The following is a 113,799-nucleotide window of genomic DNA, read 5'->3' as shown; positions in this document are numbered from 1 at the left end:
CTCCGAAGGTGTGCGTCCCCCACGGCGTAGCCCCAGGGGAGGGGTGCGCGGACGCGCCGCGCCGTACGGTCCACACATTAGCCCGGCCCGGGGGCACGCCGGGCCCGCGCCCGCACGCTGGCAGCGAACACGCGCCCCGGCGACGACGCGGAGGTCAGTGCTCGTTCTTCGGGAATCCGGCGATGCCGCGCCACGCCAGCGAGGTCAGCAGCTGGACCGCGGTGCCGCGCGGGACCGTGCTGCCGCTGGAGAGCCAGTAGCGGGCGACCACCTGGGAGACGCCGCCGAGGCCGACGGCCAGCAGCATCGCCTCCTCCTTGGCGAGGCCGGTGTCCTCGGCGATGACCTCGCTGATGGCCTCGGCGCAGGCCAGCGAGACCCGGTCGACGCGCTCGCGCACCGCGGGCTCGTTGGTGAGGTCGGACTCGAAGACCAGCCGGAAGGCGCCGCCCTCGTCCTCGACGTAGGCGAAGTAGGCGTCCATGGTGGCCGCCACCCGCTGCTTGTTGTCGGACGTGGACGCCAGCGCCGTGCGCACCGCCTGGTGCAGGTTGTCGCAGTGCTGGTCCAGCAGGGCCAGGTAGAGGTCCAGCTTGCCGGGGAAGTGCTGGTAGAGCACCGGCTTGCTGACGCCCGCGCGCTCGGCGATGTCGTCCATGGCCGCGGCGTGGTAGCCCTGGGCCACGAAGACCTCCTGGGCGGCGCCCAGGAGCTGGTTGCGTCGGGCTCGGCGCGGCAGGCGCGTGCCCCGCGGGCGCGCCTCGGTCTGCTCGATGGCTGTCACGCCGCCTCCCATGGTTGTTCCTGCACGGTGTGCACCGCGCCCGCCATCGTACTTTTGGGTAACCGCGCCGTGCGTGGCCGGAGGGGAGAATTTCACCGGACGGACGCTGTGGGAAGCCCACAAATGTCCGACAAATCATGCGTTGTGGCCGTGGTGTGCGGCCGTCTCGCGGCGCGGTCGGGGCCGTGCGGGGCCGCGCGGGCCGGTTCCGGGCTCGCCGGTGCCCCTCCTCGGCTCACCGGTAGTCGTCCTCGTCCAGCTCCACGACGCGGGCCTGCTCCGCGCGGTCCGCCTCGTTCGCGTCGCCCGGGTCGATCGAGGTCAGCGGCTCGTCGCGGGCCGGGGCGAGGTCGGCGTGCTGCTCGGCGGCGTCCGCCTCCGGGGCCTCGACGCCGATCTCGGTCGCCACCGCCGCTTCGGTGTCGTCGAAGTCCTCGAAGGTGTCCGGGTTCGTCGGGTCGACAGGCATGCGAAAGGTCTCCTTCGTCCTCGTCCTCCGGGCGGGTCCGCCCGGGTCCGGCCCTCGCCGGTGTACCGGAACTCCTTCCCGTGGGAGCCGTCGCAAGTCCCTTCCTCCGAGCGTAGGAGACGCGGCTGTCCGCCGCCAGGCGATCCTGTGACGGCTGCCACAGACGATTCCGGCGTGATGCTCTCGTAACATTGCCCGCATGTCGGAGACCGAGTCGCCGGTGGCACCGGGTGCCCCCGCCGTTCCCGTGGTGCCGCCCTCGCCCCTTCCGCCGTTCGGCGCGGGGGAGCGGCTGCGCACGGTGACCCTGCCCGGAGCGACGTTGACGGTGCGCTCCCGGCCGCCCGCCGCCTCGGACGGGCCGGCTCCGCCACCCGCCCTCTTCGTGCACGGCCTCGGCGGCTCGTCGCGGAACTGGTCCCCGCTGATGGCACTGCTCGCGGACGCCGTCGACGGGGAGGCGCTGGACCTCCCCGGCTTCGGCGACTCGCCGCCGCCCGACGACGGCGACCACTCGGTCACGGCCTGCGCCCGGGTGGTCATCCGCTACCTCGACACCCGCGCCCGCGGCCCTGTGCACCTGTTCGGCAACTCGCTGGGCGGCGCGATCGTCACCCGCGTCGCGGCGGTCCGCCCCGACCTCGTCCGCACCCTGACGCTCGTCTCGCCCGCCCTGCCGGAGCTGCGCCCGCAGCGCACCGCGCTGCCCACCGGGCTGCTGGCCGTGCCGGGCGCGGTCTCCCTCTTCGCCCGCCTGACCAGGGACTGGACGGCCGAGGACCGCACGCGCGGGCTGCTCGCCCTCTGTTACGGGGACCCAGGGCGGGTGTCCCCGGAGGGGTTCGCCATGGCGGTCGAGGAGTTCGAGCGCCGGCTGGAGCTCCCCTACTTCTGGGACGTGATGGCGCGGTCCACCCGCGGCGTCGTGGACGCGTACACCCTCGGCGGACAGCATTCGCTGTGGCGTCAGGCCGAGCGCGTCCTTGCCCCTACCCTGCTGGTGTACGGAACGAGCGACCGGCTCGTCTCGTACCGCATGGCCCGCCGGGCGAGCAAGGCGTTCCGCGACTCGCGGCTGCTGACGCTGCTGGGCACCGGCCATGTGGCGATGATGGAGGATCCGGACGCGGTGGCCCGTGCCTTCCGCGAACTCCTCGCGGACACCCTCACGACGTCGGAACGGAGCGCCACGCCCCGTGGGTAAACACAGCGCACGTGCCCCCCAGGCCCCTCAGGCCGCCCCCGGGGGGCGCACGGAGGAGGCGCCGGAGGTCCCCGGCGCCCGGGAGACCGTCCGGACCGCCGAGCGGCCGCTCGGCGCGGAGGACGACGGGCCGTCCGGCCGGCCGGAGCCCGTCGTGCGGTCCGCGCCGCGGGGTCCGGCCATCGGCTGGGGTGTCATCGGGCGGCAGGGCGGCCCCGCGGGTTCCTCCCGCTCGTCCGGGCAGTCCCGGTCGAAGGGCGCGCGGCCGGACGGCGCGCGGCCGAAGGCGGCGCGGGTGCCGGAACCGCGCCGGGGGAGCGGCGGCCGCGGGGACGCGCCCGGCGGCGGCGCGCACCGGGCCGCCGGCGGCAGGGGCCGCGCGGTCACCGGGGTGGCCGCGGCGGTGGTGACGGCCGTGCTGGCCGTCTTCGTGGCGGGACAGGTCGAGGACGGTACGGAGAGCCGGGCGCAGGCCCAGACCCCGGACGCGCGGAACGGCGCGGGCGCCGCCTCGCGGTCCGACAGCCGGCCGACGCCCCGGCCCCCCGCCGCACCGGTGACGTACGAGCAGAAGATGGCGAAGAAGTACCCCCTGGACCAGCGGATGCCGGCCTCGGGTGAATTCATGACCGTCGGAGGACACGACAAAGCCCCCGGTAAGGGTGAAGTTCTCCGTTACCGCGTTGACGTCGAGAAGGGGCTGCCGCTTGACGGCGGTCTTTTCGCCACCGCCGTGCACCGGACCCTCAACGACGACCGCAGCTGGGGCCACGGCGGCACCCGCACCTTCGAGCGGGTCTCCTCCGGGCACGCCGACTTCGTGGTGACCCTGGCCAGCCCGGCGACCACCGCCAAGTGGTGTGCCAAGTCGGATCTGGACATCACCGTGGACAACGTCTCCTGCGACTCCGCCGCCACCGACCGCGTGATGATCAACGCCTACCGGTGGGCGCAGGGCGCCGAGACCTACGGCGACCGGATGTACGAGTACCGGCAGATGCTCATCAACCACGAGGTCGGCCACCGGCTCGGCCACAACCACGAGTCCTGCGGCAAGGCGGGCGCGCCGGCGCCGGTGATGATGCAGCAGACCAAGTTCCTCACCACGGACGGGGTGACCTGCAAGCCCAACGCCTGGCCGTTCCCCAAGTGATCGACTTCTCGGCATCCGGGATGTTTTGTCTCTCTCTGTGAGACACCTTTGCCCGCAGTCGAAAATTCGTCCAGTCTTCTGCGCATGCCGCACCACCACACCTCCGCGAGCGCCGCCTTCGAGCTGGCGCTGATCGGTGTGGCCGTGCACGCGGTCGCCGACATCAGCTGTCGCTGACACCGTCCCCCCTCTCCCCGCGCACTCCGCGCGACGCAGGCCGCGTCGCGCCCGCCGGGGGCGGTTCCGCGGCGCCGCGCGCCTTTCCCCACCGCCTTCCACGGGTGCATCCGGTCCTGGGTTCCGCCCGTCCCCCTTTTCCGGTCGACCCTCTTCGACCGCCCCCCGTGAAAGGCCCCGTCTGCCATGCGTCCATCCTCCGTACCCCGCCGCCGCGCCGCCGTGGCCGCCCTCGTCGTGGCCGTCGTCACCGGGGCGGCGGCCTGCGGCCCCGAGAAGAAGGACGAGGCCGGGGGCGCCGACGGCGCACCGCGCAAGGGCGGCACGCTCACCGTCCTCAACCGGCAGCCGCAGAAGCAGTTCGACCCGGCCCGGCTCTACACCTCCGGCGGCGGCAACGTCCCGTCCCTCGTCTTCCGCACCCTCACCACCCGCCACCGGGCCGACGGCGCCGAGGGCACCAAGGTCGTCCCCGACCTCGCCACCGACACCGGCAGGCCCAGCGACGACGCCAAGGTGTGGACGTTCACGCTGAAGGACGGGCTGACGTACGAGGACGGCACGCCGATCACCAGCGCCGACGTCAAGTACGGCGTCGAGCGCTCGTTCGCCGCCGAACTCTCCGGCGGAGGGCCGTACTTGCGCGACTGGCTGGTCGGCGGCGATCGCTACCAGGGGCCATACAAGGAGAAGAAGGGCCTCGACTCCATCGAGACGCCCGACGCCAGGACGATCGTCTTCCACCTCCGCAAGTCCGAGGGCGACTTCCCCTACCTGGCCACCTCCACCCAGTTCGCGCCCGTCCCCAAGGCCAAGGACACCGGCACCAAGTACGCCGAACACCCCGTCTCCTCCGGCCCGTACAAGGTCGTGAGCAACACCAACGACGGGCAGCGGCTGCGGCTGGAGCGCAACCCCCACTGGTCCGAGGCCACCGACAAGGAGCGGCACGCCTACCCGGACGCCATCGACGTCCAGGCCGGGCTCGCCCCCGCGGTGATCAACCAGCGGCTGGCGACCGGCTCGGGCGCCGACTCCGCCGCCGTCACCACCGACACCAACCTCGGCCCGGCCGAACTCGCCCGCGTGAGCGGCGACAAGGCGCTCGCCGGCCGGGTCGGCACCGGCCACTTCGGCTACACGGACTACCTCGCGTTCAACCCCGAGGCCAAGCCCTTCGACGACCCCAAGGTGCGCCAGGCCGTCGCGTACGCCGTCAACCGGACGAGCGTGATCAACGCGGCGGGCGGCTCCTCGCTCGCCGAGCCCGCCACCACCTTCCTGCCGAACCAGAAGCCGTTCGGCTACACCGCGAGCGACCCCTTCCCGGCCGGCGCCACCGGCGACCCCGAGAAGGCGAAGGCCCTGCTCAAGGAGGCCGGCCACGAGGACGGCCTGGAGATCACCCTCACCCACTCCACCGCCCAGGGCGGCGAGAGCGGCCCGGAGATCGCCACCGCCGTCCAGGAGGCCCTGGGCAAGGCCGGTATCACGGTGAAGCTGGAGGGCCTGGAGGACAACGACTACGAGGACCGCACGCACACCGTCGGCAAGCAGCCGGCCCTCTTCCTCGGCCACTGGGGAGCCGACTGGCCGTCCGGCGGCCCGTTCCTCGCGCCGGTCTTCGACGGCCGGCAGATCGTCAAGGACGGCTACAACTTCAACTCCGGCCGCCTGGACGACGCCAAGGTCAACGACGAGATCGACGCCATCAACAAGATCACGGACCACTCCGCGGCCGCCGCGCGCTGGGGCGCCCTCGACCGGACGATCGGCGAACGGGCCCTCACCGTCCCGCTGTTCCACCCCGTCTACAAGCGCCTCTACGGCAAGGACGTGAAGAACGTCGTCATCAGCGACTGGACCGGCGTCCTCGACATCTCCCAGGTCGCGGTCAAGTGACGGAGCTCCTCACCACCGCCCCACCGGCCGGCGCGGGCGCGCTGCCCGCCGCCGGCGCCCGCCGGGTCTGGCGGCGGCTGCGAGCCCGCCGCGCCGCGCTGCCCGCCGCCGCCGTGCTCGGCCTGCTCGCCCTCCTCGCCCTCGGCGCGCCGCTGTTCGCCGCGCTGGAGGGCCAGGACGCCACCACGTACCACGACGGCCTCGTCGACTCCGCGCGCGGCGGCGTCCCGCTCGGTTCCTTCGGCGGCGTCGGCGCCGACCACTGGCTCGGCGTCGAACCCGGCACCGGCCGCGACCTGTTCGTCCGCATCCTCTACGGCGCCCGCGTCTCGCTGACCGTCGCCGTCGGCGCGACGCTGGTGCAGCTCGTCGTCGGCGTCGCCGTCGGGCTGACGGCCGCGCTCGGCAACCGTGTCGTGGACGGGATCCTCGGCCACCTCACCGACGTGATGGTCGCGTTGCCGATGCTGGTCTTCGCCATCGCGCTGACGGCCGTCGTCCCCGCCGGCTTCCCCCGGCCCGCGCTGCTCGTCGTCGTCATCGGGCTGATCGCCTGGGGCGTGCTGGCCCGGGTCGTCCGCGCGCAGGCGCTGGCCCTGAAGAAGCTCGACCACGTCGCCGCCGCCCGGCTGACCGGCGCGTCGGAGTGGCGGATCGCCCGGCGGGAACTGCTGCCCGCGCTGGCCGCGCCCGTCATCACCTACGCGGCGATCCTGCTGCCGACCAACATGATCCTGGAAGCCGGCATGTCCTTCCTCGGCGTCGGCATCACCCCGCCGACCCCCTCGTGGGGGCAGATGCTGTCCTCCGCGCAGACCTGGTTCCGCGCCGACCCCCTCTACGTGATCCTCCCGGCCCTGATGCTCTTCGTCACCACCTTCGCGTTCACCGTGCTCGGTGACGCCCTGCGCGGCGCGCTCGACCCGCGCGAGGCGTCCCGGCTGCGCGTCGGCCGGGGCGGGCGGGCGTCGCGAGGGGCCTTCCGGAGGGGCTTCCGGGCGGGTTCTCGGACGGACTCCCGCACGGACTCCCGGGCCGGCTCCCCGGCGGACATCCGGACGGGCGGTGCCGCGTGACCGCCTTCGTCCTGCGGCGCGTCCTCGGCGTGTTCGTCGTCCTCCTCGCGCTCTCCGCCGTCGTCTACGCGACCTTCTACCTCGCGCCCGGCGACCCCGCCCAGCTCGCCTGCGGCCCCCGCTGCGACCCGGCGCAGGTGCGGCAGGTACGGGAGCAACTCGGGCTCGACGCGCCCGTGTACACCCAGTACTGGCACTTCCTCCAGGGCCTCGTCACCGGCCACGACTACTCCACCGGCACCGGCGTGCTGCACTGCGACGCACCCTGCCTGGGGCTGTCGTACCAGAGCGACCAGCAGGTCACCGACCTCATCGCCCGCGGCCTGCCCGCCACGGCCTCCCTCGCCGCCGGCGCCATGGTGCTGTGGCTGCTGATCGGCGTCGGCACCGGGCTGCTGTCCGTCGTACGCCGCGGCGGCGTCGTCGAACGGGTGCTGACATGGCTGACGCTGGCCGGGAACGCGACGCCGGTCTTCATCACCGGCCTCGGGCTGCTGATGCTCTTCTGCGCCTACCTGGAGTGGCTGCCGTTCCCCTCCTACGTACCGCTGACCGACGACCCCGAGCAGTGGGCCTGGAACCTGCTGCTGCCCTGGTTCTCGCTGGCGCTGCTTGAGTCCGCCAAGTACGCGCGGATGACCCGGAGTTCCATGCTGGAGACGCTGGCCGAGGACCACGTCCGCACCTTCCGCGCCTACGGCGTCGCCGAGCGGGCGATCGTCGGACGGCACGCGCTGCGCGGCGCGCTCGCGCCCGTCATCGCGCTCACGGCCGCCGACTTCGGATCGATGTTCGGCAACGCGATGCTGACCGAGGCGATGTTCGGGCTGCCCGGGATCGGCAAACAGCTGGTGGACGCCACCAAGGCGATCGACCTGCCGGTCGTCGTCGGGCTGGTGATGGTCACCGGCGCCGCCGTCGCGCTGGCCAACGTCGTGGCCGACCTGCTCTACGCCGTCGCCGACCGGAGGGTGGCCCTGCGATGACCGCACGATCCGAAACCGCGGTGGACGCGCCACTGGTGTCCGTGGACCGCCTGTCCGTGGAGTTCCCGGCCGAGGGCGGGCCCGTACGCGCCGTGCGGGAGCTGTCGTTCACGCTCCCGCCCGGCGGCGCGCTGGGCATCGTCGGCGAGTCCGGCTCCGGCAAGAGCACCGCCGCGTACGCCCTCCTCGGGCTGCACCACGGGACGGGCGCCCGGCTCACCGGCTTGGTGCGCGTCGCCGGGCACGACGTCACGGCGGCCGGCGAGGCGGAACTGCGACGGCTGCGCGGCGCCACGGCCGCGATGGTCTTCCAGGACCCGCTCTCCTCCCTCGACCCCTACCAGGCCGTCGGCGACCAGATCGCCGAGGTCTACCGCGTCCACCACCGGGACGCCTCCCGGCGGGCCGCGCGGGCGCGGGCCGTGGAGGTGCTCGACCGGGTCGGCATCCCCGACGCCGCCCGCCGCGCGCGCTCCCGGCCGCACGAGTTCAGCGGCGGCCAGCGGCAGCGCGCCCTGATCGCCATGGCCGTGGCCTGCGCGCCCCGGCTGCTGGTCGCCGACGAGCCGACGACCGCGCTCGACGTCACCGTCCAGGCGCAGATCCTCGCCCTGCTGCGGGAACTGCGCGAGGAGACGGGCATGGGGCTCGTCCTCGTCACCCACGACCTGGGGGTGGCCGCGGGCAGCGTCGACGAGCTGCTGGTGATGAAGGACGGGAGCGCGGTCGAGCACGGACCGGTGCGCGCCGTCCTCGACGCACCGGCCGAGCCATACACGCGCGCCCTGCTGGACGCCGTGCCGCGCGTGGAGGTACGGCGTGCGCCGGTGGAGCGGCGTACGGCGGCGCCGGAGGACGACTCCCTGCTGCTCGAAGCGGTCGGCCTGCGGCAGGAGTTCGGGCGCGGACGGCGGGCCGTCACCGCTCTCGACGGCGTGTCGCTGACCGTCCGGGCAGGGGAGACCGTCGGCGTGGTCGGCGAGTCCGGCAGCGGCAAGACGACGCTCGGCCGGGCGCTGGTCCGGCTGCTCACCCCCACCGCGGGCGAGATCCGCTACCAGGGGCGGGACATCGGCCGGCTGGGGGAGCGCGCCCTGCGGCCGTTCCGCAGCGAACTTCAGATGGTCTTCCAGGACCCCGTCTCCTCCCTCAACCCCCGCCGCAGCGTTGGCGAGTCCATCGCCGATCCGCTGCGCGCGGCCGGCCGGCTGACGGACGCGCGGATCACCGCCCGGGTGCGGGACCTGCTCGACCGGGTGGGCCTCGACCCGGACGCCTACCACCGCTACCCGCACGAGTTCAGCGGCGGCCAGCGGCAGCGCGTGGGCATCGCCCGGGCGCTGGCGCCGGAACCCCGGCTGATCGTCTGCGACGAGCCGGTCTCGGCGCTGGACGTCACCACCCAGGCGCAGGTGGTCGCCCTGCTGGGCGAGCTGCGACGCGAACTGGGCATCGCCCTCGTCTTCATCGCCCACGACCTCGCCGTCGTCCGGCAGGTCAGCGACCGGCTGGTGGTGATGCGGCGCGGGAGCGTGGTGGAGGAGGGTCCGGCGGACGTCGTCTACGAGCGGCCGGAACATCCGTACACGCGGGGGTTGCTGGCGGCGGTGCCGCGGGTGGGGGCGGCGGCCCCTCCCAGCCCGGCCGGCGTTTGAGGCCGAGCGGCGCAGCCGCGACAAGCGGGGGCGTGCGGGGGCGCAGCCCCCGCTGGAAACGGGAAGGGGCGGGACAGGGGCACAGCTCCGCAGGAAAGCCCGCTGCGGGTGTCCGGCGCGGCGGCCCGCGTCACGCGGCGGCGTCCGGGTCGGCCCGCGCCCGGGTCGGCCCACCCCCGCGCCGACGGCCGAGATTCGTCCGGCCCAGGGCAAGCGCCCATAACGCACCTCAAAGAGGAAGGTCACGCCCGTTCACCCCTTCCGGTGGTGCGACGGACAACCGTCCGTCGCACCACCTCCGCGCCCCCATAGCGTGCTCCCGGCTGCCGGACGACTGAGGGATCGGGGGTGCGCTCGTGCGCGTGGGACTGCTGACCGAGGGTGGGTACCCGTACGCCGCTGGTGAGGGCGGGGAGTGGTGCGACCGGCTCGTCCGCGGACTGCCCCGGCACGAGTTCGAGGTGTACGCGCTGAGCCGCAGCGCCCGCCAGGAGGACGGTGGTTGGTACGGGTTGCCCGGCAACGTCCGCCGGATCAGGGCCGCCCCGCTGTGGGGCGGACCCGCGCCCGGCGGGGCGGCGCGCGCCCACGGCGCGTACGGCCGGCGCGAACGGCAGCGGTTCACCGCCCACTTCGGCGACCTGGCCGCCGCCCTCACCACACCGGGCGACCAGGCGTACCGTTTCGCCGAGGGCCTCTACGGGCTCGCCGGCCTCGCCCGCGACGAGGGCGGCCTCGTCGCCGCGCTCCGCTCCGAACTCGCCCTCCGCGCCCTGGAGACGGCCTGCCGCGCCCCCGACGCGCACCCCGGCGCGCAGGGCGTCCGCGTCGCCGACCTCCTCGTCGTCGCCGGCCTCCTCGAACGGGCCCTGCGCCCGCTCTCCCTCGACTGGTACGGCGCCCCGGACGGCGACCTCGGCCTGGCCGGCGTCGACCTGTGCCACGCCGCGTCCGCCGGCCCGGCCGCCCTGCCCGGGCTGCTCGCCCGGCGCTTCTTCGGCACCCCCCTGCTGGTCACCGAGTACGGCGTCCGGCTGCGCGAGCACTACCTCACCGAGCCGACGGGCCTCTCCGTGCCCGTCCGCACCCTGCTGTCCGCCTTCCACCGGCTGCTGGCCGGCGAGACGTACGCCCGCGCCTCGCTGATCACCCCCGGCGACGCGCAGGTGCGCCGCTGGCAGGAGCGCTGCGGCGCCGACCGCGGCCGGCTGCGCACCGTCCCGCCGGGGGTGGACGCGAGCCTGTACGAGGCCGTCGGCGAGGCGCGGCCCGAGCGGCGCGGGGAGGGGCCGGTGCTGCTCCTCGCCGGGGGCCCTCCCGAACCCTGGCTCTGGGAGGCGACCACCGTCCTCACCCTGACCCGGCCGGACGTCCGGTTGCGCGTCACCGGCGTCCCGGAGGGCGGGCCGCTGCCCGAGGGCGCCACCCGGGTCGCCGTGTGCGGTCCCGAGGACTACGCCGACGCGGACGTCATCGTCGTCGCCTCCTCCGGCGACGGCTTCCCCGTCCCACTGGCCGAGGCCATGTTCTGCGGCCGCGCCACCGTCGTCCCCGACACGGCGACGGCCCGCGAAGTCGTGGGCGGCACCGGCCTGGTGGTGCCCGCGCACGACCCGCACGCCCTCGCCGAGGGCTGCCTCACGCTGCTCGACGACCCCGCCCGCGCGGACCGGCTCGGCGCCGCCGCCCGGGCCCGCGCCCTGGAACTCTTCACCGTGGAACAGAACATCGCCACCTTCGGCGGCATCTATCTGGAGCTGCTGTCGGCCGCCCCGGCGCGGCAGGACGTCGCCGCCCCGCGCGACGCGGCGTCCCTCGCCGCGGCGGCCGGGCGCCCGCGCGGCCTCGCCTGGTCCGCCCGTCCCGCCTCGCCGTCCTGGGCGGGCCGCCGGTGACGCGCGCCGCGGCGCCGGCCGCCGATCCCGTCGCCGCCGCCCCCGTATTCGGCGGGCCCGCGATCCCCGCGCAGGCGGGTCCCGCGCACCCGGGTGCGGGGTCTGCGCCGGCCGTCGGCATACCCGCCGCTCCGGGGCGCCCCGGGTCGGCCCCCGACCCGGTCCGCGCCCTCCTGCTCCGGCACCACGCGGTGTGCGCCGACGCCGTCGACCCCTGGGAACTCGCCGCGCGGCTGGAGGCGCGGGGCGTCACCGACCGCGCGGCGGCGGTCTGCGGGCACCGGGACGTCTTCTCGCTCGCGGAGGAGCTGTACGCGCGCGTCGGCGGGGGAACCGGGGACAGTACGGAGGACGGTACGAAGGCGGGTGCGGGCGCGCCGGCCGGAGTGCGGAGGGCCGGGGCCGTCAGGGCGGCCGGGGACAGCAGGCGGAGGCCCGACGAGGTCGAGTGGCCGCAGTTCCGGACGCGGGACTGGGGGCGGTACGGGACGCCGGATGCCTCCGGCACGGAGGGGGCGCCGGCGCTCGGCGGGGGAGTGAACCTCGGCTCCCGCGCGGCCGGACGCTCCGGTGCTTCGCGTGATGCCCACGCCATCGGAGCCTCAGGAGTCCCGGGGGTCCCTGGGTTTCAGGGGGTCTCCGAAGTCTCCGGAAGCTCAAGGGGGTTCAGGGTCTCCGGGCCCACCGGAGCCCCCGAAGCTCCCGAGGCCGCGGCCGGCTCCCGCGTCCCGCGAGCCTCCTGCGCCTCGTACGACCCCGATGCCTACGGCCTGTGCCCTGCCCGCCCCGGCCGGAGCCGCCGGACCGTGGCCGGTGCGCTGGCCTGGGCCTGGCTGCTCGCCTACGGGTGCGTCGGCGACCGGCTGCTGTCCGCGCTGCTGCACGGCCACGCGCGGCTCGGCCCCCGGGCCCTCGCCACCGCGGCGGCGCCCACCGCCCTCGGGCTCGCCTGCGCCGTGGCGCCCGCCGCGTGGTGCGCGCACGCCTTCGCCGGGTACGCCCGGCGGCGGCTGGCCGACAGCCGCTCGCTGACCGCGTTCCGCGTACGGGCCCGGTGCGCCCTGCCGACGGTGCTCACCGTCGTCCTCGGCGCCCTCTTCCTGTCCGTGTGGACGGCCCGTTCCGCCCTGCCCGGGCTCGGGCACCCCACCTCCGTCCCCGCGCTCGCCGCCCTCGCCCTCGGTTTCCTGCTCTTCCTCGACCGGCTCTGCGCCGCCCACGGCCTGGCCCGGCCGGCCGCCGCGGCCGTCCTCGCGGCCTGCGCCGCCGAGGCGCTCCCGCCGGTGCTGCTGCTCGCCGCGCGGCTGCCCGGTTGCGCCGCCCTGGGCTGGCCGGTCACCAGGCTGCCCGGCACCCTCGGGCCGTCCGCGCCGGGCCTCGTCGCCTGCGCCGGGGCGGCCGTCGTCCTGACCGTCCGGGCTTTCGCCGTGCTGCCGCACGCGGCCGTTCACGGGCTCGGGGGGCCGGACGCGGCGGGGGCGGCTTTCGCGTCGTCGAACCACCTCGGTCCGGCGGCCGGTCACCCTGGTCCGCGGGCTGGCCACCCTGGCCTGTCGGCCAACCAGCCCGGCCTGTCGGCCGGTCTGCGTGGCCCGTCCGACGCCTCCGACCCGTCCGCGGGCTTCCGCAGCGCCTGCGACGCCTTCGATCCGATGCCGGGCTGTGCGGACGCGTCGTCCCGCCACCCCGGCTCGTCCGACACCCCCAGTCCGTCGGCTGGTCACCTTGACGCGTCGGCTGGCCACCCCGGCTCGTCCGACACCCCCGGTCCGTCGGCTGGTCACCTTGACGCGTCGTCCGGCCACCCCGGCCCGTCGTTCGACCACCGCAGCCGGTTCGACGCCCCCGGCACGCCGCCCGGCTGTCCCGGCGCACCACCCAGCCGCCCCGGCCCGTCGTCCGGCCATCCCGGCCCATCGGCCGGCCACCCCTGTCCGTCATACGGCCGCCCCGATCCCTCGCCCGGCCTCCCTGGCCCCTCCCTCCGTCCCGGCGGGGCCGGGCCCTCCGCACACCCCCGTCAGAGGAGCACCCACCATGACCGTTGATCCGACCGGCCTCGGCCCCGGCCCCGGCAGTCCGGCCGAAACCGGCATCGGCATCGAGACCGGCAGCGCAGCCGGCAGCGAGACCGGCATCACCGCTGACCGCGCCGCCGGCCGTGGCGGACGAGAGCGAGGAGGAGAACGATGAGGGTCCTGTTGCTCGGTGCCAACGGCTACCTCGGCCGCTTCGTCGCCGACCGCCTGCTCGCCGACCCCGCCGTCCAGCTCACCGCCCTCGGCCGGGGCGACGACGCCGACGTCCGCTTCGACCTGGCCACCGGCAGCCCCGGCGCGCTCACCCGGTTCCTCAACGCCGTCCACCCCGGCGTCGTCATCAACTGCGCGGGCGCCACCCGCGGCGGCGCGCGCGACCTGACCCGGCACAACACCGTCGCCGTCGCCACGGTCTGCGAGTCGCTGCGCCGCAGCGGGTGCGGGGCGCGCCTCGTGCAGGTGGGCTGTTCCTCGGAGTACGGGCCCTCGCAGCCCGGCTCGTCCACGGCCGAGGACGCGGTGCCGCGCCCCGGCGGCCCGTACGGCGTCAGCAAGCTCGCCGCCACCGAACTCGTCCTGGGCTCCGGCCTGGACGCGATCGTGCTGCGCGTCTTCTCGCCGGTCGGCCCGGGCACCCCGGCCGGTTCGCCGCTGGGCCGCCTCGCGGAGGCCATGCGGCGGGCGATGCAGAACGGCGACAACGAGCTCAAGCTCACCGGGCTCGGCGTCCAGCGCGACTTCGTGGACGTCCGCGACATCGCGCGGGCCGTGCACGCCGCGTCGCTCTCCGCCGCCCAGGGCGCCGTCAACATCGGCACCGGCCGGGCCACCCGGCTGCGGGAGGCCGCCTCGCTGCTCGCCCGCGTGGCCGGGTTCGGGGGCGCCCTGCACGAGCTCGACGATCCGCACCTGGGCGCCACGCCCGTCTACCCGTACCCGGACGGCTGCGGCGCCTGGCAGCAGGCCGACGTGCGCACCGCCCGCGACCGGCTCGGCTGGCGGCCCCGGATCGGCCTGGAGGAGTCGCTGGCCGACATCTGGATGGAGGCCGCGTGTCGTATCTGACGTCGTCGGGCAACCGCCGCCCGCTCCCCGCGGCCAAGGCGCCGCTGCGGCTCGGCGTCCCCGGCTTCGCCCACCCGCTCGTCGCGCCCGTGGAGTGGGGGCGGCTCTGCCGCGCGGACCTCCCGCTGGACTGGACGGTGCTCGGCAGCGCCTCCGGCGGCCCCGGCAGCCGCCCGGACCCGTACTGCACGGCCGCCGCGGCGCCGCTGCGCGACGCCGGCGTCCGCGTCCTCGGCCACCTCGACGCCGCCTTCGGGGCCCGGCCGTTCGGTGAACTCCTCTCCGACGCGCAGCGGTTCCTCAACTGGTACAAGGTGGACGGTTTCGCGGTGGCCCGCTGCCCGGCCGACACCGGCGCGCTGGCCGACGTCCGCCGCGTCACCGGCGCCCTGCGCACCCTCCACGACCGGGCGTACCTCGTGCTGCTGCACGGCAGCCACCCGGTCGCCGGATACGCGGCGCTCGCCGACCAGTTGGTGACCTTCACCGGCCCCTGGAACCGCTACCGCTGGTCCCGCCCCGCCGACTGGACGGCCGACCACCCGCCCGGCCGCTTCTGCCACCTCGTCCACAGCGTCCCCCGCGCCCACCTGGAGGAAGCGCTGCTCATCACCCGCCGGCAGGGCGCGGGCACGGTCTACATGACCGACCGCACCGACCGTGACGGACTGGACCCCTGGGAGTCCATGCCCGGGTACTGGGACGATTTCATCTCGAACATCGGACCGGGTGTCTCGGAATGAGCCGGGGCGTGGCAGTGTTACCGGGGAAGTACAGAACGCTGCCTCTACGTTCCCCGCTCCCGTGGGGATGACCCTGGAGACCCCGTGTCGCTGCCACCCCTGGTCGAGCCGGCTGCCGAGCTCACCGTCGACGAGGTCCGTCGGTACTCGCGCCACCTGATCATCCCGGACGTCGGGATGGACGGACAGAAGCGCCTGAAGAACGCCAAGGTGCTCTGCGTGGGCGCCGGCGGCCTCGGCTCGCCCGCCCTGATGTACCTGGCCGCCGCCGGCGTGGGCACGCTCGGCATCGTGGAGTTCGACGAGGTCGACGAGTCCAACCTCCAGCGGCAGATCATCCACAGCCAGTCCGACATCGGCCGCTCGAAGGCGGAGTCCGCGCGCGACTCGGTGCTCGGCATCAACCCGTACGTGAACGTCGTCCTCCACCAGGAGCGCCTGGAGGCGGAGAACGTCAAGGAGATCTTCTCCCAGTACGACCTGATCGTCGACGGCACCGACAACTTCGCCACCCGCTACCTGGTCAACGACGCCTGTGTGCTGCTGAACAAGCCGTACGTCTGGGGCTCGATCTACCGCTTCGACGGCCAGGCGTCCGTCTTCTGGAGCGAGCACGGCCCCTGCTACCGCTGCCTCTACCCCGAGCCCCCGCCGCCCGGCATGGTCCCCTCCTGCGCCGAGGGCGGCGTCCTCGGCGTGCTCTGCGCGTCGATCGGGTCCATCCAGGTCACCGAGGCGATCAAGCTGCTGGCCGGCATCGGCGAGCCGCTGGTCGGCCGCCTGATGATCTACGACGCCCTGGAGATGTCGTACCGCCAGGTCAAGGTCCGCAAGGACCCCGACTGCGCGGTCTGCGGCGAGAACCCCACGGTCACCGAGCTCATCGACTACGAGGCGTTCTGCGGCGTCGTCTCGGAGGAGGCCCAGGAGGCCGCCGCCGGCTCCACGATCACTCCCAAGCAGCTCAAGGAGTGGATCGACGACGGCGAGAACATCGACATCATCGACGTCCGCGAGCCCAACGAGTACGAGATCGTCTCCATCCCCGGCGCCCGCCTCGTCCCCAAGAACGAGTTCCTCATGGGCACCGCCCTCCAGGACCTCCCCCAGAACAAGCGCATCGTCTTGCACTGCAAGACAGGTGTCCGCTCCGCGGAAGTCCTCGCCGTCCTGAAGTCCGCGGGCTTCGCGGACGCGGTCCACGTGGGCGGCGGCGTCATCGGCTGGGTCAACCAGATCGAGCCGCACAAGCCGGTGTACTGATCCCCGTTCCCGCCGACCGGCGGGGCGGACGAAGCCCGCGGTACCTGACCGGTCAGGCGCCGCGGGCTTCCGTCGTTGCCGGCCGCTGCCCGCTCTCCCTGGCCCTGGGCCGCCGTGTCCACGCGTCCAGCAGCCGGAGCGTCTCTTCGGAGGCGGAGCGCTCCTCGGCGGTGTAGACGCTCAGCCGCTGGTCCGGGTCAGCGGGCAGCGTGAGGGACTCGTATTTGAGGGTGAGCGGGCCGACGACCGGGTGGTGGAAGTGTTTGCTGCCGTGCGTGTGCCGGTGCACGTTCTGGTCGGCCCACCAGCGGCGGAAGTCCTCGTCCGCGATTGAGAGTTCGCCGACCGCCGAAGTCGGTGACGGGCGACGTGAGCGTGCGCGATACCTTGGGCCTCTCCGGGAGAGGGGCGGGACGGTGTCAGACCGGCAGTGGGAAAGCGAGTCCGCCAGGTATCTGGTTCCGCGGGGGCCCGGGCGCCCCGAGGCGTGGGCCGAGGAGGCCGCCGAGCGGAAGGGGCGGGGCCGGCAGAGGCTGCTGGAGGCCGGGGTCGTCGAGCCGTCCGATGACGTGACCCGCGCCCTTCAACTCGCCGCAGATGAGCGCGTGGTGGTCCGGCGACGGCTTGTGCTGTTCGATGACGCGCCCGTCGAGATCGTGACGTCTCACTTTCCCGGCCGCATCGCGGACGGGACGCCGCTCGCCGCGCCCGGGAAGGTGCCCGGCGGTGCCGTGACCTTCCTCGCCGGGCTCGGCTATCTCGCGAAGAAGGTCGAGGAGGGCGTCGGTTGCCGGATGCCCACGGCCGAGGAGCGAGAGCTGCTGCGCCTCGGTGAGCACGAGCCCGTGCTCGTCGTCTCGCGGCTCGTGCTCACCGACGGCGACCTGCCGGTGGAGGTCTGCGAGATGGTCATGAACGCGCGGGACAGGACCGTGCGTTACCGGATGCGGATGGGGTGACCGTGGCGCGCTGGAAGGATCCCCGCCCCGCCCATCAGCAGATCGCGGCGCGTATCAGGGACCAGATCATGTCGGGTCACCTGGACCCCGGGAGCAAGCTGCCGTCCACGCAGCAACTCATGGACGAGTACGGCGTGGTCGGCACCACCGTGCAGAAGGCACTGCAACTGCTCAAGGGCGAGGGGATCGTCGTCGGCAGGCCCGGCAAGGGTGTGTTCGTCCGCGAGCAGCCGAACCACGTCATCGAGCCCGCCTCGTCCATGCCGCCCTCCGCCCCGGGGATGCCTTACTGGTGGACGCGGCATGCCGCCGCCCGGGCGAAGAAGGGCGCGGCCCGCATCCTGGAGGTGGCGGAGGTCGCGCCGCCCAAGGACGTCGCGGCAGCGCTCGGGCTCGCGGAGGGTGCGACGGCCGTCGTCCGCAAGCGCGTCATGCTGCTGGACGACGAGCCCGCCGAGCTCGTCCACTCGTACTATCCGGCGGAGCTCGCGCGCGGGACCCGGCTCACTGACCGGCGCCGCATTCCCGGCGGGAGTCCGACGCTGCTCGCCGAGCTCGGTTACCCGCCACGGGAGTTCGTCGACAGGGTCTCCGTGCGGCCGCCCACCGCCGAGGAGTTTGTCGCCCTTGAACTCCCCGGCGAGGTGCCGGTGCTGCGGACGTTCCGCGTCGTCCGCTCCGATCGCGGGCGGCCGATCGAGGCGACCGTCATGATCAAGGCGGGGCACCTGTACGAGCTGGAGTACCGGCTGCCGGTGGAGTGACCGCCTGCCGGGGTCAGGGGCGCCAGGCCGGGACCGACAGGGTGGTGCCCGTCTCGGCGTACGTCTTGAGGTTGGACAGGACGAAGTTCCAGCCGCCCGAGATCTGGCGCAGTTCCTGTTCGTCGCGCAGGTTGACGTGGGCCACGGTGAGTTGCACGGTCTCGCCGTACGGCTTGAGGTCGAAGGTGACCCGGGACGGGCCGTGCGGGCGCTCCTCGTCGGGGCCGGTCCAGGTGAGGACCAGACGGCGCGGGGCTTCGATCTCGACGACCGTGCCGATGACGTCGTCGATGCCGGACTCGTCCAGGCGGCGGTGGGCCCACGAGGAGCCGGGCTGCCAGTCGGAGACGTTGTGGTGGTGCCAGTACGCCGCGGTCGCCGTGGGGTCCATGAGGCACTCCCAGACCTTTTCCGGGGTGGCGGCGATGTAGGTGGTGTGGACGAACTCGGGGCGCGGTTCGTTCTCGGTACTCATGAGGGATTCCGCTTTCTGTTTCAGTGTGCTCAGCGCGTCCAGCCGTGGCCGGTCGAAGGCGCTGATCCACCGCTCCTGGATCTCGTGGAGCGGCACGGGGTCGAGGTAGTGCAACTTCTCGCGGCCCTTGCGGACGGTGCGGACGAGTCGGGCGGCCTCCAGCACGCCGAGGTGCTGGGTCAGGGACTGCCGGGTCATCCGCACGCTCTCGCACAGTTCGCCCAGTGTCTGGCCGTTGTTCTCGCGCAGTCTGTCCAGCACGAACCGCCTGGTCGGATCGGCCAGGGCCTTGAAGACCCGGTCCATCTCACTGCTCACACCTCAATTATGCAGGCGATTGCCTGCATGTCAATGAATGCCCGAGACGCCCCTGAGTCGCTGTCTCAGCGGTGGACGAACGAGGTGGTGTTGCCGAGGGGGGTGTTGCTGGTGAAGGTGCAGGTCAGGAGCTTGTCGACGCGCTCGGTGGCGGTTAGGAGGGCGGCGGTGTCGTCCGCGGGCGCCTCCGGGACGGGGGCCACCCCTGACACTGCGTGGCCGGGTGCTCCTCGGGCTCCGGGGGAGGAGGCTGGGCAGGGGGTCGGCTCCGCCGCACTGGTTGAGGAGGTTGCTGCCGGGGAGGACGGCGTGGTTGCCGCCGGCGCAGAAGGAGAAGGCTGTGGAGGCGGCGGCGCGAGAGCTCTTGGCTCCGCGAGACCTCATGGCTCCGCGACAACCGTGCCACCCGGCGGGCACGGGCCTCGCCGCCGGGTGGGAGACGCCGCGCGCGGCGGCGCTACGAGCAGGTCGTGCCCTCCTTCGGGATCTTTCCCTCCAGCAGGTAGGCGTCGACCAGGCGTGTCATGCAGGCGTTGCCGCTGTTGTACGCGCCGTGGCCCTCGCCCCGGTAGGTCACGCCGACGCCGACGCCCTTGCCCAGGCGCTCGGTCATGGTGCGGGCGCCCTCGTAGGGGGTGGCGGGGTCGCCGGTGTTGCCGATGACGACGATCGGGGCGGAGCCGTCCGCACGGACGTCGGGGGTCTTCCAGGCGCCCTTGACGGGCCAGTCGGTGCACTGGAGGAGGGCCCAGGCGGCGGATTCGCCGAAGACGGGGGAGGCGGCGCGGAAGGCGGGGAGGCGGGACGCGACGTCGTCGGCGGTGTAGCGCTGTTCCGCGTCCGCGCAGGAGATCGCGCGGTTGGCGGGCTGGAGGTTGCTGTAGTGGCCGTCGGGGGAGCGGCCCGCCAGGGAGTCGGAGAGCAGCTGGAGGGTGGTGCCGGTGCCCTTGGTGCCGGCCTCGCGGAGGGCGGCGGTCAGGTACTTCCAGGTGTCCTCGGAGTAGAGGGCGGCGGCGATGCCGTTCACCGCCTGGTCCTGGGTGAGGGGGCGGTCCTTCTGGGTGGTGGGGAGGGGGTGGGCGTCCAGGCGCTTGAGGAGGGTGGTGATGCTGTTCTGGGTCGGACAGGCGTTGGCCGCCGCTCCCTTGGCGCAGTCCTTGAGATAGTCGTTCAGGGCCAGTTGGAATCCCTTGGCCTGGGCCAGGGAGCCCTCGGCCGGGTCCTGGGAGGGGTCGACGACGGCGTCCAGGACGGCGCGTCCCACCCGCTTCGGGAACAAGTGGGCGTAGACGCCGCCCAGTTCCGTCCCGTACGAGATGCCGAAGTAGTTCAGCTTCTCGTCGCCGAGCGCGGCGCGCAGCCGGTCGAGGTCGCGGGCCGCGTCGGTGGTGCCGACGTGCGGGAGCACCGTGCCGGAGTGCTGGGCGCACGCCTGGACGTAGCGCTTGTTCTGGGCGAGGGCGGCGGTGAGCTCGTCGGCGTCGTCGGGCGTCGCGTCCGTCGACTCGGCGGCGTCCAGCTCGCGGTCGTCCAGGCAGCGCACGCCCGCGCTCTCGCCGACGCCGCGCGGGTCGAAGCTCACCAGGTCGTAGCGGGCGCGCAGCCCGGCGTAGCTCTTGGCGAGCTCGGGCAGCGTCGCCACGCCCGAGCCGCCCGGGCCGCCGAAGTTGAAGACGAGCGAGCCGACGCGGTGGGCGGAGTCGGTGGCCCGGGCGCGGATCAGGGCGAGGTCGATCGTCGGGCCGTCCGGTTTCGCGTAGTCCAGCGGGACGGGCAGCGTCGCGCACTCCCAGCCCTTGCCGGGGGCCTTGCCGCCGCCCTGGGCCGCCGTGGGCGCGGCGCACGGCTTCCAGGCGCCGAGGGCCCCCTTCCCGGCCGCCCTGTCCTTTCCGCTGTCGCCGCCGCCGGTACCGGAAGCACCGCCGGAACCGCCGTCGCCGCCGGAACCGCCCCCGTCCCCGGATCCGCAGCCGGCGGCGGTGAGGACGAGCGCGAGGGCGGCGCCTGCGAGGGCGAGGGCCCTCGGCCGTGTTGGACTCATGCCACGACTCTACGGTGGGGGCCGGACACTCGGCGGGGGAACGCTCCGGGGCTCCGGGGGCCTCCGGGGGCGTCCGAGAGCCCGTACCGCGCGCGTCCGGGCACGCGTCGTACGCCGCCGGGCCGCGCCGTGCGCCTCACGGCCTCCGGGGCGCGGCCTCCGGGGGTATCGCGCGCACCGGGCGCTCGGAACCGGGCCCGTACCCCGGCCCGAACCCGTCCCGCGCCGGCGCCGACGCGTCGCCCGAGGGCCGTGGCGTCGCTGGGGTCGGCGGTACGGGCGTGCCGTCCGGCCCGACCATCGGGGCCGACTGCGTCTGCCAGAGCGCCACCAGCGCGGCCAGTAAGGCCGTGACGGCCAGGGCACCGGTGAAGCGCCGCGCGTGCCGGCCGGACTCCGGATCCGGTCCTGTTCCCGAGCCCGGCCCTGGCCCCGGCCCTGAGGATTCGTCCCGCATCTCACCCCTCCTCTCGCCCCTGAAACGGCCCGCCCGTACGGACGGCCCGTGCCGCCCCCGGCGCAGCACCCCGACAACCGACCTGTGTGCGAGCGATCGTAGTGCGGGCCACTGACATTCGAGAGAGCGGAATTCGCCGTACGGTGTGATCTGCTATGGGTGCTATGAGCACACCGTGCCGCGCCCCGGCACAGTACCGTCCAGGAGATAGGCGTCGACGGCCTTCTTGACGCAGGAATTGCCACTGTCGTAGGCCCCGTGGCCCTGCCCCCGGTACGTCATCTCGACGCCGACCCCGTCGCCCAGCGCTCGCGCCATCCTCTGCGCTCCCTCGTAAGGGGTGGCCGGATCACCGGTGTTGCCGACCACGAGGATGGGCGCCGCGCCCTTGGCGGTCACGTCGGGCGTCCGCCACTCGCCCTTCACCGGCCAGCCGGTGCACTGGGTCAGCCCCCACGCCATGAACGCGCCGAACACCGGGGACGCCTTGCGGAACCGGGGCACCTGCCCCGCGATCTCGGCGGCCGTGTACCGCTGGGAGAAGTCCGCGCAGGTGATCGCCGCCAGTGACGCCTGGAGGGAGCTGTAATGCCCGTCCTGGCCACGGCCGTTCATGGCGTCGCCGAGCGCCATCAGGATCTTGCCGTCGCCGTTCTCGGCGTCCTCCAGCCCCTCGGTCAGGTAGTCCCAGAACTCCTTGGAGTACAGCGACTGGGCGATGCCGGTGGTGGCGAGGGACTGGGTGAGCCGCCGCCCCTCGGCGCCGGGCACGGGCGTCTCGCCCAGCCGGTCCAGCAGGGACACGATCTGCCGCTCGGTCGGGCAGTTGTCGTGCGTGGCGGCGCAGGCGGTGAGGTAGTTGCCGAGGGCGAGTTCGAAGCCGCGGGCCTGTGCGAGGGCGCTCTCCACCGGGTCGGTCGTGGGGTCGACGACGGCGTCGAACAGGGCCCGTCCCACCTTCTTGGGGAACAAGTGGGCGTACACGCCGCCCAGTTCGGTGCCGTACGAGACGCCGAAGTAGTGGAGCTTGTCGTCCCCCAGGGCCTGGCGCATCAGGTCCATGTCCCGGGCGGCGTTGGCCGTCCCCACGTACGGCAGCACCTTCCCGGAGTGCCGCCGGCACGCCTCCGCGTACTTCTCCACCCGCCCGACCAGGGCCTTCTGCTCCTCGGTGGTGCGCGGCATCGAACCGGCCGCGTAGTACGCGTCCAGCTCCTTGTCGTCCAGGCAGGTCACGCCGCCGCTGCGGCCGACCCCGCGCGGGTCGAAGCTCACCAGGTCGTAGCGGCGGCGCAGGTCCCGGTAGTCCTCGGCGAACGCCGGCAGGGTCGCCACGCCCGAGCCGCCCGGGCCGCCGAAGTTGAAGACGAGCGAGCCGATGCGGTGGGCGGGGTCCGTGGCGCGCGCCCGGATCAGGGCGATGCCCAGGGTGTCGCCGTCCGGGTGCGCGTGGTCGAGCGGGACGCGCAGGGTCGCGCACTCCCACTCGTCGCCCGGCGCCCGGGCCGGCACGCCCTCCTTGCTGCTGGGCGCGGGACACGACTTCCAGTCCAGGGACGGGCGGGACGGCCCCGCCGAACCGGGCGCGCCCTCCGCGGCGGCCCCCTTCTCCCCGCCGGTGCACCCCGCGACGGCCAGCATCCCGGCGGCGAGCAGGCACCCGGCCCGTATGCGTCTGGACACCGCTGCTCCCGGGGTCGGAGGGACGGAGGGGACGGACAGTCCCCATCGTCCGGGCGGTGAAGGGGAGTGCGCGCGCAGTGCGGGGCGTACGGGTGGAAAGAGGGGCGCGCGGGCGGCGGGGTGCGTCGAGGGGGTGGGGGAGGGGTACGGGAGGGGGCTGTTCGTGGAGTGCTTCCTGCGTGTGGGGGGAGGCTGACGATGGGTGCCGCGGTGGGCTGGTGACGCGTCGAACCTCGCCGCAGGGCGTCCGCCGGAGGACGTCCGCCAAAGCGGTACGCCGGAGCGGGCCGTCAGAGCAGGACGAACGTGACCGCCGTCGCCCGTACGCCCACCCACACCCGGGCGCCCTCCACCGGGCGGAGCTCCGCCGCGGCGCGCGGCGGGAGTTCGGCGACGGCGTCGGGCCCGTCGGCGCCGCCCGCGACCAGGACGCGCAGCCGCCCGCCCTGCGCGGAGACCTCCCGTACCGTGCCGGGCCAGACGTTGCCGCGCTCCGGTCCGTCCTCCGGCGGGCGGGACGCGGAGAGGGTGACGGCCTCCGGGCCGGCGACCGCCAGGGCGGCCGTCGCGCCGTCCGGCGGGGGAGCGGCGGCGGTCAGCTCCGTGCCGTCGTCCAGCCGCAGCGTGCCCTCGGCGGTGACCTTGCCGGGCCAGGCGTTGTGCCCCAGCATCCGGGCGACCCACGGCGAGCGCGGGAGGCGGGCCAGTTCGTCCGGCGCCGCGTACTGCACCACCTCGCCGTCCTCCAGGACCAGGACGCGGTCGGCGAGCGACACGGCCTCCACCGGGTCGTGCGTCACCAGGAGGCAGACGCCCCCGAAGCCGGCGAGCCGGCGGCGCAGGGCCTGCCGTACGGACGCCTTGGCCGACTGGTCGAGCGCGGCCAGCGGTTCGTCCATCAGCAGCAGCCGGGGGCGCGCGGCCAGAGCGCGCGCCAGGGCCACGCGCTGGGCCTGCCCGCCGCTGAGCTCGTGCGGCCTGCGGTGCGCCAGGTGGCCGATGCCGAGTTCGTCCAGCCCGGCCCGGGCCTCACGGCGGGCCTCGGCCCGGGGCACACCCTGGGCGCGCAGGCCGTAGGCCGTGTTGGCGAGAGCGGTCAGATGCGGGAACAGGGCGCCGTCCTGCGGCACCCACGCGATCCGCCGCCGGTGCGCGGGCGCGGCCGACAGGTCCCCGCCGCCGAGGTCGAGCGGGCTCGCCGCGGCTCGCCGGGTGAGCCCGAGCAGGGCACGCAGGAGCGTGGTCTTGCCGGCGCCGTTGGGACCGACGACGGCCACGGTGGTGCCGGGCGGCACGTCGAGGACGGCGCGGGTGGCGCCGGTGACGGAGGCGCGCAGCGGGTACGGGGTGGGGGTGCGTGCCGGGGTCGTCGCGGCGGGCGTTTCCCTGCGGGCTTCGTCCCCGACGTGTGCTTCCCCGCGGGCTCCTTCCCCGACGGTCCCCTCTCCGCCGGTCCGTTCCCCGCCGGTCCTGTCCCCGCGGGTCAGGTTCCGCGCGCCGGGGGACGGGCAGGCGCCCGCGCCGGAGCTCTCCGCGCCCGCGCCCGCGCCCGGGCAGGCGCTCGGGCGTGTGCCGCGACCGGCCTCCGCCTCCGCGCCTGCCCGCGCGCCTGCGCCCGGGCTCGCACCTGCTCCCACGCCCACATCCGCGCGCACCCCCGCCCCCGCTCCCTTAGGCGCGGCCGTCCACCGCCCCCGCAGCGCGAGCAGCACGGCCGTGGCGATCGCGAGGAGCAGCAGCGACACGGCCGTCGCGCCCTCCGGGTCGTCCTGGAGCAGCAGGTAGACCTGGAGCGGCAGCGTCTGCGTCTCGCCCGGCAAGTTGCCCGCGAACGTGATCGTCGCCCCGAACTCGCCCAGCGCCCGCGCCCAGCACAGTGCCGCGCCCGCGAGCAGCCCCGGGGCGACCATGGGCAGGGTGACGGTGCGGAAGGCGCGCAGGGGGGACGCGCCGAGCGAGACGGCCGTCTCCTCGTACCGGAGGTGCAGGCCCGCGAGCGCCCCCTCCAGGCTGATGACGAGGAACGGCATCGCCACGAACGCCGACGCGACGACCGCGCCCGCCGTCGAGAACGGCAGGGTGACCCCGCACCACTCCTCCAGCCAGGGCCCGGCGACGCCCCGCCGCCCGTACCCCTGGAGCAGCGCCACCCCGGCGACCGTCGGCGGCAGCACCATCGGCAGCATCACCAGGCAGCGCACCAGCGCCTTGCCCGGGAAATCGACGCGGGCGAGCAGCCAGGCCAGCGGGACGCCGAGGACGAGGGAGAGCAGCAGGGCCCAGCCGGAGACGGTCAGGGAGAGGGTCAGCGCCTGCCGGACCTCGTGCGAGCCGACGCGGGACGGGAGCGAGCCCCACGGCGTCCGGGCGAGCACGCCCGCCAGCGGCACCAGCAGGAACACCACCGCGAGCCCGGCGGGCACGCCGAGTGCCAGGGGCGTGCGCCCCCGACCCCGCACACCCGCCGTACTCCTCCTCATCGGCGCGCCCGCCTTACGGCCGCTGGAAGCCGGCCGCGCTCAGCAGCCCCCGCGCCTCGGACGACGACAGCCAGCGCACGAACGCGCCCGCCTCGTCCGCGTGCTTCGAGCCCTTGAGCGTGGCGGCCGGGTAGGCGGCGACCGCGTTCCGCGCGTCCGGGACGGCGACCGTGGCCACCTTCCCCTTGGCGGCCGTCGCGTCCGTGACGTACACGATCCCGGCGTCCGCCTCCCCGAGGGACACCTTGCTCAGGACCGCCCGCACGTTCGGCTCCTGCGAGACGGGCTTCACGTCCACGTGCTGCTGCTCCAGGACCTTCCTGCTGTACCGGCCGACGGGCACCTCCGGCGCCGCCAGCACCACCTTGAGGTCCTTCCGCGCCAGGTCGGCGAGGTCCTTGACGTGCTTCGGGTTGCCCTGCGCGGTGGCGATCGTCAGCCGGTTCCGCGCGATGACGACGGGCTTGCCCGTCTCACCGGAGAGCCCGTCCATCGTCTTCGTGTCGGCCGTCACCAGGGCGTCCGCCGGAACGCCCTGCCGGACCTGCGAGGCCAGCTCCTGGGAGCCCGCGAACGAGAACTTCACCGTCGTCCCCGGGTGCGCCTTCTCGTAGGCGTCCCCGGCCCGCTTGAAGACGTCGGTAAGGGACGCGGCCGCCAGCACGGTGAGCGTGGTGCCCTTCTTGCCGTCGCCGCCGTCGGCGGACCCGCCGTCCGACGCGTCGTCGCCGCAGGCGGCGGCCAGGGGCAGGAGCAGGGCGGTGGCGAGGGCGGCGAGACGGACGGACGTACGGCGCATGGGTTCTCCGTGGGGTGCCGGGCGGGGGCGCGAAGCGGGCGGATCGGACGCGGAGTCAGACGAGGTCGACGTGTACGTTGGTGGCCTTGACCCGGGCCACGGCCTCCATGCCCACGGCCAGCCCCAGCTCCTCCACGGCCTCGCGCGTCAGCAGGGAGACGAGGCGGTGCGGCCCGGCCTGCACCTCCACCTGGGCGGCGACGTCGCCGAGCTTCACCGCCGTGATGATCCCGGGGAAGGCGTTGCGGGCGCTGGAGTACGCCTCCTCGCCGTCCTCGTTCGCCTCGGCGGCGAGCGCGACGGAGAACGCGGCGAGGTCCGCCCCGTCGATCTCCCGCTTGCCGTGCTCGTCCCGCCGGGTGGGGATGCGCCCGGCGTCCGCCCAGCGGCGGACGGTGTCGGGGCTGACGCCGAGCAGCCGGGCCGCCCGGCCGATGGTGTAGGAGCGCATGTGCGGCACGGTAGAGCCGTTCACCCGGCATGTGCAAGGGAGAACGGCTTCCGGTCCGGGCAGGTGCGAGGGAGGTTCCTTACGCTGCGGCCGCCGCGGCTCTCTCCGGATCCAGGAGCAGCATGGCCGCCTCGTCCGCGCCGCCGGGCTCGGCCTGGTAGACGACGAGGCGCTGACCGTCCGTCCCGGACAGCGGCATGACCTCGTAGACGAGCGTCATCGCCCCCACCTTCGGATGGCTGAACGTCTTGGTGCCGCCGACGCGCTCCTTCACGTCATACCGCTCCCACAGCGTGGCGAACTCCGGCGACTTCAGCAGTAGTTCACCGACCAGCGCGGCCAGCCGGGGCGAGTCCGGGTCGACACCGGCGATCGCGCGGAGGTGGGCCACCGACTTGGCGACGGTCTCCTCCCAGGGGTTGTAAAGGGTGCGCCCCACCGGGTGCAGGAACAGGTACCGGTTCACGTTGCGCTCCTCCCGCGGCCAGTCCCAGAGGCCGGGCATGAGCCGCCGTCCCGGGAGGTTCGCGGCCAGCATGTCGCTGTACCGGCTCACCACGTACGCCGGCAGCGGCCGCACGGCCTCCAGCATCCGCAGGACGGACGCGCGCACGGTCTCCCCGCCGCCGGACCCCGGCCCGGCGGGCGTACGCGGCTCGGGGACGCGGCCGGAGGCGAGTTCGGCCAGGTCGTGGAGGCGCTGGTGGGCGTCCCCGTTCAGCCGCAGCGCGCGGGCGAGGGCGTCGATCACGGCCGGCGAGGGGTTCCGCTCGCGGCCGCGCTCCAGGCGGGTGTAATAGTCGACGCTCACGCCGGCGAGCGTCGCCAGCTCCTCCCGGCGCAGGCCCGGCGTCCGGCGCAGTCCGGTGCCCGAGGGCAGCCCGACGTCCTCGGGGGTGATCCGCGCCCGTCGCGCCTTCAGATATCTGCCCAGTTCGGTGCCGCTGTCGGTCATCCCGCCATTGTCGCCGGAGGCCCCGCGCGGTGGGGGGCCGTGTCAGGGCCAGGAACGCCGCGGCCTCCCGCCGGGCGGAACGGCGCGGCAAGCTGGTCCTGTTGCGGGCGGCCGGCGGCCGTGGTGCGGGGAGGCGTACGACGTCGTGCCCCGACGCGGTGGGTGCCGCCCGCACGACGGCCGCCGGGCGGCTCCCGGCCGGACGCTCCGGCGGGGACCGCCCGCGGCGGCCGGCACCGCCGGACGGTCCGGCCCGCCGGAAGCGACCACGACGCCCCCCGCCCACTCGCCGTTCCGTCTCCTCCCCACCCCGAAGCGACCGCGACGCCCCCTGCCCACCCGCCGTTCCGTCCCCTTCCTCCCCCTCCCGGAAGTGACCCCACATGCCCAGGACCACCGCCCGCCGCCCACCCGCCTCCCGTACCCGCCCGGTCCCCTCCTCCTCGGCCCCCGCCTCCCCGGTCGCGCTGATCGCCTCCCTCCTCGGCTTCGCCGTCATCACCATCGACGTCTCGGCCGTCAACATCGCGCTGCCCGCCATCCGTTCGTCCCTCCACGGCGGGATGTCCGGCCTCCAGTGGGTCGTCGACGCGTACACGCTGATGTTCGCCGCGCTGATGATGTCCGCCGGGGCGCTCGCGGACCGGTCCGGGGCGCGCCGGGCGTACGCCTGGGGGACCGCCCTGTTCACCCTCGCCTCCCTCGGCTGCGCCCTCGCGCCCGGGATCGGCGTGCTCATCGCTGCGCGGCTGGCGCAGGGCGCGGCGGCGGCCGTCGTGATGCCCGCCTCGCTCACGCTGATCCGGCAGGCGTACGACGACCCGGCGCGCCGGGCGCGGGCCATCGCGCTGTGGACGGTGGGCGGTTCGGTGTCCATGGCGGCCGGGCCGGTGCTCGGCGGCATCCTCGCCGAACACGCGGGCTGGCGCGCCGTGTTCCTGCTCAACCTCCCGGTGGGCGCCGTGATCCTGGCGCTGCTGGCCCGCACCGCGCCGTCCGCGCGCCGGCCGGCGCCGCTCGACCCGGCGGGGCAGGCCACCGCCGTCCTGGCCCTCGCCGGCCTGACGTACGCGGTGATCGAGGGCGGCCACCGCGGCTGGACGTCCGTGCCGGTGCTCGCCGCGCTGGCCGTCGCGGCCGGTTCCGCCGCCGCCTTCCTCGCCGTGGAGAAGCGGCACCGCGCGCCCATGGTCCCGCTGGGCATGCTGCGCGAGCGCCGGGTCGCCGTCGCCCTGACGGCCGGCTTCGCCGCCAACGCGGCCTTCTACGGCCTCGTCTTCCTGCTCGGCCTCTACTACCAGCAGGCGCGCGGCATGTCGGCGACGGAGGCGGGGCTGATGTTCGTGCCGCTGTCGGTCGTCATCACCGCCGCCAACCTGGTCTCCCCGCGGCTGGCGGAGCGGATCGGCCGGCGCGCCGTCATCGTCCTGGGGCAGGCGGTCCTGGCGCTGGCGATGGCCGCGCTGCTGCCGCTGTCGGCGGACACCCCGCTGTGGCTGGTGCTGCTCCTGCTCGTGCCCACCGGTCTGGGCGGCGCGCTGGCGGTCCCCGCGCTGACGGCCCTGCTGATGGACGCCGTCCCGGGGCACCGGGCGGGTACGGCCTCGGGCCTGTTCAACGCGGTCCGCCAGACGGGCGGCGCGCTGGCCGTCGCCGTGTCCGGCGCCCTGATAGCGGGCGGGGGCGCGGGGGATACGGCGGGGGCGTTCTCGCTCGCGGGCATGCGGGAGAGCCTGTACGCCGCCGGGGGCCTGCTGTGCCTGACGACGGCGCTCACGGTGTGGCTGCTGCGGCGGGAGCGGACGGCGTGAGGGGAGGGGCGGCGTGACGGGAAGGGGGCAACGGCCCGGAAGGGCGCCCCACTTCCGTACCCCTCCCCTCAGATGGCACCCTTCCGCGTCAACTGGTTGAAGCACAGCCACCCCGGCAGCACCGGCAGCCAGAAGGTCAGCAGCCGGTACAGCAGCACCGAAGGCGTCGCGATCTCCGCCGGCAGCCCGGCCAGCGTCAACGCGCCGATGAGGACGCCCTCCACGGCCCCGACGCCGCCGGGCGTCGGCGCCGCCGAACCCAGCGCGTTGCCGGCCAGGAAGATCACCGCGACGCTGGCGAAGCTCATGTCGCCGCCGAACGCCCGGATCGACGTGTCGAGGCAGAACACGAAGGCGGCGGTCAGCAGCAGCATGCCGCCGATGCCGTTGACCAGCTTCCGCGGCCGCTGGAGCAGGTCCAGCATGCGCGGCACGACGCCCGCGAACAGCGAGCGCACCCGCGTCGAGACGAACTTCCGCAGGAACGGGATGGCCGTCACGACCAGCACCAGCACCGCGGCCGTCAGCAGTCCGCCGATGACCGTACGGGACGGCGGGAGCGGCGACTCCGTCCGCTCGGTGCCGGTGATGTAACCGAAGGTCAGCAGCAGCAGGATGTGCGCGGCCAGGCCGAACAGCTCCGACGCGCCGACGCTGGCCACGGCCAGCCCCGGGCGGATCCCGGCCCGCTGCAGGAAGCGGCTGTTCAGGGCCACGCCGCCGACCGCCGCCGGGGCCACGAGCTTGACGAACGAGCCGGCCACCTGTGCCATGACCGTCCGCAGGTACGGCACCTTCTCCGGGACGAAGCCCAGCAGCCGCATGGCCGCCGCGAAGTAGGAGAGCGCGGAGAAGGCCGCGGCGACCGCCACCCAGCCCCAGTTGGCATGGTCGATGATCTTGTCGAGTTCGACGTGCGACAGCTGCGAGAGCAGGAAGTAGGCGGCGATCGCGCCCGCGATGGAGCTGATCAGCGTGCGCGGCCGGATGCGCTCCAGCCGGACCGGCTCTATCGGCGCCTGCGGCCGGATCAGCAGCACCTGGCGGCGGATCTGCGCCAGCAGGTCCTCCTCGCGGGCCTCCTCGGCCGCGACGTCCAGCGCCTGCTTCTCCGCCTTCTTCTCGGCCTTGAGCGCCCGGCGGTCGTCCGCCGGGCCCGAGCCCTTCTCCTCCCGCTCCCGGGCCCGCTCCTCCTTGGCGATCCGGGACGCCTCCAGCACCGCGTCGCGTTCGCGCTGGGCGCGCTCGCGCGCGAGCCGGCGCAGGGTGGCACGGCTGGCGCGGGTCAGGGCGATGGGCTGGAGCAGCGGCAGGCTGTCGGCGACCGCGTCCGGGCCGAGCACGGCGACGGCCGAGGCCACCGCCCGTTCGGCGCCGACCCGCAGGCCCAGCGTGGTGAGCAGCTGGGCGACGTCCATCCGCAGCACCAGATCGCCGGCGGCGATCTCACCGCCGCGCAGATCGGTCAGGACGACATTGCCGGAACGATCCACCAGGAGCGCGTCGCCGTCCAGGCGCCGGTGCGCGATCCGGCGCGACTGCAGGGCGCGCACCTGCCGCCAGGCGCCGTCCACCAGCTCGTCGGTGATCTCCTGGTCCGGCAGGGTGTCCAGCGTCCGCCCGCCGACGTGCTCGTACACCAGCATCACGGCGTCCGGGCCGAGCTCGCTGGTGGCGATCAGCTTGGGGGCGTTGGCGCCGGCGGCGATGGCCGCGTAGGCGAGCAGCGCCTCCTGCTCCAGCGCCTGGCGGAGCGACTGCAGGCTGCGCCGTTGCGTGATGCCGCGCAGCGCGAGCCGCTGCCACAGCCGGTAGAAGAAGCCCTGCGCCTGCTGTTCGCGGTCGACGACCGTGACGTCCAGCGGCGGGCCGTCCTCCAGCGTGACGACGTACCGGCGGCCCCGGTCGTGCGCGGTGCCCTGGGCCGGCTCGGCGTCCGGGGCCTCCTCCGTGCGCAGCGCGCTCACCGGCTTGAAGCCGACGCGGCGCAGGCCGTGCAGGAGGTGCTGGCCGGTGGGGCGGACGTTGGGGGAGCCGACGGCGTAGAGGGTGCCGTAGGCGACCGTCCAGCCGATGAGCACGGTGGTGGCGATCGAGAACGGCGTCGAGTAGCCGTTGACCAGCACCGCGAACGCGTCGAGCAGCAGCACCGCCCACATCGCGACCCGCCAGCGCGGACGCCGCGACATCCCGACGGCCGTCATATAGGCGATCACGGGGGCGAGGTAGCCGTGGACCGGATCGGTCAGTTCATGGGTCGGAGTGATCCGGGTGAGCGCCTCCCGGATGGACTCCGGGGCGGCCTCGGCGACCCAGAGCGCGGCGCCGAGCGAGACGCCGTGCGCCAGGACGGCCGCGAGGACGCCGTCGGCGATGCGCAGGCCGTCCCGTTTGACCAGCCGTTCGACGGCGAACGCCACCGGCACGATGAAGATCGCGACGTTGGCCGTGAGACCGGCGATGTTGGCCAGCGTCTGCGGGGCGTGCCCGGCGCTCTCCTTGATGTCGCTGGCGAGACCGGTGGTGGTGCCATGCGCGAACGCGGCCAGGGCGAGGACGACGGCGATGCCGATGATGCCCAGCAGCATGCGCACCAGGTCGGCGGGGCGGTGGACGCGGGCGGGGAGCAGGGGCTCGTCGCCGGAGACCTTGTCGATGTGGACCTCGCCGTCCTTCGTGTCGCACGCGTACGACGAGCCGGCCGGGCGGGCCGGGGTACCGGGGCGCGGCCGCTCGGCTTCCCCGTCTCCCGCGCCGCTCCCGGGCAGCGCCTGGCGGGCGCCGGCCTCCTCAGGAGGTCCCGCGCCCTGCTCGTCGTCCGTGTCTTCCTGGTCTTCTCGTTCTCGTATCACCAGTCACCGCCCGGAAGATGGTGGCATGGCCCTGCCGGGCAAGGGTGTATCAGGGTGCATTTCGGGGGCGCGGACCTCGGATCGTACGCCCTGTAGTCCGATCGCGCACTCTGGGTGATCTTCCGGAACCCGAACCTCCGGACGGTGGCCCCGGAGCGCGCGGTGCCTGCGGCAGTATGGACCGGGTGACCGACGCATCGCCGCCCGGACTTCCGGGGCCAGCCGAGCTTCCCGAGTACGCGGAACGGGTCCTCTCCGTCGCGGAGATCATCCCGCCGGGCCGGGTGATGACTTACGGCGACGTGGCCGAGTGGCTCGGCGAGGGTGGTCCGCGCCAGGTCGGCCGGGTGATGGCGCTGTACGGCGGCGCCGTGCCGTGGTGGCGTGTCGTGCGGGCCGACGGCGTCCTGCTGCCCGGCCGCGAACAGGCGGCCCTCGGGCACTACCGCGAGGAGGGCACGCCGCTCCGGATCACCGGCCCGGCCGCCGACGGGCACGTGCCACGGCTCGCGATGAGGCGGGCGCGGTGGGACGGGGCGCCGGCCGGCGGGGACGCCGGGGCGACCGGGGCGGACAGGGCGGCCGGGAGTGCCGACGTGGACGGGGCCGAGGAGCCTCCCGAGGGCCTCGGAGCTCTCGGTGACCTCCGTGACCCCGGTGACCCCGGTGACCCCGGTGACCCCGGAGGCGCGGGGCGCCGGTGCCGAAGCGCGCCCGACGGCGCGCGCCGAACGGCCCGGCAGGACCGGCGGGAACGCGATGCGGTACGAGACGAACGGGCCGGGGTGCGCGGCGACGCGAAGGGCGCGCGCGGCGGCGCGTCGCGTGTGAAACGCGCCACCTGATCCGCCCGTTCGCCGGGCAACCCGAACGGGTGAGGTGCCCGAACGGCCCTCACGCCCCCGGGAACGCCCTGCGCCCCACCCGCCTCCTGGCGTAGCGTCGAGGGCCGCCCCACCCCCGCGCCCCGACGGCGCGCGGAGATCCGTACCCGACCCGCAGGACCGGCACCTCACGTGAGTTCCACCCCCCTTTCCGGCATCCCCGGCTCTTCCGGCGCCCCCGGCCCGCTCGCCCCGGCGCGCCCGGAGGACCCGGAGCGCCGGCGGGCACCCCGGTCCGCGCCGGGCGCGTACCGCCTGGTGCGCACGCCCCCAGGGCGCGTGGTCCCCCCGGAACTGGACGCGGCACAGCGCGCGGTGGTTGAGCACGGACAGGGGCCGCTGCTCGTCCTCGCCGGTCCGGGGACCGGCAAGACCACGACGCTCGTGGAGGCCGTCGCCGACCGGGTGCGGCGCGGCGCCGACCCGGACCGGATGCTCGTCCTGACCTTCAGCCGCAAGGCCGCGGCGGAGCTGCGCGACCGTGTGGCGGCCCGGCTGGGGGAGCGCGGGCTGGCGGCGCGCGCGCCGCAGGCCACCACCTTCCACTCCTACTGCTACGCCCTGGTCCGCGCCCACCAGGAGGCCGGCCTGTTCGCCGAGCCGCTGCGGCTGCTGTCCGGCCCGGAACAGGACGTCGCCGTCCGGGAGCTGCTCGCCGGCCAGACCGAACTGGAGCGCGCGGGCCGCGCCACCGTGCGCTGGCCGGACGACCTGCGCGCCTGCCTCACCACCCGCGGCTTCGCCGACGAGGTGCGCGCGGTCCTCGCCCGCAGCCGGGAACTGGGCCTGAGCCCGGAGTCGCTGGCCGCCTTCGCCGAGCGGACGGGACGCGGCGACTGGTCGGCCGCGGCGGCCTTCCTCGCCGAGTACCTGGACGTACTCGACGCGCGCGGCGTCGTCGACTACGCGGAACTGGTGCACCGCGCGGTGCTGCTGGCCGAGCGGCCGGAGGTCGCGGCGGACCTCGCCGGACGGTACGACGCGGTGTTCGTCGACGAGTACCAGGACACCGACGCCGCCCAGGCACGGCTGCTGCGCGCGCTGGCGGGCGGCGGGCGCACCCTGGTCGCGTTCGGCGACCCCGACCAGTCCATCTACGCCTTCCGCGGCGCCGACGTGGGCGGCATCCTCGACTTCCCGACGGCCTTCCCGCGCCGCGACGGCTCGCCCGCCCCGGTCCGCGTCCTGACCACCTCCCGCCGCTCGGGCGCCGCCCTCCTCGCCGCCACCCGCCTCCTCACCCGCCGGATGCCCCTCGGCCGCCTCCCGTCCGACGCCGTCCGCGCCCACCGCGACCTGACGGCCGTCCGCCCCGGAGGCCGCGTGGAGGCGTACACCTACCCGACGCCCGGCGCCGAGACCGACAACATCGCGGACATCCTCCGCCGCGCCCACCTGGAGGACGGCGTCCCCTGGGGCGCCATGTCCGTCCTCGTCCGCGCCGGCTCCCGCTCCATACCGACCCTCCGCCGCGCCCTCACCTCGGCGGGCGTACCGGTGGAGGTCGACGGCGACGACATCCCCCTCCGCCACGAACCGGCGGTCGCCCCGCTGCTGACGGCACTGCGGGTGGTGGCGGAATGGGCGGCGGGGGCGCCGGGGCCGGACGGGGACGCGGCGGATGAGCCCGGGAGCGATGTCCCCGGAGCCGAGGGTGCCCTTGGCGAGCTGAAGGGCGACGCCTCCGGGCCCGGAGGCGGGCGGGGAAGCGCCCCCGCGTCCGAGTGGGGGGCGGCGCCCGGCCCGGGCGGGGACGCCCCCGGCGAGCCCGGGGGCGACGCTCCCGTCCCCGCCGCCGCGTCGGACGAGGACGGCCCCGCCGGGGCCGAAGGCACCGGTACGGGCCCGGAGGACGACCCCGCCGGGACCGGGCGCGAGGGTGCTTCCACGCCCGCGCGCGAGCCCGGCGCCACACCGGAGTCCGGCCCCGGCACGGCCGCCGCATCCGCTTGCGCCCCGGCCCCCGACTCGGCCACGCGGCCTGGCATCGCCGTGTCGCCCACCCCCGCCGCTGCCCCTGTGCCCGAGCCCGAGCCCGCGCGCGAGCGCGAAGACGGGCCCACGCCCGAGCCCGACGGCCGGCCTGGGCCCGGTCCGGCCCACGAGGGCGCGGCGGACGAGCGCCCGGCCGCGCCCGCCCCCGCCGCAGCCGGCGTACTCACCCCCGAGACCGCCCTGACCCTCCTCACCTCCCCTCTCGGCGGCATGGACGGCGCCGACCTGCGCCGGCTCGGGCGGGCCCTGCGGGAGGAGGAGCGGGCCGCCGGCCGTACCGCGCCGCGGGCCTCGGACGTGCTCATCGCCGAGGCGCTCGCCGCGCCGGAGCGTCTGGTGGCGCACGATCCGGCGTACGCGCGGGGCGCGCAGCGCCTGGCCGCGCTGCTGAGCGCCGCCCGGGACCGGCTCCGGGCCGGCGGCACCGCCGAGGACGCCCTGTGGACGCTCTGGAACGGCACGCCCCGGCACCCCGCGCCCTGGCCGGACCGGCTGCGCCGCGCCGCGCACCGCGGCGGCGCCGCCGGCCGCAACGCCGACCGCGACCTCGACGCCGTCTGCGCCCTGTTCGAGACGGCGGCCCGCGCCGAGGAGCGCGTCGGCGGCCGGGACGTGCTCGGCTTCCTGGACGAGCTGGAGGCCCAGGACATCGCCGCCGACACGCTCACCCGCCGGGCCGTGCGCCCGGACGCCGTCCGGCTGATGACCGCGCACCGTTCCAAGGGCCTGGAGTGGCGGCTCGTCGTCGTCGCCGGGGTGCAGGAGGGCCTCTGGCCCGACCTGCGCCGCCGCGGCTCGCTGCTGGAAGCGGACCGCATCGGCCGCGACGGCCTCGCCGAACCCCTCCCGCCCGGCGCGCTGCTGGCCGAGGAGCGCCGGCTGTTCTACGTGGCGGCGACCCGCGCCCGCGAACGCCTGGTCGTCACGGCGGTCAAGGCCGCCGCCGAGGACGGCGACCAGCCGTCCCGCTTCCTCACCGAGCTCGGCGTCGAACCGGTCGACGTCACCCAGCGCCCCCGCCGCCCCCTCGCCGTCGCCGCGCTCGTCGCCGAGCTGCGGGCCACCACCGTGGACCCCGCCGCCTCCGACGCGCTCCGGGCCGCCGCCGCCGACCGGCTGGCCCGCCTCGCCGGCCTGCGCGACGACGAGGACCGGCCGCTCGTCCCGGCCGCCGACCCCGACCGCTGGTGGGGCCTGTACGAGCCGACGCACAGCGAGGTGCCGCTCCGCGACCGGGACCAGCCGGTCGCCCTGTCCGGCTCGGCCGTCGGCCAGCTTGTGGACACCTGCTCGCTCCAGTGGTTCCTGGGGCGCGAGGTACGCGCCGAGGCGCCCTCGGGAACGGCCCAGGGCTTCGGCAACGTCGTGCACGTCCTCGCCGACGAGGTCGCCTCCGGCCGCACCCCCGCCGACCTCGCCGTCCTCATGGAGCGCCTGGAAACCGTCTGGGACGCGCTCGCCTTCGACGCGCCCTGGAAGTCCCGGCAGGAGAAGGAGAACGCGCGGGCCGCCCTGGAGCGCTTCCTCCGCTGGCACGTCATGGAACGCGGCCGCACCCCCGTCGCCACCGAGCACCCCTTCGACGTCACCCTCACCGCGGGTGACCGGCTCGTCCGCGTCCGCGGCTCCATGGACCGCGTGGAGCGGGACACCTCCGGCCACGCCTACGTCGTCGACTTCAAGACCGGCAAGACCCCGGCGACCGCCGCCGAGGTGGCCCGCCACCCCCAGCTCGCCGTCTACCAGCTCGCGGTCCGGCACGGCGCCGTCGACGACGCCTTCGACGGTGTACGCCCGCGCCCCGGCGGCGCGGAACTCGTCCAGCTCCGGCAAGGCGCCACCAAGAAGGAGGGCGGCGACGCGCTCCCCAAGGTGCAGGCCCAGGAACCGCTGTCCGACGGCGGCGAGGAGGGCACCGACTGGATCGGCGACCTCCTGGCCACCGCTGCCGGGCGCGTCCTGGACGAACGGTTCTCCCCGCGCCCCGGCACGCACTGCGCGCACTGCGCCTTCCGCTCCTCCTGCTCGGCCCGCCCGGAGGGCCGCCAGATCGTCGAGTGACGGCCCGGACGTCCGGCATATCCATCACATCCGTCACGTCCGTCACGCGCCGGGCAGGCGCTCGGCGTCCGGGGAAGCGCCGCGGAACCGCCGTACAAGCGGCCCGGGCGCCCACGCCCAACCCGGCCGGCCGCCGTCCCCGTACAAGATCGGGAAGGCCGGCCGGCGCTGCTTGTCAGTGCCCCCGGTTACCGTTTGTGACGTGACCCCGCGCCTGACCGATCCCGAGCAGCTCAAGGAGCTCCTCGGCATCCCCTTCACCCCGGAGCAGACGGCCTGCATCACCGCGCCGCCCGCCCCGCAGGTCATCGTGGCCGGGGCCGGGTCGGGCAAGACGACGGTGATGGCCGCCCGCGTCGTCTGGCTGGTGGGCACCGGCCAGGTCGCCCCCGAGCGCGTCCTCGGCCTCACCTTCACCAACAAGGCCGCCGGCGAGCTCGCCGAGCGCGTCCGCAAGGCGCTCGCCGCCGCCGGGGTGACGGCCGGCGAGGCCACGGAGGAGGAAGGGCCCGGCGAGCCGCGGATCTCCACGTACCACGCGTTCGCCGGCCGCCTCCTGAAGGAGCACGGCCTGCGCATCGGCCTGGAGCCCACCGCCCGCCTCCTCGCCGACGCCACCCGCTACCAGCTCGCCGCCCGGGTCCTGCGCACCTCCCCGGGCCCGCACCCGGCCCTCACCCGCCCGTTCGCCGACCTCGTCGCCGACCTCCTCGCCCTCGACGCCGAGCTCGCGGAGCACCTGGTCGAGCCGGAGGAGCTGCTGGCCCACGACGAGGCCCTCCTCAAGGACCTCGACGGCGCCCGCCTCACCAACGCCGACCTGCGCAAGGTCCCCGAGACCGCGCGCGCCCGGCGCGAGCTCACCGGCCTGGTCGCCGCGTACCGCGCGGAGAAGCGCCGCCGCGACCTCCTCGACTTCGGCGACCAGATCGCCCTCTCCGCCGAGCTCGCCCGCACCCGCCCCGAGGTCGGCCGGATCCTCCGCGAGGAGTTCTCCGTCGTCCTCCTCGACGAGTACCAGGACACGTCGGTCGCCCAACGGCTGCTGCTCGCCGGCCTGTTCGGCGGCGGCACGGGCCACGCGGTCACCGCCGTCGGCGACCCCTGTCAGGCCATCTACGGCTGGCGCGGCGCCTCCGTCGCCAACCTGGACGAGTTCCCCCGCCACTTCCCGCACGCCGACGGCCGCCCCGCCGCCCGCCACGCCCTCAGCGAGAACCGGCGCAGCGGCGGCCGGCTCCTCCGCCTCGCCAACGGCCTCGCCGCGCCCCTGCGCGCCCTCCACGAGGGCGTCGAGGCGCTGCGGCCCGCGCCCGGCGCCGAGCGGGACGGGTACGTGCGGTGCGCGCTGCTGCCCACCCAGGCCGAGGAGCTGGCCTGGCTCGCCGACGTCATCGCCCACCACGTGCGCACCGGCACCCGTCCCGGCGACGTCGCCGTCTTGTGCCGCACGGCGGCCGACTTCGCCCGGATCCAGGGCGCGCTGGTCGAACGGGACGTCCCGGTCGAGGTCGTCGGCCTCTCCGGGCTGCTCCACCTGCCCGAGATCGCCGACCTGGTCGCCGTCTGCGAGGTCCTCCAGGACCCCACCGCCAACGCGTCCCTCGTCCGTCTCCTCACCGGCCCCCGCTGGCGCATCGGGCCGCGCGACCTCGCCCTCCTCGGCCGCCGCGCCCGCACCCTGGTGCCGTACGGCAGCGCCGGCACGGACCCCGAGCGGCGGCTCGCCGAGGCCGTGGAGGGCCGCGACCCGGCCGAGGTGATCTCCCTCGCCGACGCCCTCGACACCTTCCTCACCGGTGACGCGTCCGACGACGGCCTGCCGTTCTCCGCCGAGGCCCGGATCCGCTTCGCCCGCCTCGCCACCGAACTCCGCGATCTGCGACGGAGCCTGGCCGACCCCCTGATGGACGTCCTGCACCGGGTGCTCGCCACCACCGGCCTGGAGGTCGAGCTCTCCGCCTCGCCGCACGCGCTGGCGGCCCGCCGCCGGGAGACCCTCAACCAGTTCCTGGACATCGCCGCCGGCTTCGCCGGCCTGGACGGCGACGCCGGCCTGCTCGCCTTCCTCGGCTTCCTGCGCACCGCCGTCCAGTACGAGAAGGGGCTCGACAGCTCCCTCCCCGGCGCCGAGGACACGGTCAAGGTCCTGACCGCCCACAAGTCCAAGGGCCTGGAGTGGGACGTCGTCGCCGTCCCCGGGCTCGTCGCCAAGACCTTCCCCAGCGAGCAGGCGCGGGACGCGTGGACCTCCCAGGCCCGCGTCCTCCCGCACGCCCTGCGCGGGGACGCCGACACCCTCCCCGAGGTTCCCGCCTGGGACGGCAAGGGCATCGCCGCCTTCAAGGCCGCCATGAAGGACCACCAGGCCACCGAGGAACTGCGCCTCGGCTACGTCACCTTCACCCGTCCCCGCTCCCTCCTCCTCGCCTCCGGCCACTGGTGGGGCCCCGAGCAGAAGCGGCCCCGCGGCCCGTCCGCCTTCCTCCACGCCCTGCGCGAGCACTGCGAGGCCGGGCACGGCGAGACCGAGGTGTGGGCCGACCCCCCGGAGGAGGGCGCCACCAACCCCGCCCTGGACGCGGCCGAGACCGACCGTGCCTGGCCGCTGCCCCTGGACCCGGACTCCCTCACCCGCCGCCGCGAGGCCGCCGCGGCCGTCCGCGCCCGCCTGGGCCGCCTCCCCGGCCCCGCCCCGGCGCCGGAGCCGGCCCACGACCCGGAGTGGCCGCCTCCGCCGGAGGAGGACGAGGAGGCGTTCGCGGACGCCGACGAGGCGTACGCGGATCTCGCGCACGAGGACGACGCCGCCTTGGCGGACTGGGACACCCTCACCACCACCCGCCCGACGGCACCTGCGCCCGACACCACCGAGGTGCCCGCAGCACCGGCGCCTGATCCGTCACAGCGCCCCGCACCCGCCGTCCCGGCTCCCCGGCACGAGCGGGCCTCCGCTGCGCCGGGGACGACCGTCGGCCCCCTGGACAGCGCGCGCAGCGCGCTTCGGGGGGCTGGGGGCTCGCCCCCAGGAATCGGCGAAGGGGCGGGACTGGGGCACAGCCGCCCGCAGGGCACCCCCGCCTCAACCGACGAGCACCGGCTCCCCGCCCCGGGCACCCCACCCCGAAAAGCGCCCCGCGCCACCCTCACCCCCGAGGAGTCCCGCCTGGTCACCTCCTGGGACCGCGACCTGGACGCCCTCGCGGGCGAGCTCCGCAGGGCCCGCGCGACGGTGCACGAGGTGCCGCTGCCGGCGTCCCTGACCGCGTCGCAGCTCGTCCGGCTCGCCGCCGACCCCGACGGGTTCGCGAGCGAGCTGGCCCGGCCGATGCCCCGCCCGCCGCGGCCCGCCGCCCGCCGCGGCACCCGCTTCCACGCCTGGGTCGAGTCCCGCTTCGAGGCGCTGACTCTGCCGTTCCCGGGCCAGGACGAACTGACCGGCGGGATCGACGAGGACGAGACCGATGACACCGAAATCGCCGACGAGCGCGACCTCGCCGAGCTCAAGGCGGCGTTCGAACGCACCCCGTACGCCCACCGCACGCCGTACCGGGTGGAGGCGCCGTTCCGGATCACCCTCGCGGGCCGGGTGATCCGCGGCCGGATCGACGCGGTCTACCGGACCGAGGACGAAGCCGACGGCACCGCCTACGAGATCGTCGACTGGAAGACCGGCCGGGACGGCACCGCCGACCCCCTCCAGCTCGCCGTCTACCGCCTCGCCTGGGCCGAGCGGCACGGCCTGCCGCCGTCGGCCGTCTCCGCAGCCTTCGTCCACGTCCGCGACGGCCGCGTGGTCCGCCCGACGGGGCTGCCGGACCGGGCGGCCCTGGAGAGGATCCTGATGGGGGAGGGTGCCGGGGAGGGTGAGTGAGACAAACCCGGTCCCGGTCACGGCCCGTGTCCGGCTAGGCTCGACGTCATGAGCGACACCCCGGACAGTGCCGTCCGCGCGTACATCCAGCAGCACCGCGCCGCCTTCCTCGACGACCTCGCCGAGTGGCTGCGCATCCCCTCCGTGTCGGCCGACCCCGGCCACGCGGCCGATGTACGCCGCAGCGCGGACTGGCTGGCGGACCGGCTCAGGGCGACCGGCTTCCCGGTCGCCGAGGTCTGGGAGACCGCCGGCGCCCCGGCCGTCTTCGCCGAGTGGCCCTCCGGTGACGAGGGCGCGCCGACGGTCCTCGTCTACGGACACCACGACGTCCAGCCGGCCGCCCGGGAGGACGGCTGGCACACCGAGCCGTTCGAGCCGGTCGTCAAGGACGGCCGGATGTACGCCCGCGGTGCCGCCGACGACAAGGGCCAGGTGTTCTTCCACACCCTCGGGGTGCGCGCCCACCTGGCGGCCACCGGCCGGACCGCCCCCGCCGTCAACCTCAAGCTGATCATCGAGGGCGAGGAGGAGTTCGGCTCGCCGAACTTCCCCGACCTCCTCCGCGCGCACGCGGACCGCCTCGCCTGCGACGCCGTGATCGTCTCCGACACCGGCATGTGGGCCGAGGACACCCCGACCGTCTGCACCGGCCTGCGCGGCCTGGTGGAGTGCCAGGTCGACCTGTACGGGCCGGACCAGGACATCCACTCCGGCGCGTTCGGCGGCGCCGTGCCCAATCCGGCCACCGAGGCCGCCCGGCTGGCCGCCGCGCTGCACGACGAGGACCGCCGCGTCGCGATCCCCGGCTTCTACGACGGCATCGTCGAGCTCACCGACCGCGAGCGCGAGCTCTTCGCGGAGCTGCCCTTCGACGAGAAGCGCTGGACGCGCGGGGCGCACTCGCACGCCACCCTCGGCGAGGCCGGCTACAGCACGCTGGAGCGCGTCTGGGCCCGCCCGACGGCCGAGGTCAACGGCATCGCCGGCGGTTACCAGGGCCCCGGCGGCAAGACGATCGTCCCGTCCTCCGCGCAGTTGAAGCTGTCCTTCCGCCTGGTCGCGGGCCAGGAGACCGACGCCGTACAGGAGGCCGTCCGGGACTGGGTGGCCGCCCGTCTCCCGGCCGGCATCCGCCACGAGCTCACGTTCACGGGCGCCACCCGTCCCTGTCTGACGCCGCTCGACCACCCCGCCCTCCAGGCCGTCGCCCGCGCCATGGGCCGCGCCTTCGGGCAGCAGGTCCGTTTCACCCGCGAGGGCGGCTCCGGACCGGCCGCCGACCTCCAGGACGTCCTGGGCGTCCCCGTCCTCTTCCTCGGCATCTCCGTGCCCTCCGACGGCTGGCACGCGCCGAACGAGAAGGTCGAGCTCGACCTCCTCATGAAGGGCGTGGAGACCGCCGCCCACCTCTGGGACGACCTCGCCACGGGGGACACGTCCTGGACCCGCCGCGCCGGCTGAACCGGCCCGGGCCCATGACGCACCACACGCACCACCGCCATCACCACCAGGGGGAGTTGGAAGCAGCCGTGACCACCAGGACCGATTTCGCCGCCGACCGCATCACGCTCAGCGGATCGAGCGGCATCGACCGCGCCGCGCACCACCGGCTGGACGAGGCGTGGCTGTCGGCGGCGTGGAGCCACCCGTCGACCCGCGTGTTCGTGGTCTCCGGCGGTCAGGCACTGATCGACGACACCCCGGACGGCCGTACGGAACTGGTGATGACGCCCGCGTTCGACGCGCCGCCCACCGAGACGCACCGCTACTTCCTCGGCCAGGACGAGGACGGGGTGGCCTACTTCGCCCTCCAGAAGGACAGCCTGCCCGGCCGCATGGACCAGTCCGCACGGCCCGCAGGCCTCCGCGAGGCGGGCCTGCTGCTCTCCCCGCGCGACGCCGGGCTGCTGGTCCACGCCGTCGCCCTGGAGAACTGGCAGCGCCTCCACCGCTTCTGCTCGCGCTGCGGCGAGCGTACGGTCATCGCCGCCGCCGGCCACATCCGCCGCTGCCCGGCCTGTGGCGCCGAGCACTACCCGCGCACCGACCCGGCAGTGATCATGCTGGTGACGGACGACCAGGACCGCGCTCTGCTCGGCCGCCAGATGCACTGGCCGGAGGGCCGCTTCTCCACCCTCGCCGGCTTCGTCGAGCCGGGCGAGTCCATCGAGCAGGCCGTCCGCCGCGAGGTCGCCGAGGAGGCCGGCGTCGTCGTCGGCGACGTCGAGTACGTCGCCAGCCAGCCCTGGCCCTTCCCCTCCAGCCTCATGCTCGGCTTCCTCGCCCGCGCCACCTCCCCGGAGATCCAGGTCGACGGCGAGGAGATCCACGAGGCCCGCTGGTTCTCCCGCGACGACCTCCGCGCCGCCTTCGCCTCCGGCGAGGTCCTGCCCCCCACCGGCATCTCCATCGCCGCCCGCCTCGTCGAACTCTGGTACGGCGAACCGCTGCCGTAGGACGAGCCGGAGCATGGGAAGGCCCCCGCCGCGGCGGGGGCCTTCCCATGGACCGAGCCGGCTGCCGTCAGGCGCCGATCTTGGCCTTGACCTGGGCCAGGGAGGGGTTGGTCAGCGTCGAGCCGTCGGGGAACAGGACGGTCGGGACCGTCTGGTTGCCGTCGTTGGCCTTCTCCACGAAGGCGGCCGACTCGGGGTCGAGCTCGATGTTCACCTCGGTGTACGCGATTCCCTCGCGGTCCATCTGGCTCTTCAGACGGCGGCAGTAGCCGCACCAGGTGGTGCTGTACATCGTCACGGCGGACATCGGGACTCCTTCTGCAGGCGAGCTGGGGGAGCGAAGCTCCGGTGGTAGAACGTGCGCCCCTCTCCTACCATTCCCGCCCCGCACGCGCGCCCGCGCCGGGCTGTCGCCGGAGTGATGGTATGACCGCGGGGCCTCGCCTGTGGACAACGTTCCCGGTCGCCTCCGCGGACCTGGCAGCATGGCTGCGTGACAGCAGCAACGCACTCCCCTCTCTTCCCTCAGGTGCCGGAGACCGCCGACGCCGTGCTCGACGGGCTCGACCCGGAGCAGCGCGCGGTGGCGACCGCCCTGGACGGGCCGGTGTGCGTGCTGGCGGGTGCCGGTACGGGCAAGACGCGCGCGATCACCCACCGGATCGCGTACGGCGTGCGGTCCGGGGTGTTCCAGCCCACGAGTGTGCTCGCCGTCACCTTCACCAACCGGGCGGCTGGCGAGATGCGCGGCCGGCTGCGGCAGCTCGGCGCGGCCGGGGTGCAGGCCCGGACGTTCCACTCGGCCGCGCTGCGCCAGCTCCAGTACTTCTGGCCCAAGGCCGTGGGCGGCGAGCTGCCCCGGCTGGCCGAGCGCAAGGTGCAGATCGTCGCGGAGGCGGCGGCCCGCTGCCGGATCCGGCTGGACCGCAACGAGCTGCGGGACGTGACGTCCGAGATCGAATGGTCCAAGGTCACCCAGACCGTCCCCGAGGACTACCCCGCCGCCATCGTCAAGGCCGGCCGCGACGCCCCGCGCGACCCGGCGGAGACCGCCAAGATCTACGGGATCTACGAGCAGCTCAAGCGCGAGCGCGGTGTGATCGACTTCGAGGACGTCCTGCTGCTCACCGTGGCGGTCCTCCAGGACCGGCAGGACATCGCCGAGACCGTCCGCCGGCAGTACCAGCACTTCGTGGTCGACGAGTACCAGGACGTCAGCCCCCTTCAGCAGCGCCTGCTGGACCTGTGGCTGGGGGACAGGGACAGCCTCTGCGTGGTCGGCGACGCCAGCCAGACCATCTACTCCTTCACCGGCGCCACCCCGGACCACCTGCTGAACTTCCGCTCCCGCCACCCCCGGGCCACGGTCGTCCGGCTCGTCCGCGACTACCGGTCCACACCGCAGGTGGTGCACCTGGCCAACGGGCTGCTCGCCCAGGCCCGCGGGAAGGCCGCGGAGCACCGCCTGGAGCTCGTCTCCCAGCGCGAGCGCGGCCCCGAGCCCGCCTACGCCGAGTACGCCGACGAGCCGGCCGAGGCGGAGGGCGTCGCCCGCCGGGTCCGCGACCTCATCGCCTCCGGGGTGCCCGCGAGCGAGATCGCCGTGCTGTACCGGATCAACGCCCAGTCCGAGGTCTACGAGCAGGCGCTCGCGGACGTCGGCGTGCCCTACCAGCTGCGCGGCGCCGAGCGGTTCTTCGAACGGCCCGAGGTGCGCGAGGCGCAGATCCTGCTGCGCGGCGCCGCCCGGGCGGGCGGTGGCACCGATCCGCAGCTGGCCGGCGCCGAGGACCTGCCGGCCCAGGTGCGGGCCGTCCTCTCGACCCGGGGCTGGACCACGGAACCGCCCGCCGGTTCCGGTGCCGTCCGCGACCGCTGGGAATCCCTCGCCGCCCTGGTGCGGCTCGCCGAGGACTTCGCCGCCGCCCGCCCGGGCGCCACCCTCGCCGACCTCGTCACCGAGCTCCAGGAGCGGACGGAGGCCCAGCACGCCCCCACGGTCGAGGGTGTGACGCTCGCCTCACTCCACGCCGCCAAGGGCCTGGAGTGGGACGCCGTGTTCCTGGTCGGCCTCACCGAGGGCATGATGCCGATCACCTACGCCAAGACCGACGAGCAGCTGGAGGAGGAGCGCCGCCTCCTCTACGTCGGCGTCACCCGGGCCCGACGGCACCTGACCCTGTCGTGGGCCCTCTCCCGCTCGCCCGGCGGCCGGCCCTCCCGGCGTCCCAGCCGCTTCCTCAACGGCCTGCGGCCCGGCTCCCCGGCGCAGGGCCCGGGCGCCACGAGCTCACCGTCCGCCCGCGGCCACGTCTCGTTCGGAACCGGCTCCGGTGCCGGTCCGGGGGACGGTTCCGAGGACGGCCGCGGCCGTCCGGTCGCCGGACCGCGTGGCGGCGCCCCGTCACGGGCCCGTCGGCCGGCCCGCTGCCGGGTCTGCGGCCGGACGCTGACCGACGCGGGCGAGATCAAGCTGCTGCGCTGCGAGGACTGCCCCAGCGACCTGGACGAGGGGCTGCACGAGCGGCTCCGCGACTGGCGGGCCGAACAGGCCCGGCGGCTCGGCCAGCCCGCCTTCTGCGTCTTCACCGACAAGACGCTGCTGGCCATCGCCGAGGCCGTGCCGGAGACGGAGGGGGAGCTCGCCGCCATCTCCGGGGTGGGAGCCCGCAAGCTGGGCCGGTTCGGGGCCGACGTCCTGGCCCTCTGCGCCGGCCGTGAGCCGGAGCGGCACGAGGGCCTCGAGAAATCTCCGGAAAAATAGTTTGCGTGCGTGGACGGCCTACCCATAGCCTTCCGAGCAGGAAAGCAACGGCCCCTCGCGGGATCCGTTGGTTCCGTGCTGTACTGCTGTACTCAAACCGAACATGACGGGCCACGGCCCGTCCCGAGACGCCGAGAGGAGGCGAGACCAATGATCAGCTTCATCACCAGCAACAAAATGACCGATCGCCCGGTCTTCGCCACGCGTTCCCTCGGCATTGAGGCCGGCATCATCGCCGCGCCGTCGTTCGGTTCCGTCCAGGGCACCGGTCTGTCCCTCGCCAAGCTGCCGCTCTCCGAGTCGGTGCTGGGCAATGAGCGACCGACCAAGGCGCCTGAGGTGGCGGAAGCGGCAGCAGTGGCACGGGTCCGTGCCATCGCGGCGGAGACCGACGGCGCCGGATCCCGGACCAAGCAGTACCAGCACCACACGATGTGGGCCTTCCGTGGGCTCGAACCCTGGAGAGATCCAGCCTGATCGGCAGATCAGGTCGGCACCTTCCAGGGCCGCGGAACCCACACCGGGATCCGCGGCCCTTTTGTTTGCCCCCCGGCAGGGGGACCCAGCCCGGCCACCAGCCGGACAACACAGACGAGGAACACACACCGTGCACATCAAGGCACACACCCCGTCAGTAGCCACCGACCTGATCCCCCCGCCCGTCCCCACGGAGGACTCCTTGACCCCCCTCGCTCCGCTCACCGCGCTCACCGACCTCGACGACGCGATCGAGAACCTCGGCACCCCCGTGCCGTGCCGCACCTACGACCCCGAGGTCTTCTTCGCCGAGTCCCCGGCCGACGTCGAGTACGCCAAGTCGCTCTGCCAGACCTGCCCGCTGCGTGAGGCCTGCCTCGCCGGGGCGAAGGACCGCCGCGAGCCGTGGGGTGTCTGGGGCGGAGAGCTCTTCGTCCAGGGCGTCGTCGTGGCCCGCAAGCGTCCCCGTGGTCGCCCGCGCAAGAACCCGGTCGCCGCATGAACCTCCACGGCACCATCGACCGCCCCGTGACGCACGACCCCAAGAAGCAGGACCCGACGATGCAGCGCCCGTCCCCCGAGCCGGCCGGCTCCGCCCTCTCCGTACGTGATACCTCCGGCGCGATCGTCTCGCGTCAGAACAGGAACCTCGAAATGCAACTCATCCCAGAAATCCTGGCCCGCGCGCATATGCACGAGCGCCTCCGCGAGGCCGAGTCGGAACGCACCGCCGTCCGGCTCGCCACGGCCCGCCGGATGCAGCGCCGTGCCGAGCGCGCTTCGCTGCGTGCCCGCAGGGCCTTGGCCATGGCCGTCATGCAGTAGAAGGCGGCCGGGCAACGCTTGGTGAGCCGAGGGGCCGGTCCGAACGGACCGGCCCCTCGGTGCGTCGGGGTGCGTCGGACGGCCACCGGCCGTTCACGGGGATATCGTCTGGGAGTGGACCAGAAGACGCCTGACGCAGCGCAGTTGGACCCCGAGAACCCCGGCCCCGTCATGTGTGCCCGCTGTGGCACCACCGCCGACGGCCCCCCGCCGACCTGGACCTGCTCCGTCGAGAACGGCGCCCGCCGCTACTTCTGCGACGACTGCGCCCGGGCCAACATCAGGGCGATCGAGGGCCGCCTCGACTCCTCCTGGTGGTGACCCCGGGGCCCGCCCCGCACGGGCCGCGGCATCCCGCCCCGGCCCGCACGATCAGGCGGGGGTCTCCTGGCTCCGGCTCTCGGCCGCGAACCCCGGGACCCACGCCTCCATCTCGTCACGCAGCCGCACGGTCGCGCCCAGTTGGCAGAGCACCCCTATGGTGCTGGTGGTGACCCGGTGGATCAGCAGATACGCCGGCGGCAGATTGAGCTGACGGGCCAACTGGTAGGCGGGGGAGCGCGGGTCCGCGATCCGCGTCGCCTGCGCGCGCATCCAGTCCCGCGTGAAGGTGAACTCCTCCGCCTGAGCCGGCTCGATGATCGGCAGCAGATAGTCGAGCACCGCGCCCGGGTCGAGGTCGATCCCCGGCTTGACGAACCCCTCGTCCCGCAGCAGCTCGTGGACCGCCTCCGCGTCGCCCTCCAGCGTCAGCCGCAGCGCCGTCCCGATCTCCGGCGGCAGCCCCTGCGGCAGCCGGTCCACCGTGCCGAAGTCCAGCACGCCCAGCCGCCACTTCTCGGCCGGGCCGTCGGGCGCGCCTCCGGTCAGCAGCCGGAAGTTCCCCGGGTGCGGATCGGCGTGCAGCAGCCCGGTACGAGCCGCTCCGGAGAACAGGAAGCGCGCCAGCAACTGCCCGGCCCGGTCCCGCTGCTCCCGGGTGCCGTCCGCTATCACCTCGGACAACGGCACCCCCTCCAGCCACTCCGTCACCAGGACTTGATCGGTGTGGTGCACCACGTCCGGGACGACGACGTCCGCGTCCCCGGTGAACTCCCGGGCGTGGGCTGCCTGGGCGCGTGCCTCCAGCCCGTAGTCCAGCTCCTCGGATACCCGGTCCCGCAACTCGGTGATCAGGGGCTTGATGTCCATGCCCGGGACCAGCGGCCCCAGCAGCCGGGCGAAGCGGCCCAGTTGGGTGAGGTCGGACAGCAGTGCCTCCCCGGCCCCCGGGTACTGCACCTTGACCGCGACCTCACGCCCGTCGTGCCAGACCGCCCGGTGCACCTGCCCGATCGACGCCGCGGCGGCCGGCTTGTCGTCGAACTCCTCGAACAGGTCCCGCCAGTCCTCGCCCAGCCGCTCCGCCAGGGCCGCGTGCACCGACTTCACCGGCATCGGGGGCGCCGCCTCCTGGAGCTTGGTCAGCGCCGCCCGGTAGGGGCTCGCCACCTGCTCCGGGAGCGCCGACTCGAAGACGGACAGCGCCTGGCCGAGCTTCATCGCCCCGCCCTTGAGCTGGCCCAGCGTGGCGAACAGCTGCTCGGCGGTGCGCTGCTGCAACTCCGCGGCGATCTTCTCCGCCGGCCGTCCGCCGATGCGTTTGCCGAGCCCGAGCGCGGTGCGTCCGGCGAACCCCAAGGGCAGCGCGGCCAACTTGGCGGTACGAGCGACCGCCTTGCGCGGTAGATCAGACATGCGCCCCTCCAACTAGCTGAACGGCCAGGCCGCGGACGGCGGTTACCCGGGCATTGTCCCGTGCGGGGCCCCCGCCGCCCGGGCGCCACCCCCTTCGGGGGACCGCACCGCGCCGCACGGACACCGCGGATGCGGCTCGATCGGACGCGGTGACCAGTCCGGACCCGGCAGAGCCAGCTCCAGGCGTGCCCCCACACCCGCCGCGGACCCACCGTCGAGGAACGCGAGCGCCCACGACACGGTCAGTCCCGCCACGACCGTGGCCAGTGCCATGTCGCAAGACGGTACCTCCGCCCGTCGGCCGGACTTCCACTGGGCGACCATCCGGGGCCAGGCCGCGTCCCGCTCCGCCCGTCCCAGCGCCAGGCACTCGGCGCACGCCGACCGCCCCGGCAGCACCAACGGACCGACCACTCCCGTGGCCTCCGCCACCCCCGCGTACAGATGGGGCGTCCCCGCCGCCATCGCCTCCCGGGCCCCCGCCGGATCGGGCGCCCACACCGCGACCCCGTCCCGGGGCGCGAACACCGTCAGGGCCAGCGGAGGCGCGAACTCCCCGGCCCCGGACCCGTCCGCCCGCTCCCGCGCCCGCGTCCTCGGCCGGGGCACCGGCGCCGCCTCCCGCACCGCCCGCCGGGCCGCCGCGTCCCGCCTTTCGCCCGTCCGCTCCGCGCCCACCCCGCAGGGGCTCACGTCCCAGGGCTCGACGTACCCGCCGTCGAGCACGTCCACCTGCCCCACCCCGCACGCCGACAGCAGGGCGGCCACCGCGGCGCCCACCCGGCCCGCGCCCCGCACCTGCACCCGTCTCGCCTGCCGCGCGGCCATCAGCCCCATCGCCGCCCCCGGTGCCGGATGCAGTACGGACAGGGAGGCCAGGTCGGGCCGCAGCCGCTCCAGGGCGGGGCCCCGGCTCCGCAGTGCGGCGCCTCCCCGGCCCCCGCCGCGCGCGTCGTCCAGCACCCCGGCCCGGGACAGCCGCTCCACCAACGCGTCCGCCCGGCCCTCCGGGAGCCCCATGGCCGCCGCCTCCGCCCGGAGCAGCGGCAGCCCGCGCGTGCCGTCGAGCAGACCGAGGAACGACGCCGTCGCCGTGTCCACCGGACCCACCACCCTCGCGTGAGCCCGCGTCATCCCGAGCTGGAGGACGTCCCGGTGGCGCCAGGCCCGCCGCAGGGCGGGCTTCACCATCGGATGCGCCCCCTCGGCCCCGCCCGCGCCCTCGACCACCGCGTCCCCGGCCCCGTCCGCGCTCTCCGTCCTGTCCAGGCTCTCCGTGCTTTCCAGCACCGCGAGCCCGCACCCGCCGTCCGTCCCCACCATGGCTCCCCCTCGTCGCCCGGCACACGCCGTCCGTCCCGCCGCCGGAGCCGCCGTCCGCCGCCGGTGGACCCAGCATGCACGGCGGCGCCGATGGCCGCGCGAAGTTGTCCACAGGCACGGACTGATAGTCGTACTAGTGCCGTGATGAGGTGGGGAATCACCGACGGCCGGGCGACGGCGGGACTTCCCGCGCCGCCGACGGGGTAACGTCGTGGCGTGCCCGTCGACCCCCTGCACAGTGCCGCACGACCACCGCGCGGCGGGCCGAGCCCGCTCGGCCCGCCCTTCCTGGGGACGGAGGCGTTCCCGGCGGCCGAGACCCGCCCGGTGGAGGTCCGCCGGAGCGCGCGCCGGCGCAGAACCGTCTCCGCCTACCGCGAGGGCGACCGCACGGTGGTCCTCATCCCGGCCCGCATGTCGGACGCCGAGGAGAAGCGGTGGGTGTCCGTGATGCTCGACCGGCTCGCGGCCCAGGAGAGCAAGCGGATACTCGGCGACGCCGAGCTCGCGGAACGGGCGGAGCGCCTCTCCGGGCAGTACCTCGGCGGCCGGGCCCGGCCCGACAGCGTCCGCTGGGTCACCAACCAGAACACCCGCTGGGGCTCCTGCACCCCCGCCGAGGGCAGTATCCGCCTCTCGCACCGGCTGCAGGGCATGCCCGAGTACGTCGTGGACTACGTCCTCCTGCACGAGCTGGCGCACCTGCTCGTCCCCGGGCACGGGCCCGCCTTCTGGCGGCTCCTGGAGGCGTACCCGCGCACCGAGCGCGCGCGGGGCTACCTGGAGGGTGTCGTCGCCGCCGGCCGGCTGCCGCACCTCCCCGCCGCCCGCAGCGAATGAGCCCCCGGGCGGCGGGAAAGGACGGGAAGGCCCGGGAGACCGGGGAAGCGTGGCAGAGGCAGAGCGGAACCGGAGCGGGACGCCGCCCACTCCGGCGGCACGGCGCCTACACCAGCGCCCGCACCCGCTCCACCAGCCGTACCACCGACGCGTCGGCCACCGAGGCCACCTCGTCGTAGCCGAACCACCGCAGGTCCAGCGACTCGTCGCTGATCGCCGCCTCGGCGCCCTCCGGCGCCAGCGCCGCGTACTGCACGTCCAAGTGCCAGGCGCAGGGCGTGTGGTGCCGGTCCAGCCGGACCGGGCCGCCCGGCAGCAGGGCCAGCCCGCTCGCGATGCCCGACTCCTCCGTGGCCTCGCGCAGCGCGGCCGCCGCCAGCGTGGCGTCCTCCGGCTCGCAGTGGCCGCCCATCTGCAGCCACATCCCCAGCTTGCGGTGGAGCGTCAGCAGCACCCGGCCGCGGGACGGGTCCACCACCAGGGCGCTGGCCGTGACGTGGCCGTCCCGGCACGCCTTCCACATGCCGTCCGGGTGGCCGGCCAGGTGCTCCAGGTACGCGAGCCGCAGCGCTTCCTGCTGCGCGTCACCGGGCGGAGCGGGCCACTCCTTGAGCACCCGCTCCGCGTCCTCCCGAAGGCGAAGGCTCACGCGCCGTCCTCGCCGTTCCCCCGGCCGTCCTCGGAGTCCTTCCTCAGGTCCGGCTTGCCCTTGTCCTGACCGCCCCCGGCCGCCTCGCCGAGCATCTTGTCGAGCTCGGAGAAGTCCAGGTGCTCCCGGTGGACGAAGCCGTCCGGGTCGTCCAGGTCCCCGGCGGTCGGCAGCATGTCCGGGTGCTCCCACAGCGCGTCCCGGCCGTCGGCGCCGCGCGCGTCGGTGAGGGAGGCCCACAGCCGCGACGCGTCGCGCAGCCGGCGCGGGCGGAGCTCCAGGCCGATCAGGGTCGCGAAGGTCTGCTCGGCCGGGCCGCCGGTCGCCCGGCGGCGGCGCAGCGTCTCGCGCAGCGCCCCGGCGGACGGCAGGTGCGGCGCCGCGGCCGCGTGCACGACGGCGTCCACCCAGCCCTCGACCAGCGCCAGCGCGGTCTCCAGCCGGGCCAGGGCCGCCTTCTGCTCCGGCGAGTCCTCCGGCTGGAACATGCCCTGCTGGAGCGCCTCCTGCATCTGCTCGGGCCGCGTGGGATCGAGCTGGCCGACGACGTCCTCCAGCTTGGAGGTGTCCACCTTGATGCCCCGGGCGTAGCCCTCGACGGCACCGAAGAGGTGCGAGCGCAGCCACGGCACGTGCGCGAACAGGCGCTGGTGGGCGGCCTCGCGCAGCGCCAGGTACAGGCGCACCTCCTCCTGCGGCACCCCGAGGCCGGAACCGAACGCCTCGACGTTCACCGGCAGCAGGGCCGCCTTGCCGGCCGGGCCCAGCGGCAGGCCGATGTCGGTGGAGCCCACGACCTCGCCCGCCAGCACGCCGACGGCCTGGCCGATCTGCGTACCGAACATGGCGCCGCCCATGCTGCGCATCATGCCCAGCAGCGGTCCGGCCATGGCCTGCATCTCCTCGGGCAGTACGTCGCCCATGGCGGAGCCGACGCGCTCGGCGACCGGGTCGACCAGCTCCCGCCACACCGGCAGGGTCGCCTCGACCCACTCCGCGCGGCTCCACGCCACGGCGGTGCCGGAGCCCGACGGGAGCGAGGTCACGCCGTCCAGCCAGAGGTCGGCCAGCCGGACGGCCTCCTGGACCGCGGCCCGCTCGCCGGCCGAGACGCTGGCGTCCTTGGAGCCGTCGGCGGTGCCCTGCGCGACGGTCTGCCGCGCGATGTCCTTGGCCATGTCCCAGTTCACCGGGCCGCCCTCGTACGAGAGCATCTGGCCGAGCTGCTGGAAGGCGGCGCCCAGGTCGCCGGGGTTCATGCCCCCGAAGGCCGGGTTCCCGCCACCGCCGAACAGCGCGGCGAAGGGATTGTCCGCGCCGCCCGCTCCGGAACCGAATCCGAACGGGTTCGCCGGATCCTGGCCACGGCCACCCTGGTCACCGCCCTTCTTCTTGCCGTTGTCGCCGTCCTCCGGCTCCTCCGGCGGAAGATTGAATCCGAATGGGGTGTCACTCACGGGTTTCCTCGGCTCCTAGGGCCGCCGGCGATGGCCGACGGCGAATGCCCGACAACACCACCCAGCGTAGACACCTCCCCGGTATCGGGGCTTGGTGCTCCACCGGCTCGGGGCCTGCGGCAGGATGGACGTCACCTGGTACGTACGGGTCATGACACAGGTGATGACACATACGTACTGAAGACAACCGCTGGAGACGCCCGGTGAGTTCCCCCGACCGAGAAGTTCGCGCAGCGCGAAACGGTTCCGCGCGAGACAGTACGAGCCCGACCGGCCGACGGCCCGTGGTCGCGGTCACCGGCGCCGCCCGCGGCGTCGGTGCGCTGCTCACCCGGCGGCTCGCCGCGTCCGAGGAGGTCAAGCACGTCCTCGCCATCGACGAGCGCCGCGGCGACGTCAGTGAGGCGCAGTGGCATGTCCTGGACGTCCGCGACCCGGCGATCGCGGAGAAGCTGCGGGGCGCCGACGTCGTCGTCCACCTCGCGCTCGACCTGGACCTGGAGACCGATCCGGCCGCCCGCACCGCCTACAACGTTCGCGGCACCCAGACCGTGCTGACGGCCGCCGCGGCGGCCGGGGTGCACCGCGTGGTGCTGTGCACCTCGGCGATGGTCTACGGCGCGCACCCCGACAACGACGTGCCCCTCGACGAGGACGCCGAGCTGCGGGCGACCGCCGAGGCCACCGGCGTCGGCGATCTGCTGGAGATCGAACGCCTGGCCCGCCGCGCGCCCCGGGCGCACCCCGGGCTGAACGTCACCGTGCTGCGGCCCGCCGTCCTCGTCGGGGGTACGGACACGGCCCTGACCCGTTACTTCGAGTCGCCGCGGCTGCTGGTGGTGGCCGGGTCCCGGCCGGTGTGGCAGTTCTGCCACGTCGAGGACCTGGTGAGCGCCCTGGAGTTCGCCGCGCTGGAGAAGGCCGAGGGCGAGCTGGCGGTGGGCTGCGACGGCTGGCTGGAGCAGGAGGAGGTCGAGGAGCTCACCGGCATCCGCCGCATGGAGCTGCCGTCGGCCGTGGCGCTGGGGGCGGCCTCCCGGCTGCACCGCCTGGGTCTGACGCCGTCCCCCGCGGGCGACCTCGAGTACACGATGCACCCCTGGGTGGTCAGCGGCCACCGGCTGCACGCCGCCGGCTGGCGGCCGCGCTGGACCAACGAGGAGGTCCTGGCGGAGCTGCTGGAGGAGGTCGCCGGACGGCACACGGTCGCCGGCCGGCGGCTCGGCCGCAAGGACGCGACGGCGGCCGGCGCGGCCGGGGCCACCGTGGCGCTGCTGGGCACGGCGGCCCTGGTCCGGCGGGCGCGCAAGGCCCGGCGGCGGGTGTAGCGGGGGCTCCTGGCGGGGGGCTTACCCCGCGGGTGCCGGCGCCCTCCGGGGCGGGCGCCGGTAGGAATATCGCGGCCCGGCCCGGCCGGAGGGCGGCCGGCATACGGCACGATGGGGCGCATGTCCCGTACGTACGAAGATCCCTCCGGGCCCGCCGTCCCCGATCCGGGCCCCCTGCGTCTCGTGGCGGTCCGCGAGACCCCGCTCTCCCTGGACGAGGTCTTCGCCGCGGTGGGCGACCCCGCCGCCGGCGGCACCGCGCTCTTCGTGGGCACGGTGCGTGACCACGACGGCGGGGCCTCCGTCGCCGGGCTCGGCTACTCGGCGCACCCCACGGCCGGGGAGGCGCTGCGGCGGGTGGCCGAGAAGGTGGCGGCGGACTTCCCGGTGCGGGCGCTGGCCGCGGTGCACCGGGTCGGCGAGCTGACCATCGGGGACCTGGCCGTCGTCGTCGCCGTCTCCTGCCCACACCGCGCGGAGGCGTTCGCGGCCTGCCGCCGCCTCATCGACGACCTCAAGCGCGAGGTGCCGATCTGGAAGCACCAGGTCTTTTCCGACGGAACCGAAGAGTGGGTCGGCGCGTAGCGCCGTCGTTGTGGGGTGGTGGTCGGGTGACGGGTGGGCGGGTGGGCGCGTAGGGCCCGCCTCCGACGGTCCGGATGCCCCGGAACGGGCCACCCGAGTTGCGTAACCCCCGCCCTGACGTGAGCGTTGAGACGGCAGACGATTAATGTGCTCATCGGTAAGTCGCGAGGAGTAAGAGGTCGGAGGCCGTTATGGCGGCGCTCGCTTGGTTGCTGATCCCGGTTGCCGCGGCCGTGGCCGCCGCCCTGTGGGGAAGCTGGGCGGCCCGGAACCGCAAGGCAGGCGATGTCTCCGAGCTCGCGGGATACGCGAAGTTCCGCGAGGCCATGGAGCGTTCGGACTCCGGGGCCGGATCCGCGTAACGTGGTTCGGGCGGGCCCCGGGAGCCGGAATTCCGCGTGACTTGGGCCCCGGCAGGCACTTCTGCCCCGTACGGACCGCCCCGGAAGTGGACTGTCAGACCTGTCCCGTACTGTCGTTCCATGCCCCGCCGCACCGCGACGATGCTCGCCTCCCTGTTGACCCTGATCGCGCTGCTCTGCGCCGGCGTGCTGATCCCCGTGCCGTACGCGGAGATGTCGCCGGGGCCGACCGTGAACACCCTGGGCGATCACGACGGGGAGCCGGTGCTCCAGATCTCGGGGCGCAAGACGTATCCGACCAGCGGGCACCTCAACATGACCACGGTCCGGGTCACCGGCTCGCAGTACCGGATGAACATGATCGAGGCGGTCTACGGCTGGCTGGACCACGACAAGCTGGTGGTCCCGCACAGCACGCTCTACCCGGACGACAAGTCTCCCGACCAGCTCAACCAGGAGACCGCGGAGGAGTTCAGCCAGTCCCAGGAGAGCGCCAAGGTGGCGGCGCTCAAGCAGCTGGACATCCCCGTTCCCACCCGGGTCGTGGTGGCCTCCGTCGTCAAGGCGAGCCCCGCCGAGGGCGCGCTGCACGCGGGCGACGTGATCAAGACGGTGGACGGTTCCGAGGTCCGGCAGCCCGGTGACGTCGCGAAGTTCGTCACCCGGCACAAGCCCGGCGAGAAGGTCGCCTTCACGGTCGTCCCGGCCAAGGAGGCCGCCGCCGCGGAGAAGGAGAAGCGGCAGCCGCGCGGGACGGAGTCCGTCACCGTGGTGACGCGTGAGGCGCCCGGTGACAAGCGGGCCATCGTGGGCATCCAGGCGGGGACGGCGCACACCTTCCCGTTCCCGATCAACATCAAGCTGGCCGACGTCGGCGGGCCGAGCGCCGGCCTCATGTTCGCCCTGGGGATAGTCGACAAGTTGACACCGGACGACCTGACCGGCGGGAAGTTCGTCGCCGGCACCGGGACGATCGACGACGACGGCAAGGTCGGGCCGATCGGCGGCATCGAGATGAAGACGGTCGGCGCCCGGAACAAGGGGGCCCGGTTCTTCCTGACCCCCAAGGACAACTGCGCGGCCGCCGCCAAGGACACCCCGTCCGGGCTGACGCTCGTCAAGGTGGAGACGATAGGCGACGCGCTGAAGTCCCTGGAGAAGATCCGCAAGGGGGACGCGGCCGGCCTGCCGCGCTGCACGGCAGGCTAGCCACCCCGTCCCGGGCGGCCCCTTGGAACGGCGCTCAGTCCGCGAAGGTCGCGGCCAGCGCCTCGGCCAGGCCGGGCACCAGGTCCGGGCCGGTGAGCACCTCGGTCGGCGAGTCCTTCTCGCGCAGCCGGACGGCGGACTCGCGGGCCCCGTCCCGCAGCACGGCGACCGTCATCCGCACCTCCTGCCGCTCCGGGTGCTTCGCGACCCACTTGGCGAGCTGCTTCTCGTTCATCCCGTGAGGCACGGCCCCCTCGGCGGACGGCGGAAGCATCAGCCGCTCCACGGTCAGGGCGCAGCCCGTCACCGCGTCCGGCCAGGCGATGGTGGCGAGGAACTCGTCGAGGGCGGTGCCCGCGGGAAGTTCGTCCTGCTCGATGGGGGTGTAGGAGGGGGCGGGCGCGCCGCCGGCCGCCTCGTCGAGGCCGAGCTGGGCGGCCAGGGCGGGCTCCTGGGTGCGGAGCTTCGCGGTGTCGACGAGGGCGAAGAGCCGGGCGGGCTGGTCCCAGCCGAGGCCGGAGGCGTAGTCGTCGATCTCGAGGACGGCGCGGGTCAGCGGGCTGGCGGCCATCGGGGGCGTGCCCGCTTCGGGGCGATCGGGGTGGCTCGGGGAGCCGGCATTGCTGGACATGCCCAATATCGTGCCCTGAGAGGGGCCGAAATCGGGAACCGAGTAAAGCCTCGGTAAGTTGCCACACTGGGTCCTACTATCGCCAGGGCCTGATCGACAGCTCCCTTACAGCGAACTTCGAGGTGCGCACCTTGGCTTTCCAGATGCCGGACCGCGGCGGAGGCCCGACAGGGCCACGGATCAGAGTCGGCCGACCGTCCCGGCGTGTCCGGACCCTGCTGATGACCCTGGGTGTGCTGGCTGCGCTGGCCATGCTCTTCGTCATGTTCGCGGGGTTCTGGACGGACTGGCTCTGGTACCGCTCGGTGCACTATTCGTCGGTCTTCACCACCACCCTCGGCACCAAGATCGGCCTGTTCGCCGTCTTCGGCCTGCTGATGGCCGTGGCGGTGGGGTTCAACATCTGGCTGGCGCACCGGTTGCGCCCGCCGCTGAGCGCGATGTCGGCCGAGCAGCAGAGCCTCGACCGCTACCGGATGAGCATCGCGCCGTACAAGAAGTGGGTCCTGCTGGCGGTCACCGCGCTGGTCGGTCTGGTGGCGGGCGCGTCCGCGGCCGGGCAGTGGCGCACCTGGCTCCAGTGGATCAACGGCGTCTCCTTCCACCAGAAGGACCCGCAGTTCCACAAGGACATCTCCTTCTACACGTTCGACCTGCCCTGGTACCGCTTCCTGCTGAGCTTCGGCTTCGCGGCGGCCGTGCTGTCGCTGATCGCCGCGGCCCTGGTGCACTACCTCTACGGCGGTCTGCGGCTGACCAGCCCGGGCCACCGGGCCACCGCGGCGGCCACCGGGCACCTGTCCGTCCTGCTGGGCCTGTTCGTCGCGCTCAAGGCCGTGGCGTACTGGCTGGACCGGTACGGGCTGGCCGTGAAGTCGAGCGGGCTGCGGTCGGCGGACGGCTGGACGGGGCTGCGGTACGTGGACGCCAACGCCTATCTGCCGGCCAAGACGATCCTCTTCATCATCGCGCTGATCTGTGCGGTGCTGTTCTTCGCGACGCTCTGGCGGCGCACCTGGCAGCTGCCGGTCATCGGCTTCGGCCTGATGGTGCTCTCGGCGATACTGATCGGCGGGCTCTACCCGGCGATCGTGCAGAAGTTCCAGGTCTCGCCGAACGAGCAGACCAAGGAAGCGCCGTACATCGCCAAGAACATCAAGGCGACGCGGGCGGCGTACGGGATCGACGACACCAAGGTCGACGACCGGTACCCGGGCAAGAGCGACGCCGGCGGCAAGGACAAGAACAAGCTGCGCGAGATGGCGAACTCCACCGCGAGCCTGCGGCTGCTGGACCCGAACATCGTCTCGCCGGCCTTCCAGCAGGAGCGCCAGGACCGCGGCTACTACCAGTTCCCGTCCACCCTGGACGTCGACCGCTACACGGTGCAGGGCAAGGAGCAGGACACCGTCATCGGCCTGCGCGAGCTCAACATCAAGGGCATTCCCGAGCGGAACTGGATCAACGACCACTTCAAGTACACCCACGGCTACGGCGCGGTGACCGCCAAGGGCACCTCGGTGCCGAAGGGCGGCGGTCCGGACTTCCAGTCGGACGGCACCCTGGGCTCGTACGAGCCGCGCGTGTACTACGGGGAGAAGACCACCCAGTACTCCATCGTCGGCGGGCCGCAGAAGGAGATCGACAAGCCCGGTGACGAGGGCAAGGAGAGCTTCGGCTACGACGGCAAGGGCGGCGTCGCGCTGTCCAACCCGGTCAACCGCGCGGCGTACGCCGTGGCGTTCGGCGAGCCGAAGATCCTCTACTCGGGCGCCATCGGCAAGGGCTCCAAGATCCTCTACAACCGGACGCCGAAGGAGCGCGTCGAGGCGGTGGCGCCCTGGCTGACCATCGACGGCGACGCCTACCCCGCCGTGGTGGACCACCGCATCCAGTGGATCGTGGACGCCTATACGACGACCAACGGCTATCCGTACGCCTCCCGCACCACACTGGGCGACACCACCACCGACTCGTTGACGACCGGTCAACGCGCCGTTGTCGCACAGCAGAACCAGGTCAACTACATCCGCAACTCGGTGAAGGCGACCGTCGACGCCTACGACGGCACGGTCAAGCTCTACCAGTGGGACACCGAGGACCCGGTGCTCAAGACCTGGATGAAGGCGTTCCCGGGCACGGTCAAGCCGAAGGGCGAGATCAGCACGGACCTGAAGGCGCATCTGCGCTACCCGCAGGACCTGTTCAAGGTGCAGCGCGAGCTGCTGGCCCGCTACCACGTCACCGATCCGGCGGCGTTCTACACGGGCAGCCAGCGCTGGCAGGTGCCGGACGACCCGACCAACAAGGGCAACGCGGTGCCGCCGTACTACCTGAGCATGCGGATGCCGGACCAGAAGGACCAGACGTTCTCGCTGACGACGACCTTCACGCCCAAGAACCGCCCCAACCTGGGCGCGTTCATGGCGGTCGACGCGGACGCGAAGAGCGACGGCTACGGCCGGATCAGAATCCTCGAGCCCAAGGGCGCGGTCTGGGGCCCCGAGCAGGCGCAGAGCAATTTCAACAGCAATTCGGACGTCGCCAGCCTGATCAGGCTTCTCAAGGGCGGTGATTCCGAGGTCGAGTACGGAAATCTGCTGACCGTGCCTCTGGACGGCGGTTTCCTGTACGTGGAACCCGTGTACGTCCGCGGTGCCAGGGCGAATTACCCGCTGCTGCGGAAGGTGCTCGTCAACTACGGCGAGAAGATCGCCTTCAGGGACACCCTGGGTGAGGCCCTGGACGAGGTCTTCGGCAAGCAGCAGGGCGAGACCGGCAAGCAGCCGCCGGACACCACGCGTCCGTCCACCGCCAACCCCACGGTCAAGCAGGCGGTCAAGGACGCGCAGGACGCGTGGGCCGTCGGCCAGAAGGCGCTGGAGCAGAAGGACTTGGAGGCGTACGGAAAGGCGCAGAAGAGTCTGAAGGACGCCCTCGACCGGCTGGCCAAGGCCGAGGAGGAGGCCGAGAAGAAGGCGGACGGCAAGCCCGCCGGCAAGCAGGACGAGGGGAAGCGGACCGACGGTTAGCCGATGCCCCGCCCCGCGCCGTGGTACGGTTGTTCCACAACAGCGCGGGGTGGAGCAGCTCGGTAGCTCGCTGGGCTCATAACCCAGAGGTCGCAGGTTCAAATCCTGTCCCCGCTACTGAAGACAAGGCCCGGAGTCTCGGACTCCGGGCCTTGTCGTGCGTCCGGAGCGGTGGTAAGGGCCGCGCTCCGAGGCCGGCCGACGGGGGACCACCGTTCGCATCCGGCGCCACGCTGCTCTGTGCGGGTTATGTGCGGGGCTTTTGATTAGAGTTTGGGGCATCGCTGTGTCGGGAAGTCGGGAAGTCGACAAAACGCCGAAGTGACCTCACTGGCTACGGCATTCCAGGTGTACACGGGTTGCGGGAGTGCGACGATGGGACGTATGGGGGACAAGGCGAGGCTGGTGGACGCACGTCGGCTGGTAGGGGCTCCCGTCCGGGGGAGTGAGCAGGGGACCGACCGGGGGAGCGACCCGGACGGGCAAGGCGGGCAGGTCCCGTCCCAGACGTCCGTCACGGCCGCCGTGGGCGCCTCCGCGGACGCCGCCGATCTGGAGCTCGAAACCGCCCGCCGCCGCGCCGAATCCGGCGACCCCGCCGCCCTGAGCACCCTCGGCGCCCTGCTGCTGCGCCGCGGCGACCTGGACGCCGCCGAGCGCTGCCTGCGCGCCGCCACCGCCGAGGGCGACCGCTCCGCCGCCAACAACCTGGGTGTCCTGCTGCACCAGCGCGGCTACCCCGACGAGGCCGCCGCCTGGTGGCGCGTCGCCGCCGTCGCCGGTTCGGCCGCCGCCGCGCACGCCCTGGGCCGCTACCACCGCGAGCGCGGCGACGAGCCCGCCGCCGAGTACTGGCTGCGGCAGTCCGCCGAGTCCGGGCACGCCCTCGGCGCCTACGCCCTCGCCGACCTCCTGGAGCACCGCAGCGACGTGGGCGCGGAGCGCTGGTTCCGGTCCGCCGCCGAGCGGGGCCACCGCGAGGCGGCGTACCGCCTCGCCCGCATCCTCGACGGCCGCGCCCCCGGCTCCGCCGCCACCCGCCCCGGCGTCCTCCCCGGCCCGGCCCCGGCGGCCGGCGGCCGCCGCACCCCCGTCGGCGGCGGGGACACCTCCGTACGAGACCTGCGGGCCGCCGCCGCGGTCGGCAAGGAGCGCGGGCCCGCCGCCGAGGCCGAGCAGTGGTACCGCCAGGCCGCCGCCCGCGGCCACCGCCGCGCCGCCCTCCACCTGGGCACCCTGCTGGAGGCGCGCGGCGAGATCCAGGAGGCGGCCCGCTGGTACCTGACCTCCGCCAAGGACGGCGAGTCCCGCGCCGCCTGCGCCCTCGGCTTCCTGCTGCGCGACGCCGGCGACAACGACAGCGCCGCCGTCTGGTGGCGCCGGGCCGCCCAGGACGGCGACGGCAACGCGGCCAACGCCCTGGGTGCCCTGCACGCCGACCGCGGCGAGGCCCAGCAGGCCGAGCGCTGGTACCGCGCCGCCCTGGACGCCGGTGACGTCAACGGCGCGTACAACCTCGCCCTGCTCTGCGCCGAGCAGGGCCGGTCGGCCCAGGCCGAGCAGTGGTACCGGCGCGCCGCCTACGCGGGCCACCGGGAGGCCGCCAACGCCCTGGCCGTCCTCCTGCTCCAGGCCGGCGACCCGGCGGGCGCCGAGCCGTGGTTCTCCAAGGCGGCCGAGGCCGGCAGCGTCGACGCCGCGTTCAACCTGGGCATCCTGTACGCCGGGAGACACGACGAGCGGGAGGCGCTGCGCTGGTACGAGCGCGCCGCCGCCGCCGGCCACACCGAGGCCGCCCTCCAGGTCGCCATGGCCCTGCTGCGGGACGGCGGCCAGGAGGACGCCGAGGAGGCCGAGCGCCATCTGCGGGTCGCGGCCCGCGGCGGCAGCGCCGAGGCCGCGTTCCGGCTCGCGAGCCTGCTGGACCGGGAGGACCGCGGCGAGGGCGCCGCGGCCGAGTGCGAGGAGTGGTACGACCGCGCCGCCCGCCAGGGGCACCGGCGGGCCCAGGTGCGGCTCGGGATGATCGTGGCGGCCCGCGGCGACGTCGTCCGGGCCGCCCGCTGGTACCGGGAGGCGGCGGAGGCGGGCAGCCGGAACGGCGCGTTCAACCTCGGGCTGCTGCTGGCCCGCGAGGGCAGCGAGCCGGAGGCCGCGCTGTGGTGGACGCGGGCCGCCGAGGCCGGGCACGGCCGCGCGGCCCTCCGGCTGGCCCTGCTGGCCGCCCGGCACGGCGATCTCACGGAGGCCCAGCTGTGGTGCGCGCAGGCGGTCGAGTGCGGCCCGGCCGAGGTCGCCGAGCGGGCGGCGCGGCTGCGGGACGCCCTCCAGCAGGAGCTGTCGGCGTGACGGCGGCCCCGGCGGGGCCGCGTGGCGGAGCGGGCCGGACCGCGCGCCGCCGGACGGGGATCACCCGTTTGCATGGAACGCCTTGACCGGGTTACAGTTGGTTCATCGACGCGGGGTGGAGCAGCTCGGTAGCTCGCTGGGCTCATAACCCAGAGGTCGCAGGTTCAAATCCTGTCCCCGCTACTCTGAACGAAGGCCCGGATCCTCAGGATCCGGGCCTTCGTGCTGTGCCCGCACGCCGAACCCGAACCGGCCCGGAACGAACGCCCCCCCCCCGGCGCCCGCCGTTCCGTCACGCCTCCGAGCAGCCCGGGCACACCCCGCGGTAGGTCACCTCGACCGCGGACACCCGGAAGCCGAAGCGCTCCTCCGCCGGCAGCCCGGCGAGGAGGTCCCCGGAGGGGTGGACGTCGCGGATGGTGCCGCAGCGGGAGCACACCAGGTGCTGGTGCGCGTGGTGGGCGTTCGGGTCGTAGCGTTTCGCCCGGCCGTCGGTGCTCACCTCGATGATCTCGCCGAGGGACACCAGTTCGCCGAGCGTGTTGTAGACCGTCGCCCGGGAGATCTCCGGGAGCAGTTCGGTCGCCTTGGCGTGCACTTCGTCGGCGGTGTAGTGCACATGGTCCCCGTCGAGCACCTCGGCGACGACGCGCCGCTGCGCGGTCAGCCGCCAGCCACGTCCCCGGAGCCGTTCCAGCAGGTCACTCATGCCATTCACCCATCAGTCAGATAGGACCAGCCTAGCAGCGGCAGCCGTCTACCACTGGATCCGGTTTTTATGTCAGCTCCATCTTGACTTAGACAAAGTCCAATGTAAGGATCGATCTCGCCGCGGGGCCGAAGAGGACCGGCCGGGCGGGCAGGACCGAGAAGACGGAGGCGTACGTGACGGTTCAGGACGAGGCCATGACCACAACGGGCCCGCTGACCACGGAGTCCGGAGCTCCGGTCGCGGACAACCAGAACAGTGAGACCGCGGGCATCGGTGGCCCCGTCCTGGTGCAGGACCAGCTGCTGCTGGAGAAGCTCGCGCACTTCAACCGCGAGCGGATCCCGGAGCGCGTGGTGCACGCCCGCGGCGCCGGCGCCTACGGCACCTTCACCGTGACGCAGGACGTCACCCGGTGGACCAGGGCGAACTTCCTGTCGCAGGTCGGGAAGCAGACGGAAACGTTCCTCCGCTTCTCCACCGTCGCCGGCAACCTCGGCTCGGCGGACGCGGTGCGCGACCCGCGCGGCTTCGCGCTGAAGTTCTACACCGAAGAGGGCAACTACGACCTCGTCGGCAACAACACGCCGATCTTCTTCATCCGCGACGCCATCAAGTTCCCCGACTTCATCCACACCCAGAAGCGCGACCCGTACACCGGCTCGCAGGAGGCGGACAACGTCTGGGACTTCTGGGGTCTGTCGCCCGAGGCCACCCACCAGGTGACCTGGCTCTTCGGCGACCGCGGCATCCCCGCCTCGTACCGCCACATGGACGGCTTCGGCTCGCACACCTACCAGTGGAACAACGAGGCCGGCGAGGTCTTCTGGGTCAAGTACCACTTCAAGACCGACCAGGGCATCAAGAACCTCACGCAGGAGGAGGCCAACCGGCTCGCCGGCGAGGACCCCGACTCCCACCAGCGTGACCTGCGCGAGTCCATCGAGCGCGGCGACTTCCCGAGCTGGACGGTGTCCGTCCAGATCATGCCGGCGGACGAGGCGGCGACCTACCGCTTCAACCCGTTCGACCTGACCAAGGTCTGGCCGCACGCGGACTACCCGCTGCACGAGATCGGCAAGCTGGAGCTCAACCGCAACCCCGACAACGTCTTCGCCGAGGTCGAGCAGTCCGCCTTCTCGCCGTCGCACTTCGTGCCCGGCATCGGACCGTCCCCCGACAAGATGCTCCAGGGCCGGCTGTTCGCCTACGCCGACGCCCACCGCTACCGCGTCGGCATCAACGCCGACCAGCTGCCGGTGAACCGCCCGCACGCCACCACGGCCCGCACCTACGGCCGGGACGGCTACGCCTACGACGGCCGCCACGGCCGGGCGAAGAACTACGAGCCGAACAGCTTCGGCGGCCCCGCGGAGACCGGACGGCCGCTGTGGCAGCCGGTCCCCGTCACCGGGGTCACCGGCAACATCGCGACTCCCACGCACGCCGAGGACAACGACTTCGTCCAGGCGGGCAACCTCTACCGGCTGATGACGGAGGAGGAGAAGGAGCGCCTGATCGCCAACCTCGCGGGCTTCATCGCCAAGGTGTCGCGCGACGACATCGCGGAGCGGGCGATCAACAACTTCCGCCAGGCGGACCCCGACTACGGCAAGCGGCTGGAGGCCGCGGTCCAGGCCCTGCGCGGCTAGGGCGCTTGTCGTAAGAAACGGAGAGGCCGGACGCCATGGGGCTCCGGCCTCTCCGGCTGTCCGCCTGTCCGTCGAAGGGCGGCCGGCCGGCTCACGCCGTCAGCGCCGCCCCGTCCCGCCGTGGCACCCCGTGCGCCACCCAGCAGCGGATGACGTCGCGCACCGAGACCACGCCCACGGTCTCCTGGCCGTCCAGCACGATCAGATGCCGGAACTCCCCGCGCGACATGGCGGTGGCGGCCTCCTCCAGCGTCCACTCCGGCGCCGCGAAGACCACGTCGGAGGTGGTGTGGCGGTGGGCGGTCTCCCGGTCCGGGTCGCACCCGGCGCCGAGCGCGTTGAGGACGTCGCGTTCGGTCAGGATGCCCAGGCCGCTGGTGTCGGGGTCGAGGACGACGGCCGCGCCGACCCGCCGTGCGGACATCAGCCGGGCGGCCTGCCGGAGGGTGTGGGCGGGGCCGATGGTGAGGACGATCGTGCTCATGGCGTCGCGGACGAGCATGGGCGGGCCACCTCCTGCGGGGCGCTTTCACGCATTCACAAGCTGCTCCTCAGCGTGACACGCGACGCCCCGGCGGGGAAGAGGACGGCAATCGGCCGCTTTGCCGACTTTTTACGCCGTCTTTGAGGTTTCGCGCGGCCGAACGGGCTGTGACGTTCCTGCCGCCACCCCGTCCGCCACCGGGACCCCTCAGGCGCGCAGATACCCCAGCAGCTCGTCGTGCAGCAGCCCGTTCGACGCGGCGGCGTTCCCGCTGTGCGGCCCCCGCCGTCCGTCCAGCCCCGTGAACCGGCCGCCGGCCTCCTCCACGATGACGACGTTCGCCGCCATGTCCCACAGCGACAGCTCGGGCTCCGCGCAGATGTCCACCGAGCCCTCGGCGACCATCATGTACGGCCAGAAATCGCCGTAGCCACGCGTCCGCCAGCAGTCCCGCGTCAGGTCCAGGAAGCGCGGCAGCAGCCCGCGCTCCTCCCAGCCCGACAGCGAGGAGTACGCGAACGAGGCGTCCGCCATGCGCTCGACCTTGGAGACCGTCAGCCGGCTCGCGGACGACAGGCTGCGCCCGGTGTACGCGCCCGAGTCCTTCGCCGCCCACCACCGCCGGCCCAGCGCCGGGGCCGACACCACGCCGACGACCGGCTGGTAGTCGACGGTGCCCTCGTGCTCCGTCTGGACCATGAGGGAGATCAGCGTCGCCCAGACGGGCACCCCGCGCACGTAGTTCTTCGTGCCGTCGATCGGGTCGATGACCCAGCGGCGCGGGCCGAGGCCCTCGCCGCCGAACTCCTCGCCGAGCACGGCGTCGCGGGGCCGCGCCCGCTGGAGGTGACCGCGGATCAGCTCCTCGGCGGCCTTGTCGGCCTCGCTCACCGGGGTCATGTCCGGTTTGGTCTCGACCTTGAGGTCGAGGGCCTTGAACCGTTCCATGGTCGCCGCGTCGGCGGCGTCCGCCAGGACATGGGCCAAACGCAGATCATCGTGGTAGTCGGACATAACAGGAACACTACCCGCGGGCCCCCTCCGCGCACGTGCGGCCCGCCCGGGCTCTTGACACCGTCTGGTGGTGCGTCAATTCTGTGGCCACAACCGTCGTGCGGCCGCCAGGCCCCGGGAGGCGACGATGCCCGCGGCACGAGAGCTCCTGCTGGACGCGGCCTACACGGCGCTCGGCATCCGGCCCTGGCACGGGGTCCGGATGGTCGACGTGGCGGCCGCCGCCGGGGTGTCCCGGCAGACCCTGTACAACGAGTTCGGCAGCAAGGACGGCCTGGCCCGGGCTCTGGTCCGGCGCGAGGCCGAGTCTTTCCTGGCCGGTGTGGAACGCTCGCTGGCCGACGCCGTCGAGCGGGAGGACGCCGACGCCGGCGACTGCTGCGCGGCCGCGGCCGTCTGGACGCTGCGCACCGCGCGGGTCAACCCGCTGGTCCGCGCGGCCCTCACCGGCTGCCGCGGCGAGCGGCTGCCCGCCCAGGCGGCCCCCGCCGTACCGGCGCCGCGCACCCCGCCGTCACCGGTGACGGCCCGGAGCGCCCCCACGCCCGGCACCCTGGTGGAGCGCATCACCGGCAGCGCGGCCGGGGCGGCCGGCGAGGCCACCGCCAGGACCGGCCGCCCGCCGGACCCGGACGTGCTGCGCCGGGCCTGCGAGGCCGCCGTCCGGATGACCCTGTCGTACGTGGTCGCCCCGGCCGGTTCCGACACCGAGGCGGCCGAGGAGGTGGCCGGCGTGGTCAGGACGCTGCTCGGCGGCGGGCGGGAGTGATCCCCGGGATCCGGCGCGCTCAGTGCGCGGAGCCCGACAGCTGGAGCCCGATCACCCCGACGATCACGAACGCGATCGAGACCAGCTTCAGCGTGGAGACCAGGTCGTCCAGGAAGACCATGCCGTAGATCGCCGTCCCGGCCGCGCCGATGCCCGTCCACACCGCGTAGGCCGGGCCCACGTCCAGCTTCCGGAGGGAGAGGGTCAGCAGGCCGAAGCTGCCGAGGGCGAAGCAGGCGAAGGCGATCGTCGGCCACAGGCGGGTGAAGCCGTGCGAGAGTTTGAGGCAGACGGCGAAGCCGGTTTCCAGAAGCCCTGCGACCACGACCAGCAGCCACGCCATCAGTTTCGCCTCCCGTGTCGTCGACCGCCCCGTCCGTCCCGGTGCTGTTGCACTTGCCATCGGCGGTCATGCGCAAACGTAGGCGATCAGTCGCCTTCGCGCCGCTCCCGGGTGGCCAGAAGCCGGCGCAGCGAGTACAGCCGCTGCGGGTCCGCGTGCCCGTCCGTGACCCACTGGTCCAGCGCGCAGTCCGGCTCGTCATGGCTGCACGCGCGCGGGCAGCCCTCGGTGCCCGGCACCAGGTCCGGGAAGGCGTGGATGACGCGCGAGGGGTCGATGTGGTTCAGCCCGAACGACCGCACGCCCGGGGTGTCGATCACCCAGCCGTCACCGCTGGGCAGCGGCAGGGCCAGCGCCGACGTGGTGGTGTGCCGGCCGCGGCCGGTGACCGCGTTGACGTGCCCGGTGGCCCGCTGCCGGTCCGGGACGAGCGCGTTGACGAGCGTGGTCTTGCCGACGCCGGAGTGCCCGACGAACGCGGTGACCCGGCCGTTGAGCCGCTCCCGCACCCGCTCCGCGGCCTCCCCGACGGCCAGCTCCTCGCGGTTGGTGACCACGTAGGGCAGGCCCAGCGCGCCGTAGGACTCCATCAGCTTCTCGGCCGGGGCGAGGTCCGACTTGGTCAGGACGAGCAGCGGTTCGAGACCCGCGTCGTACGCCGCGACCAGGCAGCGGTCGATCAGCCGGGGGCGCGGCTCGGGGTCGGCCAGGGCGGTGACGATGGCCAGTTGGTCGGCGTTGGCGACCACGACCCGCTCGAACGGGTCGGTGTCGTCGGCCGTCCTGCGCAGCACCGAGCGGCGCTCCTCGACCCGGACGATCCGGGCGAGGGTGTCCTTCTGTCCGCTGAGGTCACCGACGACCGCGACCCGGTCGCCGACGACGACGCCCTTGCGGCCCAGCTCGCGCGCCTTCATGGCCATGACGATGCGGTCCTCGACGAGGACCGTCAGCCGGCCCCGGTCGACGGTGAGGACGAAGCCCTCGGCGGCGTCCTCGTGCTTGGGGCGGATGCTGGTCCGCGGCCGGTTGCCCTTGCGGTTGGGGCGGACGCGGACGTCGTCCTCGTCGGTGTGCTTGCCGTAGCGGCGCATGGTGTTCCGGTTCCCTCAGGCTCTCGGCACCGTCGTCGCCCCCGCGACGGATCCGAGCATGCCGTGCCAGAGCTCCGGGAAGTCGGGCAGGGTCTTGGCGGTGGTCGCCACGTTCTCCACCTCGACACCCGGGACGGTGAGGCCGAGCACCGCCGCGGCGGTGGCCAGCCGGTGGTCCTCGTAGGTGTGGAAGACGCCGCCGTGCAGCGGGCGCGGGCGGATGCGCAGGCCGTCGGCGGTCTCGGTGACGTCGCCGCCGAGCTCGTTGATCTCCTTGGCCAGCGCGGCCAGCCGGTCCGTCTCGTGCAGCCGCAGGTGGGCGATGCCGCGCAGCTCGGACTCGGAGTCGGCGAGCGCGGCCACCGCGGCGATCACCGGGGTGAGCTCGCCGACCTCGTGCAGGTCCGCGTCGATGCCGGCGATCCGGCCGGTGCCGGTGAACGTCAGGCCCGCGTCGGTCAGTTCGCAGCTGCCGCCCATGGCGGTGAAGATGTCGCGCAGTGCGTCACCCGGCTGCGTGGTGCGCTCGGGCCAGTCCGGGATGGTGACCCGGCCGCCGGTGACCAGGGCCGCCGCCAGGAACGGCGCCGCGTTCGACAGGTCGGGCTCGACCACCAGGTCGCGGCCGAGGAGGGCGCTGGGGGAGACCCGCCACACGTCGGGCTCGCCGCCGGACTCGGGGGTGTCCACCTGGGCGCCGGCGGCGCGCAGCATCTCGACCGTCATCCGGATGTGCGGCAGCGAGGGCAGTGCCGAGCCGACGTGCCGCACCTCCACGCCCTGGTTGAAGCGCGGGCCGGAGAGCAGCAGCGCGCTCACGAACTGGGACGACGACGAGGCGTCGATCTCCACCGGACCGCCCTCCAGCGCCCCGGCGCCGTGCACGGTCAGCGGCAGCGCGCCGCGGTCGTTGTCGTCGATCCGGGCGCCCAGCGCGCGCAGCGCGTCGATCACGCCGTGCAGCGGGCGCTCGTAGCTGCGCGGGTCGCCGTCGAAACGGACCGGGCCGTCGGAGAGCGCCGCGACCGGCGGCAGGAAGCGCATGACCGTGCCCGCGTTGCCGACGTCGACCGTGGCCGGGCCGTGCAGCCGGGCCGGGATGATCCGCCACGCCTCGCCGGAGCCGTCGTGGTCTCCCTCGGAGCTGGAGGAGACGGTCTCCTCGATGCCGACGCCCATGGCGCGCAGCGCCTCCGCCATCAGCAGGGTGTCGCGCGAGCGCAGCGGGCGGCGCAGCCAGCCGGGCTCGGCGGCGAGCGCCGCGAGGACGAGGCCGCGGTTGGTCACCGACTTGGAGCCGGGCACGGTGACGGTCGCGTCGACGGCCCCGGTCGCGGTGGGAGCGGGCCAGAGGTCGGTGGGCGCGGGGCTCTCGGTCATGCCCCTAACCTTACGGCCTCACCGAGGGCGGTGACCGGGCCCTACGGGCGCGCGGCCCCCGCCGTCGCGCGCCCGGACGCCCGCCGGATCAACCGCCGGACGCCCGCCGGATCAGCCGCCGGTTCACCCCCGGAGCAGCAGGTTGCCGCCGGCCAGCAGCGCGGCCAGCGCGACCACGTGGAAGAAGAGCAGCCACAGCACCGGCGTCACCCCGGTCAGCCGGCCGAGCTGGTCGGCGTCGGAGTCCGCCGCCGCCCCGAACCGGCGCTTGCGCTGGAGCTCGAAGGACGGCCGCACGCCCCCCAGCAGCAGGAACCACACCACCCCGTAGGCGAACGCCGCCCGCACCTCCGGGCCGGCCAGCCAGGAGACCAGGACGAAGGCCGCGCCGGTGAGCACCACCGTCAGCGCGCCGTACGCGTTGCGGATCATCACCAGCATGGCGGCCAGCAGCGCCGCCGCCACCCACAGCAGGGCCGTGACGTGCCCGGTGGACAGCGCCCAGGCGCCGGCCAGGCCGAGCAGCGAGGGCGCGGGGTAGCCGGCGGCCGCGGTGAGGACCATGCCGAAGCCGGTCGGCCGTCCGCGCGAGACCGTGAGTCCCGAGGTGTCCGAGTGCAGCCTGATGCCGTCCAGGGTCCGGCCGCTGAGGAGCGCCACCAGGCCGTGGCCGCCCTCGTGGGCGATGGTGATCGCGTTGCGCGTCACCCGCCAGACCCGGGGCGGGACGATCGCCGCCAGGGCGACCAGCCCGGTGCCGACGACGGTCCAGACCGAGGGCCCGGACTGGCTGCCGGCCAGGCGGTCCCACAGGTCGGTGGCGGTGGTGCTGTCCATGGTGGGGCCGCTCCTTGCGCGTTCGTGGTCCGTGCTGAGGGACGGCCGGCGCCGGGTGACGGTTCCGGGCCGGAGTGTCCGGCCCGTGCGGCAGCATGGTCGGTGGCAGACGTGACGGAGAAGAACCGAGGGGCGGTCGGACATGTGCGGGCGGTACGCGGCGAGCCGGGGGCCGGAGGATCTGGCCGGGCTCCTGGACGTGGAGGTGTGGGAGCCGGAGGAGACCCTGGCGCCGGACTGGAACGTGGCGCCCACCAAAGAGGTGTACGCCGTCCTGGAGCGCCCGCTCAAGGGCGCGCATGACCGGCGCCCGGTCCGGCAGCTGCGCGTCCTGAAGTGGGGGCTCGTCCCTTCCTGGGCGAAGTCGCCGGAGGGCGCCGCCCGCATGATCAACGCCCGGGCGGAGACGGTGCACGAGAAGCCGTCCTATCGGCGGGCGTTCGCGGAGCGGCGCTGCCTGCTCCCGGCGGACGGTTACTACGAGTGGGTCACCGGCGCACAGGAGCGCGAGCTGGAGGTGCAGGGCCGCCGCAAGCGCCCCCGGAAGCAGCCCTATTTCGTGACGCCCGCCGACGGCTCGGTCATGGCGATGGCCGGCCTCTACGAGTTCTGGCGCGACCGCACCCTCCCCGACGACCACCCGGCGGCCTGGTGGGCCACCTGCTCGGTGATAACCACCGAGGCCGACGACCGCCCGTTCGCCGGCGGCACCGAGGACGGCCCGCGCTCCCTGGCCGGGATCCACCCCCGGATGCCGCTGGTCCTGCCGCCCGACCGCTGGGCCGCCTGGCTCGACCCGGCGCGTACGGACCCGGAGGAGCTGCGCTCGCTGCTCGCCCCGCCCCCGCCCGGGCTGGTGCGCGCGTACCCGGTGACGACGGCGGTCAGCGACGTCCGCAACAACGGGCCGGAGCTGGTGACCGAGCTGGCGGCGCCGGAGGAGACGACGCTGTTCTGACACGGCGTGGCGCCGGGGGCGGGCACGGCAGGATGGCCGCGTGACGACGAAGAAACCACTGACGGAGAGCGTGGAGACCCCCGCGGGCGAGGCCCGCGTCCACTGGCACCCCGCGCCGGAGCCCCGCCTGGTGCTCGCCCTCGGCCATGGCGCCGGCGGCGGCGTCGAGGCCCGCGACCTCCAGGCCCTGGCCGCCGCCCTGCCCGCGCACGGGGTGACCGTGGCACTCGTGGAGCAGCCCTGGCGGGTGGCCGGCAGGAAGGTGGCCCCGGCGCCCCGGGCCCTCGACACGGCCTGGCGCGCCCTGTGGCCCGTGCTCGCCGCGCCCGGGCTCCCCGTCGTCGCGGGCGGCCGGAGCGCGGGGGCGCGCGTCGCCTGCCGGACGGCGGCGGAGCTGGGCGCGGTCGCGGTGCTCGCGCTGAGCTTCCCGCTCCACCCGCCGGGCCGGCCGGAGAAGTCCCGGGCGGAGGAGCTGCTCGGCGCCGGGGTGCCGGTCCTCGTCGTCCAGGGCGCCCGCGATCCGTTCGGCCGTCCCGAGGAGTTCCCGCCCGGCGTCACGCCGGTCGCCGTGCCCGGCGGGGACCACGGGTTCGCGGTGCCGAAGAGCGCCGCGAAGAACGGCGGCGTCACCCAGGAGGACGCACTGGCGGTGATCACCGACGCCGTGGCCGGCCGGCTGACGGAGCTGCCGGGCGGCTGAGGCGGGTGCCGGGCCTCCGGAACCGGCCGGGGGACCGGCGGGGCCGGCGGGAATGGGACGGGCCGTGCCGATGTTGAGCACCACGTACGACACGCACCGGCACATGACAAAGGATTGGGAGACCCGCCCCATGGGTTCGATCGCATGCCTGTCCCGCCCCAGCACCGCAGACCGGGGCCGGCCGGTCGTCATGGGCAGTCTGGCCGGAGCGGCGGGTTCGGCCGGTTCGGCAGGTCATCGTCTATTCTCCGAATCGAGCGGGTCCGCCCAGGGCTCGTCCAAGCTTTCGGAGGAGGTGGGTCCGGTCGTGGGTACCGACGCGGGGACGCACGGCGAGGAGCACCCCCCCGCCCAGGCCGCGGAGAGCACGGCGGAGCGCAACGCCCGCTTCGAGCGCGACGCGCTGACCTTCCTCGACCAGATGTACTCCGCCGCCCTGCGGATGACCCGCAATCCGGCGGACGCCGAGGACCTGGTCCAGGAGACGTACGCGAAGGCCTACGCGTCCTTCCACCAGTTCCGTGACGGCACGAACCTCAAGGCGTGGCTGTACCGCATCCTGACCAACACCTTCATCAACTCGTACCGCAAGAAGCAGCGCGAGCCGCTGCGCAGCGCGTCCGAGGAGATCGAGGACTGGCAGCTGGCGCGTGCCGAGTCGCACATGTCCCAGGGGCTGCGGTCCGCCGAGTCGCAGGCGCTCGACCACCTGCCGGACTCCGATGTCAAGGAGGCCCTTCAGGCCATTCCCGAGGAATTCCGCATAGCGGTCTACCTCGCGGACGTCGAGGGGTTTGCCTACAAGGAGATCGCGGACATCATGGGTACCCCCATCGGCACGGTGATGTCCCGCCTCCACCGGGGCCGACGGCAGCTGCGCGGTCTGCTGGAGGACTACGCCCGCGAGCGTGGCCTGGTCCCGGCCGGGGCCGCCGCGCCGCACGGTTCCGACGCGTCGCACAATGGGAAGGGCTCGGACTCATGAGCTGCGGAGAGCCGCACGAGACGGACTGCTCTGAAGTCCTCGACCACCTTTACGAGTACCTCGACCGCGAGATGCCGGACGGCGACTGTGCCAAGTTCGAGGTGCACATCGACGAATGCTCCCCCTGCCTGGAGAAGTACGGGCTGGAGCAGGCGGTCAAGAAGCTGGTCAAGCGCTGCTGCGGGCATGACGACGTCCCCGCCGACCTGCGCTCCAAGGTGATGGGCCGGATCGAGCTCATCCGCGCCGGCGAGTCCGTGCCGGAGCAGGACGTGGTGGCCGAGGCCCGCGCGGCCGAGGCCGAAGCCCGGAGCGTCCCGCAGGACTGAGCCGGGTGCCCGGGGAGCCCGGCGCGAACGGCCCCGGAACCCGCATCAAAACGGCCGCCCGGCGAACGTCACCCGAACGGACGGCGGTTCCCGCCGATCCGGCCGTGAGCGCCGCGCGTGAGCCTATTCTCCCCATCCCGACAGCGAGTCCGGATGGGGAGGACATGTCATGGAGGCAGTCCCGGCGGCGGCGCGCGCCTGGATCTCCGGTGCCGTGGGCGCGGCGGTCCTGAGCACGCTGCCCGCCGTGCGGGACCCCGCCGCCGCCCCCTGGGGAACGACCGTCCTCCTGGCGGCCGTCGGCGCCCTCGGCGGGCTCCGGCCGCGCCGCGCGCCGGTGCCGCCGGCGCTGCTGCTGGCCGTGGTGCTGCTGCCGCCGGCCGCCGCCGCGCTGGCCGCCGTGCCGGGCGGCCTCCTCTCCCCGGCCCGCCGCCCGGGACGTGAACGCCCGGACGGCCGGCGCCGGTTGGGGCGCGCCGCGCTCCTCGCGCTCGCCGCGACGACCGCCGCCCTGTGCTTCGGCGCCGCCCGCGCCGCCCTGCCGCCCGGCCTTTTGGGCGCGCTGCCCGCCGTGCTGGCCGCCGCCCTCGTCCTCGCGCTCGTGAGCCTGGTGAGCGCCGGCGTCCCCCGCGCCGGATGCCGCCCGGCGGTCCGGCGGCCCGCCCTCCTGGGGCCCGCGCTGGGCTTCGCGCTGCTCCACGGGCCGGCCGCGCTGCTCGCGGCCGAGCTGTGGCGCAGCGCCTACGGGCCGGTGGCCGCCCTGCTGGTCCTGCTGCCGCACACCGTCCCCGTCCGGCCCGCGGCCGGCGCCCGGCGGGAGCGCGCCGACCGCGGCGCGACGGTCCGGGCGCTGGTCGAGGCGGTCGACCTCAAGGACCACTACACGCGAGGTCACGGCGAGCGGGTCGGCCTGCTCGCCCTGCGGATCGGCCGCGAACTCGGCGTGGCCGGCGACCGGCTGGAGGCCCTGCGCATCGCCGGCACCCTGCACGACCTGGGCAAACTCGGCGTCCCCACCCGGGTGTTGCGCAAGGACGGCCCGCTCACCGGCGAGGAGCGGCGCATCGTCCGGCTGCACCCCGAGTACGGGGACGAGCTGGTGCGCGGCGTCGCGATTCCCGACGAGGCGCGGGAGGCGATCCTCCACCACCACGAGCGGCTGGACGGCAGCGGCTACCCCCACGGGCTGACGGGCCACCGGATCCCGGAGGCGGCCCGGATCGTGGCCGTCGCCGACGCCTTCGACGCCATGACTTCCACCCGCACCTACAGCCGCGCCCGCCCGGTCCCCGCCGCGCTCGCCGAACTCCGCCGCTGCGCCGGCACCCAGTTCGATCCGCGCATGGTCGAGGCGCTCGCGCGGGCCCTGGCACGGGACGGCCTGCCGGGGGTCCCGGTGCTGGACGAAACCGCAGTTCCCGATTGCGGAAACGTCCCTCTTGATCACGGCGCCACACCGCCCCGGTCCACGCCTCCGGCCGGGCGCCCGTACGAACGCGCCCCCGGCCGGTGCCCGGCCGCCCCGAGCGGCGCCCGCCCGCCGGGTGCGGCTCCCGAGACCGGCCCGTACGCCTCCCGCCAACTCCTGCTCGCCCCGGACCCCGGCCGCACGGCCGGCCCGAGCCCGGCCGGGGAGCCCGCGGACGAGGGCCCGTACGAAGCCGCCTCGGAGCGCCCCCCCCGGCGTCCCGGACCCGGGCCGTCCGCCCGGCCCACGCCCACCCGGGGAGCCTGCGGCCGAGCACCCGTACCGCCGCCCCCCGCCCGTCCCCGACCACCGTCCTCCCGGGCGGCGCCCGCTGCCCGCCCCCGTACCGCCGCCCGGGGCCCACCGGTGACCGCCGTGTCCGGCGCCCGGCTGGTGCGTACCGTCCATCTGCTGACCGGCGGCGGGGCCCTGCTCGCGCTCGCCTGGACCGCGCTCCACGGCGTCCAGCAGCCGCGGACCGCCTGTGCGTACGGGCTGCTCATCGCGCTGGGCGAGGCCGCGGGGCGGCGGCCGGAGCGGCTCGGGGCGCGGGGTGGCGCCCCGGTCGGCGCCGCGGGGGCCCTGGCCTACGCCCTGCTCGCGGACGGCGGTGTGCCGCAGGCCGTCGCCGTGGTGTCCGGCTCCAGCCTCACCGGCCTCTCCGGTGCCGCGGGCCGCCGGGACCGGCTGGCCCGCCGCCTCGTCGCCACGGCCCTCGTCGCCGGCTGCCGCCCCGCGCTCCCCGGCGCGGGACCGGCCGTTCCCGGGCCCGCGCAGGGGCCGTCCTACGCCCTGGCGCTGCTGCTGCTCCTCGCCCTGGCCGCCCTCGCCGACGCCGCCCTCGCGGCGGCCCTCGCCCGGGCCCGTACCGGCTGCTGCCCCTACCCGGCGGCCCTCCGCGCCGAACTGCGCGCCCTCCCCGCCACCGCCCCGGCGGTCTGCGCCACCGCGGTGGTGGCCGCCCTGGCCCCCGCCGTCGCCGGGCCGTGGGTGCTGCCCTTCTGCTGTCTGCCCCTGCTCGCCGTGCGGCTCGCCGCGGGCCGCGCGGAGGCGCGCGAGAGCTGCCCGCCCGCCGTCGCCTCGCTCGCCCGCGCGACCGACCTCGCGGGATGCACCCCCGCCGGTCACGCACGGCGCGTAGCCGCCCTCAGCCGTGCCGTCGGCCGCGAGCTCGGTATGGCGGAGCGCGACCTCGCCGTCGTCGAGTACGCGGCGCTGATGCACGACGTGGGCCAGCTCTCACTCGTCGACCCGGTCCCCGCCGGGGCCACCGAGCCGCTGCCCGCCGAGGAGCGGCGTCGGCTGGCCCGGCTCGGCGGGAGCGTGGCGCGGCTGGCCCCGCTGGACGCCGCCGTCGCGCCGGTCGTCGCGGACGCCGTGGAACGCCAGGCCGACCCCTACCGCGAGCAGCCGCTCGCCGCCCGCGTCGTCCGGACCGCCAACGCCTACGACGAGCTCACGGCCCCCGGTGGCCCCGGCGGCCCCGCACGCGGCGGGCGCGGGGAATCGGCGCGCGCCCTGGAGCGGCTGCGCCGGGCCACCGCGTACGACCACGAGCCCCGGGTGGTGGAGGCGCTCGCGCGCGTGCTCGCGCGCGGCGCGCCGGTGTGCCCGGACCCGTGAGACGCCCGCCGCGTCCCGAGTAGCACGACTAACCCACGGGTAATGAGCGGGCGTCCGACGGGGCATGGTTGGATGCGAAGAGAAGGACGCGGCGTACGCAGGAACGCGGAGCACGCAGAGGACGAACGACCGACAATCGTGACGGGAAAGCGGGATCGGGGGGTGTCATGAGCGCTGTTGCGGCGTATGCGTCGTGGAGGGCACGGTTCCCCGGTACGACGGCCCGGCCCGCGGGCGGGACCGTCAGCAAGGCGTGGCGGGCGGCCGTCGGGGAGGACGGCGCCGGTCACCAGAGCTCTCCGGCGTGGGTGCACGCGGGACGTCGAGAAACCAGCAGGCGGACATCGTGAGGATCTTCGGCAGGGTACGGCACCGGCCTTCCGCCTCGTGGCGGCAGGCCACCGACCGTGCCTTCACGCTCATCGGCGACGGCCGGTACGAGGACGCCGGCGCGCTCCTGACGCGCGCCGCGGACATGGAGCCGTGGCTGTCCGAGTCCTGGTTCAACCTGGCCCTGCTGCACAAGTTCCGGCACGACTGGGAGCAGGCCCGCGCCGCCGGCCTCCGCGCGGTGGCGCTGCTGGACCGCGACGCGGGCGCCCCCGACTGGTGGAACGTGGGCATCGCCGCCACCGCCCTCCAGGACTGGCCGCTGGCCCGCCGCGCCTGGCAGGCGTACGGGCTGCGGGTGCCCGGCGACGGCGGCCCGGCCGGCGAGCCGCTCGGGATGGAGCTGGGCAGCGCGGCCGTGCGGCTGTCGCCCGAGGGCGAGGCCGAGGTGGTCTGGGGCCGCCGGCTCGACCCGGCCCGCATGGAGGTGCTGTCCATCCCGCTGCCGTCCTCCGGCCGCCGCTGGGGCGAGGTCGTGCTGCACGACGGCGTCCCGCACGGCGAGCGGGTGACCGCCGCCGGCCCGTCGTACCCGGTCTTCGACGAGATCGAGCTGTGGGCCCCCTCGCCGGTGCCGACCTGGGTCGTCCTGCTGGAGGCCGCCACCGAGGCGGACCGGGACGCGCTGGAGCGGCTGGCGGCCGACGCCGGGTTCGCCGCCGAGGACTGGTCCTCGTCCGTGCGGCTGCTGTGCCGCACGTGCTCGGAGAGCCGGATGCCCAGCGACGAGGGCGACGGCGAGCACCTGGACCCGCACGACCACAGCGAGCCGGGCCACCCCGGCCCGCTCGGCCACCGCACGGCCGGCTCCGGCCTGCTGTGGGTGCCCGAGCGCGAGTGCGGCATCGCGGCCCCCGCCGGGCTGGTCCGCGGGCTGCTGGACGGCTGGGTCGCGGACAGCCCGGACACCCGTGAGTGGCGGGATCTGGAAGAGGTCTGCTGAGCCGCCGGGCCGGGTCCGCTTACCCTGGATGGGCCCTGGGCTCCAGGGCGTGACAGTGCATTCGGGTTGTGAGAGAGGCATACGGCGGCGATGGCGCAGCAAGAGACCGATCAGCCGGTGAACGACGAGTTCATCGTGGACACCGAGGACTGCGAGGAGCGGGAGACCGCGCACCGCGAGCGCGGCACGTCGCGTCCGATCACCGTGGTCGGCAACCCCGTCCTGCACAAGGAGTGCAAGGACGTCACGGAGTTCGACGACAAGCTGGCGCGGCTCATCGACGACATGTTCGCCAGCCAGCGGACCGCCGAGGGCGTCGGCCTCGCCGCCAACCAGATCGGCGTCGACCTCAAGGTGTTCGTCTACGACTGCATGGACGACGAGGGCGTCCGGCACGTGGGCCACGTCTGCAACCCGGTCCTGGACGAGCTCCCCGCCGACCGCCGGATCCTCGACGACTCCAACGAGGGCTGCCTGTCCGTCCCGACGGCGTACGCCCCGCTGGCCCGCCCCGACTACGCGGTGGTGCGCGGCCAGGACATGAACGGCAACCCGATCGCCGTCCAGGGCACCGGCTACTTCGCCCGCTGCCTCCAGCACGAGACGGACCACCTGTACGGCTACCTGTACATCGACCGCCTCTCCAAGCGCGACCGCAAGGACGCGCTCCGGCAGATGGCCGAGGGCACGCCCCGCTACCCGGTCGTCCCCAACGACTGACCCGCCGGGGCGTGCGCTCGCGGGGTTCGGCCCGGTGTCACACCAGGCCGGACCGCCCCCGCGCCTCCTCGCGCAGGGCCTCCACCCGGGCGGCCTCCTCGGGCGGGAGCACGTCGGAGGGGAAGTCGGCCGGCTCGAAGATCCGCCGGAGTTCGACGACGCCCTCCCGGAACGGGATCCGGGTCGCCCACTCCCGGGCCTGGTCCATCGAGTCCACCCGGATGACCCAGTAGCCGGCGATCAGCTCGCCGATCTCGTCGAACGGCCCGTCGATCACACTGGGCTTCCCGCCCGCGAACACCACCCGGGCGCCCTCCGAGGACGCCCACAGCCCGTCGGCGGCCAGCAGCGCGCCCGCCTTGGCCAGGGCCTCGTTGTACCGCTGCATGTCGGCGACCTGTTCCCGGGTCGGCAGCACGCCGGCCTCGGACTCCTCGGTCGCCTTGACGATCATCATGACGCGCATCAGGTGTTTCTCCTGTCCCGTTGCTGCCCCCTGACCACCTAGCCTCCCCGCAGGTGCGGACGGTACGGGCGCCCCGGCCGCCGTGTCGCCGGTTTTTCGCGAGAACGGGAGCGGGCCCTCCCGGAGAACTCCGGAAGGGCCCGCTCGGAAACCGCGGCCTAGAACTCGTCGTCGAACGCGACCGTGCCCTCGACCGCCACCTGGTACGCGGAGGCGCGGCGCTCGAAGAAGTTGGTCAGCTCCTGGACGTTCTGCAGCTCCATGAAGGAGAAGGGGTTCTCCGAGCCGTAGACCGGGGCGAAGCCGAGGCGCTGGAGGCGCTGGTCGGCGACGCACTGGAGGTACTCGCGCATGGACTCGGTGTTCATGCCCGGCAGGCCCTCGCCGCACAGGTCGCGGCCGAACTGCAGCTCCGCCTCGACGGCCTCCTTCAGCATGTCGGTGACCTGCTGCCGCAGCGCGTCGTCGAAGAGGTCGGGCTCCTCCTGGCGGACGGTGTCCACGACCTCGAACGCGAAGTTCATGTGCATCGTCTCGTCACGGAACACCCAGTTGGTGCCGGTGGCGAGACCGTGCAGCAGACCGCGCGAGCGGAACCAGTACACGTACGCGAACGCGCCGTAGAAGAACAGACCCTCGATGCACGCGGCGAAGCAGATCAGGTTGAGCAGGAAGCGGCGGCGGTCGGCCTTCGTCTCCAGCTTGTCGATCTTCTCGACCGAGTCCATCCACTTGAAGCAGAACTGGGCCTTCTCCCGGATGGACGGGATGTTCTCCACGGCCGCGAAGGCGGCGGCGCGGTCGTCCGGGTCGGGCAGGTAGGTGTCCAGCAGCGTCAGATAGAACTGGACGTGCACGGCCTCCTCGAAGAGCTGCCGCGACAGGTACAGCCGCGCCTCGGGGGAGTTGATGTGCTTGTACAGCGTCAGCACGAGGTTGTTGGCCACGATCGAGTCGCCGGTCGCGAAGAACGCGACGAGCCGGCCGATCATGTGCTGCTCGCCCGGGGAGAGCTTGGCGAGGTCGGCCACGTCGGAGTGGAGGTCGACCTCCTCCACGGTCCAGGTGTTCTTGATCGCGTCGCGGTAGCGGTCGTAGAAGTCCGGGTACCGCATGGGGCGCAGGGTCAGCTCGAAGCCCGGGTCGAGCAGGTTCTTCTGTTCGTTCGACATTACTGGCATGCCTCGCAGGACTCGGGGTTCTCAAGGGAGCAGGCGATGGCGTCCGCGTCGGGCGCGGCCTGCTGGACGGGGACGGTGGCCGGGGCGGCGCCGCCACCGGACGCCGCGCGGGCGATCCGGGTCGCCGGGCGCGAGCGCAGGTAGTACGTGGTCTTGATGCCCTGCTTCCAGGCGTACGCGTACATCGAGCTGAGCTTGCCGATGGTGGGCGAGGCCATGAACAGGTTGAGCGACTGGCTCTGGTCCAGGTACGGGGTGCGGGCCGCGGCCATGTCGATCAGGGCGCGCTGCGGGATCTCCCAGGCGGTGCGGTAGAGGTCGCGCACCTCCTGCGGGATCCAGTTCATGTCCTGGATCGAGCCGTTGGCGTCGGTCATCGCGTCGCGCGTGGTGCGGTCCCACACGCCGAGCTTCTTCAGGTCCTCCACCAGATAGGTGTTGACCTGGAGGAACTCACCGCTGAGCGTTTCGCGCTTGAACAGGTTCGAAACCTGCGGCTCGATGCACTCGTAGACACCGGCGATGGACGCGATCGTCGCGGTCGGCGCGATGGCCAGCAGCAGCGAGTTGCGCATGCCGACGGAGGCGATCCGGGCGCGCAGCGCGTCCCAGCGCTCGGCCCAGGTCGGCTCGGTGTTCGGGTAGTGGTCCGGGTGCAGCACGCCGCGCGCGGTGCGGGTCGCGGACCAGGCCGGGTGCGGGCCGTGCCGCTCGGCGAGGTCGGCGGACGCCTCGTACGCCGCGAGCATGATCCGCTCGGAGATCCGGGTGGACAGGGCCTTCGCCTCGGGGGAGTCGAAGGGCAGCCGCAGCCGGAAGAAGACGTCCTGGAGGCCCATCAGGCCCAGACCGACCGGCCGCCAGCGGGAGTTGGAGCTCCCGGCCTGCTCGGTCGGGTAGAAGTTGATGTCCACGACGCGGTCGAGGAAGGTGACGGCCGTGCGGACGGTCCGGTCCAGCTTCTCCCAGTCCATCTCGCCATCGGTGCCCAGGTGGGCGGCGAGGTTGACGGAACCGAGGTTGCAGACCGCGGTCTCGCCGTCGTTCGTGACCTCCAGGATCTCCGTGCAGAGGTTGGAGGAGTGGACGACCTGGCCGGGCTCGGCGGTCTGGTTGGCGGTGCGGTTGGCGGCGTCCTTGAACGTCATCCAGCCGTTGCCGGTCTGCGCCAGGGTGCGCATCATCCGGGCGTAGAGCACCCGCGCCGGGATCGCCTTGACGGCCTTGCCCTCGGCCTCGTACTTCCGGTACGCGGCGTCGAACTCGTCGCCGTAGAGGTCGACCAGGTCGGGCGTGTCGGCCGGCGAGAAGAGCGACCAGTCCGCGTCCGCCTCGACCCGGCGCATGAACTCGTCCGGGATCCAGTGCGCGATGTTGAGGTTGTGGGTGCGGCGGGCCTCTTCACCGGTGTTGTCGCGGAGCTCCAGGAACTCCTCGATGTCCGCGTGCCAGGTCTCCAGGTAGACGCAGGCCGCGCCCTTGCGCCGGCCGCCCTGGTTGACGGCGGCGACGGAGGCGTCGAGCGTCCGCAGGAACGGCACGATGCCGTTGGAGTGCCCGTTGGTGCCGCGGATCAGCGAACCGCGGGACCGGATGCGGGAGTAGGACAGGCCGATGCCGCCCGCGTGCTTCGACAGCCGCGCGACCTGGTGGTAGCGGTCGTAGATCGAGTCCAGCTCGTCCAGCGGCGAGTCCAGCAGGTAGCAGGACGACATCTGCGGGTGGCGCGTGCCGGAGTTGAAGAGCGTGGGGGAGGAAGGGAGGTACGAGAGGGTGCTGGTGAGGCGGTAGAGCTCGGCCACGTCCTCCAGGGCGCGGACCGATCCGTCCTCGGCCAGGCCGCAGGCCACGCGCAGCAGGAAGTGCTGCGGCGTCTCGATCACGTTCCGGGTGATCGGGTGGCGGAGCAGGTAGCGGCTGTGCAGGGTGCGCAGGCCGAAGTAGCCGAAGCGGTCGTCGGCGCCGTCGGCGAGGGCGGCGTCCACCAGCGCGTCCAGCCGCTCGGCGTGCTCGCGCACGAACGCGGCGGTCTCGTCGGCGATCAGGCCCTCGCGGTGGCCGGTGGCGACGGACGCGGAGAAGGAGACCGCGCCCTGCCCGGCCGCCTCCTCGGCGATGGCGAGCGTGAGGAGCCGCGCGGCGAGCCGCGAGTACTCGGGCTCCTCGGAGATCAGCCCGGCCGCGGCCTCGGTGGCCAGCGAGCGCAGTTCGGCCTCGTCCGACCCGGGGTGCCGGCCGCGCAGCGCGGCGGCGGCGACCTTGCCGGGGTCGGTGGCGGGCAGGTCGGCGGTGAGCTCCGTCAGGGTGCGCAGGAGCGCGGTCCCGGGGCCGCCGGTCGCTACCGTGTCCGCCTCGGGCACTGAAACCGGACCTGAAGCAGGTTCCGCGGGCGCGATCGTCACGTGTGGCTCTCCCTCGCTCGGCTGGGGGCCCGGCGGGAGGGCAGGGGAGCGCGCACGCGCAGCCGACGGCGTACGGAAGCCGTACGAGGCGTGCGCGCGGGCGTCCACCGGCCCAACCCGCGAGGCCCGGACGTGTTCAGACGCCGTACCGGGCGGGCCCGGCGATGGCGTGCTGCCGGCAGGTCCTCGGACTGCGGAACGGGCGGATTGGGCCCGTACGTACACCGTTGCGGGACAGTTCCGGATTTCCACCGGATTCCCCTGCGGCGACAGCGAGGACGAGCATACATCTAGTGCCGACGGTCGCGCGTGCCCCCACATGTTGTGTCGTCACGTCATGGAGCGGTCGCGGAATGTGCTAACGGGAGGGCACTTTGGGGCTTCGTTCACGGAAGCGATCGCCGCTCGCCGGGCGGGAGACGGCACGAGCGTCCGGGCTTCACAAAAGCGTAGGAGCGGCTCCGGCCGCGGCGTCCGCCGATCCGGCTTCGCCCGGTCCCGGACGCTCGTACGATCCGTTCATGTCGAACGGGAGATCGATCACAGGCGGGCCCGAGTCTGCCGTCGTGTCGGCCCTGCCCCGGCCCGTGCCGGGCATCCGGGTCTGTGTGCGGCTCAATCTCGGCGGCTGCGGGCCCTACGCGCACATCGTCGCGGACGTCGAACCGCCCGGGCCGGGCGGCGGGCTGGAGCTGCTCAGTGCCGTGCCGGAGGAGCTGCTGCCCCGGGAGCACCTCCCGGCGCTGCGGCGGGGCCTGCTGGAGGGGCTCGGCGGGGTGGCGGCCGCCGTCCTGGTCACCGACGGCCACTACCACGACGCGGACTCCTCCGACCTCGGCTATCTGATCGCCGGCAGACAGGCCGGTCGCGCCGCGCTCGTCGGCGCGGGCCTGCTGCCGCCCGGGGAGGCGGAGGCGCTGCGCTGGGCGAGCTGGCCCGGCCGGCCGCGGCCCCGCCGGCGAGGCGGGGGCCGACGGTGGTAGCCGGGCGTCAGTGGCCGCCCGGTGCCCCCGCCGTCGCGGGGGGCAGTTCCGTCTGGACGCCCGGGTCGCCCGCGTCCGCCGTGTAGTCGGACGCCTTCGTCTCGTCCACGCCGTCCGGTGTGCCGAGCGCCTTGAACACCAGGGTCAGCACGACCGCGACGAGCACGTTGAGCGCGAACGCCGTCAGCCCGATGTACCCCTTCTCCCCGATGAAGGGGATGAGGTTGGTGTTGCCGAAGTGGTCCTGGGTGGCACTCGGGGTGTCATACGCGCGCCAGGTTCCGTAGATCATGCCGGCCGCCCAGCCCGCCAGGAGCGCCCAGCGATGGAACCAGCGGGTGAACAGGCCGCCGACCAGGGCGGGGACGGTCTGGAGGATCCAGATGCCGCCCAGCAGCTGGAAGTTGATGGCGACCGTTTTGTCCATGGTGAGGACGAAGACGAGCGCGCCCACCTTCACCAGCAGGGACGCCAGCTTGGAGACCTTCGCCTCGTGCGCGGGCGAGGCGTCCGGCCGCAGGAAGTCCTTGTAGATGTTGCGGGTGAAGAGGTTGGCGGCGGCGATGGACATGATGGCCGCCGGGACCAGGGCGCCGATGCCGATCGCCGCGAAGGCGACGCCGGTGAACCAGTCCGGGAACATGTCCTCGAAGAGCTGCGGGATGGCCAGCTGCCCGTTCTTCACCTTGATCCCCGCCGCCACCGCCATAAAACCGAGCATCGCCAGCAGCCCCAGCATCAGCGAGTACAGCGGCAGGATCGTGGTGTTGCGGCGGATGACGTTGCGGTTCTTGCTGGAGAGCACCGCCGTCACCGAGTGCGGGTAGAGGAACAGCGCCATCGCCGAGCCGAGCGCGAGGGTCGCGTACGCCCACTGCGCGTCCGGCCCGGTCGCCAGGGCGCCGCGCGGCTTGCCCGTGTCCGGGTTCTTGACGGAGAACGCCTCGCCCGCCTTGGCGAAGACGTGGTCGAACCCGCCGAGCCGCATGGGGATGTAGATGATGGCGACCGCGATGACGATGTAGATCAGCGCGTCCTTGACGAACGCGATCAGGGCGGGGGCCCGCAGCCCGGACGAGTAGGTGTAGGCCGCCAGCACGCCGAACGCGATGAGCAGCGGCAGATCCTTCATGAACCAGTTGGAGCCGCCGCCGATCCCCATCACGTCCAGCACGGCCTGGATGCCGACCAGTTGGAGGGCGATGTAGGGCATCGTGGCGAGGATGCCGGTGAGGGCGAGCGCCAGCGACAGCCCCCGGGAGCCGAAGCGGCCCCGGACGAAGTCGGACGAGGTGACATACCCGTGCTTGTGCGACACCGACCACAGGCGCGGCAGGAAGGTGAAGACCAGCGGGTAGCAGAGGATCGTGTACGGCACGGCGAAGAACCCGGCCGCGCCGCCCGCGTAGACGGCCGCCGGCACGGCGACGAAGGTGTACGCCGTGTACAGGTCGCCGCCGAGCAGGAACCAGGTGATCCAGGTGCCGAACGAGCGCCCGCCCAGCCCCCATTCGTCCAGGTTGTCGGCGTTCTCGGCCCGCCGCCACCGCGCGGCGTAGAAGCCCATGACCGTGACGCCCAGGAAGAAGATGATGAAGACGGTGAGCGCGACACCGTTGACGCCGTCCTTCACGCCCGCCCACCCCGCTTCCGCTCCCGCTCCTGCCGGCGCACGAGCACGTACGCGACGGTCGTCAGCGCCGTCGAGATGACGACCCAGAGCATCTGGTACCAGTAGAAGAACGGGATGCCGATGAACGCGGGCTTCAGCCGGGCATAGGAGTCGACCCAGAGCATCGCGCCGAACGGCAGGGCGAGACAGACGCCCGCGACGACCATCGGGAGGGTCACGACCGGCTTGCGGCGGCCGTCGGCGGCGTCGGGTGGTGCGGAAGCGGGTGGTTCGGACATGCGACGGCTCCGTCCCCGTGCGGTCTGCGGCATGGCGCGACGGTCGCGGCGCGATTCCCTCGCGGTGCGATCATTCGCGTAATGCGCACGAAATCTAGGGGAGGGAGCCTCCGGTCGTCACCCCCTGTCCGGATATCGGTATGGCAACATCAACTTCCCTGGCGCGCCGGGGCGCTGGGCGCGCGCGCCGGCGCCTCCACCGGGACCGTGCGCGTTCCCTCCCCCCGCGCATAAGTTGAAGGGCATGTGCGACAAGCCCTTTGACCTCGTCATCTTCGACTGCGACGGCGTTCTGGTGGACAGCGAGCGGATCTGCGTGCGCGTGGAGGCGGAGTACCTGGCCGAGTTGGGAGCACCGTTCACCGAGGCCGAGATCATCGAGAGGTTCGTGGGGTCCCCGGCGGAGATCATGCGGGAGGCGGTCGCGGAACGCCTCGGCCGGCCGCTGCCCGCCGACTGGTGGAAGCCGTACGAGCAGCGCTACGTGGACGCGTTCGCCGCCGAGTTGGCGGCCGTGGAGGGCGTCGCCGAGGCGCTGGGGGAACTGGACCTCCCCTTCTGCGTCGCCTCCAACGGCGATCACACCGCCATCCGGCAGAACCTGCGGCTCACCGGCCTCCACGGCCTCTTCGCGGAGGGGCGGATCTTCAGGGCCGAGGACGTGGCACGAGGCAAGCCCGCCCCGGACCTCTTCCTGCACGCCGCCCGGACCCTGGGCGCCGACCCGGCCCGGTGCGCCGTGGTCGAGGACAGCCGGTACGGCGTCCGGGCCGCCCGCGCGGCGGGCATGCGGTCCTTCGGCTACGCCGGCGGGCTGACGCCCGCCGCCTGGCTCGAGGGGCCCGGCACGGTCGTCTTCGACGACATGCGGAAACTGCCCGCGCTGCTCGCCGGGGGCTGAGCCGTCGGGCAACGCGGCGGCGGGACACGGTCCTTGTCGCGGTCCGTGGTGTCTGCAATGATCATGTGATGCTGAGCATCGGATCGGTGGTCCTTGGCGTCGACGACATGGAGCGGGCCGCCGGGTTCTGGACCCGGGCCCTCGGCTACGTGCCGCGCGACGACACGGTCGAGGCGTCCTTCACCGTCCTGGTGCCCGCCGCCGGCGGCACCGGCGTCCAACTGGCGCTGATGCGCAGCGAAACGGCCGCCGAGCGGTATCCGCGCGTCCACCTGGACCTGTACGCCGCCGACGCGGCCGCGCAGGCGGCGGAGGTGGAGCGGCTACTGGGGCTCGGGGCCGCGCGGGTCGACTGGGACCGCTATCCGGAGGACCCGGACTTCGTCGTCCTCGCGGACCCGGAGGGGAATCGCTTCTGCGTGATCGATACGAGCCACGGCTGATCTGTCGGGCCTCTCCGTCGGGTTTCTTTGTCGGATCTCTCCGCCGGGCCTCAGAGGAAGTCCGCGTGCAGCGTGGACGGCACCTCGGCCGCGTACGCCCCCAGCGCGTCCTCCAGGGCGACGCGCCCGCTGAACAGCAGCTCCAGCAGCTCGTTCTGCGGCCGGTAGTAGCAGGATCCGCACAGCGCGGTGGTCCGCGGGTCCGTGGCCTGCCAGGCGGCGCGGGCGGCGCCGTCCAGGACGTCCGGCCAGCCGCCGGCGGTGACGTCGCCGAGGTCGTAGCGGGGGTCGGGGCTCACCTGGGGGCAGGGGTGGAGGTGTCCGCGGGCGTCGACGGCAGCGGCGAAGCGGCTGTAGTGGCAGCGGCCGAAGCGGGCTTCGCCGTCTGTGGAGCCGGCGTTCGGGCCGTCGCCGTTCGGGGCGCCGTCGGCGGGGCGCGGCAGCCGGACCTCGAACGCCTCGTCCGCCAGCAGGGCGGCCTGGCGCAGGGCCGGTGCGACGTCCGCCGGAGCCGCGTACGGGTCCCCGTAAGGGCCGTCGAGCGGGACGGCGTACGGGTCGGCGTACGGGCCGGTGTCGAAGCGTATGTAGTGGGCACCCGACTCCCGGGCCGCGTGGGCGGCGGCCAGGATCTCCCCGCTGTTGCGTGCGGTGACCACGTAGTGGAAGCCGATGCGGAAGTCCGGGTCGATGGCGGACTGCCGCAGGTTGCCGACGTCGTCGAGGAGCGACGCCAGCGTCGTCCGGCCGGAACCGGAACCGCCGGCCCGGAAGGCGGCCTCGGTGCCCGCCGGGAGCGCGACCCGCACCCAGGTGTGGGTGGAGGCCACGCACTCGGCCGTGTCCGGGCGGCCGAGCCGGGTGCCGTCGGTGACCAGCCCGAGGCGGAGGCCGGCCTCGTGCCCCGCGTCGCACACGGCCGGATAGCCGGGGTGGCGGGTGGTTTCGCGGATGCCGCGGAAGGTCACTGCCCGGCCGCCGGAAGCCGCGAATCCGCGGAGCAGGGAGGCGGCCTCCGCCGTCGGGAGAGCGCTTTCCGCGGGGGAATTCCCGGCGGCCCGCCCGACGGCGTCCGTTCCGCCGCGGCTTTCCGGCCGGGAAATCGCGGAAGGCCCCATGATGTCGAGCCGGACATGCACCGGGCGGATTTCCCGGCCCTCGACGAAGCGGCGCAGCAACTCGCCGTGAGCGAGGACTTTCCGCGGGGAATGCGCCGGTTCCAGGCCGGGCGCGGGGCGCCGGCGGCCGTCCCGCGGAGTGGTTCCTTCGTGGCTCCGCACGCCCGCGGTGTCGTCCATGATCGTCCTCTCGCGAGGCAGCGGTCGGGCGCCGGTGACACTATGAGCCGCCGTGATGACCGTCAATAGGAATGGACCATGAGGGACCGTTCCCGTGGAATCGCCCTCGCCACCCTTCCCGGAAGTCCGGACGATTCCACGGGGCGCACGTCCTATTCCGACGCGGGCCGCCGCAATCGCGCGACGAACTTGTAGCGGTCCCCCCGGTAGACCGAACGCACCCACTCCACCGGTGCCCCGTCCGCGTCCAGCGAGTGGCGGGAGAGCAGCAGCATGGGGAGGCCGACGTCGGTGCCGAGCAGCCCGGCCTCGCGCGGGGTGGCGAGCGAGGTCTCGATGGTCTCCTCGGCCTCGGCCAGGTGCACGCCGTAGACCTCGGCGAGCGCCGTGTACAGCGACGTGTACTTGACGAGGTTGCGGCGCAGCGCGGGGAAGCGCTTCGCGGAGAGGTGGGTGGTCTCGATGGCCATGGGCTCGCCGCTGGCCAGCCGCAGCCGTTCGATGCGCAGCACCCGGCCGCCGGGGGAGATGTCGAGCAGACCGGCGAGGCGGTCGTCCGCCGTGACGTAGCCGATGTCGAGCAGCTGCGAGGCGGGTTCGAGGCCCTGGGCCTTCATGTCCTCCGTGTAGGAGGTGAGTTGCAGCGCCTGGGAGACCTTGGGCTTGGCGACGAAGGTGCCCTTGCCCTGGATGCGTTCCAGGCGGCCCTCGACGACCAGCTCCTGGAGGGCCTGGCGCACGGTGGTGCGCGAGGTGTCGAACTCCGCGGCGAGGGTGCGTTCGGGTGGCACCGGCGTGCCGGGGCGCAAGGTTTCGGTCATCTCCAGCAGATGACGTTTGAGCCGGTAGTACTTGGGAACGCGGGCCGTCCGCACACCGCCGGCGGTGCTGCCGTTCTCCGCTGTCCCGCCCTCGGTCGCCATGGCGTGCCTTCCCGACTCCGATCCTGCTGCCGTCACCGGCTCCTCCGTCTATCGCGGTCACATGGTGGCACGGGCAGTGCCCGAGGGGACCGGAGACGCCCAGGTCGGCCCTCAGGTGTCGGTCCGGTAACGGAGCCGACAGCGACTCTTATACACCCTTGACACCCCAAAAGGTCTAGGCCAAGCTGCGGGCACTGGTCTAAACCATTAAAGACCACTTTTCGGTCCTGAGGAGAGTGCTGTGAAGCGTGGGCTCATAGCGGCGACGGGTGTCGCGGCCTTGTTGGTGAGTGTGGCTGCTTGTGGGTCCGACGGCGGCGACAAGGACTCCGGTTCCGGATCCGGTGACTCCAAGGGCAAGACGCTCACCGTCTGGTTCATGGACGGCTCGAACCCGCCCAAGTGGACCGAGGCCGTGAAGTCCGAGTTCGAGCAGAAGACCGGCGCCAAGCTGGATGTCCAGATCCAGAAGTGGGACAACATCCAGCAGAAGCTCACCACCGCGCTCTCCGAGTCCACGCCGCCCGACGTCTTCGAGATCGGCAACACCCAGACGCCCTCCTACGCCGCGACCGGCGGCCTCGCCGACCTCTCCGACCTGAAGAAGGAGATCGGCAAGGACTGGACCGACTCCCTCAACAAGCCGTCCGTGTTCGAGGGGACGCAGTACGCGGCACCCTGGTGGGCCGCCAACCGCGTCGTCATCTACAACAAGAAGGTCTGGGCCGACGCCGGCGTCAAGGACGTCCCCAAGACCCGCGCCGACCTCTTCAAGGCGTTCGAGGCCATCCAGAAGAAGGGCGACGCCGAACCCCTCTACCTGCCCGGCCAGAACTGGTACTTCTTCGACGGTCTGACCATCGGCGCCGGTGCCGATCTGGTGAAGAAGGACGGCAACAAGTACGTCTCCAACCTCGCGGACCCCAAGGTCGGCAAGGCCATGGAGGTCTACAAGCAGTACCAGGCGTTCAGCAAGGCGCCGAAGGACAAGGACGAGGCCACCCCGCAGCAGGCCGACGTCTTCGCCAAGGGCAAGACCGGCGCCTTCATCGGCATGGGCTGGGAAGCCGACACCGCGGTCAAGGCCAACCCGGAGATCAAGAAGGACCTCGGCTTCTTCACCATCCCCGGTGAGACCGCCGACAAGCCCGAGGGCGTCTTCCTCGGCGGCTCCAACCTCGCGATCGCCGAGCGGAGCAAGAAGAAGGACCTCGCCGAGGAGTTCCTGAAGATCGCGCTGTCCGACAAGAACGAGGGTGCCCTCGTCAAGGAGGTCGGCTCGATCCCCAACAAGGAGTCGCTGCTCTCGCAGGTGGGGGGCAACGGGGCCGGCGCGGCCGCGGCCCCGGCGGCCAAGGGCGGCGGCACCACCCCGCTGATCCCCGAGTGGGCGGCGGTCGAGAACGCCCCCAACCCGATCAAGGCGTACATGACCGCCGTACTCAACGGCAAGTCGCCCGAGGACGCGGCCAAGCAGGTCGAGGGCGAGATGAACAAGCGCCTCAGCCAGAAGCAGTGACCCGCGCGGGCGGGCGGGGCGCGGGCCGGACACCGGCCGGCGCCCCGCCCGCCCGGCACCACGCACCACCGTTGTACAGGGGAGAAGGCGGACGACGATGTCAGCGCAGACCGAAGAGGCGGCGGCCCGGCCCGCCTCCCGGACCGGCAAGGGCGGCGCGCCGCCGGCTCCGGGGGTGTCCAGGCGAGCGGGCCGTGCGGTCCCGTATCTGCTGATCCTGCCCGCGGCCGCCTTCACGGTGCTGCTGCTCGGTTGGATCATGGTGCAGAACGGCCTGCTGTCGCTCCAGAACCTCAACCGGCGGCAGCTCATCCGGCGCACCACCGAGTGGATCGGCTTCGACAACTACGCGGACACCCTGGGGAGCGAGGACTTCTGGCGGGTCACCCTCCGGTCCGTCGTCTTCACCGCGGTCAACGTCACCCTGGTCATGGTGGTCGGCTGTCTGATCGGCCTGCTGCTCGCGCGGCTCGGCAAGCGCATGCGGCTGCTGCTCTCCCTCGGACTCGTGCTGGCCTGGGCCATGCCCGTGGTCGCGGCCACCACGGTCTTCCAGTGGCTGTTCGCCCAGCGGTTCGGCGTCGTCAACTACGTGCTGGACCAGCTCGGCTGGCACTCCATGGCCGAGTACAACTGGACCGGCGGGCAGTTCTCCACCTTCTTCGTGATCACCGTGCTGCTCGTCTGGCAGTCCGTCCCCTTCGTCGCGATCAACCTCTACGCGGCGACGACCACGATCCCCAAGGAGCTCTACGAGGCCGCCGCGCTCGACGGCGCCGGCGTGTGGAAGCGGTTCACCTCGGTGACCTTCCCCTTCCTCAAGCCGTTCTTCTACGCCACGACGTTCCTCGAAGTCATCTGGATCTTCAAGTCGTTCACCCAGGTCTTCGTCATCAACGAGGGCGGCCCGGACCGCCTCACCGAGACCCTGCCGGTGTACGCCTTCGTCGAGGGCATGAACAACCAGCACTTCGGCATGGGCGCCGCGATCTCCATCCTGACCATCGTCATCCTGCTCGTCCTGACCGCCTACTACCTGCGCCTGGTGCTCAAGCAAGAGGAGGACGAGCTGTGAAGCGCTCCCTGATCGGCCGGGTCTGGCCGGGGGCGACGGCGGTCGTCCTGTTCCTCGGCCTCGTCTTCCCCGTCTACTGGATGTTCACCACGGCGTTCAAGGCCAACAAGGACATCGTCGGCGACGCCCCGGTCTGGTTCCCCACCAGCCCGACCCTCGAACACTTCGAGAAGGCCGTGGACGCCGAGGGCTTCTGGACCTTCGTCGCCAACTCGTTCCTCATCACGGGCGTCGCCGTCCTGCTGTCCCTGGCGATCGCGCTGCTGGCCTCCTTCGCCATCGCCCGGATGCGTTTCCGGGGCCGCCGGAGCTTCATCCTGGTGATGATGATGGCCCAGATGGCGCCCTGGGAGGTCATGGTCATCGCGTACTACATGATCGTGCGCGACGCCGACATGCTGAACAGCCTGGCACCGCTCATCGCCATCTACACCCTGATGGTGCTGCCCTTCACCGTCCTGACGCTCCGCGGCTACGTCGCCGCCGTGCCCAAGGAACTGGAGGAGTCCGCCATGGTGGACGGCTGCACCCGCGCCCAGGCGTTCCGCCGGGTGATCTTCCCGCTGCTGGCACCCGGCCTGATGGCCACCTCCCTGTTCGGCTTCATCACCGTGTGGAACGAGTTCCCCTACGTGCTCATCCTGAGCAAGGACCCCTCCGCGCAGACGCTGCCGCTCTGGCTCACCGGTTTCCGGACCACCTTCGGCGACGACTGGGGCGCCACCATGGCCGCCTCCTCCCTCTTCGCCGTCCCCATCCTCATCCTGTTCGTCTTCCTGCAGCGCAGGGCCGTCGGAGGGCTGACCTCCGGCGCGGTGAAGGGCTAGCACTGCACCCATGGACACGCTGACCCGAGACGCGCTCACCGTTCTCCAGCCCGGCTTCACCGGGACCACCCCGCCCGACTGGCTGCTGCGCCGGCTCGGCGAAGGACTCGCCGCCGTCGGCCTGTTCGGCCGCAACGTCGTCACCCCGGACCAACTCGCCGCCCTCACCGCCCGGCTGCGCGCCGAACGCGACGACGTGCTCGTCGCCATCGACGAGGAGGGCGGGGACGTCACCCGCCTGGAGGTCCGCACCGGCTCCTCCTTCCCCGGCAACCTCGCGCTCGGCGCGGTCGACGACCCTGAGCTGACCCGGGCCGTCGCCCGCGAACTGGGCCGCCGGCTCGCCGAGTGCGGGATCAACCTCAACTGGGCGCCCTCCGCCGACGTCAACTCCGACCCCGACAACCCCGTCATCGGCGTACGGTCCTTCGGCGCCGACCCGGAACTCGTCGCCCGGCACACCGCCGCCTACGTCGACGGCCTCCAGGCGGCGGGCGTGGCCGCCTGCACCAAGCACTTCCCCGGCCACGGCGACACCTCCGTCGACTCCCACGACGACATGCCCCGGGTGGGCGTCGACCTGCCGACGCTCCGGGCCCGCGACCTGCCGCCCTTCCACGCGGCCGTCGCGGCCGGCACCAAGGCGGTGATGAGCGCCCACATCCTGCTCCCCGCCCTCGACCCCCGACTGCCGGCCACCCTCAGCCCCGACGTCCTGCACGGCCTGCTCCGGGCCCCCGTCGAGCGGGGCGGCCTCGGCTTCGACGGCCTGATCGTCACCGACGGCATCGAGATGCGGGCCATCTCCGCCGCCTGGGGCATCGAACGCGGCGGCGTCCTGGCCCTTGCGGCCGGCTGTGACGCCATCTGCGTCGGCGGCGGACACTCCGACGAGGGCACCGTCCTCCGGCTGCGCGACGCCATCGTCGCCGCCGTCCGCTCGGGAGAACTCCCCGAGGAGCGGCTCTCCGACGCCGCCACCCGCGTCCGCGCACTCGCCCGCTGGGCCTCGAAGGCGAGGGAGGGCGCGCGGGAGGGGAGCGCGCCCACCCCCGACATCGGCCTCACCGCCGCCCGCCGGGCCCTGCGCCTCACGCGGCCGTCCGGCCCCGGCACACCCGGCGGTCGGTCCGACGGCCAGGACCACGATGGTCCGGTCCGCGATGGTCCGGTCCGCGATGGTCTGGTTCGTAACGGTCTGATTCGTGACGGTCTGGTGCACGACCGTCCGGCTCATGACGGTCTGGTTCACAACGGACCCGTCATTGACGGCTCCGTCCACGACGGTCCGGTCCATGTGGCCGCGTACACCCCGTCGGCCAACTTCGCCGTGGGCGACGAGACCCCCTGGGGGGTCGCCGCCGACCTGGCCCGCCTGCTCCCGGGCACGTCGACCGGCAGCTACGGGCCGGACACCGCGGACGCCGACACCGTGTCGCGGGACGCCGGCGGGCGCCCGGTCGTCGCGGTGGTACGGGACGTCCACCGCCACCCGTGGATGGCCACCGCCCTGGCCGCCCTGGTCGCCGCCCGGCCCGACACCGTCGTGGTCGAGATGGGCCTGCCCCAGGCCCCGCCCGTCGGCGCCCTGCACATCGCCACCCACGGCGCGGCCCGCGTATGCGGTACGGCCGCCGCCGAGGCCATCGCGGGCCGCGTCGCCGACTGAGGCGGGCCGCGTCGCCTGGCTCGGGCCGGTAGCCGACCGGCCCGCCCTGGCCACCGGACCACATCCGTTCGCCCGAGGGTGGGGTGGCCCGCCGGCCCGCAGCCGCCCTACCGGGCGGGGGTCAGCCCTCGGAGCCGTGCGCCCGCCGGTTGGGGTGGCTCCCCGGGCCAGGGACCCCTGGGACCCCCGGCCCGGGCGGGAGCCTCCGGGCCGGGCGGGAGCCTCCGGGCCGGGAGGGATCCCGGCCCGGCCGGATCCCCTGACCCCGGGGGATCCGCCGGGCGGCCGGAGCCCGCGCGGCTCCCGGCCGCCCCGCCTCGGCCTTACAGCCCCTGCCAGCTCGGCTTCGCCGCGTACGTCGCGCGGAAGTAGTCGGCGAGCCGGAGCTGCGAGGCCGCCGCCTCGTCGACGACCACGGTCGCGTGCGGGTGCAGCTGGAGCGCGGACGCCGGAACCAGAGCGGAGACCGGGCCTTCCACGGACCGGGCCACCGCCTCCGCCTTGCCCGCTCCGGTGGCCAGCAGCACCAGGTGCCGCGCCTCCAGGATGGTGCCGATGCCCTGGGTGATGACGTGGTGGGGCACCTCGTCGATGCTGTCGAAGAACCGGGCGTTGTCCTGCCGGGTCTGCTCGGTCAGCGTCTTGATCCGGGTGCGGGAGGCGAGGGACGAGCACGGCTCGTTGAACCCGATGTGCCCGTCGGTGCCGATGCCGAGCAGCTGGAGGTCCACACCGCCCGCCTCGGACAGCGCGCGGTCGTACGCGTCGCACGCTCCCTGCACGTCCTCCGCGGTGCCGTCCGGGCCCATGAACGAGGACTCGGTCAGCCCCAGCGGCTCCACCACCTGGCGCAGCACCGTGGACCGGTACGACTCCGGGTGGTCGGCGGGCAGGCCGACGTACTCGTCCAACTGGCAGATACGGGCGCGCGAGGCGTTCAGGGAACCGGAGCGGACCATGTCCGCCAGGGCGTCGTAGATGGGCAGCGGCGTCGAGCCGGTGGCAACGCCGAGCAGAGCGTCGGGCTTGCGGCTCAGCAGGGCGGCGATGGCCTCCGCGATGAGAGCGCCGCCTGCCTTGGCGTCCGGGACGATGACAACTTCCACGCTGGGCCTGCCGATCTTGGGATTGGGGTGGTATAGACCAATCTAACAGAGCCCGGCCCGTGGGGACTGTTGCCCGCGCGCTACAGCAGGGAGCCGCCCGTCGCGTCGATCCACTGCCCGGTTACCCATCGCCCCTCGGGTGAGGCCAGGAAGCCCACCACATCGGCTATGTCCCGCGGTTCCCCGACCCGCCGGAACGCGGAGAGGTCGGCCATCGCCTCCCAGGCCGCCTTGTTCTCCTCGCCGCGCAGCCAGCCGGCGTTCATGTCCGTGTCGACCACTCCGGGGGCCACGGCGTTGACGGTGATGCCACGCGGGCCGACCTCCTTGGCCAGCGTCATGGTGAAGACGTCGAGGGCGCCCTTGGTCATCGCGTACGCGATGAGCTCCGTCATCCCCGCCCGGCGGGACAGCCCGGTCGACACGTTCACGATCCGGCCGCCGTCCCGCATCCGCTCCAGCCCGAGCTTGGTGATGAAGAAGGGGGCCTTGGCGTTGAGGGCGAAGACGTCGTCGAACTCCTCCGGCGTCGTCTCCCCGATCGGCTTGCGTGCCCCGTCGGTCCCGGCGTTGTTGACCAGGACGTCCACCCCGTCCGCCTGCTCGTCGTACGCCGCCCACAGCGCCTCCGCGTCGCCCGGCACGCCGAGCCGGGCCCGGACGGTGAAGGCGGAACCGCCCGCGGCCGTGATCGCCGCGACCGTCTCCGCGGCCGCCCGTTCGTCCCGTCCGTAGTGCACGGCCACCCGGGCGCCGTCCCGCGCCAGCCGTTCGGAGATCGCCCTGCCGATGCCCCGGCTGCCGCCCGTCACCAGTGCCGTCTTGCCCGTGAGCGCGCCCATGGAAGCCGCCCCCCTCTTTCTCTAGGGATCGTTACAGAAAGAAGGTAGCAGAGATTCTTGAGTGAGCGCTATAAAATTCAGGCATGGCGACGAAACAGCGCGGCCGTCCCCGGTCCTTCGACCGGGCCACGGCCCTGGAGCAGGCGATCATGGCCTTCTGGGAGCACGGCTACGAGGCCACTTCCATCGCGGACCTCACGCGCAGCATGGGCATCGGCGCCCCCAGCCTCTACGCCGCGTTCGGCGACAAGAAGGCCCTGTTCAGCGCGGCCGTCGAGGAGTACGGCCACACGTACGGAGCGTTCCTCGGCCGCGCTCTCGACGAGGAGCCGACCGTGCGCCGGGGGGTCGCGCGGATGCTGCGCGAGGCCGCGGCCGAGTACACCGCCCCCGGCCGGCCGCCCGGCTGCCTGGTCATCTCGGCCGCCACCAACGCGACGGAGGCGTCGGCGGACGTGGTGGCGGCTCTGCGCGAGCAGCGGGAGGCGAACGTACGCGCCATGGAGCAAGCCATCGAAGCCGACAAGGCCGCCGGGGAGCTGCCCCGGGACGCCGACCCGCGCGCCCTCGCCCGCTTCACGGCCGTCGTCATCCAGGGCATGTCGCAGCAGGCGCGCGACGGCGCGAGCCGTGAGGAGCTCGAAGCGGTGGCGGAGCTGGCCCTCCGCGCCTGGCCGGGCGGCGGTCCGGCGGGCCGCTGAGTAGGTGGGGCGCTTCCGGGAGCGGATGCCCGGGAGGAGAGGGGAGCGTGGCTGCGCCACGGGCCGCGGCGCCTGGCGGGGACCCTCGACCCCGCCGGCACCGCAGCCCGGAGCTGATATCGGCCGGACCGGACACCGCGGGGTGTGCGAGCCCCGCGTCCGGAGCGGCCGACCGGAGGCCGTGGCGCGGTCAGGGCAGAGAGCGCCGGGCCTCGTGCCGCCCTCCTGTGCGGGGAGGGCGGGGCTTTACCTGTTCATTGTGGACTAGACCATTCGCCCCTGTCCATGCCCGCGCGCCGGAACTCCGCGTGTCCCGGCGGCGAATCACCGGTGTCGTGCCGTGCGGGAGCGACCGTACGAGAGCGCCCCCCTGCTCTCCGGCCGCCGCGCGTCCGCGCCCGCACCGGCCCGCTCCACCGGGCGGCGAAAGGAATTAGGCTCACAGCCGTGCCCTCCATGAACGATCTCGTACGCCAGCACACGGCCCTCGACGGCTCCGATCTCGAATGGCTCCACCTGCTGGTCTCGGAGTGGCAGTTGCTCTCCGACCTCTCCTTCGCCGACCTCGTCCTGTGGATTCCCACGCTCGACGGCACCCGGTATGTCTCGGTCGCCCAGATGCGTCCCAACACCGGACCCACCTCGTACCAGGACGACATGGTGGGTCACCTCGTCCCGCGCGGCCGCCGGCCCATGCTCGACGCGGCGCTCGACGAGGGGCGGATCGTGCGCGAGGGCGATCCCGAGTGGCGCGAAGAGGTGCCGGTCCGGGTGGAATCCATCCCGGTCCGCCGCGAGGGGCGGGTCCTCGGCGTCATCGCCCGGAACACCAATCTGCTCACCGTCCGGACGCCGAGCCGGCTGGAGCTCACCTATCTGCAGAGCGCGTCCGATCTCGCCCAGATGATCGCTGCCGGAACGTTCCCCTTCCCCGGGCAACAAGTCGACATGGACGCCTCGCCGCGCGCCGGCGACGGCCTGGTCCGGCTGGACGCGGACGGCATCGTGCAGTACGCCAGCCCGAACGCGCTCTCCGCCTACCACCGGCTCGGCCTCGCCGCCGATCTCGTCGGGCATCATCTGGGCGAGACCACCGCTCAGTTGGCGCCCTCGCGCGGTCCGGTGGACGAGGGGCTGGCCAAGCTCGCCAGCGGCTGGGCGCCGCGCGAGTTCGAGGTCGAGGCCAACGGCGGTGTCATCCAGCTGCGGGTCATTCCGCTCAAACCCAAGGGCACGCACATCGGTTCGCTCGTCCTCCTCCGGGACGTCACCGAACTGCGTCGCCGCGAGCGCGAGTTGATCACCAAGGACGCCACCATCCGGGAGATCCACCACCGGGTGAAGAACAACCTCCAGACGGTCGCCGCCCTGCTGCGGCTCCAGGCCCGCCGCATCGGCTCGGCGGAGGGGCGCGAGGCGCTGGAGGAGGCCGTACGCCGGGTCGGCTCGATCGCGATCGTCCATGAGACGCTCTCGCAGAACCTCGACGAACGGGTCGAATTCGACGAGATCGCCGACCGGGTGCTCGCCATGGTCGCCGAGATCTCACCAGGTCGCGTCCACACCCGCAGGACCGGACGGTTCGGAGTGCTCGACGCGGAGGTCGCGACTCCGCTCTCCATGGTCCTGACCGAGCTGCTGCAGAACGCCCTGGAGCACGGGTTCGGGCCGGGGGAGCAGGGAACGGTCGAGGTGACGGCGGTACGCGGGGGCACACGGGCCGACGCCCGGCTGCTGATCTCGGTCCAGGACGACGGGCGCGGGCTGCCCGAGGGATTCGATCCGCACCAGGCGGGGAACCTCGGCCTCCAGATCGTCCGCACCCTGGTCGAGGGCGAGCTCGGCGGCAGGTTCGACATGGTGCCCGCCTCCGAGCGGGGCACCCGAGTCGTCCTCGACCTCCCCGTGCGGCCGGAAAAGCCCTGATCAGACCGGTTCCGCTCAGCGGCGGCGCGGCATCGGGCCGCGTCGCGCCGGGCACAGCACTGAGCCCCGGACCGTGGCCGGTCCGGGGCTCAAAGCTTCACTGTGCGGTGCTGGTGGGCGCCCCCGATACGTCAGGGGCACTGCGCGCTGCGGCTCGGGGGCCGAGGGGGCGTCGTCAGGCGGTCGCGTTGCGAGCCCGGTTGCGGGCGGCGCGGCGCTTCATCGCGCGGCGCTCGTCCTCGCTGAGGCCACCCCAGACGCCGGAGTCCTGGCCGGACTCGAGCGCCCACTGCAGGCACTGCTCCATCACGGGGCAGCGGCGGCAGACGGCCTTGGCTTCCTCGATCTGCAGCAGCGCAGGACCGGTGTTGCCGATGGGGAAGAACAGCTCGGGGTCTTCCTCGCGGCAAACGGCGTTGTGACGCCAGTCCATGGCTGCTCCATCTCCTCGTTATTGCGGCTACGTGGCTTGTGAATGTGAACGCTTTCACGAATCCCCCCGCAAGGGAAGGGCCGTTACCCAGTCGAGACTGGCTGCGGTCCAGGAAAGAGAGAGGGGGTTCGGGCAACCCGGGGAAGCCGAGATGAGCGGCTGTCCCGATCGCCATGAAGAGACTCGCAAACCTCGGCGGCCGACACAACCCCTTCTGGAAAGTTTTTTTTGATTCCTCGGTGTCAGCTAGGTCACAGCCGTACTTCCAGAGGGTGGAACCCAGGCTAAACGTTCGAGTGGAAGGACTTTAGGCCCTCACACTCACACAATCACACGCAGTGCACGGCGAACGCCTGTGAACGTCACGCTCGTACGCAATCCGAGGTGGTCACCGTCCATCTGAAACGGGAGCGGGGCCTGGGAATGCAAGGTGAAGGAACTCTGGTCATGGAGTGACACAGCGTGTCTGCCCTCGGGTCCGCGCTCCGGTGTGGAGGTCAGCAGCCGGGTGATGTGGCGGCCGGCCGTGAGGGGCGAGAGCCTGGTGAGTCCCAGCACGTCAAGGCCGGTGTCGAAGGACGCGCGGGGCAGCGCGTAGATCGGCCGGTTGCCGAAGTACGTCCACGGCGACGTGTTGCAGATTATCGACATGACGAGATTCGCGAGTGGCTCCTCGCCAGGCCGTTCGAGGGTGATCGTCCCGTGCCGGCGGTTGGACTCGCCGAGGAACTGACGCATGAACTGTCGCACGTACAGGGAATGCGTCGAACGTTTGCCGCGCTCCCGCTGCTGCTCCACTCGGCCGACGACACCCGCGTCGAAGCCGAGGCCGGCGCAGAAGGTGAACCAGCGGCCGGGCGCCCCTTCGTCCTCGCTGCCCGGGGTACCGGCCGCGTGCCCCAGACCGATGATCCGCTCGTCGCCGTCGCGCAGCGCCTCCAGCAGGGCGCCCGCTGCCTCGACGGGATCGTTCGGCAGCCCCAGCGCGCGGGCGAACACATTGGTCGAGCCGCCGGGCACCACGGCCAGGCGCGGCAGGCGCTCCGGGTCGGGGCCGTGGTGCAGCAGACCGTTGACGACCTCGTTGACCGTTCCGTCCCCGCCCAGCGCGACCACCAGCTCGGTGTTCCCGCTCTCCGCGGCGGCCCGTGCCAGGTCCCGCGCGTGCCCCCGGTACTCGGTGGTGGCGACCTCGAGCTTGAGGTCGCTGGCGAGCGCGTGCACCAGGACATCGCGCGTACGGGCACTGGTGGTGGTGGCCGAAGGGTTGACCACGAGAAGCGCACGCATGCGCGCCAGCCTACCTACCTGTCGGTACACGACCCACCTCAGGTGTCGCCGTTCCGGCCCGCCGCGTCGCCGGATCGCCCGGGCGCGACCGGTCGGGACGGGGCGGGGCTACCCTGCTGGGGTGAGCAGCAAGCAGTCCGCGTCGAAGTCCGCCCGTAAGAGCGCCGCCCCCGAGAGCGGCGGCAGCAAGGCACCCGACGTCCCGGAGCCGGCCGGTCCGCGGCCCGCCCGGTTGACGGCCGCCGCCGCGCTGGCCGGCCTGGAGGGGCTGGCCCTGCTGATCGGCGGGCTGTACATCCTGGTCATGGGGCTGCTCGGGAAGCCGGACAGCCCGCGGCAGGCGGTGACGGGCGGGGCGACCATGGTCGTCCTGGCCCTGCTGCCACTGGCGGCGGCCCGCGGCCTGCTGCTGCGCCGCCGCTGGAGCCGGGGGCCCGCGCTGATCACCCAGCTCGTGGCGTTCCCCGTCGCCTGGTCGCTGATCAACGGGGGCGGCGGCCTGATCGCCGCGGGCGTGGTGCTGGCACTCGCCGCCGTGCTCACCCTGGGACTGCTGGTGAACCCGACGGCCACCGAGGCGCTGGGGATCGGCCCGCGGGAGTCCTGAGCCGCCGTTCCCGAGCGGGTCGCGGTGTCCCGGACGCCGGGCCCGAGCTCCCCGACGTCCGGTCGCGGCGGCCGACGCGGCGACCACTCCTCGACGAGGTGGCTACTCCTCGACGAGCAGCCGCTCGCGGAGCTGGGCGAGGGTGCGGGCGAGCAGTCGCGAGACGTGCATCTGGGAGATGCCGACCTCCTGAGCGATCTGCGACTGTGTCATGTTGCCGAAGAACCGCAGCAGAAGGATCTTCTTCTCGCGTGGCGGCAGGTCCTCCAACAGGGGCTTGAGGGACTCGCGGTACTCGACGCCCTCCAGGGCCTCGTCCTCCGCGCCGAGGGTGTCGGCGACGGCGGGCGACTCGTCGTCCGTGTCCGGCACGTCGAGGGAGAGCGTGCTGTACGCGTTGGCCGACTCCAGGCCCTCCAGCACCTCCTCCTCCGAGATGCCGAGGTGTTCGGCCAGCTCGTGGACCGTGGGCGCGCGGCCGTGCCGCTGGGAGAGCTCCGCGGTGGCGGTGGTCAGCGACAGCCGCAGCTCCTGGAGCCGGCGCGGCACACGGACCGCCCATCCCTTGTCCCGGAAGTGGCGCTTGATCTCACCGACGACCGTGGGCGTGGCGTAGGTGGAGAACTCCACACCCCGGTCCGGATCGAAGCGGTCCACGGACTTGATCAGGCCGATGGTGGCGACCTGGGTCAGGTCGTCGAGCGGCTCGCCGCGGTTGCGGAACCGCCGCGCCAGGTGCTCGACCAGCGGCAGATGCATCCGCACCAGGTGATTGCGCAGCTCCGCCCGCTCCGGGGAGCCGTCGGGAAGCGACCGCAACCGGGTGAACAGGGCACGCGCTCCGCTGCGATCCTGCGGCTGCGAGAGCGACCGCCGCTGCTGGTCCTGCTGATCCATGTGGTCCGCCCGCTCCGGTCGGTCACTCGCCTCGTCCGGCTCCAGAGCCGCCGCGTTCCCCGGATGGTGCCGGGCGGACTGATGCGGGATGGCCGGGGTGCGTACTTCCCGCGACGATGCAGTACTCACGGAGCCCCCTCTTCCGTCACGGCTGCCCGGGGCCGGCGCCGCGCTTCTTGTGCAGGCTGATGCTGACCGTGCGGTCGTCCGCGACGGTGGAGTCCACCTCGCCGGCCAGGGCGGAGAGCACCGTCCAGGCGAAGGTGTCGCGCTCGGGCGCGCGGCCGTCCGTCGTGGGTGCCGAGACCGTCACCCGGAGCGCGTCGCCGACGAGGCGGAAGACGCAGCTCAGTACGGAGCCGGGCACGGCCTGTTGCAGGAGGATCGCGCACGCCTCGTCCACGGCGATGCGCAGATCCTCGATTTCGTCGAGGGTGAAGTCCAGTCGGGCCGCGAGACCGGCTGTCGCCGTCCGCAGGACCGACAAGTAGGCACCCGCAGCGGGCAGCCGGACTTCCACGAAGTCCTGGGTCGCCCCGGACTCGCCTGCGATGGGGGACACCCTCACCTCCAAGGTGACACAAGCTTCTTGAGCTTTGACGGGCGTCGGCCGTGCACCCTCCGGGAGAGGATGGCACAAGGCCGCCGCGGCACATTTCCGGCTGCGACGCTATCGCGATCTGGAGGTCCGCGCCGCAGGCCCACGACTGTCACTCATGGTAAACCCATGAGCACGGAAAGTGGCTAGGGGCTTGCGGTCTCAAATCGAAAGAGAAGTCGCCCTGTTGGGATTTTCGTCACTCTGCGCGAGTGCCGCAAGGGCGTGGAGCGGTTCGCCCGATATCCGGTGCACCGTCCATTCGTCCATGGGCTCCGCGCCGAGCGACGCGTAGAAGCGGATCGACGGTTCGTTCCAGTCCAGTACTGACCATTCGAAACGCTGGTAGCCGCGCTCCACGCAGGTGCGGGCCAGTTCGGCGAGCAACGCCCGGCCGTACCCTCCGCCCCGCGCCGCGGGCCGCACGTAGAGGTCCTCCAGATAAACACCGTGCGTGCCCGTCCAGGTGGAGAAGTTGCGGAACCACAGCGCGAAACCCACCGGTTCGCCCGCCGGGGCCGCGCTGCCCTCTGTAATCCCCGCTCCGGGGCCGTCACTCTCCGCTATCAAGGCGAAGACCGCGGGGTGCGCTCCGAAAAGCGCCTCACGCAGCTGCTCCTCGGTCGCCCGCGCGGAGCCCAGCGCCCTTTCGTACGCCGCCAGTTCGCGAATCATCGCGTGGAGCACGGGAACGTCGGCGGGCGTCGCGGATCGGATCATGCCTGCATGCTAGCGGGCGGCACCGACAGCGCCCCGGGCGCCGACCCGGCTCAGGGTCGGAAAGTCAGGGACGCGTCGGGGTCGGATCAGGGGGACGTTCGAAGGAACGCCGGGGAGGATCAGGTCAGCAGGCGCCGGTCGACGTAGCACCAGCGCCAGGACTCGCCCGGCTCGAAGCTGCGCATCACCGCGTGGCCGGTCTCCTCGTAGTGGGCGGTGGCATGCCGGTGCGGCGACGAGTCGCAGCATCCGACGTGCCCGCACACCAGGCACAACCGGAGCTGGACAGGGTGGCTGCCGGCCGTCGCGCACTCGGGGCAGGTCTCGCTCAGCGGGACGGGCTCGGGGCGCGGCAGCTCGGCACAGTGCGGGCACTCGATCATGATGGCCAGATTAGAAGGTGAGGACGGCATGGACATGGGCGGGCACCGATGGATGTGATGCCACTGCTGGTACTGGTGGCGGGAAGCGCCGCCGTCGCGGGCGCCGCCCGCAGGACACCCGTGTCCGCGCCCCTCTTGCTGGTCGCGGCGGGGCTCGCCGCGTCGTACCTGCCGGGCGTGCCGGACTACACCCTCGATCCGGACATCGTGCTGCCGCTGGTCCTGCCACCGCTGCTGCACACCGCCGCGCTCGACAGTTCGTACCTCGACCTGCGCGCCAACGCCCGTCCGGTGGCACTGCTCTCGGTCGGCTATGTGCTCTTCGCCGCGCTCGCCGTCGGCTGTACCGCCTTTCTGGTGGTGCCCGGCCTGCCGTTGACGGCGGCGCTCGTCCTCGGCGCCGTCGTGGCCCCGCCCGACGCGGTCGCCGCGACCGCCATCGCCCGCCGACTGGGGCTGCCGTCGCGCATCACCACGATCCTCCAGGGCGAGTCCCTGGTGAACGACGCCACCGCCATCACCGCGTACAAGGTGGCGCTGGCCGCCGCGGTCGGCGAGGGCGCCACCTGGGCGGGCGGGATGCGGGAGTTCGCGGTGGCGGCGCTGGGCGGCGTCGGGGTCGGCCTGGTTCTCATGGTGCCGCTGCACTGGCTGCGGAAGCGGCTGCGGGACCCGCTGCTGCAGAACACCCTCTCCCTCCTCATTCCCTTCGCGGCCTACACCGCAGCCGAACAGGTGGAGGCGTCCGGTGTGCTCGCGGTCGTGGTGGTCGGCCTCTATCTCGGGCACCGCTCCTGGCAGGTGGACTTCGCCACCCGGCTCCAGGAGGCGGCCGTGTGGAAGATGGTCGCCTTCGTCCTGGAGTCCGCCGTCTTCGCCCTGATCGGCCTTCAACTCCGCGTGGTGGTCGGCGGGGTGGAGGAGTACGGGACGGGCGAGGCGGCCTGGTACGCCCTGGTCGTCTTCCTCTCCGTGGTCGTCGCCCGCTTCCTCTGGGTCTATCCGGCCACGTTCCTGCCGCGGTTGCTGTCCGCGCGGATCCGCGAACGGGAACGGGAGACCACCGCCCGCGGCACCTTCGTGGTGGGCTGGGCGGGGATGCGCGGGGTCGTCTCGCTGGCCATCGCCTTCTCGATCCCCGTCACCACCCATGGCGGGGACGCCTTCCCGGCGCGCAACCTGGTGCTGTTCCTCACCTTCACCACGGTGATCGGCACCCTGGTGGTGCAGGGCCTCACCCTGCCCCCGCTGATCCGCGCGCTGCGGCTGCCGGGCCGCGATCCGCGATCCGCCACCCTCGCCGAGGCGCAGGCCCAGAGCGAGGCGTCCACCGCCGCGGAGCGCCGGCTCGACGAACTCCTCGCCGACGACCGCAACGCCCTGCCCCAGCCGCTCGCCGACCGGCTGCGCGCCGTCCTGGAGCGCCGCCGCAACGCGGTGTGGGAGCGGCTCGGTGCCGTGCACGAGACCACCGGGGAGTCGGCGGACGACACCTACCGGCGGCTGACCCGGGAGGTCATCGAGGCCGAGCGCGAGGTCTTCGTGGCCCTGCGGGACGCGCGGCGGATCGACGACGAGATGCTGCGGACGCTGTTGCGGCGGCTGGACCTGGAGGAGGCCGCGGCGTACCGGGAGGAGGCGACGGAATGAACGGCGCAGGGAACGGACGGCGACCCGGATCCACAGGGCGTGCGAAGGCACCGGGCGGGCCGGGCGCCGTCCGCCGAGTCCGCCGGCTCCTACGCCTGGTCCGGCTCGGGTTGGGGATCGGGGCCGCCCGTGATGACGGCGGCGACCGTCGTGCCCGGCGCGAACGCCCCTTCCTCGGTGAGTGTCGTCAGGCCGTACAACGCCTTGGCCACGTACAGCCGTTCCGGCGGCAGGCCGTGACGGCCGGCGAAGTCGTCGGCGAAGGCGTCCAGCTCCGGGGTGGTGCGGGCGTAACCACCGCAGTGGAAGCGGTCGTCCAGCGACCAGTCGCCCCGGCGGCCGCCGAACGCCTCGGTCTGCAGCCGCTCGACCTCCGCGCTCAGGAAGCCGCCTTTGAGCACCGGGAAGCCGAGGGCCCGCGTCCCCTCGCCGAGTCCGGCGGCCAGCCCGGCGAGCGTCCCGCCCGTGCCGCAGGCGACGGCGGCGACGTCCCCCGGCCCGAGGACGGCGCGCAGTTCGTGGCCGAGCACCGCGCAGCCGTGGACGGCGGCGGCGTTGCTGCCGCCCTCGGGGACGAGGTGGCAGCCGTCCGCCCCGAGCTCGGCCAGCACCTCCGGCTCGGTCTTGCGGCGGTAGGTGGCCCGGTCGACGAAGCGCAGGCGCATGCCGTCGGCCGCGCAGCGTGCCAGCGACCAGTTCAGCGGCCGGTCCGCGAGCTCGTCACCGCGGACGACGCCGATGGTGGCGAAGCCGAGCAGGCGGCCCGCGGCGGCGGTGGCCCGCAGATGGTTGGAGTAGGCGCCGCCGAACGTGAGCAGCGTGGACCGGCCGGAGGCCGCGGCGGCCCGCAGGTTCGGCTCCAGCTTGCGCCACTTGTTGCCGGGCAGCCGGGGATGTATCAGATCGTCCCGCTTGAGCAGCAGCCGTACGCCATGGCGGGTGAACCGCTCGTCGGCCAGTTCGACGACGGGGGACGGCAGCCTGGGCCGCAGGGTGGCGAGGCCAAGGGGTACGGAGGAGGCGAGGGGAGACGGGCCGGTCACCCTCCCATTGTCGGCGAGTCCCGGACGGGGGGCGTCGCCGGGATCCGCGGGAGACCCGCCGGTGGGGCCCGCCGGAGGGCGCTGCCCGCCCGGCCGTCACATGAGCCGGTCACGGATGCGGGCCCGCAGCCGGTCCATGGTGAAGCCGCGCGGATCGATCTTCCCCGGCCTCCACTCCAGATGTCCGATGACGGACCGCTCGGTCCAGCCGTGGTGCCGGCAGAGCGCTGCCGCCGCCCGTTCCACCGCTTCCAGCTGTGCTTCCGGCCAGGGGTCCGTCCCATTGCCCAGGTTCACGCACTCGAAGCCGTAGAAGTAGGTGTTCCCGTCGGCGTCGGAACGCCGCGGAGGCGGTGTGCGCCGTTCCTCGATGACGGCCCGCAGGACGTCCGGGTCGCCGCCGCCGGCGTGGTTGGCGCGCCCGCAGCCGACGAGGTGGATCCGGGCGTCCTTGCCCACGACCCCGTGGCACAGCGGGCCGGGCAGGGAGTCGGTGCCCTGCCAGCAGAGGCGGACGGTGTTCTCCGTGCCGGTGGTGGCCGTGTGGTGGACGATGATTCCGTGGACCGGGCCCCACGGCCCATGGCCGGCCCGGTTGTGGGTGCGCCAGCCGGGCACCTCGACGACGGTGGAGCCTTCCGCTCTCAGGACGGTGAGCAGTGTCCCGGCGGACATGGGTGCGGCCACGGCCTGCGCTCCTCGACGGTTCCGGTGGCGCACGCTCTGTCGTATACGCCTGAATGGCCCTGTTCTACCGAAAAGTTCGCAGGTTATCGGGGTGTTCGGATATCGTGCGAGCCGATTCGGCCGCAGGCCGGATGTCGCACGTCGGTACGGAGACAGAAAGCGCACGCCAGTGGACTACCAGGCCGTCCTCGAAGAGGTAGCCGCGTTCGCGCGCCCGCTGGTGGGCCGCGGTCAGGCGGCCCAGTACATTCCGGCCCTGGCGGGGATGGACACCGGGCAGTTCGGAATGGCGGTCGCCGATGTCTCGGGGGGCGTCTACGGCGTGGGGGACTGGGAGCGGCCGTTCTCCGTGCAGTCGATCTCCAAGGCCTTCGGACTGGCGCTCGTGCTGGCCGAGGGCGGGGACAAGATCTGGGAGCGGGTCGGAACGGAACCGTCCGGAAATGCCTTCAACTCCCTCGTGCAGCTCGAATACGAGAACGGCATCCCGCGCAACCCGTTCATCAACGCGGGAGCGCTCGTCGTCACCGACCGGCTGCAGACGCTGACGGGCGACGCCAGCACCACGATGCTGGAGTTCCTGCGCGCCGAGAGCGGGAATCCGGAGGTGTCCTTCGATCCCGCCGTGGCGAGGTCGGAGTCCGAGCACGGCGACCGGAACGCGGCCCTCGCCCACTTCATGGCCAGCTACGACAACCTCGACAACCCCGTGCCCACGGTCCTGGAGCACTACTTCTGGCAGTGCTCCATCGAGATGAGCTGCCGGGACCTGGCCCTCGCCAGCGGCTTCCTGGCCCGCCACGGGCTGCGGACCGACGGCACCCGGCTGCTGCCGCGCCGGGAGGCGAAGCAGATCAACGCCGTGATGCTGACCTGCGGCACCTACGACGCCGCCGGCGATTTCGCCTACCGGGTGGGACTGCCGGGCAAGAGCGGAGTGGGCGGCGGCATCATCGCCGTCATACCCGGGCGCTGCACGCTCTGCGTCTGGAGCCCGGGGCTGGACGCGCGCGGGAACTCGGTGGCGGGCGTCGCCGCGCTGGACCACTTCACCACGCTGACGGGCTGGTCGGTGTTCTGAGGTCGGCTCCCGGTGCCGGTGGCGCCCCCACGGGGCCCGGCGCATCGTGGAGCACGGGAAGAACCAGGAGGAGGCCGTATGGAACACGAGTTGCGTGCCGAATACGCGGACGGCAGCTCGCCGGACGACATCGACCCCGCGGTCAAGACGTGGCACGTGGTCCGTGAAGGCGACGGCCTGATCGGGATGTGCGGCCGTGAGCTCGACCCGGGCGCGGCCATCCGATCCGTCGACCTCTGGGGCACCGGCAAGGTTCCCATCTGCCATTCCTGCGGGGCGCTCTACCTGCGGGAGTCGCCCTAGTGCCCGACGCGTCGGCCGGCTATCGGGAGCGGCCCTCGCGCCGGCTGTCCGGGGCGGTCGTGTGGACCCGGATGGACGCGTCCGCCGATCCCGTGCGGGTCGTCCCGGACGGCTGCATGGATCTGATCGCGGTCGGCGGGCGGCTGGTCGTGGCGGGCCCGGACACCGGGGCGCATCTCGTCGAGGCGGTACCGGGGGCCGTGTACACCGGGGTGCGCTTCCTTCCTGGCACCGGCCCGGCCCTGCTGGGGGTGCGGGCGCACGAGCTCCGCGACCGGCGGGTGCCGCTGGGCGACCTGTGGCCCGGCCGCCGGGCGCGGCTCGCCGCCCGGCGGGTGGCGGAGGCGCCCCTGCCCGGGCGCGCCCTGGAGGACGTCGTCGGCGATGCCGCGGGCCCGGACACGTACGACCCCATGGCGGCCGCCGTCCTGGCGTCCGCCCGGCGCGGCGAACCGGTGTCCCTACTGGCCGCCCGGCTGGGCCTCGGTGAACGGCAGCTGCACCGGCGCTCGCTCCACGCCTTCGGGTACGGGCCGAAGACGCTCGCCCGCGTGCTGCGGGCGAACCGGGCGCTGGAGCTGGCCCGGACCGGCGTCCGCTTCGCCGACGTGGCCGCGAAGTGCGGTTACGCCGACCAGGCTCATCTGGCGCGCGAGGTACGGCGGCTGACCGGGACGACGCTCGGCGAGCTGGTGCGCGGGCGGTGACCTCGCGTCGCCCGCCGACGTCCGGGAGCGGTGATCCACCTCTCCGATGACGGCCGGCCGATGACGGCCGGCCGATGACGGCCGGCCGGTGGCGGCTAGCCCGCCGAAGCCGAGGGGGACTCCAGGGCGGCGAACAGGTCCACCGCGTTGCCGTCCGGGTCCAGCACGATCGCGTACCGCTGTCCCCAGACCGCGTCCCACGGCGCTTGGTGCCCGGTGTACCCGGCCTTCGTCAGCTCGGCCCAGACGGCGTCCACCCCGGCGGGGCCGTCGCACGCGAAACCCAGGGTGACGCGGCCGGGGCCGGTGGACAGGCGGGTGTCGGGGGCGAAGGAGCGGTAGGTCGCGTCGGTGTCCCACAGCAGCCGCAGGCCGTTCGGCAGCACGTGCTCGACGTGCGGCAGGTCGTCCGCCTCCGCCGGGACGTCCAGGCCGAGGCGGCGGTAGAAGGCGAGGGAGGAGGCCATGTCGGCGACGACGAGGCCGGTGCAGTCGAAACGGGGCGCCGAAGGAGGAGTGACAGGAGGTGTCGTGCGAGGTGTCATGCGAGCACGGTAGGCAGGGGCCGCGGGGCCGGTCTTGAACGGATCGGACACCTCCGGAGGGCCGCCATCCCGCGCCGTTCACCCCATCACGGGCAGCGGATGACCTGGCCCGCGTATGAGAGGTTGCCGCCGAAGCCGAAGAGGAGCACCGGCGCGCCGGACGGGATGGCGCCGCGTTCGACGAGCTTGGAGAGGGCGAGCGGGATGCTCGCGGCCGAGGTGTTGCCGGACTCGGTGACGTCGGTGGCGATCACGGCGTTGACGGCGCCGATGCGGCGGGCGACGGGTTCGATGATCCGCAGGTTGGCCTGGTGGAGGACGACCGCGGCCAGCTCCTCCGGGGTGACCCCGGCCCGTTCGCAGACGGACCGGGCGATCGGCGGCAGCTGCGTGGTGGCCCACCGGTAGACGGACTGGCCCTCCTGGGCGAACCGGGAGGGGGTGCCCTCGATGCGCACGGCGTGCCCCATGTCCGGGACGGAGCCCCAGACCACCGGGCCGATACCGGGCTCCTCCGAGGCGGAGACGACCGCGGCGCCGGCGCCGTCGCCGACGAGGACGCACGTCGAGCGGTCGGTCCAGTCCACCACGTCCGTGAACTTCTCCACCCCGACGACCAGGGCGTTCGTCGCCGCGCCGGCGCGGATGGCGTGGTCGGCGGAGGCCAGGGCGTGGGTGAAGCCCGAGCAGACGACGTTGACGTCCATCACGGCCGGGGAGGTGAGCCCCAGCCGGGCCGCCACGCGGGCGGCCGTGTTCGGGCTGCGGTCGACGGCGGTGCAGGTGGCGACCAGGACGAGGTCGATGGCGGCCGGGTCGAGGCCGCTCGTGGCGAGGGCCTTGGCCGCGGCCTCGCCGGCCATCGCGGCCACGGTCTCGTCCGGTCCGGCGATCCGCCGCGTGTGGATGCCCACGCGGGAGCGGATCCACTCGTCGCTCGTGTCCACCATCGCCGCCAGCTCGTCGTTGGAGAGCACCTTGGCGGGCTGATAGTGACCGAGGGCGATGACGCGCGACCCGGACATCGGTGGTTCCTCCTGGGGCGAATGATCCGAACCCCCAGTGTTGACCGCGCCCGCCCCCGGAGCGATGAGCATTCCACCAACGTTCCGGCGGGATAACTGGCACAACCCACAGGAGAGCCCGTGGGGCCCGGCCTCCGGGTTCCTCCGGTCGGCCGGGCCCCACGGGTCCGGTGGTCGGCCGATGCCCGGCCCGGTGGCGGGCCCGGTGATCGGCGCGGCGGTCAGCGCAGGGAGAGCGCCGTCCGGATGGTGGTGAAGAGCTCGGTCTGGTCGGTCACGCCGAGGACGCGCTCCGCCAGCGGGCCCTGGGCCGCGATGCGGACCTCGGTGCCGGTGTGCTCCTGCGACTTGCCCGGGGTGTTGGTCGAGTAGTTGACCTTGAGCTGCTGCCCCTCGTCGGTGACGAGCGTCGAGGACAGGCCGGGCGGGGTGGCCTCCAGCGGCACGATCTGGCTGGTGTGCCCGTGGTCGGCGGTGGTGACGACCAGGGTGTCGGGGTGCTGGGCCGCGTAGGCGCGGGCGACCTTCACCGCGCGGTCCAGCGCGGCCGTCTCGCCGATCTGGCCGCACGGGTCGGCCGAGTGGTCGCGCTTGTCGATCGAAGCGCCCTCGACCTGGAGGAAGAAGCCCTTCTTGCCGCGCTGCTTCCGCTCCAGCAGCTGGAGCGCCTTCTTGGTCTGCTCCTCCAGGGTGGGCGTGCCGGCGGTGCGCTCCGGGTTGTTCGTCACGCAGCGCTGCGGCGCGGTGCCGCCCTGGGCGGCGGGCTTGCCGGTCCACTCGACCGGGACGTTGCCGGGGGCGAACAGGCCGAGCACGGGCTTGCCGGACCGCGCCTTGCCGAGGCCCTTGGCGTCGGTGACGACCTGGTAGCCGAGCTTCTGGGCCTGCTCGGTGACGGTCAGCCCCTTGTAGCGGCCCTCGGTGATCTTCTGGTCGAAGCGCTGCTTGCCGCCGCCGAGGAGGACGTCCACCTTGTGGTCGACGCTCTGCTCGGCGATCGAGCCGGGGCCGCCCTTGGCGATCCGGTCGCTCGGGCACGCCTTCATGTCGGCCGGGCCCTGGCAGCTGCGGTCGGTGGCGTGCGAGGCGAGGACGGCCGGGGTGGCGTCGGTGAGCTCCGCGGTGGTGACGCTGCCGGTGGCGAGCCCGTTGCGCTGGGCGAGCTCCAGGATCGTCGTCATCGGCTTGTCGGTGCCCGGCGTCTTGGATATCCGGCCGTTGACGGTCTTGTGGCCGGTCGCCCAGCCGGTGCCGCTCGCCGCCGAGTCGGTGACGTAGTCCGGCTTGCCGTTCTTGTCCACGGAGTAGGTGGTGTAGGCGCCGGTCATCGGGAACTTGTCCATGTTCAGCCGGCCCGCCGCGCCCACGGTGTAGTCCCGGGCGAGGGTGATCTCGGAGTCGCCCATGCCGTCACCGATGAGCAGGATGACGTTCTTGGCCTTCTTCGGGCCGTGGGCCTGGGCGGCGACGGCCGACTCGGCCGTCCGGTCCGTGCGGCCGGCGTCGGAGGCGGAGGCCGCGGCCGGCACCGCGACACCGGCGACGAGCAGTGCGGCGGCGCCCCAGGCGAGACGACGCCCGTACGGACGAGAACCCATGGTGTTTTCCTTCCTCGTGGGCCGGCGGTGTGCCCGGCCGGAGGAAGCTCACCAAGCGAGGGTGTACGGCAGTGCAATACGAGGTGAAGCCGGGGTCAGCGGGAGCTTTCGACCGTGGTGGGGATGATGGGGCTCGTGCTGCCGCCCGGTGCGGGTGCGGTGGTTCCCGTGGCCTCACCGGCACCGGCAGGGGCCCCGGGCGACGGGTCCTCCTTCATGGCCTTGGCCTCGCTCTTGAGGATGCGCGCGGACTTGCCGAGCGCACGCGCCATGTCGGGCAGCTTCTTCGAGCCGAAGAGCACGACGAGGACGAGCACCACGACGATGAGGTGCCAGGGTTCGAGGGCGTTGCGCAGCACGGCGG

At 73.6% G+C, this 113,799-nt stretch carries 102 protein-coding genes, 2 tRNA genes and 1 riboswitch; of the genes, 57 read left to right on the top strand and 47 right to left on the bottom strand.

Annotation, left to right across the window (positions count from 1 at the left end; genetic code table 11):
• Positions 1-154 precede the first annotated feature (154 nt).
• Entirely contained in the window at positions 155-784 is a 630-nt protein-coding gene (locus tag K7I03_RS11085) for a TetR/AcrR family transcriptional regulator (protein ID WP_185941722.1), read from the bottom strand.
• A gap of 235 nt (positions 785-1,019) precedes the next feature.
• A complete protein-coding gene (locus K7I03_RS11080) occupies positions 1,020-1,253 on the bottom strand; it encodes a hypothetical protein (RefSeq protein WP_185941721.1) in 234 nt (77 codons plus the stop codon).
• 199 nt (positions 1,254-1,452) lie between these two features.
• Between K7I03_RS11080 and K7I03_RS11075 the strand changes: the two genes are divergently transcribed.
• The 13 genes from K7I03_RS11075 to moeZ all read left to right on the top strand — a co-directional run bounded on the left by K7I03_RS11075 (position 1,453) and on the right by moeZ (position 16,411).
• On the top strand, positions 1,453-2,457 hold the full coding sequence (locus K7I03_RS11075; RefSeq protein WP_185941720.1) for an alpha/beta fold hydrolase: 1,005 nt from the start codon (positions 1,453-1,455) through the stop codon (positions 2,455-2,457).
• Positions 2,450-3,610 carry a DUF3152 domain-containing protein gene (locus K7I03_RS11070; RefSeq protein WP_185941719.1) on the top strand — a complete coding sequence of 387 codons (1,161 nt, stop codon included), beginning with the start codon at positions 2,450-2,452 and terminating at the stop codon, positions 3,608-3,610. Before K7I03_RS11075 ends, K7I03_RS11070 begins: the two co-directional genes overlap by 8 nt.
• Before the next feature lie 84 nt (positions 3,611-3,694).
• Positions 3,695-3,787: an Ms4533A family Cys-rich leader peptide gene (locus K7I03_RS34045; protein ID WP_313772143.1), complete on the top strand. Its 93-nt coding sequence runs from the start codon at positions 3,695-3,697 to the stop codon at positions 3,785-3,787.
• 186 nt (positions 3,788-3,973) lie between these two features.
• The gene (locus K7I03_RS11065; RefSeq protein WP_185941718.1) at positions 3,974-5,689 is read left to right on the top strand and encodes an ABC transporter substrate-binding protein; all 1,716 of its coding nucleotides are present in this window, start codon (positions 3,974-3,976) and stop codon (positions 5,687-5,689) included.
• Positions 5,686-6,765: an ABC transporter permease gene (locus tag K7I03_RS11060; protein WP_185941717.1), complete on the top strand. Its 1,080-nt coding sequence runs from the start codon at positions 5,686-5,688 to the stop codon at positions 6,763-6,765. The genes K7I03_RS11065 and K7I03_RS11060 overlap by 4 nt, the downstream gene beginning before the upstream one ends.
• Positions 6,762-7,751: an ABC transporter permease gene (locus tag K7I03_RS11055; protein ID WP_185941716.1), complete on the top strand. Its 990-nt coding sequence runs from the start codon at positions 6,762-6,764 to the stop codon at positions 7,749-7,751. Before K7I03_RS11060 ends, K7I03_RS11055 begins: the two co-directional genes overlap by 4 nt.
• Positions 7,748-9,406: a dipeptide ABC transporter ATP-binding protein gene (locus K7I03_RS11050; RefSeq protein WP_185941715.1), complete on the top strand. Its 1,659-nt coding sequence runs from the start codon at positions 7,748-7,750 to the stop codon at positions 9,404-9,406. The genes K7I03_RS11055 and K7I03_RS11050 overlap by 4 nt, the downstream gene beginning before the upstream one ends.
• Positions 9,407-9,768: 362 nt before the next feature.
• On the top strand, positions 9,769-11,301 hold the full coding sequence (locus K7I03_RS11045) for a DUF3492 domain-containing protein (RefSeq protein WP_398856984.1): 1,533 nt from the start codon (positions 9,769-9,771) through the stop codon (positions 11,299-11,301).
• Positions 11,298-13,349, top strand: a complete 2,052-nt coding sequence (locus K7I03_RS34040) for a hypothetical protein (protein WP_185941713.1) — start codon at positions 11,298-11,300, stop codon at positions 13,347-13,349. Before K7I03_RS11045 ends, K7I03_RS34040 begins: the two co-directional genes overlap by 4 nt.
• Positions 13,339-13,494 carry a hypothetical protein gene (locus K7I03_RS11035; RefSeq protein ID WP_185941712.1) on the top strand — a complete coding sequence of 52 codons (156 nt, stop codon included), beginning with the start codon at positions 13,339-13,341 and terminating at the stop codon, positions 13,492-13,494. Before K7I03_RS34040 ends, K7I03_RS11035 begins: the two co-directional genes overlap by 11 nt.
• Complete coding sequence (locus K7I03_RS11030) at positions 13,491-14,405, top strand: NAD-dependent epimerase/dehydratase family protein (protein WP_004937390.1); 915 nt, start codon at positions 13,491-13,493, stop codon at positions 14,403-14,405. The genes K7I03_RS11035 and K7I03_RS11030 overlap by 4 nt, the downstream gene beginning before the upstream one ends.
• Positions 14,393-15,148, top strand: a complete 756-nt coding sequence (locus K7I03_RS11025) for a spherulation-specific family 4 protein (protein ID WP_398856981.1) — start codon at positions 14,393-14,395, stop codon at positions 15,146-15,148. The genes K7I03_RS11030 and K7I03_RS11025 overlap by 13 nt, the downstream gene beginning before the upstream one ends.
• An 84-nt stretch (positions 15,149-15,232) precedes the next feature.
• A complete protein-coding gene (gene moeZ / locus K7I03_RS11020) occupies positions 15,233-16,411 on the top strand; it encodes an adenylyltransferase/sulfurtransferase MoeZ (RefSeq protein WP_224346992.1) in 1,179 nt (392 codons plus the stop codon).
• A gap of 52 nt (positions 16,412-16,463) precedes the next feature.
• Here the strand turns inward: moeZ and K7I03_RS11015 are convergent, their stop codons facing one another.
• Entirely contained in the window at positions 16,464-16,862 is a 399-nt protein-coding gene (locus tag K7I03_RS11015; protein ID WP_224347414.1) for an MmyB family transcriptional regulator, read from the bottom strand.
• Here K7I03_RS11015 and K7I03_RS11010 point away from each other — a divergent pair.
• Positions 16,828-17,370, top strand: a complete 543-nt coding sequence (locus tag K7I03_RS11010) for a UTRA domain-containing protein (protein WP_185941710.1) — start codon at positions 16,828-16,830, stop codon at positions 17,368-17,370. The genes K7I03_RS11015 and K7I03_RS11010 overlap by 35 nt on opposite strands.
• A 2-nt stretch (positions 17,371-17,372) precedes the next feature.
• Positions 17,373-18,134: a GntR family transcriptional regulator gene (locus K7I03_RS11005; protein ID WP_185941709.1), complete on the top strand. Its 762-nt coding sequence runs from the start codon at positions 17,373-17,375 to the stop codon at positions 18,132-18,134.
• A gap of 13 nt (positions 18,135-18,147) precedes the next feature.
• On the opposite strand, the gene K7I03_RS11000 is transcribed toward K7I03_RS11005, so the two are convergent.
• From K7I03_RS11000 to K7I03_RS10960, 9 genes are all read right to left on the bottom strand, one after another.
• The gene (locus K7I03_RS11000; RefSeq protein WP_185941869.1) at positions 18,148-18,915 is read right to left on the bottom strand and encodes an ArsR/SmtB family transcription factor; all 768 of its coding nucleotides are present in this window, start codon (positions 18,913-18,915) and stop codon (positions 18,148-18,150) included.
• Between the two features lie 77 nt (positions 18,916-18,992).
• A complete protein-coding gene (locus K7I03_RS10995) occupies positions 18,993-19,130 on the bottom strand; it encodes a hypothetical protein (RefSeq protein ID WP_221902717.1) in 138 nt (45 codons plus the stop codon).
• Positions 19,131-19,384: 254 nt separating this feature from the next.
• A complete protein-coding gene (locus tag K7I03_RS10990) occupies positions 19,385-20,968 on the bottom strand; it encodes an alpha/beta hydrolase (RefSeq protein ID WP_185941707.1) in 1,584 nt (527 codons plus the stop codon).
• A gap of 136 nt (positions 20,969-21,104) precedes the next feature.
• Complete coding sequence (locus K7I03_RS10985) at positions 21,105-21,425, bottom strand: hypothetical protein (RefSeq protein ID WP_185941706.1); 321 nt, start codon at positions 21,423-21,425, stop codon at positions 21,105-21,107.
• A gap of 162 nt (positions 21,426-21,587) precedes the next feature.
• Complete coding sequence (locus K7I03_RS10980) at positions 21,588-23,108, bottom strand: alpha/beta hydrolase (RefSeq protein WP_185941705.1); 1,521 nt, start codon at positions 23,106-23,108, stop codon at positions 21,588-21,590.
• A 290-nt stretch (positions 23,109-23,398) separates the two neighbouring features.
• Positions 23,399-25,588, bottom strand: coding sequence for an ABC transporter permease (locus K7I03_RS10975; RefSeq protein WP_185941704.1), 2,190 nt, complete (start codon positions 25,586-25,588; stop codon positions 23,399-23,401).
• Between the two features lie 13 nt (positions 25,589-25,601).
• A complete protein-coding gene (gene modA / locus K7I03_RS10970; protein ID WP_185941703.1) occupies positions 25,602-26,387 on the bottom strand; it encodes a molybdate ABC transporter substrate-binding protein in 786 nt (261 codons plus the stop codon).
• A 55-nt stretch (positions 26,388-26,442) separates the two neighbouring features.
• Complete coding sequence (locus K7I03_RS10965; RefSeq protein ID WP_185941702.1) at positions 26,443-26,838, bottom strand: TOBE domain-containing protein; 396 nt, start codon at positions 26,836-26,838, stop codon at positions 26,443-26,445.
• Positions 26,839-26,917: 79 nt separating this feature from the next.
• On the bottom strand, positions 26,918-27,793 hold the full coding sequence (locus K7I03_RS10960) for a helix-turn-helix domain-containing protein (protein ID WP_185941701.1): 876 nt from the start codon (positions 27,791-27,793) through the stop codon (positions 26,918-26,920).
• A gap of 383 nt (positions 27,794-28,176) precedes the next feature.
• On the opposite strand from K7I03_RS10960, the gene K7I03_RS10955 reads away from it, so the two are divergent.
• A complete protein-coding gene (locus K7I03_RS10955; RefSeq protein ID WP_185941700.1) occupies positions 28,177-29,604 on the top strand; it encodes an MFS transporter in 1,428 nt (475 codons plus the stop codon).
• A gap of 68 nt (positions 29,605-29,672) precedes the next feature.
• On the opposite strand, the gene K7I03_RS10950 is transcribed toward K7I03_RS10955, so the two are convergent.
• On the bottom strand, positions 29,673-32,456 hold the full coding sequence (locus tag K7I03_RS10950; protein WP_185941699.1) for a lysylphosphatidylglycerol synthase transmembrane domain-containing protein: 2,784 nt from the start codon (positions 32,454-32,456) through the stop codon (positions 29,673-29,675).
• 185 nt (positions 32,457-32,641) lie between these two features.
• On the opposite strand from K7I03_RS10950, the gene K7I03_RS34300 reads away from it, so the two are divergent.
• From K7I03_RS34300 to nudC, 5 genes are all read left to right on the top strand, one after another.
• A complete protein-coding gene (locus tag K7I03_RS34300; protein ID WP_278255086.1) occupies positions 32,642-33,301 on the top strand; it encodes an MGMT family protein in 660 nt (219 codons plus the stop codon).
• Positions 33,302-33,598: 297 nt separating this feature from the next.
• Positions 33,599-37,396 carry a UvrD-helicase domain-containing protein gene (locus tag K7I03_RS10940; protein ID WP_398858502.1) on the top strand — a complete coding sequence of 1,266 codons (3,798 nt, stop codon included), beginning with the start codon at positions 33,599-33,601 and terminating at the stop codon, positions 37,394-37,396.
• 202 nt (positions 37,397-37,598) lie between these two features.
• Complete coding sequence (locus K7I03_RS10935) at positions 37,599-41,270, top strand: ATP-dependent DNA helicase (protein ID WP_185941696.1); 3,672 nt, start codon at positions 37,599-37,601, stop codon at positions 41,268-41,270.
• 48 nt (positions 41,271-41,318) lie between these two features.
• A complete protein-coding gene (locus K7I03_RS10930; protein WP_185941695.1) occupies positions 41,319-42,734 on the top strand; it encodes a dipeptidase in 1,416 nt (471 codons plus the stop codon).
• A gap of 68 nt (positions 42,735-42,802) precedes the next feature.
• Complete coding sequence (gene nudC, locus K7I03_RS10925) at positions 42,803-43,729, top strand: NAD(+) diphosphatase (RefSeq protein WP_185941694.1); 927 nt, start codon at positions 42,803-42,805, stop codon at positions 43,727-43,729.
• A gap of 67 nt (positions 43,730-43,796) precedes the next feature.
• On the opposite strand, the gene K7I03_RS10920 is transcribed toward nudC, so the two are convergent.
• Positions 43,797-44,036, bottom strand: a complete 240-nt coding sequence (locus K7I03_RS10920; protein WP_185941693.1) for a mycoredoxin — start codon at positions 44,034-44,036, stop codon at positions 43,797-43,799.
• 186 nt (positions 44,037-44,222) lie between these two features.
• On the opposite strand from K7I03_RS10920, the gene K7I03_RS10915 reads away from it, so the two are divergent.
• From K7I03_RS10915 to K7I03_RS10895, 5 genes are all read left to right on the top strand, one after another.
• Entirely contained in the window at positions 44,223-46,493 is a 2,271-nt protein-coding gene (locus K7I03_RS10915) for an ATP-dependent DNA helicase UvrD2 (RefSeq protein WP_185941692.1), read from the top strand.
• 150 nt (positions 46,494-46,643) lie between these two features.
• Positions 46,644-46,970, top strand: a complete 327-nt coding sequence (locus tag K7I03_RS10910; protein WP_185941691.1) for a hypothetical protein — start codon at positions 46,644-46,646, stop codon at positions 46,968-46,970.
• Between the two features lie 130 nt (positions 46,971-47,100).
• Positions 47,101-47,472 (top strand): WhiB family transcriptional regulator, encoded by a 372-nt coding sequence (locus K7I03_RS10905; protein ID WP_004937453.1) that lies wholly within the window; start codon positions 47,101-47,103, stop codon positions 47,470-47,472.
• The gene (locus tag K7I03_RS10900) at positions 47,469-47,795 is read left to right on the top strand and encodes a hypothetical protein (RefSeq protein ID WP_185941690.1); all 327 of its coding nucleotides are present in this window, start codon (positions 47,469-47,471) and stop codon (positions 47,793-47,795) included. The genes K7I03_RS10905 and K7I03_RS10900 overlap by 4 nt, the downstream gene beginning before the upstream one ends.
• Positions 47,796-47,909: 114 nt before the next feature.
• Complete coding sequence (locus tag K7I03_RS10895) at positions 47,910-48,116, top strand: hypothetical protein (protein WP_185941887.1); 207 nt, start codon at positions 47,910-47,912, stop codon at positions 48,114-48,116.
• A gap of 51 nt (positions 48,117-48,167) precedes the next feature.
• Here K7I03_RS10895 and K7I03_RS10890 read toward each other — a convergent pair whose 3' ends face one another.
• Positions 48,168-49,532, bottom strand: coding sequence for an ABC1 kinase family protein (locus tag K7I03_RS10890; protein ID WP_185941689.1), 1,365 nt, complete (start codon positions 49,530-49,532; stop codon positions 48,168-48,170).
• Between the two features lie 42 nt (positions 49,533-49,574).
• Positions 49,575-50,723: a ThiF family adenylyltransferase gene (locus K7I03_RS10885; RefSeq protein ID WP_185941868.1), complete on the bottom strand. Its 1,149-nt coding sequence runs from the start codon at positions 50,721-50,723 to the stop codon at positions 49,575-49,577.
• 348 nt (positions 50,724-51,071) lie between these two features.
• Between K7I03_RS10885 and K7I03_RS10880 the strand changes: the two genes are divergently transcribed.
• Positions 51,072-51,695 carry a M48 metallopeptidase family protein gene (locus tag K7I03_RS10880; RefSeq protein ID WP_185941688.1) on the top strand — a complete coding sequence of 208 codons (624 nt, stop codon included), beginning with the start codon at positions 51,072-51,074 and terminating at the stop codon, positions 51,693-51,695.
• A gap of 106 nt (positions 51,696-51,801) precedes the next feature.
• Here K7I03_RS10880 and K7I03_RS10875 read toward each other — a convergent pair whose 3' ends face one another.
• Together K7I03_RS10875 and K7I03_RS10870 are read right to left on the bottom strand one after the other, a co-directional pair.
• On the bottom strand, positions 51,802-52,344 hold the full coding sequence (locus K7I03_RS10875; protein ID WP_185941687.1) for an NUDIX hydrolase: 543 nt from the start codon (positions 52,342-52,344) through the stop codon (positions 51,802-51,804).
• The gene (locus tag K7I03_RS10870) at positions 52,341-53,801 is read right to left on the bottom strand and encodes a zinc-dependent metalloprotease (RefSeq protein ID WP_185941686.1); all 1,461 of its coding nucleotides are present in this window, start codon (positions 53,799-53,801) and stop codon (positions 52,341-52,343) included. The genes K7I03_RS10875 and K7I03_RS10870 overlap by 4 nt, the downstream gene beginning before the upstream one ends.
• A 203-nt stretch (positions 53,802-54,004) precedes the next feature.
• Here K7I03_RS10870 and K7I03_RS10865 point away from each other — a divergent pair, with 203 nt between their 5' ends.
• From K7I03_RS10865 to K7I03_RS10855, 3 genes are all read left to right on the top strand, one after another.
• Complete coding sequence (locus tag K7I03_RS10865) at positions 54,005-55,129, top strand: SDR family oxidoreductase (RefSeq protein WP_040887362.1); 1,125 nt, start codon at positions 54,005-54,007, stop codon at positions 55,127-55,129.
• Positions 55,130-55,240: 111 nt separating this feature from the next.
• Entirely contained in the window at positions 55,241-55,714 is a 474-nt protein-coding gene (locus K7I03_RS10860; protein ID WP_185941685.1) for a molybdenum cofactor biosynthesis protein MoaE, read from the top strand.
• Positions 55,715-56,196: 482 nt separating this feature from the next.
• A complete protein-coding gene (locus K7I03_RS10855) occupies positions 56,197-57,285 on the top strand; it encodes a YlbL family protein (protein ID WP_185941684.1) in 1,089 nt (362 codons plus the stop codon).
• A 34-nt stretch (positions 57,286-57,319) separates the two neighbouring features.
• Here the strand turns inward: K7I03_RS10855 and K7I03_RS10850 are convergent, their stop codons facing one another.
• Positions 57,320-57,916 carry a PPA1309 family protein gene (locus tag K7I03_RS10850; protein ID WP_224346991.1) on the bottom strand — a complete coding sequence of 199 codons (597 nt, stop codon included), beginning with the start codon at positions 57,914-57,916 and terminating at the stop codon, positions 57,320-57,322.
• Positions 57,917-58,059: 143 nt separating this feature from the next.
• Here K7I03_RS10850 and K7I03_RS10845 point away from each other — a divergent pair, with 143 nt between their 5' ends.
• The 4 genes from K7I03_RS10845 to K7I03_RS10830 all read left to right on the top strand — a co-directional run bounded on the left by K7I03_RS10845 (position 58,060) and on the right by K7I03_RS10830 (position 63,480).
• Positions 58,060-60,948, top strand: a complete 2,889-nt coding sequence (locus tag K7I03_RS10845) for a UPF0182 family membrane protein (protein WP_185941866.1) — start codon at positions 58,060-58,062, stop codon at positions 60,946-60,948.
• A 43-nt stretch (positions 60,949-60,991) separates the two neighbouring features.
• Positions 60,992-61,065, top strand: a tRNA-Met gene (locus K7I03_RS10840).
• Between the two features lie 267 nt (positions 61,066-61,332).
• The gene (locus K7I03_RS10835; RefSeq protein ID WP_398856968.1) at positions 61,333-63,297 is read left to right on the top strand and encodes a tetratricopeptide repeat protein; all 1,965 of its coding nucleotides are present in this window, start codon (positions 61,333-61,335) and stop codon (positions 63,295-63,297) included.
• Positions 63,298-63,406: 109 nt separating this feature from the next.
• A tRNA-Met gene (locus K7I03_RS10830) sits at positions 63,407-63,480 on the top strand.
• Positions 63,481-63,589: 109 nt separating this feature from the next.
• On the opposite strand, the gene K7I03_RS10825 is transcribed toward K7I03_RS10830, so the two are convergent.
• Positions 63,590-64,006 carry a Fur family transcriptional regulator gene (locus tag K7I03_RS10825; RefSeq protein WP_185940285.1) on the bottom strand — a complete coding sequence of 139 codons (417 nt, stop codon included), beginning with the start codon at positions 64,004-64,006 and terminating at the stop codon, positions 63,590-63,592.
• A 197-nt stretch (positions 64,007-64,203) separates the two neighbouring features.
• Between K7I03_RS10825 and K7I03_RS10820 the strand changes: the two genes are divergently transcribed.
• Positions 64,204-65,658: a catalase gene (locus tag K7I03_RS10820; RefSeq protein ID WP_185940713.1), complete on the top strand. Its 1,455-nt coding sequence runs from the start codon at positions 64,204-64,206 to the stop codon at positions 65,656-65,658.
• A gap of 91 nt (positions 65,659-65,749) precedes the next feature.
• Here K7I03_RS10820 and K7I03_RS10815 read toward each other — a convergent pair whose 3' ends face one another.
• Both K7I03_RS10815 and hisN read right to left on the bottom strand, forming a co-directional pair.
• A complete protein-coding gene (locus K7I03_RS10815; RefSeq protein WP_185940284.1) occupies positions 65,750-66,160 on the bottom strand; it encodes a CBS domain-containing protein in 411 nt (136 codons plus the stop codon).
• 189 nt (positions 66,161-66,349) lie between these two features.
• Complete coding sequence (hisN, locus tag K7I03_RS10810; RefSeq protein WP_185940283.1) at positions 66,350-67,156, bottom strand: histidinol-phosphatase; 807 nt, start codon at positions 67,154-67,156, stop codon at positions 66,350-66,352.
• Between the two features lie 127 nt (positions 67,157-67,283).
• Between hisN and K7I03_RS10805 the strand changes: the two genes are divergently transcribed.
• The gene (locus tag K7I03_RS10805) at positions 67,284-67,925 is read left to right on the top strand and encodes a TetR family transcriptional regulator (RefSeq protein ID WP_185940282.1); all 642 of its coding nucleotides are present in this window, start codon (positions 67,284-67,286) and stop codon (positions 67,923-67,925) included.
• A 19-nt stretch (positions 67,926-67,944) separates the two neighbouring features.
• Here K7I03_RS10805 and K7I03_RS10800 read toward each other — a convergent pair whose 3' ends face one another.
• From K7I03_RS10800 to K7I03_RS10785, 4 genes are all read right to left on the bottom strand, one after another.
• Positions 67,945-68,268, bottom strand: a complete 324-nt coding sequence (locus K7I03_RS10800; RefSeq protein WP_171167244.1) for a DMT family transporter — start codon at positions 68,266-68,268, stop codon at positions 67,945-67,947.
• Positions 68,269-68,354: 86 nt separating this feature from the next.
• On the bottom strand, positions 68,355-69,362 hold the full coding sequence (gene rsgA, locus K7I03_RS10795; RefSeq protein ID WP_185940281.1) for a ribosome small subunit-dependent GTPase A: 1,008 nt from the start codon (positions 69,360-69,362) through the stop codon (positions 68,355-68,357).
• Positions 69,363-69,377: 15 nt separating this feature from the next.
• The gene (aroA, locus tag K7I03_RS10790; RefSeq protein WP_185940280.1) at positions 69,378-70,742 is read right to left on the bottom strand and encodes a 3-phosphoshikimate 1-carboxyvinyltransferase; all 1,365 of its coding nucleotides are present in this window, start codon (positions 70,740-70,742) and stop codon (positions 69,378-69,380) included.
• A gap of 123 nt (positions 70,743-70,865) precedes the next feature.
• Complete coding sequence (locus tag K7I03_RS10785) at positions 70,866-71,579, bottom strand: M50 family metallopeptidase (RefSeq protein ID WP_185940279.1); 714 nt, start codon at positions 71,577-71,579, stop codon at positions 70,866-70,868.
• A gap of 142 nt (positions 71,580-71,721) precedes the next feature.
• On the opposite strand from K7I03_RS10785, the gene K7I03_RS10780 reads away from it, so the two are divergent.
• The 7 genes from K7I03_RS10780 (at position 71,722) to def (ending at position 79,695) form a co-directional block, all read left to right on the top strand.
• The gene (locus tag K7I03_RS10780; protein WP_185940278.1) at positions 71,722-72,537 is read left to right on the top strand and encodes an SOS response-associated peptidase; all 816 of its coding nucleotides are present in this window, start codon (positions 71,722-71,724) and stop codon (positions 72,535-72,537) included.
• A 40-nt stretch (positions 72,538-72,577) separates the two neighbouring features.
• Complete coding sequence (locus K7I03_RS10775) at positions 72,578-73,237, top strand: alpha/beta hydrolase family protein (RefSeq protein ID WP_185940277.1); 660 nt, start codon at positions 72,578-72,580, stop codon at positions 73,235-73,237.
• Between the two features lie 295 nt (positions 73,238-73,532).
• Positions 73,533-74,222 carry a sigma-70 family RNA polymerase sigma factor gene (locus tag K7I03_RS10770; RefSeq protein WP_224346990.1) on the top strand — a complete coding sequence of 230 codons (690 nt, stop codon included), beginning with the start codon at positions 73,533-73,535 and terminating at the stop codon, positions 74,220-74,222.
• Entirely contained in the window at positions 74,219-74,551 is a 333-nt protein-coding gene (gene rsrA / locus K7I03_RS10765) for a mycothiol system anti-sigma-R factor (RefSeq protein WP_185940275.1), read from the top strand. Before K7I03_RS10770 ends, rsrA begins: the two co-directional genes overlap by 4 nt.
• Positions 74,552-74,720: 169 nt before the next feature.
• Positions 74,721-77,642: an HD domain-containing phosphohydrolase gene (locus tag K7I03_RS10760; protein ID WP_224346989.1), complete on the top strand. Its 2,922-nt coding sequence runs from the start codon at positions 74,721-74,723 to the stop codon at positions 77,640-77,642.
• A gap of 346 nt (positions 77,643-77,988) precedes the next feature.
• Entirely contained in the window at positions 77,989-78,975 is a 987-nt protein-coding gene (locus K7I03_RS10755) for a tetratricopeptide repeat protein (protein WP_004937538.1), read from the top strand.
• Positions 78,976-79,065: 90 nt separating this feature from the next.
• Positions 79,066-79,695 carry a peptide deformylase gene (gene def / locus K7I03_RS10750; RefSeq protein ID WP_185940273.1) on the top strand — a complete coding sequence of 210 codons (630 nt, stop codon included), beginning with the start codon at positions 79,066-79,068 and terminating at the stop codon, positions 79,693-79,695.
• Between the two features lie 37 nt (positions 79,696-79,732).
• On the opposite strand, the gene K7I03_RS10745 is transcribed toward def, so the two are convergent.
• The 3 genes from K7I03_RS10745 to K7I03_RS10735 form a co-directional block, all read right to left on the bottom strand.
• The gene (locus K7I03_RS10745; protein ID WP_185940272.1) at positions 79,733-80,161 is read right to left on the bottom strand and encodes a YciI family protein; all 429 of its coding nucleotides are present in this window, start codon (positions 80,159-80,161) and stop codon (positions 79,733-79,735) included.
• Positions 80,162-80,319: 158 nt separating this feature from the next.
• Positions 80,320-81,342 carry a ribonucleotide-diphosphate reductase subunit beta gene (locus tag K7I03_RS10740; protein ID WP_185940271.1) on the bottom strand — a complete coding sequence of 341 codons (1,023 nt, stop codon included), beginning with the start codon at positions 81,340-81,342 and terminating at the stop codon, positions 80,320-80,322.
• On the bottom strand, positions 81,333-83,744 hold the full coding sequence (locus K7I03_RS10735) for a ribonucleoside-diphosphate reductase subunit alpha (protein WP_185940270.1): 2,412 nt from the start codon (positions 83,742-83,744) through the stop codon (positions 81,333-81,335). Before K7I03_RS10735 ends, K7I03_RS10740 begins: the two co-directional genes overlap by 10 nt.
• Positions 83,745-83,916: 172 nt before the next feature.
• Positions 83,917-84,017, bottom strand: a riboswitch (adenosylcobalamin-variant (AdoCbl-variant) riboswitch).
• A gap of 248 nt (positions 84,018-84,265) precedes the next feature.
• On the opposite strand from K7I03_RS10735, the gene K7I03_RS10730 reads away from it, so the two are divergent.
• Positions 84,266-84,727 (top strand): hypothetical protein, encoded by a 462-nt coding sequence (locus K7I03_RS10730; protein WP_185940269.1) that lies wholly within the window; start codon positions 84,266-84,268, stop codon positions 84,725-84,727.
• A 7-nt stretch (positions 84,728-84,734) separates the two neighbouring features.
• Here the strand turns inward: K7I03_RS10730 and mctP are convergent, their stop codons facing one another.
• Both mctP and K7I03_RS10720 read right to left on the bottom strand, forming a co-directional pair.
• A complete protein-coding gene (gene mctP, locus K7I03_RS10725) occupies positions 84,735-86,360 on the bottom strand; it encodes a monocarboxylate uptake permease MctP (RefSeq protein ID WP_185940268.1) in 1,626 nt (541 codons plus the stop codon).
• Positions 86,357-86,638, bottom strand: coding sequence for a DUF3311 domain-containing protein (locus K7I03_RS10720; protein ID WP_185940267.1), 282 nt, complete (start codon positions 86,636-86,638; stop codon positions 86,357-86,359). Before K7I03_RS10720 ends, mctP begins: the two co-directional genes overlap by 4 nt.
• Positions 86,639-86,882: 244 nt before the next feature.
• On the opposite strand from K7I03_RS10720, the gene K7I03_RS10715 reads away from it, so the two are divergent.
• Both K7I03_RS10715 and K7I03_RS10710 read left to right on the top strand, forming a co-directional pair.
• A complete protein-coding gene (locus K7I03_RS10715) occupies positions 86,883-87,539 on the top strand; it encodes an HAD family hydrolase (RefSeq protein WP_185940266.1) in 657 nt (218 codons plus the stop codon).
• Between the two features lie 68 nt (positions 87,540-87,607).
• The gene (locus K7I03_RS10710) at positions 87,608-87,982 is read left to right on the top strand and encodes a VOC family protein (protein ID WP_185940265.1); all 375 of its coding nucleotides are present in this window, start codon (positions 87,608-87,610) and stop codon (positions 87,980-87,982) included.
• A 50-nt stretch (positions 87,983-88,032) separates the two neighbouring features.
• On the opposite strand, the gene K7I03_RS10705 is transcribed toward K7I03_RS10710, so the two are convergent.
• Complete coding sequence (locus tag K7I03_RS10705) at positions 88,033-89,280, bottom strand: radical SAM protein (protein WP_185940264.1); 1,248 nt, start codon at positions 89,278-89,280, stop codon at positions 88,033-88,035.
• A gap of 152 nt (positions 89,281-89,432) precedes the next feature.
• Positions 89,433-90,203 (bottom strand): GntR family transcriptional regulator, encoded by a 771-nt coding sequence (locus tag K7I03_RS10700; protein ID WP_185940263.1) that lies wholly within the window; start codon positions 90,201-90,203, stop codon positions 89,433-89,435.
• 241 nt (positions 90,204-90,444) lie between these two features.
• On the opposite strand from K7I03_RS10700, the gene K7I03_RS10695 reads away from it, so the two are divergent.
• The 4 genes from K7I03_RS10695 to K7I03_RS10680 all read left to right on the top strand — a co-directional run bounded on the left by K7I03_RS10695 (position 90,445) and on the right by K7I03_RS10680 (position 95,293).
• On the top strand, positions 90,445-91,722 hold the full coding sequence (locus K7I03_RS10695) for an extracellular solute-binding protein (protein ID WP_185940262.1): 1,278 nt from the start codon (positions 90,445-90,447) through the stop codon (positions 91,720-91,722).
• 97 nt (positions 91,723-91,819) lie between these two features.
• Positions 91,820-92,797: a carbohydrate ABC transporter permease gene (locus tag K7I03_RS10690; protein WP_185940261.1), complete on the top strand. Its 978-nt coding sequence runs from the start codon at positions 91,820-91,822 to the stop codon at positions 92,795-92,797.
• Positions 92,794-93,624, top strand: coding sequence for a carbohydrate ABC transporter permease (locus K7I03_RS10685; RefSeq protein ID WP_185940260.1), 831 nt, complete (start codon positions 92,794-92,796; stop codon positions 93,622-93,624). Before K7I03_RS10690 ends, K7I03_RS10685 begins: the two co-directional genes overlap by 4 nt.
• Positions 93,625-93,634: 10 nt before the next feature.
• Positions 93,635-95,293 (top strand): glycoside hydrolase family 3 protein, encoded by a 1,659-nt coding sequence (locus K7I03_RS10680; protein ID WP_185940259.1) that lies wholly within the window; start codon positions 93,635-93,637, stop codon positions 95,291-95,293.
• 323 nt (positions 95,294-95,616) lie between these two features.
• On the opposite strand, the gene nagB is transcribed toward K7I03_RS10680, so the two are convergent.
• On the bottom strand, positions 95,617-96,399 hold the full coding sequence (nagB, locus tag K7I03_RS10675) for a glucosamine-6-phosphate deaminase (protein WP_185940258.1): 783 nt from the start codon (positions 96,397-96,399) through the stop codon (positions 95,617-95,619).
• An 80-nt stretch (positions 96,400-96,479) separates the two neighbouring features.
• A complete protein-coding gene (locus K7I03_RS10670; RefSeq protein ID WP_185940257.1) occupies positions 96,480-97,241 on the bottom strand; it encodes an SDR family oxidoreductase in 762 nt (253 codons plus the stop codon).
• 83 nt (positions 97,242-97,324) lie between these two features.
• Here K7I03_RS10670 and K7I03_RS10665 point away from each other — a divergent pair, with 83 nt between their 5' ends.
• Together K7I03_RS10665 and K7I03_RS10660 are read left to right on the top strand one after the other, a co-directional pair.
• The gene (locus K7I03_RS10665; protein ID WP_185940256.1) at positions 97,325-97,942 is read left to right on the top strand and encodes a TetR/AcrR family transcriptional regulator; all 618 of its coding nucleotides are present in this window, start codon (positions 97,325-97,327) and stop codon (positions 97,940-97,942) included.
• Between the two features lie 456 nt (positions 97,943-98,398).
• Positions 98,399-99,868 (top strand): sensor histidine kinase, encoded by a 1,470-nt coding sequence (locus K7I03_RS10660; protein WP_185940711.1) that lies wholly within the window; start codon positions 98,399-98,401, stop codon positions 99,866-99,868.
• A 175-nt stretch (positions 99,869-100,043) separates the two neighbouring features.
• Here K7I03_RS10660 and K7I03_RS10655 read toward each other — a convergent pair whose 3' ends face one another.
• A complete protein-coding gene (locus K7I03_RS10655) occupies positions 100,044-100,301 on the bottom strand; it encodes a WhiB family transcriptional regulator (protein ID WP_004937597.1) in 258 nt (85 codons plus the stop codon).
• A 321-nt stretch (positions 100,302-100,622) separates the two neighbouring features.
• Entirely contained in the window at positions 100,623-101,591 is a 969-nt protein-coding gene (locus K7I03_RS10650; RefSeq protein ID WP_185940255.1) for a diacylglycerol/lipid kinase family protein, read from the bottom strand.
• 121 nt (positions 101,592-101,712) lie between these two features.
• Between K7I03_RS10650 and K7I03_RS10645 the strand changes: the two genes are divergently transcribed.
• On the top strand, positions 101,713-102,198 hold the full coding sequence (locus K7I03_RS10645; RefSeq protein WP_185940254.1) for a hypothetical protein: 486 nt from the start codon (positions 101,713-101,715) through the stop codon (positions 102,196-102,198).
• A 102-nt stretch (positions 102,199-102,300) separates the two neighbouring features.
• Here K7I03_RS10645 and K7I03_RS10640 read toward each other — a convergent pair whose 3' ends face one another.
• The 4 genes from K7I03_RS10640 to K7I03_RS10625 all read right to left on the bottom strand — a co-directional run bounded on the left by K7I03_RS10640 (position 102,301) and on the right by K7I03_RS10625 (position 104,796).
• The gene (locus tag K7I03_RS10640; RefSeq protein ID WP_152262356.1) at positions 102,301-103,224 is read right to left on the bottom strand and encodes an RNA polymerase sigma factor SigF; all 924 of its coding nucleotides are present in this window, start codon (positions 103,222-103,224) and stop codon (positions 102,301-102,303) included.
• Between the two features lie 16 nt (positions 103,225-103,240).
• Complete coding sequence (locus K7I03_RS10635) at positions 103,241-103,657, bottom strand: ATP-binding protein (RefSeq protein WP_004937609.1); 417 nt, start codon at positions 103,655-103,657, stop codon at positions 103,241-103,243.
• 198 nt (positions 103,658-103,855) lie between these two features.
• Positions 103,856-104,413, bottom strand: coding sequence for a GNAT family N-acetyltransferase (locus K7I03_RS10630; protein ID WP_185940253.1), 558 nt, complete (start codon positions 104,411-104,413; stop codon positions 103,856-103,858).
• Between the two features lie 119 nt (positions 104,414-104,532).
• On the bottom strand, positions 104,533-104,796 hold the full coding sequence (locus K7I03_RS10625) for a UBP-type zinc finger domain-containing protein (RefSeq protein ID WP_185940252.1): 264 nt from the start codon (positions 104,794-104,796) through the stop codon (positions 104,533-104,535).
• A 48-nt stretch (positions 104,797-104,844) separates the two neighbouring features.
• On the opposite strand from K7I03_RS10625, the gene K7I03_RS10620 reads away from it, so the two are divergent.
• A complete protein-coding gene (locus K7I03_RS10620) occupies positions 104,845-106,446 on the top strand; it encodes a Na+/H+ antiporter (protein ID WP_185940251.1) in 1,602 nt (533 codons plus the stop codon).
• A gap of 89 nt (positions 106,447-106,535) precedes the next feature.
• Here the strand turns inward: K7I03_RS10620 and K7I03_RS10615 are convergent, their stop codons facing one another.
• Complete coding sequence (locus K7I03_RS10615) at positions 106,536-107,489, bottom strand: 1-aminocyclopropane-1-carboxylate deaminase/D-cysteine desulfhydrase (RefSeq protein ID WP_185940250.1); 954 nt, start codon at positions 107,487-107,489, stop codon at positions 106,536-106,538.
• A 96-nt stretch (positions 107,490-107,585) separates the two neighbouring features.
• A complete protein-coding gene (locus K7I03_RS10610) occupies positions 107,586-108,176 on the bottom strand; it encodes an N-acetylmuramoyl-L-alanine amidase (RefSeq protein ID WP_398856953.1) in 591 nt (196 codons plus the stop codon).
• Positions 108,177-108,345: 169 nt separating this feature from the next.
• Here K7I03_RS10610 and K7I03_RS10605 point away from each other — a divergent pair, with 169 nt between their 5' ends.
• The 3 genes from K7I03_RS10605 (at position 108,346) to K7I03_RS10595 (ending at position 110,267) form a co-directional block, all read left to right on the top strand.
• Complete coding sequence (locus K7I03_RS10605; protein ID WP_185940249.1) at positions 108,346-109,257, top strand: glutaminase; 912 nt, start codon at positions 108,346-108,348, stop codon at positions 109,255-109,257.
• Positions 109,258-109,335: 78 nt separating this feature from the next.
• Complete coding sequence (locus K7I03_RS10600) at positions 109,336-109,560, top strand: hypothetical protein (protein WP_185940248.1); 225 nt, start codon at positions 109,336-109,338, stop codon at positions 109,558-109,560.
• A complete protein-coding gene (locus K7I03_RS10595; protein WP_313772134.1) occupies positions 109,560-110,267 on the top strand; it encodes a helix-turn-helix transcriptional regulator in 708 nt (235 codons plus the stop codon). Before K7I03_RS10600 ends, K7I03_RS10595 begins: the two co-directional genes overlap by 1 nt.
• Positions 110,268-110,362: 95 nt before the next feature.
• Here K7I03_RS10595 and K7I03_RS10590 read toward each other — a convergent pair whose 3' ends face one another.
• The 4 genes from K7I03_RS10590 to tatA all read right to left on the bottom strand — a co-directional run bounded on the left by K7I03_RS10590 (position 110,363) and on the right by tatA (position 113,794).
• Positions 110,363-110,812 (bottom strand): VOC family protein, encoded by a 450-nt coding sequence (locus K7I03_RS10590; RefSeq protein ID WP_185940247.1) that lies wholly within the window; start codon positions 110,810-110,812, stop codon positions 110,363-110,365.
• Between the two features lie 86 nt (positions 110,813-110,898).
• On the bottom strand, positions 110,899-111,837 hold the full coding sequence (locus K7I03_RS10585; protein ID WP_185940246.1) for a beta-ketoacyl-ACP synthase III: 939 nt from the start codon (positions 111,835-111,837) through the stop codon (positions 110,899-110,901).
• A gap of 221 nt (positions 111,838-112,058) precedes the next feature.
• Positions 112,059-113,435 carry an alkaline phosphatase gene (locus K7I03_RS10580; protein ID WP_185940245.1) on the bottom strand — a complete coding sequence of 459 codons (1,377 nt, stop codon included), beginning with the start codon at positions 113,433-113,435 and terminating at the stop codon, positions 112,059-112,061.
• 95 nt (positions 113,436-113,530) lie between these two features.
• Positions 113,531-113,794 (bottom strand): Sec-independent protein translocase subunit TatA, encoded by a 264-nt coding sequence (tatA, locus tag K7I03_RS10575; protein WP_185940244.1) that lies wholly within the window; start codon positions 113,792-113,794, stop codon positions 113,531-113,533.
• Positions 113,795-113,799 lie beyond the last annotated feature (5 nt).

The organism is Streptomyces mobaraensis, assembly GCF_020099395.1.
Taxonomy (GTDB): domain Bacteria; phylum Actinomycetota; class Actinomycetes; order Streptomycetales; family Streptomycetaceae; genus Streptomyces.
Note: the sequence above shows the minus strand (reverse complement) of the source record. Positions and strands in the feature narration are given on the sequence as shown.

Coding starts and splice junctions, on each gene's coding strand:
- K7I03_RS11065 (WP_185941718.1), top strand. CDS start 3,974: ATGCGTCCATCCTCCGTACCCCGCCGCCGCGCCGCCGTGGCCGCCCTC.
- modA (WP_185941703.1), bottom strand. CDS start 26,387: ATGCGCCGTACGTCCGTCCGTCTCGCCGCCCTCGCCACCGCCCTGCTC.
- K7I03_RS10630 (WP_185940253.1), bottom strand. CDS start 104,413: ATGATCCGATCCGCGACGCCCGCCGACGTTCCCGTGCTCCACGCGATG.
- K7I03_RS10700 (WP_185940263.1), bottom strand. CDS start 90,203: ATGGCGACCGAGGGCGGGACAGCGGAGAACGGCAGCACCGCCGGCGGT.
- K7I03_RS10585 (WP_185940246.1), bottom strand. CDS start 111,837: ATGTCCGGGTCGCGCGTCATCGCCCTCGGTCACTATCAGCCCGCCAAG.
- K7I03_RS10705 (WP_185940264.1), bottom strand. CDS start 89,280: ATGGACGACACCGCGGGCGTGCGGAGCCACGAAGGAACCACTCCGCGG.
- K7I03_RS10835 (WP_398856968.1), top strand. CDS start 61,333: ATGGGGGACAAGGCGAGGCTGGTGGACGCACGTCGGCTGGTAGGGGCT.
- rsgA (WP_185940281.1), bottom strand. CDS start 69,362: ATGCGCCGCTACGGCAAGCACACCGACGAGGACGACGTCCGCGTCCGC.
- K7I03_RS10850 (WP_224346991.1), bottom strand. CDS start 57,916: ATGTCCAGCAATGCCGGCTCCCCGAGCCACCCCGATCGCCCCGAAGCG.
- K7I03_RS10860 (WP_185941685.1), top strand. CDS start 55,241: ATGGGGCGCATGTCCCGTACGTACGAAGATCCCTCCGGGCCCGCCGTC.
- K7I03_RS10785 (WP_185940279.1), bottom strand. CDS start 71,579: ATGGACAGCACCACCGCCACCGACCTGTGGGACCGCCTGGCCGGCAGC.
- K7I03_RS10815 (WP_185940284.1), bottom strand. CDS start 66,160: ATGCTCGTCCGCGACGCCATGAGCACGATCGTCCTCACCATCGGCCCC.
- K7I03_RS10900 (WP_185941690.1), top strand. CDS start 47,469: ATGAACCTCCACGGCACCATCGACCGCCCCGTGACGCACGACCCCAAG.
- K7I03_RS10670 (WP_185940257.1), bottom strand. CDS start 97,241: ATGGGCGCGCTCACGGGCAAGACGGCACTGGTGACGGGCGGCAGCCGG.
- K7I03_RS10890 (WP_185941689.1), bottom strand. CDS start 49,532: ATGTCTGATCTACCGCGCAAGGCGGTCGCTCGTACCGCCAAGTTGGCC.
- K7I03_RS10960 (WP_185941701.1), bottom strand. CDS start 27,793: ATGACCGACAGCGGCACCGAACTGGGCAGATATCTGAAGGCGCGACGG.
- K7I03_RS11000 (WP_185941869.1), bottom strand. CDS start 18,915: ATGGACCGGGTCTTCAAGGCCCTGGCCGATCCGACCAGGCGGTTCGTG.
- K7I03_RS10625 (WP_185940252.1), bottom strand. CDS start 104,796: ATGATCGAGTGCCCGCACTGTGCCGAGCTGCCGCGCCCCGAGCCCGTC.
- K7I03_RS10805 (WP_185940282.1), top strand. CDS start 67,284: ATGCCCGCGGCACGAGAGCTCCTGCTGGACGCGGCCTACACGGCGCTC.
- K7I03_RS11075 (WP_185941720.1), top strand. CDS start 1,453: ATGTCGGAGACCGAGTCGCCGGTGGCACCGGGTGCCCCCGCCGTTCCC.
- K7I03_RS10965 (WP_185941702.1), bottom strand. CDS start 26,838: ATGCGCTCCTACACCATCGGCCGGGCGGCCCGGCTGCTCGGCGTCAGC.
- K7I03_RS10650 (WP_185940255.1), bottom strand. CDS start 101,591: ATGCGTGCGCTTCTCGTGGTCAACCCTTCGGCCACCACCACCAGTGCC.
- K7I03_RS10590 (WP_185940247.1), bottom strand. CDS start 110,812: ATGACACCTCGCACGACACCTCCTGTCACTCCTCCTTCGGCGCCCCGT.
- K7I03_RS10710 (WP_185940265.1), top strand. CDS start 87,608: ATGCTGAGCATCGGATCGGTGGTCCTTGGCGTCGACGACATGGAGCGG.
- K7I03_RS10975 (WP_185941704.1), bottom strand. CDS start 25,588: ATGAGGAGGAGTACGGCGGGTGTGCGGGGTCGGGGGCGCACGCCCCTG.
- K7I03_RS11035 (WP_185941712.1), top strand. CDS start 13,339: ATGACCGTTGATCCGACCGGCCTCGGCCCCGGCCCCGGCAGTCCGGCC.
- K7I03_RS10665 (WP_185940256.1), top strand. CDS start 97,325: ATGGCGACGAAACAGCGCGGCCGTCCCCGGTCCTTCGACCGGGCCACG.
- K7I03_RS10845 (WP_185941866.1), top strand. CDS start 58,060: ATGCCGGACCGCGGCGGAGGCCCGACAGGGCCACGGATCAGAGTCGGC.
- K7I03_RS10660 (WP_185940711.1), top strand. CDS start 98,399: ATGAACGATCTCGTACGCCAGCACACGGCCCTCGACGGCTCCGATCTC.
- K7I03_RS11030 (WP_004937390.1), top strand. CDS start 13,491: ATGAGGGTCCTGTTGCTCGGTGCCAACGGCTACCTCGGCCGCTTCGTC.
- K7I03_RS10985 (WP_185941706.1), bottom strand. CDS start 21,425: ATGCGGGACGAATCCTCAGGGCCGGGGCCAGGGCCGGGCTCGGGAACA.
- K7I03_RS10930 (WP_185941695.1), top strand. CDS start 41,319: ATGAGCGACACCCCGGACAGTGCCGTCCGCGCGTACATCCAGCAGCAC.
- K7I03_RS10720 (WP_185940267.1), bottom strand. CDS start 86,638: ATGTCCGAACCACCCGCTTCCGCACCACCCGACGCCGCCGACGGCCGC.
- hisN (WP_185940283.1), bottom strand. CDS start 67,156: ATGTCCGACTACCACGATGATCTGCGTTTGGCCCATGTCCTGGCGGAC.
- K7I03_RS10580 (WP_185940245.1), bottom strand. CDS start 113,435: ATGGGTTCTCGTCCGTACGGGCGTCGTCTCGCCTGGGGCGCCGCCGCA.
- K7I03_RS10715 (WP_185940266.1), top strand. CDS start 86,883: ATGTGCGACAAGCCCTTTGACCTCGTCATCTTCGACTGCGACGGCGTT.
- def (WP_185940273.1), top strand. CDS start 79,066: ATGGCGCAGCAAGAGACCGATCAGCCGGTGAACGACGAGTTCATCGTG.
- K7I03_RS10885 (WP_185941868.1), bottom strand. CDS start 50,723: ATGGTGAAGCCCGCCCTGCGGCGGGCCTGGCGCCACCGGGACGTCCTC.
- K7I03_RS34045 (WP_313772143.1), top strand. CDS start 3,695: ATGCCGCACCACCACACCTCCGCGAGCGCCGCCTTCGAGCTGGCGCTG.
- K7I03_RS10955 (WP_185941700.1), top strand. CDS start 28,177: ATGCCCAGGACCACCGCCCGCCGCCCACCCGCCTCCCGTACCCGCCCG.
- K7I03_RS10620 (WP_185940251.1), top strand. CDS start 104,845: ATGGATGTGATGCCACTGCTGGTACTGGTGGCGGGAAGCGCCGCCGTC.
- K7I03_RS10690 (WP_185940261.1), top strand. CDS start 91,820: ATGTCAGCGCAGACCGAAGAGGCGGCGGCCCGGCCCGCCTCCCGGACC.
- K7I03_RS11050 (WP_185941715.1), top strand. CDS start 7,748: ATGACCGCACGATCCGAAACCGCGGTGGACGCGCCACTGGTGTCCGTG.
- K7I03_RS10730 (WP_185940269.1), top strand. CDS start 84,266: ATGTCGAACGGGAGATCGATCACAGGCGGGCCCGAGTCTGCCGTCGTG.
- rsrA (WP_185940275.1), top strand. CDS start 74,219: ATGAGCTGCGGAGAGCCGCACGAGACGGACTGCTCTGAAGTCCTCGAC.
- K7I03_RS10655 (WP_004937597.1), bottom strand. CDS start 100,301: ATGGACTGGCGTCACAACGCCGTTTGCCGCGAGGAAGACCCCGAGCTG.
- K7I03_RS10760 (WP_224346989.1), top strand. CDS start 74,721: ATGGAGGCAGTCCCGGCGGCGGCGCGCGCCTGGATCTCCGGTGCCGTG.
- K7I03_RS10825 (WP_185940285.1), bottom strand. CDS start 64,006: ATGAGTGACCTGCTGGAACGGCTCCGGGGACGTGGCTGGCGGCTGACC.
- K7I03_RS10820 (WP_185940713.1), top strand. CDS start 64,204: ATGACCACAACGGGCCCGCTGACCACGGAGTCCGGAGCTCCGGTCGCG.
- K7I03_RS10855 (WP_185941684.1), top strand. CDS start 56,197: ATGCCCCGCCGCACCGCGACGATGCTCGCCTCCCTGTTGACCCTGATC.
- K7I03_RS10910 (WP_185941691.1), top strand. CDS start 46,644: ATGATCAGCTTCATCACCAGCAACAAAATGACCGATCGCCCGGTCTTC.
- K7I03_RS10990 (WP_185941707.1), bottom strand. CDS start 20,968: ATGAGTCCAACACGGCCGAGGGCCCTCGCCCTCGCAGGCGCCGCCCTC.
- K7I03_RS10920 (WP_185941693.1), bottom strand. CDS start 44,036: ATGTCCGCCGTGACGATGTACAGCACCACCTGGTGCGGCTACTGCCGC.
- K7I03_RS11080 (WP_185941721.1), bottom strand. CDS start 1,253: ATGCCTGTCGACCCGACGAACCCGGACACCTTCGAGGACTTCGACGAC.
- K7I03_RS10745 (WP_185940272.1), bottom strand. CDS start 80,161: ATGCGCGTCATGATGATCGTCAAGGCGACCGAGGAGTCCGAGGCCGGC.
- K7I03_RS10740 (WP_185940271.1), bottom strand. CDS start 81,342: ATGCCAGTAATGTCGAACGAACAGAAGAACCTGCTCGACCCGGGCTTC.
- aroA (WP_185940280.1), bottom strand. CDS start 70,742: ATGACCGAGAGCCCCGCGCCCACCGACCTCTGGCCCGCTCCCACCGCG.
- K7I03_RS10800 (WP_171167244.1), bottom strand. CDS start 68,268: ATGGCGTGGCTGCTGGTCGTGGTCGCAGGGCTTCTGGAAACCGGCTTC.
- K7I03_RS10780 (WP_185940278.1), top strand. CDS start 71,722: ATGTGCGGGCGGTACGCGGCGAGCCGGGGGCCGGAGGATCTGGCCGGG.
- K7I03_RS10600 (WP_185940248.1), top strand. CDS start 109,336: ATGGAACACGAGTTGCGTGCCGAATACGCGGACGGCAGCTCGCCGGAC.
- K7I03_RS10680 (WP_185940259.1), top strand. CDS start 93,635: ATGGACACGCTGACCCGAGACGCGCTCACCGTTCTCCAGCCCGGCTTC.